This window comes from Porphyromonas canoris (genome assembly GCF_000769115.1).
GTDB lineage: Bacteria > Bacteroidota > Bacteroidia > Bacteroidales > Porphyromonadaceae > Porphyromonas_A > Porphyromonas_A canoris.
Genome location: NZ_JQZV01000013.1, coordinates 1 through 115,343, shown reverse-complemented (window position 1 = coordinate 115,343; position 115,343 = coordinate 1). Strand labels below are relative to the sequence as shown.

Below are 115,343 nucleotides of genomic sequence, written 5' to 3'. Positions count from 1 at the left end.
ACTGCCTGATAGCTCTTCTGTATAAGTTTTAAGTTGTCTGAGGCTTTTGCTGCTTCGAGCTGTAAATCGAGATAGATTTTGGCTGTATCGTACAGACAACGATAAGTATAAGTAGACCCTATATAATTGTAGAAACGAAACAGCAGCTCTTTATCCCCACACTTCTTAGCCTGCTTCAGACCTTTTGTTCCATACTTATAGGTGTTGTGCATATCATGTCCGGAAAAAGATTCGGTAATATCAGCATAAAGACTTGCCTCTTCTTTGGCAGACAACCCTCCCTTTTCGATAATATTCAATAGAGAATCCGCATACCGGCTTTGCCCGGACAGAGATACGGGAGAAAAGATAAGCGATACAAAAATCAGGATAAAGACTCTTTTCATACAGGCAGGAACATTCCATTGATTCTACTGCGAAAGTAGCGAAATCTGCTCATGAAACATACTACAAAGGCAAGAGAATTAAAATATTACAGCAAAAAGTCCTACAAATGGGGTATAAAAACAGAAGACAAAGAGATACTTTCGTGAATACTAACAAAGCAACATCCCACTATGAAAACAACTTACCTTCTACCTCTTTGCGGGCTGATATTACTACTAACGGCACTCTCCTCCTGTAAAAGCAAAAACAATCCGGGAGGAGATGTGAAGACCTACTATACTGTAACCTTTGATGCAGATGGCGGTACACCTGTTCCTCCTGATCAGAGAGTGGAAAAAGGAAAAACCGCTACTGTTCCCTCTCCTGCTCCGACCAAGCAAAACTACCTGTTTATGGCTTGGTCTTTGGACGGCACTAATGCCTATGACTTCCAAACTCCCGTTACCAAAGACATTACTCTAAAGGCTAAATGGCAAGAGGAGAGTATTGCAGAGTATTGGCAAGTGGCTTGGGAGCTGAATGGAGGCGCATGGACAGAAAACGATAATCACCCTACGCAAGTCCCCAAAGGAGGGATACTCGTAGAGCCAAACCCTCCAACAAAAGAAGGTCATACCTTTGAGGGTTGGTACAGAGAGGCTTCACTCATCAATAAAATCACCTTCCCGTACAACGTCAGTGGTGTTACAAGCGACTTCACGCTCTATGCAAAATGGAAAGAAAATGAAGGCGGAGATGAAGATCCATCCGGCTACAAAATGTTTACCTCCATTTCTGCAATGAAGGCTTGGCTTGACAAGCAGACAGCAAATACAATCCAAAATCCATATAAAGTAGGATTGAAAACTATTAACCTTGATAATGGGAACAACTGGGGAGACTTGGGACTCTCCATCACAAAGCAAAATAAATATGTAGATCTGAGCTTGGCTCCCTGCTTAGGAGAGATAATTCCCGATGGTTATCAAGAAAAGAAGGAGAAAGGAGCTACCGGCAGACCTGTTATCATAACGTACGGTGTATTCATTGACTGTAAAACCCTTGTTTCGATAAAGCTTCCCAATACTCTCAAAAACATTGGCAAGTATGCTTTTACCAAGTGTACTTCTCTAAAAAATGTCCTAGTCCCAAATAGTTTAAAAGAGATTCATAGCTATGCTTTTGAGGAGTGTGTCGAACTCGAAGAGGTCTCACTTCCGGAAGGATTAAGAGTCATTGGAGCACGAGCCTTCTCATATTGTAAAAGCATTTCGTCTATCACTATTCCGAGTACTATATCGGTCTGGGAGGATAGTAGTTTTGAACGTTGCCAATCTTTGACTTCGATTATCATAAAAGAGGGAGTTAATAAAGTGGGCAGGTACGCCTTTTGGGACTGTCCTTACCTCCAACACGTCACACTGCCTCAAAGTATAAAACAAATAGACAAAGGAGCCTTCAGAGGTTGCGAGATATTGCAGACGCTACAATTCCCTGATGGGATCACAATTATCGGAGAAGAAGCCTTCCTCGATTGCGAATCTCTTAGTGAAATAAAGCTCCCATCGGAATTGGAAAGAATAGGCAAAATGGCTTTTAGAGGCTGTTATATGATAAAAAACAAAGGAAAAGAAGTAGAGATCCCTTCTAAAGTAAAGTATATCGAAGACTATGCATTTAACAACACAAAGGTGGAAATCCTCATCATGAGACCTACCACACCTCCATCTTTAGGATACTCGGCACTGGACTCTTATCCTGTATCTCTAAAGAGTATCAAGGTTCCTGCATCCAGCGTGGAGACTTATAAGAAAGCAGAAGGGTGGAAAAAGTACGCCAATAAAATAGTTGCAAATACGGACTAATACATAAAAATGTAGATACAGACATGAAACAAATTCACATCATAGCCCTGTTGGGCATTGTACTGATATGCTTTACCTCCTGCAAGAACAAGAACAATTCGGGAGGGGATGTAAAGAACTACTACACTGTAACCTTTGATGCGGATGGCGGTACACCTGCTCCTCCTGCCCAGAGAGTAGAAAAAGGAAAAACGGCAACAGTGCCTTCTCCTGTCCCAACCAAGCAAAACTTTCTGTTTATCGCATGGTCTTTGGACGGCACTAATGCTTACGACTTCCAAACTCCCGTTACCAAAGACATCACTCTAAAGGCTAAATGGCAGGAAGAAAGCATTGTAGAGTATTGGCAGGTGGCTTGGGAACTCAATGGAGGTACATGGACAGCGGACGATAATCACCCTACGCAAGTCCTCAAAGGAGGAACACTAACAGAGCCAAACCCTCCGACAAAAGATGGTCATACCTTTGAGGGCTGGTATAGAGAGGCTTCACTCATCAATAAAATCACCTTTCCGTACAATGTCAGTGGTGTTACAAGCGATTTGACACTCTATGCAAAATGGAAAGCGAAAGCACCTCAGCCCAATCCGACAGCACCGGGAGTTTATGTTGCAGGAACAGATCGTACAGAGGCGAATGGGCTTGTTGCAACCATTTGGAAAGATGGTAACGTATTCAAACGCTTCCCGGAAGATAATGTTACGCGTGGTACTTCCGTTTTTGTAGGAGCGCAGAAAGTTTATTCGGTAGGGATACGTTCCGGAAAGTATTACTCTGCCATGTTTTACGAAGATGATCAGAGCAAAAGCTATCCGCTATACTCCCGTGCTTACTCCGTATTCGTTTCGGGAGAAGATATTTATGTAGCAGGAGATGCCAATGATGATCCTTGTCTGTGGAAAAATCATAAACAGATAAAGTTACCAAGCAAGAGCAATTATAATGGAAGGGCAAGATCGGTCTTTGTTTCGGGAAACGATGTTTACGCAGCTGGTTATTTATTATCGAGTAGTGGCAAAAAAGATATAGCCGTGCTTTGGAAAAATGACCAACTCGTAGAATTATCGGACGGCAAGACCGCTGCAAGAGCCCATTCTGTTTACGTTTCGGGGAAAGATGTCTATGTTGTAGGAGAAGAAACCTCCGGTTCTCCTCAAGCAATTTTATGGAAAAACAGTGTGCCCGTTCAGCTTCCGAAGGGAGATTTTGACCATCTCGTTGCAAGGTCTGTATCTGTCTCCGGAGGTGATGTCTATATTGTGGGAGAGGCGAGAAAAGGCGTTAGTGAATTTTATGCTATCCTTTGGGAAAACAATAAGATAACCAAGCTGGGATACAAGGCAAAGGCATCTTCTGTTGCTGTATCGGGAAAAGATATTTACGTGGCAGGATATGAATCCGATATAAGAGAGGATCAGACTCGTGCCGTAATGTGGAAAAATGGAACAAAGACCATATTAGGTAACTCCTCTTCAGTTGCTCGTCACATTTTCATAAAGGAATAAAAGGCAGAAGAAATACTAAAACAACCATCACCGAGAGAGTTTATCTCTTCGAGAGAGTAAAATCTTTTTGGGGCGGTTTATAGCAATTCTAAAAATGAAACTTCTCACAAGTTTAGGTGCTGAAACGATAAACATGAAAATAAAGATGAAAAAGATACACTTCATAGCCCTGTTGGGCATTGTACTGATATGCTTTACCTCCTGCAAGAGCAAAAACGATCCAGGAGAAGATGTGAAGACCTACTACACCGTAACCTTTAATGCGGATGGCGGTACGCCTGTTCCTCCTGCTCAGAGAGTGGAAAAAGGGAAGACGGCAACCGTGCCTTCTCCTGCGCCGACCAAGCAAAACTTTCTGTTTGTTGCTTGGTCTTTGGATGGGACGAATGCTTATGACTTCCAAACTCCCGTTACCAAAGACATTACTCTAAAGGCTAAATGGCAAGAGGAGTCTCCGGATGAAGATCTCGTCATAGACAAGACAACGCTGACGCTACGTACAACAGACCGAGAGCGTCTATCCGTAAGCGGGAATAAGGGAGCGGTGTCCTGGAGCAGCTCCAATAAGGAGGTTGCCAAGGTAGATGCGGATGGCGTGATTACGGCAACAGGAGAAGGTTCGGCGGTAATCACTGCAACCTCAGGCAACAAAAGCGCAACGTGCAGTGTGAGTGTTGCCTATTCCGTACTGGCTGTGGGAAAAGATTATGACGGCAGACTGGTCTTGCTCAAAAACGGGAAGGATTTCAACCTTGGAAGTTACGCTCCGGATGCGACTATCAAATCCTCTGTTTTCGTTTACGATGGGGATATATACGTTACGGGGAACAGAGGTGAGAATTATGGCGGAACGAGATACAAGGATCTCTATGTCATGAAAATAAAATCGCCTCTTCCCGGAGGAACATTCGAGACAGACTCTAAAAAGATGGAGCGCAAAGGCATCATGGCTTTTTCTGAAGGGCTCTTCATCACCAATGGAGACGTATATGTCGCAGGGTACGAAGTGGCAAAGCGTCCCAACTATCAGAGCACTTACCAGCGTGCAGTGCTGTGGAAGAACGGGAAGATGCAGACCCTTGAGGACAACCCTTCGGCAGAACCCGAAGCCCGATCCGTATTCGTCTCCGGAGCGAATGTCTATGTCGTGGGAGACTATGGCGGTGGCGTGCTTTGGAAAAACGGTACAAGGATGGATCTTGCATCTCCCGATGGAAGCAAAAAGACAGATGCTTACTCGGTGTTTGTATCGGGAAACGACATCTATATAGGTGGAGCGGCTATCTATCAGGATAAACCGATAGATACAGGAAAGCCTCTGATATGGAAAAATAATGTACCTTTCGTCTGGGGCAAGCAGGGTGGCATCTACTCCATATTTGTTTCCGGGAACGATCTCTATGCTTCCGGCTATGGTCCTAAAGGGACGGTGTGGAAGAACGGAACGGTGATAAGCACCTTGGGAAGTGCGTTGGTGCGCTCCGTATATGTGTATGCCGGAAAAGTGTATGCGGTCAGCAATGACGGCATCTGGATAGATGGAGAAAAACAGCCTTGGCCCGCAGCTTATCTGCACAGTGTATTTGTGAAGTGATTGTTGTTTAACCTCTCCCACAGACGGGATAAAAACAGAACATAATTATGAAAAAAGGAAAAACATCATTGCCTGCGGCTCTCACACGCAGAGTGCTCACGGCAGTGGTATGCGTGATGATCGGACTCGGTGGTATCTATGCACAGTCCGGTGGATGGAGCTCTACCAAACGGATTCAATGGGGCGTGAAAGGGGGCATAAACTTTTCACAGCTCAGCTTTGAGAAGTCCGAAGGAGGGAGCTTGGAGAGTAAAAGTGTAGTGGGAGCATTGGCAGGGGTCTCCGTTGCCTATGCCTTCAATCCCAAGTGGCGTCTTCATTCCGGTCTGGAGATGAGTTTGAAAGGATTTTCCGCAGGCATTACGGGCAGCAGCAGTGTGCTTACGGTTCGGGCTGGCTACCTGCAACTCCCGTTGGAAGCAGGGTACTCTTTCACTTTGGGAGGGTGGAACCTGGAGCCTCGACTCGGACTCTATTTAGCTTATGGCGTGGCAGGCAAATACTCCGTATCGGAAACACCTGTCAATAAAAACACTTTCGGAGATCAATTCCTGAACAGATTCGATGCCGGACTAAGGGTTGGATTCTATACGAATAACGATAAGATCATTGTCGGACTGGGAGGAGAGATCGGGACGACAGAGGTTAATGGGAAAAAGTTTATCGTTTCGGGAGGAACAGTGAGCCTGCAAAATTTCTCCATCAGTGTGGGTTACCTGTTCTGATCCGAAGCGTTTACAAATGGTGTTGAACGGTATTAAAAGATACTCTATCCGTGTATAATTTTTGAAATCAAGGCACGATTGGCGGAAGTCGTGCTTTGCATCTAAAAAATCGGGGCTTGATTGCAGCCAACCAAGCCCCGATTTCTGTTTCTTAATATGGATAGAGGAGAAAATAAATCTGTTCAGCAGAACTTTCAAACAGGTTCGGAAAGAGTCTTAAAGCCTATCGAAGCCAACCTTTCTTTCAAATCTGCCGACATCTCTCTGCTTACAACGGTGTAGGCATGCGGTTCGCGAGGATAGAAATACTCCTTGCGCTGCTGCTCGAACGGCATCTGCTTCTCCCTCATCCGGCTGTCTATCTCCGTGAGGTCGAGTGTGCGGAGGAGGGCATGCAGTATCGCATCCGGGTCGGAGGCATCCAATGTGATGTTTTGCTCTTTAGGAGGGGGAGGCGTCATCTGATCTATCAGGTGCGAACCTTCTATTCCGAAGAAGTCGCATCCGTTTTTCACGCAGGCGACGGCACCGTTGCACTTACCATCTGCACTGAATCCTGCCACGTGGGGAGTGGCGATAAGGGCTTCAGCCAACAGGCGGTCGGAGATGTTCGGCTCGTTTTCCCAGCAGTCTATTATCACGTTGGAGATCTGCCCCGTGCGGATTCCCTCCAGCAGTGCTTCCGTTTCGGTTACCGCTCCACGACAGGCATTGATGACGATGGGCTTTCTCCCGATAAGCGGTAAAGAGGAGGAGTCGAAGAGATGATAGGTGGCGTATCTTCCCTCTTTGGTCAGTGGCGTATGGAAGGAGATAATATCCGCTTCGCCATATATCTGTGCGATCTCCACAAAGTCCGCATCGCCCTCTTTTTCTGCCCGTGGGGGGTCATTGAGAAGAACCTTCATACCCAATGCTTCGGCGTACTTCGCCATGAGAGAGCCCACGTGTCCCACTCCGACGATACCGATAGTCTTTCCCCGGAGGCTGTATCCGGAGTGGAGCGCATAGAGTGCCAGAGCGGAAGATAGAAAGTGTGCCACGGCGTTGGCATTACAGCCGGGGGAGTTGCGCCAAGCTATACCATTGGCATCGCAGTAGGCTGTATCGATGTGGTCGAAGCCGATTGTCGCCGTCGTGATGAGCTTCACGCTGCTCCCTTTCAGGAGGTTGGCTGTACACTTGGTGATGCTCCGGATGATGAGCCAATCTTTATCCCTTACCGTTTCGGGCGTAAACTCCGAAGAGGGGAGATAGGTAACCTCCCCAAGATGCTCCAATACCCCACGAAGATAAGGCACGGAGCTTTCTGCCAAAATCTTTATGCGTCCGGACATGACAGGAGTCTCTATTTTGCGGCTTCGGCTATGGCGTGGAGCCTCATCTGCTTGAGCATGGCAGAGAGACCGTTGCTCCGTGTGGGAGAGAGGTGTTGGTAGAGTCCGATACGATCGACAAAGTAGAGATCTGCCTTGGCAATATCTTCCGCTTTCTCCCCGTCCAACACTTTGAGCAGCATGGATACAATGCCTTTGACTATCACGGCATCGCTTGAGGCGTGATAGTGAATAGTGCCGTCGGGCATCGTTTCGGGAGCGATCCATACCCTGCTCTGGCATCCCTCTATAAGGTATTGCGGTATCTTAAGGCTCTCGTCCATGGGAGGGAGATCATTCCCCATCTCTATGATAAGAGCGTATTTGTCCATCCAGTCGTCCAAAAGTGAAAATTCTTCTATAAGCTCGTCTTGCTTCTGATTGATAGTACTCATATATGATGTATGCTATTTGCCGTTTTCTTTGTCCCGAAGCACTTCCCACACCACATTGCCTACGGCTTGGAGCGTATTGCGGTCGATGACCTCCATATTATCGTTGTGGGTGTGCCAGTAGTGTCCGAATCCTTTTTCGGTATCGGGGTCGTAATTGATGATGTCCACGCACGGAATACCCAGCCCAAGCATTACGAAGACATGGTCATCCATGATAGGACCTCCCATTTTGTTTATAAAATAGTTGCCGTAGCCTAAAGAGGCGGCTTTGGACCAGATCGTGGAGGTGAGCCGTCCGGCATTCTCCTGCGAGTAGAACTCTCTGTGAAACTTTGCGTTCTTGGATCCGACCATGTCGAGCAGGATACCAAACTCGGCACTGTACCCTTTCTTGTGGGGGTTGGAAGACCAATATTGAGATCCCAAAGCCCAGCTGCTGCTCTCTCCGGTCTCCATAACGCCATCCGGTACACCATAGTCTTCGGCATCCATGAATATGATGTCTATGCCGTAGTTGGCAAATCCGTTCTCCGAGATATTGCGTGCCAGCTCCAGCAAGACCCCTACTCCGCTTGCTCCGTCATCGGCTCCGTCTATCGGGAGATGGCGTTTGCCCGAGTCTTTGTCATGGTCTGCAATGGGGCGTGTATCCCAGTGAGCGAAGAGCAGGATGCGCTTGGCTCTTTCGGGCATATACTCCGCGATGATGTTTTGTGCTTTAAGCACCGTACCATCGTAGGCTTTGAGGTCTGCGCGCTGCCTTGTCACGACAAATCCGTAACGCTCAAGGGTCTCCACGAGATAGTCTGCGCAGCGTGCGTGTCCCGCACTGTTAGGCACTCTCGGTCCGAATGAGACCTGACGTTCGATGTGCATATAGGCGCTGTCTGCACGGAAAGGAGTTTCCACAGCCATGGGAGTCTGGGAGGCGGAAGCCTCTGTGTTGTCTTCCTGTTGGGAATTGTTGCTCTTGCTGTCGCAGGAGGCGCATATCCCCAAAGAGCATACCGCCGTGGAAAACAAGAGTGTAAGCAATCTGTTCATCTTATCTATTCTGTCTGTTCGGAGCCGTTGTAGACCAACGCCAACCTGTTGTTTTTGTCGAACATCCGCTGTGCCGCCGCTTGAATCTGCTCGGCAGTGATGGCGCGGATCTTGTCTATAATCACCTCCAAAGGTTCAAACTCTTTGTCGTAGAGCGACAACTTCCCGAGAGACAGAAAGGTCTGCTCTGTCTGCTCTGCACTTATGGAGAGCTGTCCGGCTGTCTGTTTAAGAGCCGCTTGAAGCCTTGCCGGAGAGAGCTTATTCTGCATCAACTCATCCAAAATCCGGTGTACCAGATTCAATGCACGCTTGCGATAGCCGGGATCGCAACCGAAATAGATCTGCCAATAGCCTGCATCGCTAAGCCCGGTAAGGGATGCCTCCACGTTGTAGACCCATCCGCGCTTCTCCCGAAGAGCCACATTCAGACGGCTGTTCATGCCCGGACCGCCAAGGATGTTCATCAGGACAGAGGCAGACTGCCTCTCTTTGTCGTACATATCGGGACCCATGCCGCCAAGAACCACATGACTCTGATAAGAACCGCGCTCCACCTCGTGCAGAGAAGAGGTAAGGAGCTTTTGAGGAGCCTGCGAAGAGATCTCGGAAAGGGATGCAAAAGGATCGAAATGACGCTCTCCCAGCTCTATGATACGCTTCAGATTGGTGGGTCCCATACAGAAAAAGAGCATTCTGTCGGGGGTAAAGTTGTCCCGGACATAGCGGACACAATCCTCTCTTGTCATCTTCAGAAGCGACTCTTTAGTGCCAAGAATCCTTCTGCCTAACGGATGACCGGGAAAAAGAAGCGCCTCAAAGTCGTCGAAGATCTGCTCTCCGGGCGTGTCTTTATAGACGTTGATCTCGTCCATCACCACGGTTCGCTCCCTCTCCAGTTCGTGTACGGGGAATGTGGAACGAAAGCATATATCTCCGATCAACTCCATTGAACGTCCGATCTCACCCTTAGGCGCAATGGTATATATAAATGTATCCTCTTTCGTGGTAAAGGCATTGAGCTCTCCGCCGATGGCTTCCATCCTGTTGAGTATATGCCATGCCTTTCGCCCAGTAGTGCCCTTAAACAGCATGTGTTCAACGAAGTGAGCGATGCCTTCTATACCTTCCGTTTCGTGCCGTGTACCGGATCGGATGCCCATACCGGCGTATGTCACGGCTCCTTTGGTGGGAAGAAAAACCACTCTGATACCGTTACTGAGTGTGTAGTGCTCTATTTTCATCGTGGGAAGTTACAAATTCTTTTTCATACGTACCGTTGCAGAGGTCTATCCGAAGCTGTTCGGGAAATTTATTTTAAAGAATAAAGGTAGTTTGTATTGCACAATACCAAATTTGTATTATCTTTGCAGTGAAATACCAAGAACAGACAAAAGATATGCTAGCAGTAGAAAATGTAAAGTCGCAAATGAGAAAAGGGATACTGGAGTACTGTATCCTGCTCATCGTAAGCCAGAAAGAGGCTTACAGCAACGACATTATAACCCAGCTGAAAGCTACGGAGCTGATAGTGGTGGAAGGTACTCTCTATCCGCTTCTGACGAGATTAAAAAACGATGGATTGCTATCCTACGTTTGGATTGAGAGCACTCAGGGTCCCCCTCGAAAATATTACAGACTCACCCCAAAAGGGCAGGAGTTTCTGAACGAACTGCATCCTGCATGGGAAGAGATACGTAAAGCGGTAGACGGCCTTGCGGCTAAAAGCATAGAACTTAATAACCCTCCTATTTCTGAGTAACAGACGATGAAAAAGACCGAAACAGTAAGCATTGCCAAGCGTTCGTTTCAGATAGAGAACGATGCGTATAACCTGCTGGATAGCTACATCCGTAACCTTGAGGCTCACTTCGCCAAAAGTGATCCTTCGGGGGAGATAGTGGCAGACATAGAAGAACACATTGCCGAGCTTTTTGAGGAACACACCCGCCAAGGAGTGTATGTGCTCACCATGGAGGATATTAAAAGCGTCATAGAGAGAGTGGGTAGCGTGGATGAGATCATCCATAGCGATCCGGAGAGTGAAGCGCAACAGGAGAAGAAGCCGGGCAGTGAAACACCTCCTCTCCCCCCTTTACCTCCGAAGTCTCGTCCTCGTCAGCGGAGAAAGACCTACTATCGCCATCCGACCAACAGGTGGTTCGGCGGTGTGCTTGGCGGACTCGGTTCGTACTTTAAGATAGATCCGCTCTTCCTTCGCCTTATTACCCTCCTGCTGTTGCTCACTCCGATGAGTTACTACATCATAGTGCTGTACGTTGCCGTATGGTTCTACATCAACGAAGCGAAGAGCATCGCCGAACTTCTTGAGATGGAAGGAGAAGAGGTTACAGCCAATACCATCTGGCAGAAAGTATCTTCATCCGCAAGCTCATCCGGCTTGGGAGAAGAGAGAAGCGGCTCCTCGCCGATTCCCGGAAGCTTCAATCGTCTGAAAGAGGAGGCAGACAGAATACTCCCGGTAGAGAACAAGCAGAAGCGCACCATCCTTATCACGGCAATGGTAGCCGTCGGAGCCATCCTGCTGATAGCTCTTCCGTTCCTTCTGTACAAGACACACATGTTTGGCAGCTACTTCTATATGGGCAACACATTCAATCACCTTGTAGATAACGTGCTACCGACATTTGCCGGAACATTCGGAGTGTTCATCCTTATACCGATCATCCTCCTCATCCTGCTTGTAATGGTGTTCTTCTTTGCACTTTCGGTGGTACCCACGGGGCTTATTCTGCGCACCGAAAAGTGGAATATATACACCAAAACCATACTGATAGTGCTATGGTTCATATTCTTAAGCTGGGTTTTCTAAAACACTAAACATAAACTTCTTCAGAGAAGAGGTTAGAAGTCGGGCTCTGTTTGGATTAGAGATTTGTAGAGTTCCGATTTCTAACCTCTTTGTTTTTCCGAACGTAATAGTTTTCTTACCTTTGCTTCAAACGAGATCATCCCATGAGTAAAGAGAATTCCGCCATAGTGGTAGGCTTCGATGCCAAGCGCATCGTAAAGAATCAGACCGGTTTAGGTAATTATAGCAGATACATCGTAGAAACTCTTGCGAGATATGCTCCGGAGGTTACGCAACTCCTTTCGACTGCCGAAGTGGGCAAGAAGGAGCTGTACGAGAGTCTGCTTGCCTACTCGCAAGTGAAGCTGGTACTGCCTCCAAGCAGCATCTTCAACAGAATGCCCTACTTCCAAGCCTATTGGAGAAACAAAGGGGCACTGCCTCAACTTCGAGGCAAAGGCATGACCATCTACCATGGTCTGTCCAATGAGCTGCCATCGGACATTACCACGCTGGATGTCCCGTCCGTGGTTACGATGCACGACTTGATATACGAGCGGTTCCCACAGTTCTACTCCCCCGTTGATGTAAAGCTGTACAGACACAAGTACGAACGCTCTTGCCGGGAAGCCACACACATCATCGCCGTAAGCGAATGCACCAAAAGAGATCTCATCGAAATCTATAAAATCCCCGAAAATAAGATAAGCGTCATCTATCAGGGATGCGCCGGAATCTTCAGGAAAAGGCTGACACCGTTTCAGATAGACAAGGTTACCGGTGAGTATCTTCTGCCTTCGGAATACATCCTGACCGTAGGCACGGTGGAAGAGAGAAAGAATGCGGGGCTCATCGTGGAGGCTCTCAGCAAGATGAAAAACAGCATCATCCCGCTGGTCATCGTAGGCAGAGAGACCAAGTATGCCTATAAAGTGAAACAGATAGCCCACCGTCTCGGTGTGGAACATCGCCTGATATTCCTCGAAGGAGTGCCCTCTCAGGATCTGCCTGCCATGTATCAAGGGGCTTCTCTGTTTGTCTATCCCTCCCTCTATGAAGGCTTCGGTATTCCGGTATTGGAGGCTCTTTGCAGCCGGATACCGGTGATAGCCGCCACCGGCAGCTGTCTGGAAGAGGCAGGAGGACCGCATTCACTCTACTGCAACCCCAAGGATGCCGATGATCTTGCACAGCTTATGGACAGGGCTTTGGAGGATGAAGAGCTGAGAAAAAAGATGATTGCGGAAGGAGAAGAGTGGAGCAAAAAATTCCTGCCGGAGCATACGGCGGTTCAGCTGACCGAACTCTACCGAACGCTCCAACAACAATAGAATAAAAAAGTGCCTTTTTTCAGACCTCTGAGAAAGGGCATTTTTATATATTCCATACCGAAAAATGCTCACTTTTTTCGGTCTCTCTATTTTGGTCGGAGGGGTCGTTTCCGGAGCACGACCGAACTGTTAAATTCACCCCGATTTATTAACACAATTTCCGACACCTATTTACCCAAAACGATAAAGCAGTATATTTTGTCGGCTTAACGTGTTTAATTTTTCAATGAACACGTTTACCGATTTCATTAAACACGTTTACCGGATTCGATTAACGTGTTTAGCCAGAATCATTAAAACGCTAATAATCAACCGACTACGCATTTTTACCCTAAAATGCGCCTGAAAAGGTGAATTTCTTTATTAGGAAACGTTTACAGAAGAGAGCGTTAAAATTTACACCTATTAACGCGAAAAGTGCCCATCAAACGGACTGAGAAAAAATTTTTTCCGAGAATGCGCTGGTTTTGTATCCTTTTGATTATTAGGAATTTCAGGGCATACTTAGACATTCGGAGGCCAAAATCGGGGCAGAAAGGCCCTCCAAGCGAAGGAGAAGAGAGAGTCCGATTTTTATATAAAAGCTCCCTGGCAAAAAAGGTGTTCGGACAGGCTCTTCCGGACAAATCTGAACGGACACATTGCCAAACAACGAAAAAGTTGTACCTTTGCAGAGATTTATACACCTCAAGGCACAGGATGAACGCATATACCATCTCTTTCAAGAGCATCAAACAAGACGAAGAGACCTTTGAGTTTCCTCTCGATTCGGGCTTTTGGAAGAGGCAGGAGAGTGATGAAATCCTGGATGGAGATGTCATGGCAATAGTTCACGTTGCTCACGGAGCGGGCGGAACGTTTGAGTTGGAGCTTGATTTTCAAGGCACAGTGTCTGTGGCTTGTCATCGCTGTACCGCTCCACTCACTGTGGATGTAGATTCTGTGTCTGAGCTTGTGGTAAAGTACGGAGACGAATATTTGGATAACGGCGATGACCTTATCATTATTCCGGAAAGAGAAGGTACGCTTGATCTCTCGGAGATCATGTACGAACTTGTTCTCTTTTCTCTGCCTTTTACCTGCAAGCACCCTATTGATGAGTGCAATCCGGAGATGCTAAAGTATCTCGCCGGCTCTGAAGAAGCGGAGGAGGATGCCGACGAATGGGAAGAGGATGAAGAGTGATACTCCGGACGGAGTGTCTTTAGGCTTTTGGAACTAATGAACAAATAAAAATAATAGACTATGGCACATCCTAAACGAAGACAGTCGAAGGCTAGAACAGCCAAGCGTAGATCTCATGATCACGCAGTAGTACCTACAATTGCTAAGTGTCCAAACTGTGGCGCATGGCATAGATATCACACCATCTGCGGTGAATGTGGATACTACAGAGGTCGTATCGCTATCGAAAAAGGCGAAAACCTATAACCCTCTTTAGAGGTAGGCAATGGGAGACATTCTGAGACATAAATAGAAGTCGACCGCCAAAGCACTAAGCTATCTGTTCTTTTTCTCGAAAAGATTGAGTAGCTTAGTGTTTTCTTTTTACACTATGTACCAAACACTAATAACATGAACAGAATTCACGCAGCCATTACTGCAGTAGGCGGATATGTTCCCGACAAAATAGTTACCAACGATGATATCGCCCAAATGGTGGATACATCGGACGAGTGGATCATGACTCGTGTCGGTATCAAAGAAAGACGTAAACTGGAAGATCCTCAGCTCGGATCTTCATACTTGGCAATTCAGGCCGTAAAAGATATGCTCGAAAGACACAGCATAGACCCTAAAGAGATAGAGGCTATCGTGCTTTCGACCAACTCCCCGGACTATCCGATACCCAATACATCCAGCCGTGTGGCTCTGGAAACAGGCTGTACCAACGCATTCGCATTCGATATATGCGCGGCATGCCCCGGCTTCCTCTATGGTCTTGAAATCGCATCGGGCTTTATCATGAGCGGTCGATACAAGAAAGTACTTGTGGTATGTACGGAAAAGATGTCCGCCATCATAGACCCGCAAGACCGTGCCACCGCTCCTCTATTCGGGGATGGAGCAGGCTGTGCTCTGATAGAACCTTGCGCTCCGGAGTATGGACTGCAAGACTCTATCATACGTACAGACGGGACAGGACTTCCTCACCTTACAATCAAGGCAGGCGGATCTATCCAGCGTCCTACGACAGACACCGTGGAAAACAGAGAGCACTATGTGTTCCAAGACGGACAGACCGTGTTCAAAGCCGCTGTATCTTCCATGGGAGATACCACTCTGGAGCTTATGGAACGCAACAACCTCTCTGCCGATGACATTAAATGGGTGGTTCCTCATCAGGCTAATATGCGCATCATAGACGCTGTGGCAAGAAGAATGGGCTTCTCTAAAGAGCAGCTTGAAGAGAAAGTGATGATCAACATTCACAAGTTCGGCAACACAAGCTCCGCTACTATTCCGATCTGCTTATGGGAATGGGAAAAAGATCTTAAAAAGGGAGACAAACTGGTTCTTACAGCTTTCGGTGCAGGATTTACCTGGGGCTCTTCCTACATCGTCTGGGCATACGACTACGACAAGAAGTAACGGTTCATCCTTCCAAGACATAAAAAAAGAAGAGATACTCGGTTGGAGTATCTCTTCTTTTTTTTATTGTATTCGAGACTACAGCTCTTTAATGTACGCCCTTCTTGTCTTGTGATGTACACGCTCGAAGTAGTTCCACTGCATCTGAACAGCCTGATTGCTTTCCAGTTCAGGGTTACTTTCACAATATTCCACCCCAAGCCTTTGGAAAATAGGGATAAGATCTCGGAAGATGAGAGCATTGATCCCTTTGTTTTGATACTCCGGCAAGATTCCGATGAGGTAAAGATCGACCACTTTGGGGCGTGATTTCAAAGCCTTCAGCAGGTGTAAAATACCCATAGGATAGAGCTTCCCTTTGGCTTTCTGCATGGCACGACTAAGATTCGGAAGAGAGATGGCAAAACCTATAACCTTATCGTCCGGTTCCTGAGTAATAACCGTAACCAACTCTATCCGCAACATCGGAAGATATGTTTTGACATAGAACTCTATCTGTTCCGTAGAAAGCTCGGAAAATCCGTACAGATGCGCGTAGGCTTTATTGAGAGTATAGAAGATACTCTTTATGTATGGCATAATCTCCTTTACGGATGAGAACTTCCGCACTTTCAGATTATATTTTTGCTGTACAAGATCTGCTATACGCAAATGCTTTTCGGGAATCTCTTTGGGGACGTATATCTTATACTCTTTCCAGTCTTGATCTTTCTGGTATCCCAATGCCTCTATCTGCTTGGGATAGTAGGGATAGTTGTAGATAGTTGCAATGGTTCCAAGCTGATCGAAACCGTGAACAAGAAGCCCTTGATGATCCAAATCTGAAAAGCCCATAGGGCCGTGGATGATCTCCATTCCCTGTTTACGACTCCACGCTTCTACGGCATGAAACAGAGCAGAAGAGACTTCCGGATCATCAATGAAATCAACCCAGCCAAAACGTGCATAGGACTGGTTCCAAACCTCATTGGATTTATAATTGATGATACCGGCTATACGCCCCGCAACTTCTCCGTCTTTGTAGGCAAGAAAATAGATCACATCGCAAAACTGAAATGCCGGGTTCTTCTTGCTGTCGAGCGTAACCAATTCTTCCGACTCGATCTGGGGGACAAAGTACGGATTGCCTTTGTAGAGCTTTCTGGGAAAAGCCACAAAGGCTTTCATATCCTCCCTTGTCCGGGCTTCTCTTATCTCTATTTTGCTCATGAATGTTCCGATTAAAATCTCTTTTCTACCACTGCTTGTACTACATTAAGAATATAGTCGCCCAAACGTTCTCCCTCGTTAATGATGTCGTGGTAGTAAACTCCCTCCTGATAAGTATATTCTTTAGAGTTTATCTCATCAAGACTACTGATCTGAACATCATTGCGGAAGTTGTTTATTGCATTTTCGATATTGTATGACTCCAATGCATCATCCGGTTGGACTTCCGACTTCGATAGTATGAAGTTCATCCGCTGGAGAGCCTTGGCGTTCAGATCCAAAAGATGCAAGATATTCTTTTGCATCTGAGGCGTGGAGTTCGCTTTATGATCTTCTCTCCGCTTAATATTCTTGGCAAGATTGTAGCAAGAGTCGCCGATACTTTCTATCTCTGTTACGGCACGTATGATGTTGCGAATATGTTCCTTACCTTCGGCACTCAATCGACCTTCACTTACTTTTGAGAGATAGTTTGCAATCTCCAGTTCCATACGGTCGCAGATGTTTTCATACTTCTCAACACGATTGTAGGTCTCTGCAAATTTCTCTTCATCTTCCTCCACAACCAGCTCTTTTACCATATCGAGCATGCGTGATGTGCGCTCTCCAAATACTGCCATCTCTTTCTGAGCCTGTGCAATGGAAAGCTCGGCCGTGGAAAGCATACCGAACGATATATATTTCAACTGGAACTCCTCGCCCTTGCTCTTCTGCTTTTTATCAGGAATAATCTTGCGACAGATGTAAACATAAACATTTACAAACCATATCATGATCAAGACGTTGAAAACATTAAACAGCGAGTGGAATAGAGATAGACCGAAAGAAACAGCCGTTATACCGGTATTCCGCATCTCAATATCTCGCAAAAGAGCCGGATCTGAAACCTGACTGACATCGGTCTCCAGTAGAGATGCCCGTTCCGGACCTAAGTCTGCAAGGAAATCGAATAGCATTCTTGGATCGCCCGGTCCATAGTTGGAAATAATATGAACAACCAGCTTAATGAATGGCGTAAAGAATATAAGGGCAAAAAGCACCCCGAAGACGTTGAACAGCAAGTGGGCTATGGCTGTACGACGAGCAGTAACATTAGCTCCGATGGCTGCGATATTTGCGGTAATGGTTGTTCCGATATTCTCTCCCAAAACCATTGCAGTGGCAAGCTCGAAAGAGATCCAGCCTTTAGAACACATGATAAGTGTTATTGCAACGGTTGCACTGGAGGATTGAACCACAACGGTAAGAATGGTTCCGATAAACATAAACAGGATTGTAGAACCGAATCCACCGGAAGCATAATCCTTTAGAAACTCCAATGCTTGAGGGTGATTCTTAAGATCCGGTACGCTGTCTTTGAGATACTGCAAGCCAATAAACAGGAAAGCAAAACCTATGATAAACTCTCCCCAAGACTTCCTATTACTCTTTCCCGAAAAGATAAAAGGGATACTGAGGGCAACGATGGGTACTGCATAAGTGGCAATATCTATCTTAAAGCCAAAGAGAGAAATGACCCACGCCGTAACGGTAGTACCGATATTTGCCCCCATGATAACGGAGATTGCCTGCCCCAATGTAACAAGCCCGGCATTGGCAAACGATACAACCATAAGGGTTGTAGCACTGGAAGACTGCACTAAAATGGTTATGAGCAAACCGGTAAAGATTCCAAAGACCCGGTTACTCGTCATGGCAGAAAGGAAATTGCGCAACCTGTCTCCGGCTATCTTTTGCAATCCTTCACTCATCACCTTCATCCCATAGAGGAATATACCCAAAGATCCTATGAGTTGAAGTATTTGAAAAAAACCAAAATTCATGTTTATGTAGCTTAGAATATTAGAAGCAGAAGTAGTAAATAAGTTTTTCGCTATCTTTACCTTTGTACAAAATAAATCAAAAAAAACCGAGTATAGAAATGAATAGCAGATTAAACATCGTTTTATCTCAAAAAAATAGAAGTATATCAGTTCCGAAGGGGATTACTCCTCTCGAAATTTTCAACCAGTATATGGAGCCGATGAGTGCTCCGATAATGAATGCCCAGATAAACCATAAGACCGTTTCTTTAGCAGAACCTCTTTACGAAGAGTGTAACATCAGCTTTGTGGACTACACTCAAGAGTCCGGGATGAGAACCTATCTCCGAACATTTATTGCGTTATTGAGTAGAGCAGCGGTAAACCTTTCGGACTTAAGAGATCCGAGAATAGACTTCGAGCATGCCATATCCAACGGATATTATTGTGCTTGGGGATCAAGAGAGAATACACCTACTGCTTCTGAGGTTGAGGCACTAAGCCAAGAAATGAGATCTCTGATAAAGCGGGCTCTCCCTATAAATATCATCTCCATGCCTACGGATTCTGCCATAGAGTATCTCGAACAACGTGGAGAAGCATCAACGGCAGAGATGATCCGGACATTGGGGCGATGCTACACGCCTTTAGTGGAAATAGAAGGTCATAGAGACTATATCTTCGGAAACGTTTTACCGAATACAAGTATGCTTTGGGATTTTATCTTAGAGCCTTTTCAGGATGGGATATTGATCCGTCTGCCTAAAAGATCCAATCACAAAGAGATCAACGAAAAGACCAACCAACCAAAACTTCTCGAAACATTCAAGAATCACATCGAACTTCTTCGGACTCTGGATGTCGAAGAAGCCGGACCGATGAACTGCCTCCTTAGAGATAAAGACACAGCAGCAGAGCTTGTACAAGTATCAGAAGCAATGCAAGAGAAGCAGATTGCCGATATTGCACAGGAGATCTCTTCGCTTCATGCAGAAAGAGGAGTGAGAATAGTACTCATTGCCGGTCCATCCTCTTCGGGCAAGACAACAACATCAAAACGTCTGAGGACCCAGCTTATCACCAATCTTCTGCGCCCATTCACTCTTTCGTTGGACGACTTCTTTGTCAATAGAGAAGAGACTCCTCTGAACGAAGACGGCACATACGACTTCGAGAGTATCTATGCCTTGGATTTGCCATACCTGAATGAGACACTTTCCAAAATCGTTGCAGGAGAAGAGGTAGAGCTTCCCACTTTCGACTTCACCACCGGTTCGAGAGTGTTCAAAGGCAATAAACTGAAACTGGGAAAAGAGCATATCCTGATCATCGAAGGTATTCACGCTCTCAATCCGGAGCTGACATCCCAAATCCCTCAAGAGAAGATTTACAGAATATATGTATCGGCACTTACCAGCATCACCCTGGATCGTCTCAACTTTCTATCTACTTCGGACAACAGACTGATAAGGAGAATCATTCGAGACTCAAAGTATCGTAACCACAGCGCAGTGCATACACTTGCCATGTGGAACAGCGTAAGAAGAGGAGAAGAGAAGTGGATATTCCCCTTCCAGGAGAATGCAGATGTTATGTTCAACAGTGCCATGCTGTACGAGTTGGCAGCTCTTCGTCCCATTGCAGAGCCTATACTTCGAGCCGTCAAGCAGATCGAGCCGGAGTATGCCGAGGCACAGAGATTGCTGCATCTGCTTTCGCACTTCGAGCCGATAGGGTTGCGTTCTCTGCCTCCAACCTCTCTGCTAAGAGAGTTTATCGGGGGAAGCAGCTTCAAGTACTAAGTTCACTCTACCATAAAAAAAGGGACTACATCATCCGGATGCAGCCCCTTTTTCTATCCCTATAACAGATTTCAAATCTCCTTCTCACGCATCTTTCGGCTCTTGTTGGCAGAATAGAGAGGCAGGAGGAATATTGCCACAAGTCCGCAAATGGTTATCCACAGCGTCTGTATGGTGTGCACAATGAGGGCAAACTGCTCCGCGCTCTCCCGTGCAACGGCAAAAGAGGTCAAGGTAACTATAACCATAAAGTGCCATGCTCCTATACCAGCCTGAACGGGAGCCGCCACAGCAATGCTGCTCATCGTAAATGTGAGCAGACCTATCCCCGGTCCAAGCTCTCGTGTGAACGGGAAAGCATAAAACGTTGTATAGAAAAAGCAGAAATATCCTACCCATATCAAAAGCGTGTACAGCAGGAAGAGCCATTTCTTATCCAGATCTTTGATGCTCAATATCCCTTTCCACACATTCAGGGCAAACTCCTTGATCTTTTTCACAAAAGCGGACTCTCTGGTAAAGTAGTAGAGCACCCCGCAAAGGAGGATAAAAGCCAACAGTCCGACATACAGCCACACGGATGAGAGGAGAGCCAAGATACCGCTTGAGCCTGACGGGGAAGATGAGAAAAATCCGGTAAAGAAATCCAAATTGTATCCCAGCATCAGCACCACGAGCAGACCTACCACCACAACATCCGAAACCCTGTCGACAAGAAGTGTACCCAAGAGTTTGGAGAATCCTATACCCGAATATTGAGACATCGCTCCGCACCTCCACACTTCACCCATACGGGGAAAAGCCATATTCACGGCATAGTTACCTAACGTTGTGAGTATCGAATGAGCCATGCGGGGAGCCTCGTTTGTTGCCCGAATAAGCAAGTTCCACCTCATGCCCCGAAAGATATTGGCAACGAGTCCAAACAGCAAAGAAAAGGCGAGCACTCCGTAGTCTATATCCTCTCTCAATGTCTTCAAGAGTTCTTGCTTTTCGAGATCGCGGTAGAGCAACCAAAAAATAAAAATTCCAAGAAAGAGTGGCAGCAACACCTTCAAGCTCTTTTTGAAAGCCGGTCTTATAGTCATATCTCTTTTTATATAGCCGCATAAGCGGCTTTTTTGTAATTTTGTCCTATTACTGCGCAAAGATACCAAATAAGATGAAGAGCGTAAGAGCAAAAAAATATTTGGGACAACACTTCCTTCGAGACGAAGATATCGCCTACCGCATAGCCGAGACGATGTCCGGCAGTCCGCTTCCCATTTTGGAAGTAGGACCCGGTATGGGAGTGCTTACGAAGTATCTCCTCCGGATGGGAAGGCAGGTAAAAGTCGCAGAAATAGATACAGAGTCCGTCTCTTACCTCAAAACGCACTATCCTTCGCTGGAAGGAGACATCATCGAAGGCGATTTCTTGCAGATGGATCTCTCCCTCATTTTCGACGGAGAGTCGTTTGCCGTCATCGGCAACTACCCCTACAACATATCCTCACAGATCTTCTTCAAGATTTTAGAGCATAAAGAGTACATCCCGCTATGTAGCGGCATGCTCCAAAAAGAGGTGGCAGAGCGGTTGGCATCCCCTCCCGGATCGAAAGATTACGGTATTCTGAGTGTCTTCCTGCAAGCGTGGTACGATGTCGAGTATCTTTTCACCGTCGGACGCGAAGTGTTTCTACCACCTCCGAAAGTGCAGAGCGGCGTAATCATCTTACGCCGCAACGGCAGGAAAGAGTTGGGATGCGACGAAAAGATGTTCCGCAGAGTGGTCAAGACGGCATTCAATCAACGCAGAAAGACGATGCGCAATTCTCTTCGTCCTCTTCTCGGAACAGACTATCCCGACTATGCAGATCCTGTTTTCAACAAACGCCCGGAGCAGCTCAGTGTAGAAGATTTCATAACTCTAACCCTCCGCCTCACACCTCACATTCTATCGCAACAGAGTGCAGAGACACAGGGTTCTAAAACTTGCTCAGACCTATGATAGACTTTCAAAAAAGCTTTATAGAGGAGCTAACAAAAGAGATAAACCAAGACAATAAGGCAGCCGTAAAAGAGCTTATAAAGGATCTTTACCCTGCCGACATTGCCGAGCTTTTCACGCTGCTCTCTTTGGACGAGACGCTGTACGTCTATCGGGTTCTGGAAGGAGAGGATGCGGCGGATGCGCTGATGGAGCTGGACGAGGACGAACGTGCTAAAATCCTCGACCGTCTTTCCAGTGAAGAGATCGCCACAACCTTTATCGACAACATGGATACCGACGATGCGGTGGATCTCATGCGTGAGCTGGACGAAGACCAAAAGGAAGACATCCTCTCTCACATCGCGGACGTAGAGCAGGCGGGCGAGATCATCGACCTCTTGAAGTACGATGAAGACACAGCCGGGGGCTTCATGTCCACCGAAATGATCGTGATAAATGAAAACTGGAGTATGCCCAAGTGCGTGGAAGAGATGCGTGCGCAGGCAGAAGAGTTGAATGAAATTTATTACATCTACGTGGTGGACGATCAGGAGAGACTGCGTGGAGTGCTGCCCATAAAGAAGGTAATCACCAACCCGTCCGTCGCCAAGGTGAAGCACGTGATGAAGAAAGATCCTATCTCCGTCCGGGACAATGAACCGATAGAAGAGGCCATCAACGTGATCGAAAAGTACGACTTGGTAGCTGTTCCCGTAGTAGACGAGATAGACAGACTCTTAGGGATCATCACCGTGGACGATGTAGTGGACAAGATGCGCGATATTCACGAAAGGGACTATCAACTTGCATCCGGTATCACGCAAGACATCGAGACAACGGACAACATCGTTCGCCAAACCGCTGCACGCCTGCCGTGGCTGCTGATAGGTATGGCAGGAGGGATAGGCAACTCCGTCATCCTCGGCGGTTATGAGCATATCTTTGCTTCCAATCCTACGCTACCGCTCTTCATTCCGCTTATCGGGGGAACGGGAGGAAACGTCGGGATACAATCTTCGGCAATCATCGTGCAAGGTCTTGCCAACAATACCATCAAGGAGGGATCGCTTTGGAGCCTTGTAACAAAGGAGATTGCCGTCTCATTGATCAACGCCAGCATCATCTCTTTGGTCGTATTTGTGTACAACTACTTCTATCTCAAAGATATGATCGTAATGGCATCGGTCTCCATTTCTCTCTTTTCCGTGGTCATGTTTGCGAGTATATTCGGGACATTTGTCCCTTTGATGCTGGAGAGACTCAAGCTCGACCCTGCAAGAGCAACGGGTCCGTTCATCACCATCAGTAACGACCTTATAGGTATGTTTATCTATATGTTGGTTACCTCCATGCTTACCTCCTATTTCCTTCCATAGAGGCAGCAGTTTGGAAGAGCAGTGGAGAGACTCTTTTTCACCTCTTTTTTGTTCCGATTTTGGTCAGAATTATGCCCCCTTCCGATGGGAGCTTTTATATAAAAACGCCTCTTGAGAAGTCTCTCTTGAGGCGTCTCTTTTTTCTGCCGTTTTATGATGAAACATTTCATTAAAAGGAATAATCATCTGACAATAAAGCAGATAATGAAAATCTTAAATTTGGCATCGGCTCTCTCTTTGTGCGGTTTCATGCCCCAAATTCGCGTTAATAAAAATCAAAATCGGAGCACTCGTCTGTAAACATATCCTAATGCAGATTTTCTCCTTTTTATGTCTCCAAAAGCACAAAAACGGCTAAATCTCTAATAATCAACAGATAGAACAAAAATTCTAAACACGTTAATTGAATCCGGTAAACGTATTAAATGAAATCGGTAAACACGTTTATTGATTTCGGTTAATACTTTAAGCCGACAAAATATACTGCTTTATCGTTTTGAATGAACAGGTATCGAAAATGGTGTTAACAAACCGGGGCGAATTTAACAGTCCGGTCGTGCTCCGGAAATGACCCCTCCGACCAAAATAGAGAACAAGAAAAAAGTGAGCATTTTTCGGGATGGAATATATAAAAAAAGCCCTCCGAAAAGGGCTTCTTAAAGGTGCGGGAAAAAGGCTTACACAAGAGGTCAGCCTCTCTTAAGAGGAAGGATTTCTATCCAGTATCCGTCGGGATCGGAAATGAAGTAGAGACCCATGGATTCGTTTTCGTAGCAGATGCAGTCCATCTGACGGTGATACTCTCTTGCTTCATCGTAGTCTCCCGGAACTCTTACGCAGAGATGAAACTCGTTATCACCCAGATTATAGGGTCTGTCCCAATCTCTTAACCATGTCAGCTCAAGCGTAAATCCGGTCTTGCCATCCCCAAGATAAACAAGGATGAAAGAGCCGTCGGATGCCTCTTTTCTACGTACTTCTTTCAGGCCGAGAGCCTGTTCATAAAACTTCAGACTGCGCTCCAAGTCTGTTACGTTATAGTTAAAATGGTCGAACTGTGCAGAAATCATGTGATAAATATTTGGTATTAGTTTATACTGTGATTGAAGATATTGTCTCGAATGGTACTTGAACGATGCCGGGCGATGCACTCTCAGGCTTATCCGCCCATACCAATACTCCGTTATCCAAAGGTATTGCCGTTGCTTCCACAGGCAGAGGAGGCTCCTCCGCAGAGGTATATGCAAAGAAGAGCAGCCGCAATGGTGCTGCGGAAAGGACTCTCTGCAATATGATTCTGCTCTTGAACTCCGTCAGCCCTCTATGGCTCACATACTTATAGACAGCCTCTTTTGCCGACCACAAGATGCCGAAAGAGAGTTTCCCTTCCTCGATAAAAGCGTACTCCTGCTCATGGACAAACTTCTCCGCGAGCCGCTCCGCCCGTTCGGGATTATCCTCTATGTCTATCCCCGAAACCGGCCCTGTAAAAGAAACAGCAACGGCAACATGATGCAGCGAGTGCGACACAGAGATACGACACTCCGGCATCTCCGGGACAAAAGGACGCCCCGACTCCAAGTGAGCATAACGCTCCGTCAGTCCGGGAAAAGCATACCGCAGAAGCTGCTGAGCCGTCCGATGCCTGAACGCCTGCCATTCACGGCGTTCGCCTAAAGATTCATCCAGAATCTTTGTGATGAAAATGCGTCTCTCTTTCTCCTCCGGACTATTCCACATCAGGGTCTTGGAAGAATTTTACTTTGGATATACGTCTCCGTCCCATCTCCAATATCATGAAGTTGTACGGCGGTACGGAGATTGTCTCTCCCTTTACCGGAAAATCTCCTTTAGCCTCCAAGATGAGACCGCCTAAGGTATCGACCTCTTCTCCCTGCTCCAATATATCGGGGTCTGTAATCTTTGTTACCTTGAGAAAATCGGTAAGAGAGATTTTGGCATCAAAGATGATCGAACCGTCATTCAGTATTTTGTAAGGCTTGCTTTCCTCATCATACTCATCGGAAATCTCGCCCAAAACCTCCTCAAGAAGGTCTTCGAGCGTAACAAGACCGCATGTACCGCCAAACTCGTCCACGACAATAGCCATGTGCATCCGCTGACGGCGAAACTCCTCCAAGAGATCGTCGATCTTCTTTGTCTCCGGTACAAAAAATGCTTCCCTTATGATCTTCTGCCATTCAAAGGTGGCAGGCTCGGAAAGATGAGGAAGCAGATCTTTGATATAGAGGATGCCGCGCACGTTGTCAATGCGTTCTTCGTACACCGGGATGCGGGAATATCCGTTCTCTTTCACGAATGAGAGAACCTCGTCATAAGGTGTATTGTAAGGAAGACTTACCATATCCATGCGAGGTGTCATAACATGAGAGACGGTGGTACTGTAAAATTTTACAATCTCGGTCAGTAGTCCCTTCTCCTCTTCAGCATCTGTGGTGAGCTGAATAGCCTTGTTCAGCTCTTCGGGACTCAGCTCATACTTCTTGTACCCAATGCCTTTGCCCACAATGGATCCGAGATAAACAAGAAATTTACTCAGCGGATAGAAGATCTTCTTAAAGACAGCCATTACGGGAGCAGAAGACCTTGCAATCTGCAACGCACGCTGTTGGCAGTATATCTTGGGCAGGATCTCTCCGAACAGCAGAAGCAAAAAGGTGAGACCTATGACCTGGAACAGAAATCCCATCATAGGTGCTGCGGAGAAGTCGAAAACACTCTGAAAGATATAAGTGGTGAGCATCACGATGGCCACATTGACAAGGTTATTGCCGATGAGGATAGTGCCCAAAAGATGTTCGGAGTCTCTCAGAAGATGTTCCAGAGTATGATCATTGGTGTGTTTTTGCTCCTTTATCTCTTCCACTTCTTGAGGAGAGAGTGAGAAGAATGCCACTTCGGAGCCGGACATGAATGCCGAAAGAAAGAGTAGCAGAATACTTATAGCTATTGCAATGTATATGACCAAAGAGAGTGGCATTACCTCTATGGCCGAAAAAAGCGAGGATAAACTACCGTCAGGGTCCACGTAAACTTTTGTGATGTATTGGTTTGCTGCGCTAAGATACAAAAAAAGGGATAACCCGAATTGAAAGCAGTAAAATATCTATATTTGTATCGAAACACCACACAACACATACAATGGGCAGAACTATCCATACAATGTTGCCTCTCTTGATGATTCTTCTCGTTGCTTCATGCGGTCGGCAGGCAGACAGAGTAAGTTGGAGAGAGGGACGGGGACGCTCACAGGTCTACTTGGAAAGGATCACAGACTCCAACTACAAGCTTCACATGGTAAACTGTAGAGGCAACCGCTCCTCGTGGAATCTCCCTTATCCGGTTTACAGATTCGATTACGGCGATATTTGGGGCGATTCCACTCCGGAGATAGTAGTGGGTGTAGAAAAAAGTACAAGATTCGACCCTGTCGTGCGTAAGCGTCTATTCTTGTATCGCATTGCGGACAATCTTTATATCCGTCCCCTTTGGCTCGGCTCCCGAATGGGTGGTCCGCTGTATGATTTCCGTGTGGACAGGAGTTGTTCTCCTGCTCGTGTGCGAACGATAGAGCAGGAGCCTTCGGGCAGTTATTTGGTTTCAGAATATCAGTGGAGGGGCTTCGGTCTCAAATTTGTTTCTTACATCGCGCGAGAGATAACGGAAGAGGAGGCAAAAAAGATCTTGTAAGAAAGAGTTTCTGCCCCATACCACCCAAACAACAAACGGCTTAAACATACATTTTCAAACTATAACCTCATGAAAAAATTAGCATCTGTCATCTGTCTGATACTTTTCATTGCCATCGGAGGATGTACTTCAAAAAAAGAAAATAGCGGAGAGACTCCGGCGGAAAAGAGTGTCCCATTTTTTGGGGATTCTATGCTGCCACGCTCATTAGACCTTAATCAAGAGATCGAAGCCTATACAATGGAGGAATTGTTGCTATTGCGAAACTATCCGTATGCCATTCACGGACTCTACTTCATGGATGCAAACATCAACGGATTCTTCTCAAGCAGCACCGACTGGTACACCAAACTGTACGAAGAGGCCTTTGAGCAGTCAGAAGAGAACGGCACAAACTTCCCGACAGAGTACAGCGACATCACGCTCTCTCCCGAAGAAGCCGCTTTTGTTGCCAGAGTGGATAAGCGGATAGAGGAGCTTAAAAAAGAGCAATATATAGTCAAAGGCAATCTTCGTTTGGGCAATACCAAAATGATCGTAAACGATCGGCAGTTTTACGAAGTGGATTCCCTGTTCATGAAGAACCTTGAAGCTTTCAACTTTACCATCGCTTACGGCACGCACGAACAGCTATTCCACCTGTACGAACAGAACGACTATGAGAACATCCCAAGCTTTATCACCACCGATCTTTTCCTGCAAACCTTCCACATGTACTTCTCTTATGTGCTGAAGTCTCTGGAAAAAGAGATCTTCATACCTGCCATAACAGAAATCTCCGAAAGCATGTACAGAAATGCCACACGCATTTCAAAGGAGACGGGAGAAGAGAAAATAAAAGCACTGGCAGAATACACCGCAGCGTTCTACGCTATTCCGTACTATCTTCTAACGGGAGAAAAACTGCCGGTAGCGGAAAAATATGAAAATGCCGTAGCAGAAGAGATCAAAAATATACTCAAAGAGAAAAGCTCCATGTCGGCTTTTCTTGCCACAGGTGCGGATTTCCCATTCGATTTATTCAAACCAAGGGGCAATTATACACGTTCGGAGCAGACCAAAGCCTATTTCCGTGCAATGATGTGGCTGCAAGTTGCCTACTTCTGCCTCGATGGCGATGAAGACTTTGAGAAAACACTCTTTCAAGCGATCCTTTTAAGAGACAGCAAAACCAGAGAAGGCAAATCTATCGAAGCCCTCTATGATGGCATGTATAGCCAAACGGTATTCCTCGTAGGTGAGTCGGACAACCTCTCCGTCATGGATGTTGTCGGTATCATGCGTAAGAAAAACATCTCAAAAATGGGTGAAGCATTAAGTGCAGAGGGCATTGCCACAATCCGTAAAGAGATGAAGTCTCTTGCATTACAGAAGAACAAGATTTCGCCGAAGATAGAACTTACTTGCCATGATAAGATCAACTTCATGCCTCAACGCTATCTCCCCGACAACGAGATCCTGCAAGAATTGGTGGATATAACCCCTGATAGCAAGAGAGCATTCCCTAAAGGCCTTGATGTTTTCGCTGCTAACGGCTTGACGCAAGCAGAGGATATTCTGAAAAACTTCTATAACGAAGATCTGAATTGGAGCGGCTACTCCGGCGAGCTGGATAAGCTTAAAGAGAAGTTCCGCACGTACAAACCGGCAGAGCCACCGCTATACAACAGATGGTTGGAATCGCTGTTTACAATGGTACGTATGGACAAAAATGTTCCGGACTTCATGAAGACTAAGGAGTGGGGGTACAAGAATCTCAACACAGCATTGGCTTCATGGGCAGAGCTGAAGCACGATGCCATTCTCTATGGAGAGCAACCGGTTGCTGCCGAATGCGGTGGAGGCGGTCTTCCGGACCCTTACGTCAAAGGATATGTAGAGCCCAACCTTCCTTTCTGGGAGAAGATGAATGAGATCCTGGATGTAACGAAAGCGTTGCTTGAGAAGCACAACTGTCTTACCAAAGATTTAGAGTCGAAAACAGATCAGCTTCAAGGACACATCCTGTTCCTCATAGATGTAACCAAGAAAGAGCTTGCAGGAGAAAACCTGACAGAAAACGAGCACCTGATGATAGGGGTTTTGGGAAGCTACATAGAGGACTATACCCTGTCGATATTGGATCCGGGAACGTTTTTTAGTTCCTGGACCTATGTAAAAGGTCCCGATCGCTCCGTTGCGGTTGTGGCAGACATCTATACTCGCAATGTACTGGAATGTAACAAACAAGGTGTATTGCACGTGGGTACAGGCTATGTCAATCCTATCTATGTCGTAGTGGAGATAGACGGATTCCTTTATCTCACACGCGGTGCCACCTTCAGCTACTATGAGTTTGTGCGTCCGCTCAACGAGCGACTCACTGATGAAGAGTGGCAAAAACTACTTGAAGAGGAGAAAGCTCCGGGCATACCGGATTGGATGAAGCCTCTCGTGGTGGGCAAAGCTCCTAAATCTGACGACAGAGAACAGTACAGCTCCGGATGCTGACAAGAGCCATCCTGAACATAGTATGCCTGCTGCTCTCCGCCTCTATGGCAATAGCAGCCCAAACATCCGGAGAGGAGACTCTCTCCATACTCTTTACGGGCGATGTCCTGCTGGATAGAGGCGTAAGGAAAGAGATAGAAAGAAGAGGGATCGATGAGCTTTTCTCATCGGTCTCTCCTCTGTTTTATAAGGCGGATGCCACGGTGATCAATCTGGAATGCCCCTTAACCTCTCTTCGCACACCGATAAACAAGCGGTTCATCTTCCGAGGAGAGCCGGAGTGGGCAAAGGCTCTGGCAAAAGCAGGTATCACGCACGCCGCGATGGCGAATAACCACACCAACGATCAGGGCATCGGAGGCATTCGAGACACTTACAGGCATCTCAAAGCATCGGGCATAGCTCCGCTCGGCTACGGATACACGGATGCCGAACGCTCCACCCCTGTTGTCATCGGTAAAGGAGAGGTAAAAGTGGCACTCTTCAATACGGTACTCATCCCGTTGGAAGGCTGGTTCCCTCTGCCCCAAAAGGCGGGAATATGCCAGCATAGTGCTCCCAAGCTCTCCGAAACGATACGGAAGTACAAACGCAGAAACCCGAAAACCTATGTCGCAGTAGTGGTACATTGGGGGACAGAGTACCGGACACGTCCCTCCGTAAAGCAGGTAAGGGATGCTCAAACCCTTTTACAAGCAGGAGCGGATATCATTGTGGGGCACCATCCGCACGTGCTCCAACCGATCCGCAGAAGCGGAGAGAAGTATATCTGTTACAGCTTGGGCAACTTCGTTTTTGACCAGAAAGGCGAGCAGGAATCGACCTCACTTATTGTGAGATTCGACTTTTCTCCCAACGGCATAGCCTGCCACACCTACGATGTGAAGATTGTAGACTGCAAACCTACCCTTACAAGCTCTACCCCCTCTTCTCTCTAAACCTTTTCCTTCTCTCGTTTCGGCTCACATTTTTCTCTTGCCGGAGTGATTGGTGAGAGTCATTGGTGAAATTTTTAGGTAGTTTTTATACAAAGACGGAAGCCGTCCGGGAAGGCGATTTTTCCCCTCCGCTTTCTCCTCTTTTCAGGTCATCACGAAGCATAAAGTCCGTATTCTATTCATAACCAACAGAATATAAAAGAGCCCGATTCTCAAACTTTTTCCCCTCGGACGGATTCATGGGCATAATTTTGGTTAATAAACAGCCATTTTAGAGCTACCGTCTGTTAATAAAGATCAATGTTAAAATCGCCCCGAAAAGGGGCAAAATCAGGCAAAAATCAGTAAAACTCTGACAATCAACCCTTTTCGATAAAAATCTAAATACGTTTATCGAATCCGGTAAACGTGTTTAATGAAATCGGTAAACGTGTTCACTGAAAAATTAAACACGTTAAGCCGACAAAATATGCTCGTTTAGCGTTTTTGCTTAACAGGTATCGAAATTAGTGTTAATAGGACAACTCCGATTTAACACAATTCCCGGCTCTCAAAACAGAGGTGAGAATCAAAATAGAGAGAGCCGGAAAGGGGGAATTTTCGGCGGGATGAAATATATAAAAATCGCCGGTCGTTACTCCTTTTTCTTAGCCTCCTCCACCTCCATATAGAAGAGGTACATCCCATCCAAAAGAGTAAAAAGAATCGCCATCATCTGAAGGGTGATCTGATCGGTAAGGAACATCGTAACGACAGAAAAGAGAAACAGCAGATAGAAAAGCGGTATCTTGAACAGACTCTTGACTTTACACTTCCACACCGGCCACAGCATCGAAATGGCGACAACAAGAGAAAGATAGAGCAAAATCGTGATCGCAAACTGTGGCATACGCATCATGATGACCAGAAAAAAAGCAGCTGCAAGAAGGGCAAACACCACGATATATCTGTAAAGAGCTTTCTTGTGAAAATCCATAGGAGAATATTGTTCCCGTTTCGGGGCTGAAGATGATGGGCAAAAGCAACCGAAAAAGGAGATAAAACAACACTTTTTCAAGACTCTAAGTTAGTGATTATTTTTTCATCAATAGACTAAAAATATTTATCTTTGGACGATAAAAAGCCAATCCTCAATGCGGTCGAAAGCAGTAAAGGATCGGCACCGGTGAGAATGAGAGAAATGTCCGACAATACCGCTCCCAATCCGGAGCCACAAAAGAGAGAACACACAGCAGGAGCCTGGTACGGCAAAGAGCGCTTGCACGAAGTCCTTTTCGGGACAAATACTCCGGCAGGCAAACGATTCGATAAGATCCTCCTCGTGATGGTGGCTCTCAGCGTTTTTGTAGTCTTTATAGACTCCAGCGTCGGCGTGGAGAGCCCATGGAAGCAGGTGTGCAACGTCCTGGAGTGGATCTTTACGCTCCTCTTTACCATAGAATATCTCCTCCGGCTCTACTGCTCTACCAAAACGATGCAGTACGCTTTCTCTTTCTACGGAATAGTGGATCTGCTCTCGACCCTTCCCACTTACCTTGCCATCGCATTCTCAGGAACGCACTACATGTTGGTGCTCAGAGTACTCCGTTTACTGCGTCTGTTCCGAGTGTTTCGTATGGGTGGTGCCATACAGCAAAGCCATCTGCTCTACGGAGCTATACGAAAGAGTACACCGAAGATAGCGGTATTCATGCTCTTTATTGTCGTTTTGGTATCCATCTTAGGCTCTCTCATGTATCTTGTGGAGGGGGATGTGAACCCGATGTTCAACGACATTCCACGATCCGTTTACTGGGCAGTGATCACCATAACCACGGTGGGCTATGGAGATATTACGCCTGTAACATGGGCAGGTCAGCTTATATCCATGGTGGTGATGCTGTTGGGGTATTCCATCATTGCAGTACCGACAGGTATCGTCAGCTCTGAACTCACAAGAGCCGAACGGCACAGAAGAGATCTCGAAAAGAAAACAAAGAAACAGTCCGACGGCACTACTGCCTCGGCGGCATCCATCTACTGCTATGCGTGCGGACATCCGTCCGAAGACCCCGAAGCAGTCTATTGCAGCCGCTGCGGCACTCTCATACTGAGACCGAATGCGGACGACGAACAGGATGAATCATATAATACTTAACAACCAATATTTACAAATTCGCTTATGAAGACAAACAAATGGCTTATAGCCATGACGGCAGCGATGGTGGTATCCGTTACGATACCGGGCGTACCTGCCGTTCTTGCTCAAGAAAAGGGGCAGGAAACCAAGACAGAAAAGAAGGAGAAGAAAAGCAGCTGCATCTCCAGAATCTTTATGTCTAAGAGAGCAAAGCAGAAAAAAGCCGCAGAAGAGGCAGCTAAGAATGCCAAGCCGGATCCGGAAGCTGAGAAGTTTAAGGCAGCGGTAAAGGATGCGAAAGAGAGCCAAGGGCTTTTCACCACTTATTTGGACGATAAAGGCATGCTTCATCTTGCTTTGCCGGAAGAGATCTTCACAAATAACGACAACTTCTTGCTCTCCAACAGAATCTCTAAAACGAGCAACCCGAATGAACATGTGGCAGGACAGATGGTTACAGATCCGTTCCTTGTTCGCTTCACAAAGGATAAGCAGTCCGTCTATATGCACGAGGTGAACACTTACATCTCGGTTGCAGCCAACGACCCTATCATTCCCTCTTTCAAGAAAAACTATTTGGATCCGATCATTCGCGTGTTCCCGATAAAGGGTACAAAGGATGGTAAGGTACTCATAGACGCTACTCAAATCTTCGTTGGAGGCGAACGATATCTCTCTCCGGTGGGTACACGTACGAAGATGCCTACCGCTCCGCTTCCCGGCGGATCGAGAATAACATCCGTGAAAAACTTCCCAAAGAATATCGAAGTAAAGAGTCTGATGTCTTACAGAACAGACCAAGCCTACACTCTTGAAACACACCGCTCGCTTGTCCTACTGCCAAGAGAGCCGATGCAATCTCGTTTGCAAGATAACAGAGTGGGTTACTTCAGCTCTTATCGCACTCGTTTCACAACGGATAAAGATAAGATAGAAAACTTCCAAATCATTCACCGCTGGAGAGTAGAGCCTAAAGACTCTGCCGCCATGGAAGCTTACAAGCGCGGAGAAGTGGTAGAAGTGAAGAAGCCTATCGTATTCTACGTGGACACCGTATTCCCTAAGAAGTGGAGACAATCCATTCTTGATGGTGTGGAAGACTGGAACACGGCTTTTGAAGCTGCCGGATTTAAGAATGCCGTAGTAGCTAAGCTCTACCCGAATGCACAGGAAGATCCTGAGTTTGACCCGGACGACTTGCGCTACTCATGTATCAAGTATGCTGCGACAGAAGTACCAAATGCCATGGGACCAAGCTATGTAGACCCTCGCAGTGGTGAGATTCTGAATGCCGATGTGATATGGTATCACAACGTTATAAGCCTTCTACACGACTGGAGATTCGTTCAGACAGCTGCTGCAGACAAGCGAGTTCGCACAGATAAGTTTCCGGATGAAGTGATGGCAGAGTCTATGAGATACGTTGCTGCTCACGAAATAGGACACACATTGGGTCTTATGCACAACATGGGTGCGTCTTACTCTTTCCCTATCGACTCTCTGAGAAGTCCGTCATTCACTCAAAAGTACGGCACTACCCCAAGTATCATGGACTATGCACGTAACAACTTCGTGGCACAACCGGGCGACTTGGAAAGAGGTGTGCGCCTTACTCCTCCGAATCTCGGTGTTTATGACATTCACGCTATCAATTACGGCTACCGTCTGATCCCCGGCACTAAAAATCCTGAAGATGAAAAGGCTACACTCCGTAAGTGGATAGAAGCCAAAGATCATGATCCGATGTATCGCTTTGGTGCACAACAGATCATCTCATTAGACCCGACAGACCAAATGGAAGACCTGTCCAACGATCACATCAAAGCCGGAGATCTTGCTATCAAGAACCTTAAGTTCATCATGGCAAACTACGAAAAGTGGTTGCAAAAAGATAAAGAGCGTACAGACGATCTACTGGATGTGCAAAATGCTATCGCCATGCAGTATTTCAGACATGTAGGTCATGTTATTCCTCATCTCGGTGGCATCATTTATACTGAAAACAGACAAGGCGACAGCCAAAATGCCGTAACGTATGAGCCGAAAGCGAAACAGAAACAAGCGATGAACTGGTTGGACAATCAGTTGCGCACTTACCGCTCATGGCTATTCCCTGAGGCACAATATCTGAAATACGGAACACGTCTTGCGCTGTACGATGTGATGCCCCGCGCTGTTATTGGTCAGATCTTTGCCGACTACCGTCTTGCTTTTGTGGCACACGGATACAAGGCAGATCCTAAGAACAACTACTCTTTGGATGCTTACGTAAACGATGCTGTCCGTATGTTGTTCCGCAAGAGCTACGAAGGTAAAAAGCTTCAAGACATAGACCGAGACATCGAAGACGCTGCTCTTAATTCTCTTCTCACCTCATCAGGCCAGGTTACGGTTGTAGTAACTGCACAGAAAAGATTTGAAGAGTTGATGGAAGACGCCAAGCCTCAATGGCAATGCAGCCATGGCTGTACACACAACCACAAGCATAGCGATAACAATGCCGAGCAAGCCGATAAGGGAGAAACCTCATTCTTCCGTATTCCGGTATTTGCAACTATCCCTGCAAATGTGAAGCAAGCTCTCATGTACGAAAAGGTGCGTGAAATACAAACGCTTTACAAGTCCAGACTTGCCTCAGCCGCAGATAAGGACAGCAAGCGCCACTATGCTTACTGGGTGAACCGCCTGCACAATATTTTGGACAAGAAGTAAGACAACATGCTATCTGTACAAAATTTAGCTGTTTACTTCGGAGCGGACACGCTCTTTTCGGGTGTCTCGTTTGTGATTAACACAGGCGAGAAAGTGGCTCTTACCGGATTCAACGGAGCCGGAAAGACTACACTCATGAACATCATAGCCGGAAAGCGTTCTCCCTCCGAGGGTATAGTATCTCTTCCTTCGGGGAGTGTGTTGGGATATTTGTCCCAACACCTCCTTCCCGGAGAAGGGAAAACTGTTTGGGAAGAGACGGAGACCGTTTTCGGTGATATTCTTCAGAAGAAAGCGTATCTGGAATCACTGTCCGGACAGTTGATGAAAAGAGAGGATTTTTCTTCCGACTCATACATGGAGTTGGCGCAGAAAGTATCCGACCTGACCGATGAGATTGCTATCCTCGACAGCGACAACTACAAGGCACAGATAGAAAAAACGCTTTTCGGACTCGGATTTGTCCGAGAAGATTTACACCGTCCCACTTCCGAGTTTAGCGGAGGATGGAGGATGCGGATAGAGTTGGCAAAGATTCTGTTGCGGAAACCCAATCTTCTTTTACTCGATGAGCCGACCAATCATCTGGATGTAGAGTCTATCGTTTGGCTGGAAAACTTTCTGAAACAATCCTCTTCCGCCTTGCTTTTAGTATCGCACGACAAAGCCTTTGTAGACAATATAACCACTCGAACATTAGAGCTTTCCAATAAAAAGATATACGATTACAAAGTACCTTACTCCCAATATCTCACTTTGCGAGAAGAACGCTACGAACAAGAGATGCGGGCTTACGAAAATCAGCAAAAGAGCATCCGTAAGACCGAAGAGTTCATAGAGAGATTCAGGAGCAAGGCTACAAAAGCCGTTCAAGTGCAAAGTCGCGTGAAGCTATTGGAGAAGATCGACCGGATAGAGGTCGATCGCATCGAACGCAGAAGCATACACTTCCGCTTCCCGATGCGCATTGTTTCCGGTGCTTATCCTCTGAAAGTGGAAGATTTAAGGGTCTCTTTCGGAGAGTTGGATGTACTAAAAGGGGCAAACTTAGAGATCAAACGCGGGGAGAAGATCGCCGTAGTCGGGAAGAATGGAGCAGGTAAGACAACGCTTCTTCGGGCAATACTCGGAGAGCTGCCCCATACGGGAGAGATCACATTGGGGCACAATGTCGAAATCTCCTACTTCTCCCAAAATGCCGCATCGCTTTTAGATCCCAAACTCACCATCTACGACACCATAGACCGAATAGCCGTAGGGGACATTCGCCTCAGGATAAACGACATTCTTGGTGCTTTCATGTTTGGAGGAGAGACCTCCGAAAAGAGAGTGGAAGTACTTTCGGGAGGAGAAAAGAGCCGCTTGGCAATGATAAAGCTACTGCTCGAACCGGGCAACCTGCTTATTCTCGACGAGCCGACCAACCACTTGGATATCCACAACAAAGAGGTTCTGAAAGAGGCCATTCTGAACTATGAGGGCACGGTACTCATAGTCTCTCACGACCGTGATTTCCTTTCCGGTCTGGTAACAAAGGTTATAGAGGTCAAAGATGGCATTGCCATCACTCATCTCGGAGGTATAGACTACTATCTTCAGCTACTTCAAGAGCGCATAGAGACTCCCGTTGTCAAAAAGAGTGTACCTGCTGAAAGCGGAGAGATTTCGACCAAAGGAAAAGAAGATTATCAGCGCCGGAAAGAGACACTGAAGAGAGTACGAAAGTTGGAAAAAGAGCTGGAACAGCTGGAGGAACATATCCAAAAGGAAGAAGAAGAGCTAAAATCCATGGAGGAGAAGTTCGCTCGCAACGAGACCTCACCGGCTCTTCTCGAGCAGTATTCCAAGCTGAGCGAAACGCATAAACGCACATTAGAACAATGGGAAGCCTTGAGCATGGAAATAGAAGAGTGCAGTTAGAAGACCTTTCTGCCGAAGAGATTTTTAAGCTGGTCAGGGCTTATGTAGAGCTTTTCCCGCGTGAAGAGCGGCGCACATTCCGTAGCTTGGCAGAGCGGCAGCACTATATCTCTGTTTATAAAGAGGGCGGAGAGATCATAGCTGTGGTGATGTCCTATCCTCTTTCCGGCTCTTTTTATATAGAATATCTCATGGTGATGCCCGACTATCAGGGGAAAGGATTGGGGACAGAGATACTCAACGACCTGATGAAAGAGTATGAGGACAAGGATATTGTACTGGAATGCGAACATCCGGAAGCGGGTCAGAATGCCATCAGACGCATCAAGCTATACCGTTCGCTCGGCTTCGAGCCGGAAGATATTCCTTACTTTCAGCCACCATACCGCCCGGAAGAGTCGCCCACTCCGCTTCTGCTCATGAGAAAAAAGCGGACAGACTCCCCGATAGAGAGTGTTGTATCCGAGCTTTATGCCGTAGTCTATAATGTTTCAGACTTCATTTCTTATGGGAAAGACTTACAATAAAATCATTCTGATAGGTTACGTCGGATCGGATCCGGAGATCAAGTACTACGACTTCACCTCTCTGCGTGCCCACTTTTCGCTTGCAACCAACGAGAGAGGCTACATCAATAAGGAGAACGAAAAGGTAGATCCTCAGACCGATTGGCACTCCATCTCCGCCTTTGGTGCAAATGCCAAGTTCGTGGAGAGCTATGTCAAGACCGGACAGCTGCTGTTGGTAGAAGGGAAATTGCGCTACAAAAGCACGCCAAATCATAAAGGAGAGATCTCCAAAACACCCATGATCGTTGCCTCTTCCATCGAAATTCTCGGAGACAAATCCGCTTCGCCCCTACCGGAAAAGGATAAAGAGCAGGAAGAAACACAGGAACCGATCCCTTGGGACAAGATGATAGAGACACTGGAAAGCGATGTAAACGATCTCCCATTCTGATTGTCTGAGCCACACTATTCGTCCAAACATCCCTACGAAATAAGAAACAGGGCTGAACTAATATGGAAGTTCAGCCCTGTTTCTTTGCATAAGTCATCAAAAATGGCTCTGCGCTTACTCTCTTGTCATCAAACGTTGCTCCGCCATGCGCTCGTACTTCGTATCGGGACGACCATAGTTGGCATACGGATAGATGGATATTCCTCCGCGTGGAGTGAATATGCCCGTAACTTCGATATACTTGGGATTCATCAGAGCAATAAGATCCTTCATGATGATATTCACACAATCTTCATGAAAAGCGCCATGATTGCGGAAGCTGAACATATACAGCTTCAAACTTTTACTCTCTACCATCTTCATGTCAGGTATGTAACTGATGCGGATCTCCGCATAGTCCGGCTGACCGGTAATAGGGCAAAGACTTGTAAACTCCGGGCAGTTGAAGCGCACCCAATAGTCATTATCCGGATGCTTATTATCAAAAGCCTCAAGCACCTCCGGTGCATAGTCTTGCTTGTACTCCGTTGTGCGTCCCAGTAGAGAGAGTTGATCCTTTAGTTCTGTCATACGTTTTTTTATCTCTTTCTGTTGTTAAACTATCGGGGATTCCTGTTCGAGAGATACTTCTCCAGTCCTTTGCGTCTGAGCGTACACGCCGGACAGGCACCGCAACCATCGCCCGGAATACCATTATAGCACGTCAAGGTCTTATGGCGTATAAGTTCCAAGACATTCAGTTCGTCCGCCAAAGCCCATGTTTCCGCTTTATCCAGCCACATCAGAGGAGCATGGAGGACAAACTCATCGTCCATGGCAAGATTGAGCGTAACGTTCAGGGATTTGATAAAGCTGTCTCTGCAGTCGGGATAGCCGCTGAAATCGGTCTGAGAGACCCCGGTAACGATATGTCGGATACCCTGTTCTCGTGCATAAACGGCAGCAATGGAGAGAAAAAAAAGATTTCTTCCCGGAACAAAAGTGTTCGGCACACTGTTCTCCGGCTTCTCTTCATCCATCTTTATAGAGCTGTCCGTCAGAGAGTTTCTACCCAAAGAGCCTATAAAAGAGACATCTTTCACCTCAAGAGAGATGCCGGCTTCTGCGGCAATGGAGCGAGCCAACTCTATCTCCTTGACATGTTTCTGCCCGTAAATGAAGCTTATGGCTCGCACGTGAGCGAATGCTCTCTTTGCCCAGAAAAGGCACGTGGTAGAGTCTTGACCGCCACTGAAGACGACAAGAGCCGTATCCAGATACATTGTTACAGGTCTTTTATCTTCAAGACATTGTAAGAGATGTCGGTGTCATAGACATCGATCCCCTCGATTCTCTTGATAGCTTTGACGACACGAATGGTTATAGGCAGAATGATCACCTCATAGAGCGACTTGAGGAAGATCTGCAAAACCATGATTCCGATAATCTCACTCCATCCGATGATACCGCCAAAGGCTATCGGGAAGAAGATCAGAGAGTCGGCTGTCTCACCCACGAGTGTGGAAGCAACGGCACGAGCGGAGAAGTTTTTCCCCTTGGTTGCCACCTTCATCTTACTCATCACATACGCATTAAGGAATGAGCCGACCAGGAAAGCAGTCATACTCGCCACCAAAATACGTGGTGCCATACCGAAAACAAAGTTGAAGTGCTCCTCTCCCTCCCAGAACGAAGCCGCAGGCAAAGCCACAGCGATAAGACCAAGAATACAGACAAAAGCATTCATGGCAAAGCCGCTCCAGATGATGAGACGGGCTTTCTTGAAGCCCCACACCTCTGCGATACAGTCGTTGATAATATAAGATACGGGAAAGACCAGTAGTCCGGCAGTAACATCAAGCCCTGCAATGTGGATAATCTTAGTCTCAAGAAGATTAGCCGCAATCAGACACACGTTAAAGAGTATGCCGAGCAGCATGAAAGGTACAGATACTTTTTCTTTCATTTTTCCTGTTTTTTACGTGGTGTTCTAGAATACACGGCCGCGGTTTGCGACAATAGTTTCGTAAAATTTGGGTGCAAAGGTAAGCAAAAATTCTTTGACACAAAAAACGCAATCCCCAAATCTTCTCTACTCTTAACCTTTAGTAATGAGACCATTACTCCCTCTCTTAAAAGCCTCTCCCCCCTTTCTCTCTTCTCTGATAGCGTTGTAGAGCTTCTCTAAACAGATTAAAAAATCCTGCTGAAAGCATATATTTTTCTCTCTTAACGGGATTAGTAATTCCAATCAAGTCTCGACTTCCGGAAATCAAACCTTGAATGTCTAAAGTCAAGTCTTGGTTTTTGCAAATCAAGCCTCGATTTCATCGCGTGGTCAGCTTCGGAGGATTTTATAAATCCTTTAAGAATACTTTATGAAGCCGTTCGGAAGATTTAAGAGATGGCTTGGTATTGTGAAATATTCTCCTGCATTCATACAGCTCTCTGTGCTTCATCTTTTTAGTCGCTGCTTAATATCTTCTTTGAGGATCCGCTCACAGGCAAAGCAACAATTATTGATAAACCTTTTTCTCCTTTTCGTGGTATAGACCTTATTGAGTACCTTTGCATTGCCAATCCTGAACAGGGATAAGCAAAGCGATGAAACAGACCGGCTGGATACAGACATTCAAAAACTATCAGCTCCTTTGGGCAATGCTCATAGGCGTGATACTCTATCCCATTTTAAGCAATATGGGGTATCTGATGCCGTGGCTGCTATTTATCCTGCTTACTCTCAACTATACGAAGATCTCTCCCAAAAGCCTTGCGCCATCATGGGTGCATCTGCTCCTGCTGGTGCTTACGCTCATCTGCGGTACGGCAGCCTATCTTGCTCTGAACAAGGTAGACCACTTGCTGGCAATGGGGGCGCTTCTGATTTTTCTTACGCCTACGGCAACAGCTGCGGGTGTTATCACCAACTTTTTGGGAGGGAATATCTCTTTCGTTACCTGCTATCTCTTTTTGGGCAATATCCTCTGTGCGCTGGCTGTTCCGGTAATGGTCTTTGTGGGGGGATTCGATCGGGAGGCGAATGCAGTGGAGACGTTTTTCAGCGTGATCTCACAAGTGGCGTTGATGGTAATGGGTCCGCTCGCCATCGTATGGGTGTTGAGATACTTTTTTCCACGACTGCATTCCAAGGTAGAGCATGCAAGCAAATATTCCATACTGGTATGGTCTTTTTCGCTGGCTATAATTGCGGCTACCACCATCCGCTTCTTCTTCGAGCATCAAGAGATGAGCGGCTTCTTTATATCCTCCTCTCTTGTCGTGGCATTAGTGATCTGTCTTTTCTGCTTTGCCGTCGGAAGATGGATAGGAAAGAGATATGTGGGAAATGCCGTCACGGTGGGGCAGAGTTTTGCACAGAAAAACACGGTATTGGCTATATGGATAGCAACCACGTACATACATCCGTTGGCATCGCTGATCCCGGCAGCATACGTCTTTTGGCAAAATATAGTGAACGCCATACAGCTGGCACAACACCGAAAAAGAGAACAAAGTAAGATATGAAACTGAGTAAAAAGTGGTTCTTCGCACTGGCAGAAGGAGAGAATGGCAGGACGGTTTTTGTGAATGGCCGTGTAGACATTGCAGAACATAGAGGAAGCGGGAAGTACCCTGTCAGAGTGGATATATTTTGGAAGTACGATGAAGATGCGGAAGGACTCCCCTCGGCAGAAGAGTCGAAGTCGATAGAAGCATGGGGAGATGCCGTTCGTCGCGCCATGGAGAAGAACAAACTTGCCATCTGCGTACTGAAAGCAACGGGAGACGGCGAGGCAAGCTGGTCGTATTACACAAGGAACATAGAGGCTTTTCAAAAGACTCTCAACGAAAGCACAACCGATTTCCCTACTTTTCCGATACGCTGTCATGCGGAACGAGATCCGGAATGGGAAGCATACGATGAAGTGCTGACCTTGGAGAGCGAAGCCATAGATAAGAGAGAAGATGAGTAGAAAAAGACAAAAGGAAAGAAAGATACTGGAAGCCGTCCGTATAGAAGAGATGGCTGCCGAAGGGAAATCTTTGGCAAGACTGGAGAATGGAAAGGTGTTGTTTGTACCTTTCACGGCTCCGGGTGATCTGGTCGATGTACAGCTCGGAAGGAGCAGAAGCTCTTTTGCCGAAGGGCGTGTGGTGAAAATCTTGGAGCCGTCTCCGCATCGTGTCGAACCTCGTTGCCGTCATTTCGGAACATGTGGAGGATGCAAGTGGCAACACGTTCCTTATACCATGCAACTGGCGATGAAAGAGCGTCAGGTATATGATCAACTCGAACGGATAGGCAAGATAGAGCTTAAGGACAGACGCTCTATTCTCGGCTCCAAAGAGATATTCGAGTATCGGAACAAGATGGAATACACTTTCTCCAATAAGCGTTGGGTTACAGCGGAAGAAATGCAGGAGATCGGCGATGGAGATGTTGGTTGCCGGGCGGGATTAGGGTTTCACATTCCCGGTATGTTCGATAAGGTGCTCAACATAGAGGAGTGCCACCTGCAGATAGACCTGTCCAACCGGATCCGTCTCTTCATCAGAGATTTTTGTCTGGCTCGTCCGGAACAATACCCGTTCTTCGATCTTAAAGAGCAGGTCGGGTATATGCGCAATCTGGTCATCCGCACCTCTTCGACGGGAGAAGTGATGGTGCTGGTCATCTTTCACGAAGAAGACGAAGAGAAGAGCAGGACACTTCTCGATGCCATACTGGAACGGTTTGGAAACGAAATCACGACACTGCTCTACATAGTCAATCCGAAAAGAAACGACACCTACAATGACCTCGACATGGTAACCTATCATGGCCCCGGATTTATCATGGAAGCCATGGAGGAGTTGCGCTTTAAGGTTGGACCGAAATCGTTTTATCAGACCAACTCCAAGCAGGCTTACGAGCTCTACTCACAAGTACGAGAGATGGCAGGCATACAGCCTCACGAAGTGGTTTATGACCTGTACACCGGTACCGGGACTATCGCTTGCTTCCTCTCCAAATCCGCTTCAAAAATAGTGGGGATAGAGTATGTCGAAGACGCTGTAATAGATGCAAGGCACAATGCGGAAGATAATCAGCTTGACAACTTGACCTTCTTCGCCGGAGACATGAAAGATGTTCTCAATGATGAGTTTATACGGACACATGGCAAGCCGGATGTGATCATTACGGATCCTCCACGTGCCGGGATGCATCAGGATGTCGTCGAAACCATTCTTCGTGCAGCTCCGGAACGCATCGTGTACGTAAGCTGCAATCCTGCCACACAGGCAAGAGATCTTGCAATGATGGACTCTCATTACAGCGTGGAGCGTGTACAGCCGGTAGATATGTTCCCTCACACCCATCACGTGGAGAATATCGTTTTATTGCACAGACGATAATAGAATTGAAATTATCCCCTCTTATTTGTATTTTTGTATCAGTATTAAAATATAACACGCATACCTTATATTGCTTATGGAAATGAAAACCTCATCTGCAATGGCAGCAGATAACATTCGTGTCTTAGCTCTTTCCATGGTGGAGAAAGCCAAATCGGGACACCCCGGTGGGGCTATGGGCGGAGCAGACTTTGCTCATATTCTCTTCTCTGAGTTTATGGTTTATAACCCTAATGAGCCTCAATGGATCGCTCGTGACCGCTTCTTCCTCGATCCGGGACACATGTCTCCTATGCTCTATGCCACTCTTGCCCTTACCGGAAAGTATAGCATGGAAGAGCTACAAGAGTTTCGCCAATGGGGAAGTGTTACTCCCGGACACCCGGAGCTTGATGTGGCTCGCGGAGTAGAGAATACTTCCGGTCCTCTTGGTCAGGGTCATGCTTATGCAGTAGGGGCAGCCATTGCAGCCAAATATATGAAGGCTCATTTCGGAGAGGTGATGCGTCAGAAGATCTATGCTTTCATCTCTGATGGAGGCGTGCAAGAGGAGATCTCTCAAGGTGCCGGTCGCATGGCAGGACACTTCGGTTTGGATAACCTCATCATGTTTTACGATGCAAACAATGTACAGCTCTCCACAACGGTAGAGGAGGTTACATCGGAAGATGTCGCCGCCAAATACAAAGCGTGGGGATGGCACGTGATAGACATTAACGGCAATGATCATGACCAGATCCGTGCCGCTCTTCGTGAAGCTAATGCGACAACAGGAAAGCCAACGCTTATCATCGGTCGTACCATCATGGGCAAAGGAGCAGTGGGACCCGAAGGAGTCTCTTTTGAAAACAAGGTATCTACTCACGGACAGCCTCTAAGTGCGGCAGGTGCGGATGTTCCGGCAACAATCACAGGCTTAGGCGGAGATTCGGAAAATCCGTTCAGAATATTCCCCGAAGTGGAAGCTCTCTATGCTAAGCGCAAAGAGGAGCTCATCGCTCTCTCCGAAGATTGGAAAAAATCTTTTGCAATATGGGAACAAGCAGAACCGGAGCTTGCAAAGAAGCTGTCTCAATGGTGTTCCGGCAAGGCTCCCGAAGTGAACTGGGAAGAGATAGAACAAAAACCGGATCAGGCTACAAGAACTGCATCTGCTACCGTATTGAGCTATCTTGCTCAGCATGTGGAAAACATGATGGTAACAAGTGCAGACCTTTCCAACTCTGACAAGACAGACGGATTCTTAAAAAAGAGCACGACTTTCTCTCGTGACAATTATAAAGGAGCGTTCATCCAAAGTGGTGTGGCAGAACTCACCATGGCGTGTATCTGTAACGGTATTGCACTGCACGGAGGTCTTATTGCCGCATGCGGTACATTCTTTGTCTTCTCGGACTATATGAAACCTGCCGTACGCCTGGCTGCTCTGATGGAGCTTCCTGTCAAGTACGTATGGACACACGATGCGTTCCGTGTGGGAGAAGATGGACCGACTCACGAACCGGTAGAGCAAGAAGCTCAGATACGTTTGTTGGAAAAGTTGAAGAATCATTCGGGTCAGAATGCCCTGCTTGCTCTTCGTCCTGCAGATGTACACGAGACAACGGTGGCATGGGAGCTGGCAATGAACAACACCAAAACACCGACGGCTTTAATCCTTTCCCGTCAAAATATAAAGAATCTGCCTGATAGCGACTACGCTAAAGCCCGTAGAACAGCATTGGGAGCTTATACGCTTATAGGGCATCAAAGTCCGGACATCATCCTGCTTGCTTCCGGCTCGGAAGTATCTACTCTTGTGGAAGGAGCAGAGCTTCTTGAAGCAGAAGGGATACATGCCAATGTGGTATCCGTTCCATCGGAAGGGGTGTTCATGAATCAGAGCGACTCTTACAGACAGGAAGTTCTTCCTCCGAATGTACCTCGCTTCGGTCTTACCGCAGGTCTGCCCGTTACATTGGAGGGTCTGGTCGGAGCCCACGGAACGGTATGGGGACTGAACTCTTTCGGTTTCTCCGCGCCATATAAGGTGTTGGACGAAAAGCTTGGCTTTACAGCGCAAAACGTTTATACACAAGTAAAGAACCTGCTTGGTAAATAAAGAGATCGCATGGCTACTTCAATGATAGGCATGGCTTGTGATCATGCCGGATATACTTTGAAAGAAGAGTTGAAGAAGATACTCGAAACTATGGGATACACAGTTAAAGATTTTGGTGCTTATAGTGATGAGAGTGTCGATTATCCCGACTTTGCTCACTCTCTTGCAAAGGAGATAGAGCAGGGAAATCTGAGCAGAGGCATTGCCATCTGCGGTTCGGGCAATGGTATCTCCATGACAGCCAACAAGCACTCGAATGTGCGCGCCGCTCTTTGCTGGATACCTGAAATCGCTCGCTTGGCAAGAGAGCACAATGATGCCAATATCCTCTCTCTACCTGCCCGGTTCATTACGACAGAAGAGGCGAAAGAGATCTTGGACATCTTCCTTAAAACTCCCTTTGAAGGCGGAAGACATGAGAGACGAGTTCGGAAGATAGAGCTATCGTAAATCTTGTAATATCAAAAAAGCAAGCCCACTGTATCAGCAGAAACAGTGGGCTTGCTTTTTTATTTCGTTTTGGAACTCTTTTTTCTTCTTTTCTCCCTTCGATGAAAGACACAAAGCGTCCTCTCCATTGAGATAAAAAGAATGGGAAGGACATAGCCAGAAATATAGGATGGCACGTTGGAACGTGAGGCTAAGACTATTGTGATAACCAGGAAGAGAGCAAAAAAGTTCATGACCGATACCTTCTTGCCCATGATACGCACATACCTCTCCTTATCTATGCCAAAAACAAAAAGAGAAAGAAGCATCAACCCCAAACCAACGACACAGAAAATAGCAGATGTTACCCACAAAGAGCTGTAATAAGGTAATACTATAAGCAAGGCAACAAGCACCGCATAAGAGAATATTCCCCACAGATACCTCCTGCTATTCTTGTCAAAAAGAAAGAAACCAAAATACAAAACCGGTAGCAGAACCGGGAAGATGTATTGTTGTATTTGTTCTATGCCCATCTCTTCTCTCCGTTTTAGTAAGATTTTTAATAGCTTCCTTATAGGGCAAATATAAGCAAAAGAGACAACTTATATCTGAGTTTATATTACTAACTTCGTGTTTTACAACGAACATAAATAAGAAAACTCTGTATGTATATCTCTTTAGCGGAACTCAAGCTAAGACTAAACAAAATATTTACAGCTTCTCAGGAGCTAACGAACAATGGGATAGACTCTATACTTATCCGGGCAAATGCCAACATGATCTATCTCACAGGAACAGTGGTATCGGGCTATGCTTATCTGCATAAAGAGTTGGAACTGCCTGTCTTCTTCATAGAGCGTCCATCTCAAGCCATCGATGAACTACCGGAAAATTGCAGATACAGCGTCAGAAAGCCGGAACTGATTCCCGACATCCTGAAAGAAAAAGGCTTTGCTATCACTGAACGGACAGCTTTGGAGCAGGAGGAGTTATCCTTTTCCGAGTATTGCAGACTCTCCAAGCTCTCTGTAACCGGTAAGGTTTCTCCTATAAGTGCAAACGGAATCATGCTCCGTGCAAGAATGGTCAAGACTCCATTTGAGATAGAAGTCATGAGAGAAAGTGCTCTTGTGCATTGTAAGATATACGAAGATGTTCCTCGCCTGTATCGGGAAGGGATGACGGAGTTGGAGCTACAGATAGAGTTAGAGAGAGCAATGCGACTCCGTGGAAGTATCGGAACGTTCCGTTGCTATGGTCCAAGAATGGAAATCTTCATGGGAAACATTATTAGTGGAGACAATGCTCAGTCTCCGGCTCCATACGATTTTGCAATGGGAGGAGTGGGAACACCTGCTATGCCAATGGGAGCAACGAATAGAATAATACGACCGAATAGCTCCGTAATGGTGGATCTTGCAGGGAACTATTCTGTTTATAATACAGACATCACAAGAAGTTACTCCGTTGGGACACTTCCCGATAGAGCTTACCATGCTCATGAAGTAGCTCGTAGTATATGTCGTTTTTTTGAACATCATGCAAAGCACGGCTCTTCAGTGGCTGACATTTATCTGCATGCACAAGAAAAAGTAGCGGAGGAGCAGTTTGAGTCGGTATTCATGGGTACGGAGTTTCAAGCGAAATTCGTAGGACATGGCATGGGTATTCAGATTAACGAACAGCCTGTACTCACCGGTAAAAGCAAGGATACCTTCCAAAGTGGAATGACCATAGCGGTAGAGCCAAAGTTTGTCCTCCCCGGCATTGGACCGGTAGGTATGGAAAACACCTACCTTATCACCGATGATGGAGTAGAGCTGCTTACTCCCGTAGAAGAAAGTATAGTCCCTTTAGATAAGTAACAGAGGTCTTTTCAAACAGCAAACCGGATGATAAGTTTTATAATTCCCCTCTACAACAGACCGGATGAGATAGAAGAACTACTTGCTTCTCTCTCCCGGCAGTCCATACCCCATCAAAACATTTGGGAGGTTGTGGTTGTGGAAGATGGCTCATCATCTCCGGCAAAAGATATAATAGAACGCTGGCAGAAAAGTTTAGATATCACCTATCTTGTACAGAAGAATACAGGGCCGGCAGGAGCCAGAAATCATGGTGCATCGGTTGCAAAAGGAGAGATATTTGTATTCTTGGATTCAGACACAATACTTCCTCCAAAATATGTAGAAAATCTACTGAAAGAGATAAAGCAAGAAAGCGCCGATCTTTTTGGCGGACAGGATAGAGCCATGAAGGAGTTTACACCTCTGCAGAAAGCAATAGACTTCAGCATGACATCTTTTCTCACAACAGGAGGAATACGTGGCAGCAAGAGTGTAAAGCTGGATAAGTTTTATCCTCGTACCTTCAACATGGGAGTCTCACGAGAAGCATTTGAAAAAGTAAACGGCTTTGGAAATTTGCGTTTTGGGGAAGATATAGACTTCAGCATACGAGTCCTTCGTGCAGGCTATCATTCTGCTTTTTATCCTTCAATATGGCTTTATCATAAACGCAGAAGCACATACCGACAGTTCTACAAGCAAGTTTACAACAGCGGTATCGCACGCATCAATCTCTCCATGCTTCATCCCGGCACACTGAAAGCAGTACACCTGTTTCCGACCCTATTTGTATTAGGACATTTGGCGTTACTTCTTTTGGCTGTAACCATATCGTCTTGGTGGTTGCTTCCAATCTTTGCTTACATGGCAGCCTTAATGATCGCCGCATGGTACAGAACAGGCTCTCTAAGTATCGGACTTAAAGCGATATTTACCAGCTATATTCAGCTTTACGGATATGGTATAGGTTTTCTCCATGCACTTTGGCAACGAATGATAAAGAGAAAAGAAAATTTCACGAGGTACGAAAAGAATTTTTACGAATAAAATTTATAACTTCCCCTTTCACTTCAGACTCAAAACAGACAATATCAATATGAATATAAAAGAGTTCCTCAAACGTCCCTGGCTAATATCGGCAGCACTTATTCTTCTCATGGCCGGTATAGCGTTCCTATACTTTTTCCCTGCCAATGTAGAGGGAAGAATACTTTTCCAAATGGATGGATTGGGAGCTTCCGGTATGGCTCAAGATGTAAGAGAATACCGACAAGAGACAGGAGAGAACTCTCTCTGGACAGAGAGCGCATTCGGAGGCATGCCTATGTATCAGATATCTCCGACATATCCATCCGCATCAAACCTGAAGACGATAGGTGATCTCTACAAGCTGAAGAAGCCTTTTGATCTGATGCCGGGAGATAGTTATCTGCTCTTTGCTATGCTTCTTGGGTTTTACATCTTCATGAGTGCATGGGGAGTGAAAAGGCTTTCCTCTTTTGCAGGAGCAGTAATGTGGACATTCTCATCCTACTTTATCATCCTTATAGATGCCGGGCATATATGGAAGCTACTTGCTCTCATGTATATTCCACCCACTATAGCCGGCTTGGTGCTACTCTATAAACGTAAGAAATGGCTGCTTGGAACATTCGTAATAGCCCTCTTCTCCGCCTTACAGATCTACTCCAATCACATACAGATGAGCTATTACTTTGGTTTTCTAATGCTGGCTCTGGTGATAGGATGGGCGGTAGAAGCTTATAGGTCTAAAGCGTGGAAACCTTTTCTCTTGGCTACTCTGCTTGCTTTTGTTGGAGGACTTATAGGAGTGGCGACAAATGCAACCAATCTTTACCATACCTATAAATACAGCAAGGAGACTATGCGAGGTGGTAGCGAACTAACACCTAAAGCAGATGATGGACAAGAGCACACGACTACAGCCGGAGGTCTTGACAAAGCTTATATCACGCAGTGGAGCTATGGTATAGATGAGATGCTTACTTTCCTCATACCGGATGCCAAAGGAGGCTATTCTACTCAGATCGGAACATCGAACAGGGATATGCTATCGGAGGTACAAGAGCCATACAGACCTTTTGTTGCTCAACAAAACAGATATTGGGGCGATCAACCCTTCACGGCAGGCCCTGTATATGTCGGCGCTGTCGTACTCTTTCTTTTCTTTCTTGGGCTTTTGATTGTCAAAGGACCTGTCAAATGGGCTGTGGCAGGAGCAACTCTTCTCACCGTGATGCTCTCTTGGGGACATAATATGATGTGGCTGACAGATATTTTCATCGACTATTTCCCGATGTATAACAAGTTCCGGACACCATCATCTATACTCGTTGTGGCCGAGTTTACCATACCATTCCTTGCCATTTTAGGACTTACGAAATGGATACAGACCCCTAAAGCACTCAAGACATACAAGAACGAGTATATTATCGCAGCGGCATTGACAGGCGGAGTAGCTCTTATCTTTGCTCTCTTTCCCGGACTATATGGCGGATTTTTAAGCGATGAAGAGCAAAGAATATTAGCCCCCTATATAGCACAAAACCAAGAATTTCAGATAGCGGTCGGGGAGCTAAGAAATATCCGAGAAGCTCTGTTCACCGCAGATGCTTGGAGAGCGGTGATATTCTCCCTTTTAGGCATGGCTGTTTTGGCAGGGTCAGCCTACGGCAAGCTGAATAAAACACTGACCGTTGCTGCCGTTACCATATTGGCGATTGTCGATCTTTGGAGCGTGGATAAACGTTACCTGAACGACGAGAAGTATCATGATGCCAACAGACTAATGGAGCAAACCTATGCTAAAACCGAAGCAGACAAGTATATCCTGCAAGACACGACGGATTATAGGGTGATGAACTTGGCTGTAAACACCTTTAACGATGCCACGACAAGCTACCATCACAACTCTGTCGGAGGCTATCATGCAGCGAAGTTACAGCGATATCAAGACCTTATAGAGGGTTATCTCTCCAAGATGGATAGAAATATTCTGCGAGCTCTCAATACCAAATACTACATTCTACCCGATTCTCTTCGAGGACTAAGCGTGGTAGAAGATTCTCTTGCTTATGGTAATGGCTGGTTTATTTCCTCTATAAAAGAGGTAAAAGGAGCCGATGAAGAGTTTAAGGCTATCGGAGAAAATAATCTGAGAGAGGTTGCCGTCATAGAGCAGACTTACCTGCAAGACTTAAAAGGGAAGAAGAGCTTTGAGACAGATAGCACGGCCACCATATCTTTAGTAAGCAAGCTCCCGAACAGAAAGGTGTATCGTACTAGCAACAAAGCAGATGGCTTAGCTGTTTTTTCCGAAATATTTTATAAAGATGGCTGGAATGTTACCATAGACGGAGAGACTGCGAAGCTGTTACGAACCAACTATATTTTGAGAGCATTACCCATACCGGCAGGGGAGCATACCATTGAGATGTGGTTCGATCCTGCTTCTGTTCACACAACAGAGCGGATAGCATCCGTTGCCGGCTGGATTATCCTGCTACTCATGGTGGCAACCATCGGTTTTGCAGGAAGCAAATACATAAGAAGAAGAAAATCAGAATAAAGAAAGCGACTATGAAAGAGACAATGCCAACCCCTATTTATCTTAAGACTACCACCTCTACCAACAACTATCTGCGTGCTTATTTGGAAGAGCATCCGGATACAGAATGTTGGCAGGTAGTCTACACGGACAACCAAACAGAGGGAAGAGGTCAGCGAGGGAATATATGGGTATCGGAACCGGGAAAGAATCTCACAATGAGTTTATTCTTCCGCAGCAGCAAGCGACGAGAAGAGTTTCACCCTTTTGATATTTCAGTATTTACCTCTTTAGCTATACGAACAGTTATAAAAGAGTATATTCCAAGAGGGAAGAAAGTATCTATCAAGTGGCCCAATGATATATTTGTAGAGGATAGAAAAATAGCCGGAGTACTCATTGAAAACGAATGGGAAGGTTCTGAATTCAAACAAGCAATAGTAGGTATCGGTATCAACATCAACCAGCTCCTGTTCGACCCCAAAGATGCACCCAATGCCACTTCTATTCTGATAGAAAGAGAAGATGGAAAAGAGGTGGATATCTACTCTTTTATGATACGATGCACGGAAGAGATCATCAAGATATGGCGACAGATGAAGGTAGATTTTGTTTCTCCGAGGGACGAATACAACAATCTTCTCTATCGAAAAGATGGACGTCTGCATGAGTTTGAAACAGCCGAAGGGACTCTTAACCTGCTCGTGGAAGGTGTAGATGTCGATGGTATGTTGCGTCTGTATGATCCTGCCACCGATGTCAGACGTAAGTTTGCATTCAAAGAAGTGAGCTATATCCTGTAATCTCTAAGCTATCTCATCTATATGATCGAATACATCAAAGGTTCCATAACATCCCTACATCCGACTACTGCGGTGGTTGAAGTCTCCGACATAGGATATGAAGTACATATTTCGCTCTTTTCCTACAATCTTCTCCAGAAAGTTCAAGAGAGTAAAATCTACATCCATGAGATCATTCGAGAAGATGCACACGATCTTTTCGGATTTGTTCAGCCCGAAGAGCGAGCGCTTTTCCGCCTGCTTATCACGGTAAATGGAGTTGGAGCAAACACAGCAAGGCTGATACTATCCTCCTATTCTCCGGGAGAACTTTCCCGACACATTTCCTTAGGCAACGATGCAGCCTTGAAAGGAGTGAAAGGTATAGGAGCTAAAACGTCCCAAAGAATCATTCTTGACCTGAAAGATAAGATCGCCGGAATCATCCCGGCAGAACAGTTTATTGGAACGGCAGAAGTGATAGAAGATGTAGATACAGCAGAAACACAAGCAGAAAAAGAGGAAGCGGTAAGTGCTTTTGTCGTTCTCGGCTACCCTCGTGCCGCTGCCAAGAAAGTGGTAGATACGCTTTTCAAGAAATATCCGGAGCTTTCTCTGAATGAAAAAATAAAGAAAGGGCTCACGATGCTCTAAAAACAAAATCAAGTGTGGGGCAGTAAGAGAGATAAATATCCATTGCGCTTTTTAAGACGCACACTCTTGGCTTTGGGAGCTTTGTTCTGTATCTCATTGCCGCTTACTGCTCAGACCGATACTCTTGTTGTATCTGCTTCCAAATCCAAGTTTTATATCCGACCACTTGGAAATGCGGGAGTAGCGACAGGAATAAAAACAATAGAAAATCTCAATCCGACCCTCCCCATGCATTTACGCAAGAGGAGGGTCTTTAATTTTGAAAACAACCTTGACCTTATACTTGAAGCAGGTATTAAAGACAGGGTAAAACTGCAAGTCGGATTCAATAACAGCTCCCCTTTTGCTCGCAAGCAACGTTTACTCAAGTTGCAGTATATGGGACTTGAAAACGATCCCTTGAGGAGTCTTGATGCAGGATATTTTGACTTTCGAAGCGAAAACTCCCTGATCCTTCCCATGGGAAACCTCATGGGATTGCGTTCTATTTGGAATATAGGACACTTGGAAGTAGAGGCTTTTGCCTCCAGACAGGAAGGAGAGAGCCGAACAATCCACAGGGAGAACGCCTCTCAAGAGCGACACTCTTTCTCTTTAAGAGCTTCCGACTACGATTTTCGAAAGCACTTCTTTCTCTCTCCTGCTTTCAGAGATGCGTTTCCCAAAGCGATGCATTCTATTCCGATACTCTCCTCTCCCTATACGGTGGAGGAGGTAGAAGTATGGATCACCAATCGCTATACTGTCATGGAGGATGTAAGAGATATTGTCGCTTTCACCCCCAAACCCGGAGAGATGAGTGCTTCCTTGATAAAAAAGTACCAAGAGACACTGCAAGACAAACAGGTGGAAGAGGCAGAAGCCATCCTCTCATCTGAAGATCCACAGAGCTTTTCCGTGATTAGAAATGCTCGAAGAATGATGTCTTCGGAGTATAGCCTCCATCCCTTACTCGGCATACTCTCTCTAAAAAGACCTCTTGCTCCGGACGAACTGCTCGCTGTATCTTTTCGGTATCGCCATCAAAACGGAGGCGAAGAGGTGGGACAGAGGTCTATCTCATCTGCCAATAAATCTTCCGTCATAGTGGGACAGCTTCTATCGGCATGGGATAAGTCTCCCAACCATCCCACTTATCCTCTGATGCTAAAGAATATATACACTCTCACACCGGGAGGAGGAGTAGAACCGGATAAGGTAAAAGTGGATCTTCTCGTAATGCCACATGGAGAAAGTGTGGAGAGTCGCTTTATCAACCAACTCTCCTTGGCTACTCTTCTCAAGCTGGACTTTGCCAAACCGGACGGCACACAAGGGACAGACGGCATACCCGACCTGCTCACGGATATATCCTACATAAAAGAGACAGGCTCTCTTTTGTTTCCCCTCTTGGAGCCTTTCGGTAAAGATTTGGAGCAACTGCTGGGAGGCTCCTCCCCCTATGCCTATCATGCACTCTACGACAGCACTCTTACCGTGGCAAAGCAGCAAAAAGAGAAAGACCGGTTCTTTCTCCGAGGATATTATGAACGAAGTGGAGGCACGGGAGAAATATTGTTGGGAGCCACCAATATCCCTCAAGGAAGCGTAAGGGTAACAGCAGGAGGAAGACCTCTGACAGAGCATAAAGACTACACTGTAGACTATCTCTCCGGAGTGGTACATATTACAAATCCGCTCATTCTCAAAGCAGAACTTCCGGTAGAGGTCAATATAGACGATCCGGCACAGCGGTTCAAGAAGAAGAAAGACCTCATCGGATTGGAAGCCCGATGGGCTCCCGTCAAAGGTCTCTCCTTGACCTCTTCACTGCTCCACTACGATGAAGAGAGCGCACTATCCCGAACATATTTGGGACAGGAAGAGGTGGAAAATCGCATGCTCGGCTTCTCTCTTCGCTACGATACGGATCTCCCGAAAGTTCATGCCTGGATAGAGCGCATCAGTGGCAAGACACACGATGCTCCGTCCCGATTCTCCGTAAAAGGTTCTTATGCCAAACTGTGGAGCAGACTGAAAGGAAGAAGCGGAGAGATCATCATAGACGACTTTGATACCCCTACTCCCTACGTAGATCTCACCTATCCCGAAGCATGGCATCTGGGTTCGGCTCCCTTTTTACAGCAGCAATTTTTGGATCCCGTTAAGCAAAACTATACCAGATCTCACCTTTCATGGTATAGAATAGACCCCATGTTGCAGTACGAATGGAGAGAAGCGGGCTACCCTTTACCCCAAGGAGCTCATCCCGGCATCTTTCATCTTCAAAGAGAAGTAAATGTCAGCGAACTCTTTCCATCTCGTCATACCGAAACTCTTACCTCTTATCTGCCTGTTCTGAACCTCTCTTTCTATCCGATGGAGCGAGGCAGTTACAATCTCAATCCGGACTCATTTTCTCCCAAAGAGCAGTGGGCAAGTATCATTCAACGTCTTCTTTTCTCCGATTTTGAAGAAGAAAATATCGAGTACATGGAGTTTTGGATGATGGATCCTTATGTCGGAAAGCCGGACAAAGAGTATGGCTCCGGACGGTTGGTCATAGACCTCGGACAGATTTCGGAAGATATTCTCAAAGATGGTACTATCGGAGCAGAAAATCTACTCCCCACGCCTGAAAACCCCAATAAACCTTTTATCTTCACCGTATGGGGAAAAGCCGGAACGGGACGTATTCAGACCAAAGCATTCAACTTTGAAAACCTTGATGAGGTCAAGGCTCAGGATGTCGGCTTGAATGGGATCAGCTCACAGGAAGAGCAGAGTCATCCGCTGTATGCCTCTTTTTTGCAGGCATGGAAAAACAGCCTCTCCCAACAGGCTCTTCAAGAAGAGACACTCTACCCATTCTCTCGGCTCCACTCCCCATCAGGGGACAGATACCTTTCTCCACTTGATCCTTTCTGGCTTTCACTGCCTCAAACGTCTCTTCTGTTTCGGCATAAGTACATCAACGGAACAGAAGGAAACTCCCTTCCCGGTTACGATCCGTCCGGCAGGGCATTGGCTGCAACTCTCAATCCCGACAGCAAAGATCTGGACGGGAATCACTCTCTGCTCGATAAAGAGAGCTTTTTCCGCTACACCATTCCTCTTTCTCGTCAGGCACTCTCTTCGGGAGAAGCTTATGTGGAGAGCTTTGTGGAGACACCCGTGAAACTGCCTGACGGAAGCCAAGAAAATATTCGCTGGTACAAAATCAAAATTCCTCTCAAGTCCTATGGCGAGTTGGTCGGCAATATTTCCGACTTCCGCCACATTCCGTTCGTTCGTCTCTCCATCACCGGATTTGAAGAGGAGATCCACCTGAGGTTTACGGGATGGAAGCTCTCCCAATCCGAATGGAGGGCTGCCTCTGTTCTCTCCGAGTCGGGCATACAATCCTCGTCCGCCGTTTCGGCTGTCAGCAGTGTAAGCATAGAGGAAGACTCCGGTCGCCTACCTGTTAATTACATTTCTCCGCCCGGCATTTGGAGAGAGCGCGAAGAGGGTGTGCACACCACCTATGTGCCTGATGAGAAAGCGCTTGCCCTGCAAATAAAAAATCTCGAACCGGGTGCCATTTCCGGTATTTACAGAACGCTCTCCACAGATTTGAGAGATTACGAAAGGCTCACCCTCTTCACCCACGCAGAAAATCTCAAAGAGGCAATAGAGCAGGCAGGAACCGGAGATATACGTTTATCGTTCAGAATAGGGGACGACCACTCCGAGAACTATTACGAATACGAAAGTCCCCTTTCGATAACCTCTCCCGGAAAGTACAATAACAACTCCGCATCCGACAGAGAAGCCGTCTGGCCGCAAGCCAATTATGTGGATATTCTACTCGAAGAGTGGACACAGCTCAAAGCCGAACGCAATACCGCACTGGTTTCAAACGGAATCTCCATCAACACTCCCTATGCCAAACAGAAAGGAGAAGCCGTTTACAGGGTAAAGGGAAATCCGAACCTCGCAAACATCCGTACCGTCTTTATCGGTCTTATAAACGCCTCTGCCACCCCAAAAGATATAGAGTTGTGGTGCAACCATTGGAGTCTGAAAGGCTCTTCTCTATCTTCCGGAAGCAGTATGGAGCTGGATAGCTCTCTTTCTCTCGGTAATATAGGCAACGTCTCTTTCCGTGCAAGAGAGCGGACACCCGGCTTCGGCTCTATCAATGAAATGTACAGCCGTAGAGACCGAAGCCATAAAAGAGAAAAAGAGTGGAGTGCCAACCTGCAAGCAGGAGAGCTGTTTCCTGCCTCTTGGAAGCTCTCCATTCCTCTCTTTATACGCCAAAGCAGGGTACACTCGACACCCGAATATGATCCGGTACAGGGGGACATACGCACCAACGAATCATCTGAAAAGATTTCATCGGAGCGAGTGTTGCTCACGACAATCTCTGCTCCCGATATAGGCTGGAAGCTGAGAAGCAAAAGTCCCATGCCTTACGACCCGTCCAACATTCGCTTCTCCTTTTTTCTTCAAAGGCACACGGCGGAAAACGCGCTCTCTCTTTTCGACAACAGAGAGCACGCCAAGCTCTCCTTGGAGTACGACTATATCGCCCCACGCAAAACATTTACCCCCTTGGCTCTGCAAGTATGGCCTACTCGTCTGTTCTATAAAAACAGCATGGAAAGGCTGTACGGCGAACAGCAGGAGCGTGCAAGAACACAGCTTCTACCCCCCATCCGTCTACACCATAAATGGGATTGGATGCAGGACTTTAAGCTGGAGTGGCAACTCTCGCCCAGGCTCTTCTGGAAGTGGGAAAGCGGTCATCGGGCACTCATACGGGAACCATATCTGAGAGTGAATCGCCACTTTGCAAAAGCGGACTATGATGTGTGGAGAGACTCTGTACTGCATGAGATCAAACAGTGGGGCGATCCTTATATGCACACTACGGCTACCGAGATGGCGTACACACTGCCTCTCCAAGAGATCAAGTGGCTCAAACGATCGGTTCACGGCTCTCTGCGCCACATCAGTTCCGCTTCATGGCAGAGGGGCAACCGATCGGAAAAGCTCTTTTCCGGGCATCAGCTCTCCGGCAATGCTCGAACGGAGTTTTCGGCAACACTGTCTGCCGAAGTACTTTACAGAGCCATCTTTCCTCAAGATGAGAGTTCGTGGAGCAGGGGCAACAGCTCCGGCAAATCCTTTTGGCGCAGTCTCCCTTATACCATTCGCAGGTTCATCCTCCACAAACAGTGGCAAAGCTCCTCTCACTATCCGCACCTGAAACCCAAAGTGAGCGGACTCTTCGGAGAGCAGCTCCGGGACGACACCGGAAGCCGTACTCCCATATTCTCCTATCTGTTGGGGGTAGAACACAGCTCCAAATTCAGAGACGCACTTCTGCATGGCGGAAATCTCCTGCAAGGAGCCACGCACAGCTCACCCGCCACACTCTATTACAGAGAGGAACAGACGCTTACGGCACAGCTCTCCCCGTGGAACGGACTATCCATAGATCTTCTTCTGCATTCCGCTTTCGATACCAAACAGGATCTCTACACACAGGGCAGTAGTCCGGCTCTTCGCCGACACACTTCTACACAAAGCTCCTCGATTCTCTTTTTGAAGTCTCATCAAATTCCGGAAGAACTCACCACCGTGTCCTCCATACCCCTTCTGCCCTCTTGGGAGATAAGGTGGCAACTCCCTCTCAACAGCTCCTCCCGATGGCTTCAACGGCTCTCTTTACGGCACAGCTACAGAGGTCTATCCACCAGAGCAGATGCGGACATCCGGGCATATCCTACGACAATAAAAGCTCCTGCCCTTGCTCCGGAGAGGTACGAAGTGAAAGCGGATTTCTTCCCCCTTATCGGATTGGATGCTTCTCTCTTCAAGGCATTCACCTGCATCTTCCAATACAGCACCGGAAAAGGGTTTCTCTATTTGGGTTCATCGGGACGAGTAATAGAAAGTACACAGAACGAACTGCATCTTTCTCTCGATTACAGAGTATCCGGACTGAACAAAGTCTCTTTCAGACTTCTTCCGTCTCTGAAGCCGCAAAAGCAAGAGCTATCTTTCCATCTCTCTTACCGCCGCTCCGAAAAACTCTCTTGGACCTATCTTCGCCAGAACAACACTTCCGACATGCTCTTTTCGAGCCCGGAAGCAACGCAAGGACTGCGGACGCATAGCCTGAAAACAGCTGTGGAGTACGCTTTGGGAAGCGACTTCTCGGTAAGGCTCTTTTATGACCGAGACCTTACCACACCTCTCATCTCTCCGGTTATGTTTCCCACCTCTCTCTCCTACCTCGGCATCATGTTTAAGGTCGGCTTCCGCTAAGATCTCTTTCGGATCACGGAATGCAAACATATAAAATGGCATTGAAGCCTATAAAAAGATCTCCCAAACAGGTTCAAAACAATTTCTATATAGGGTAAAAAAGAAAAATCAAACTTTGATTTCTAAAAATCGAAGTTTGATTTCCACCATTCAAGGCTTGATTTGTACCAACCAAAACTTGATGCTGTTTTCCGATAAGCTTTATCGGGAGTATCGAATAGGTTCAAGTAAACTTGTGAACAGGTTCAGATCATCTTCATAAACGCTCTATACAAAAGCTCTGTTCCCTCCGAGCAGAGACTTTAACCCGACGAGCGGTAACACCGTTCGCACGGAGTTAGTGGATAGAAGCTTGCGGCTGATGATCCTGCAAGAGAGAGAGATCTTCCTGATACTTCTTGATCAGCTTTATAGCATCCTTTGAAGCATTCTGGTGAGCTATCTTTTTGTTGTGTCCCACCCCTATTGCCAAAGGCTTTTGTCGTCCATCGGTGAAGATGGCACAGCGGTGCATCAGTCCGAGATTGGGATCGACGAACGAGTCCAAATCGCGATACTCATAGTCTATCTTGTTTCGCTGCATGAAGATGATGAACTCCGTCTTGAAGTTCTCTTCCTTCACAGAGGTCTTCTCTATGTTCTTGACATCTATGACAACGTGTTTGAGGACAAACTTACGGGCGGCATCGTACCCTTTATCCAGATAGATGGCTCCGACCAAAGCCTCAAGACAGTTTCCGAGAGCGGCACTGCCTTGCTTGTCCAACCCCTTGGAGGAGTGGAGATAATGCTCCAGCCCCAGCTTTTGAGCCACATGATTGAGATTGTTCCTATTGACCAGGATAGAACGCAACGAGGTAAGCTGCCCTTCGGACTCCTCCGGATAGAGGTCAAACAGCGCATGCCCGACAACAAGAGATATGACGGAGTCTCCCAGATACTCCAATCTCTCATTACTCTCACGCCTTTTGCCCCTTGAAGCAGATCTGTGCGTAAATGCCGTGGTATAGAGTTTGATATTTCGAGGTTTATACCCGATAAGCTGTTCTAAACGTAAGTAAGGCTTCCCTGCCGAACGGTTGAGAAGCCTTATCTTACGTTTTAAGAAACTACAAATCATGAGCTTCTGTATCTTTTTGTCAAGAGTTATACTTCTTGAATATCACGCTGGCGTTGTGTCCTCCAAAGCCAAAGGTGTTTGAAAGAGCACAGCGAACAGGGCGTTCTTGCTTGGTGTTGAAGGTGAAGTTGAGCTTATAATCTATCTCTTCGTCTTCGTCTCCCGCTTCGTGATTTATGGTAGGAGGTACAACATCATTCTTTACGGAAAGAACGGTGATAAGAGATTCGATCGCTCCTGCTGCCCCTAACAAGTGTCCTGTCATAGACTTTGTGGAGCTGATGTTGAGCTTATAAGCATGGTCACCGAACACAGCCTGTATAGCCTTTACTTCCGAAACGTCTCCGACCGGAGTACTTGTTCCGTGAACGTTTATATAGTCTATGTCTTCCGGCTTAAGCTCTGCATCTTCCAAAGCGTTCCTCATTACCAACTTTGCTCCCAAGCCTTCCGGGTGAGAAGCAGTAAGGTGATGAGCATCTGCAGAAAGCCCTGTTCCGGCAACCTCAGCGTAGATCTTCGCTCCTCTTGCCAAGGCATGCTCCAACTCTTCAAGGATAAGCACTGCACCTCCTTCGCCCATGACAAATCCGTCACGAGACTTACTGAACGGACGAGATGCACCCTTAGGATCATCATTGCGGGTAGAAAGGGCTTGAAGTGCATTGAAACCTCCAACGCCGGATACACAGATAGTGGCTTCCGATCCGCCTGCCACAATCATGTTTGCCTTACCCAAACGGATATAGTTGAAGGCATCGGAGATGGCATTGGTAGAGGATGCACAAGCACTTACCGTAGCAAAGTTGGGACCGCGGAAACCATACTTCATGGAGATATGACCTGCCGCAATATCCGCTATCATCTTTGGGATGAAGAAAGGACTGAAGCGAGGAGCTTTTCCGGGCTCGTATTGCATGATCTCTTCTTCAAATGTACGAAGACCACCAATACCGGCAGCGAAAATGACTCCAATCTTATCCAAATCTTCTTTCTCTATATCTATTCCGGTATCCTTGACAGCTTCATCCGCAGCAACAAGGGCAAACTGTGCATATCTATCATACTTACGCACTTCTTTTCTGTCGAAATAGCTCATAGGATCAAAGCCTTTAACCTCGCAGGCAAACTTTGTCTTAAACTCGCTTGCATCGAACAGCGTGATGGGTGCTGCCCCAGATTCTCCATTGAGCACAGCAGCCCATGTCTCCGGAACATTATGTCCTAAAGGTGTTATGGCTCCGAGGCCTGTAACTACGACTCTTTTTAGTTGCATTTTAATAGGTTCTTGTTTAAGTATATAATATAATGTGTTGTCTTTTCCTCATCAAAGTTACTAAAAAGAAAATACTGCAGAAACACCACTATAATACCCTGACATTATGAGGGAGTGGGTTCATGCAGTATTCTCCTTTTATTAAGAAAACAAACCTCTGCCTATATGGAAATAAAGTAAGAAGAGGTTCCGATCAGATCGTAGTGCTTACGCTTGAAGCTTAGCTGCGATGTGATCCATAGCATCACCCACAGTCTTGATGTTTTGAGCTTCTGTATCGTCGATGCTGATACCGAAAGTCTTTTCAAAGTCCATGATAAGTTCTACTGTATCCAAAGAGTCAGCACCAAGATCATTAGTGAAGCTTGCAGTTGCTGTTACTTCAGATGCTTGAACGTTTAGCTTATCTACGATAATGTCCACTACTTTCTTTTCCAATTCTGTTCTGTCCATAATTCTTTTAATTATAGGTTTATATAAATACTTTTTTCTGTCTATCTTTGTTTGCAAAAGTAGAGAAAAAAGTTTTAGTAGCGCAATATTTATGCTCATCAACCGCATAAATGTGCTATATTTAACTCTTAAGGCGCAAAAATAACTCAAATTAACATCAATATGCTTAGTAGGCTTGTCATTTTTGCTTCAGGTAGTGGTTCCAATGCAGAAAATATTATTCGTTATTTTCGATCCTCTAAAAAGAAAAGTAAGACCGAAATTGTAGCAGTTGTGTCCAATAACAAAGATGCGTATGTCCATAGACGCGCAGAGAGTCTTGCCGTACCATCTTATACGCTTAGCAGAGCAGATCTTACCCAAAATCCGGAAAATCTGATGATGCTCCTACAATCTCTGAGAGCAACACACATCATACTGGCAGGCTACCTCCTGCTTATCCCCGAATGGTTATTGGCTGCATTCCCCGGGAAGATCGTGAATATACACCCGGCTCTACTTCCTGCGTATGGCGGCAAAGGCATGTACGGACCTCATGTACATGAGTCAGTGGTTGCCGCCAAAGAGAGCAAGTCGGGAATAACCATACATATCATAGACGAAGAGTACGACAAGGGAAAGATTCTGTTTCAAGCAGAGGTCGAACTTAGTCCGACAGACACTCCCGATGATGTCGCACACAAAATATCGCTTTTGGAACAAGCACACTTTCCAAAAGTTATAGACGAATGGATAGAACACTCCTTCCATGAATGACAACTACATAGAAATAGCGGGAGCAAGAGTTAATAACCTCAAGAACATCTCCTTAAGAATACCAAGAAATCGCTTCATTGTCGTAAGCGGACTCTCCGGATCCGGAAAAAGTTCCCTTGCTTTCGATACTCTGTATGCAGAAGGTAAGAGGAGATATGTGGAGAGTCTTTCGGCTTATGCCCGACAGTTTGTGGGCAAAATGTCCAAACCGGAGTGCGATTACATCAAAGGGATTCCTCCGGCAATAGCGATAGAACAGAGAGTTACATCCCGTAATCCAAGATCGACGGTAGGAACATCCACCGAGATATACGACTATATGCGTATGCTTTATGCTCGTGTGGGAAAGACCATCAGCCCGATAAGCGGAAAGGAGGTTCAGCGCCACAGCACCGCCGATGTGTTATTGTTCATACAACACTCTCTTTCTGAAGGAGCAAGATATATGATCACGGCTCCGATCAAAATACCTGAGGGCAGAACCGTGGAGGCTCATTTGGGTATTCTTTCGGGTATTGGATACAGCAGGATTTTATTTGATGGAGAGGTTGTGCGCATCTCGGATATTCAAGATACCAAAGACCATTCCCTTTCAAACAGAATAAACAACGCATCCCGGCTATTCATCGTAGTGGACAGACTCTCTGCCATATCGGAATATGACGATAGCACACTCTCTCGTATCACCGATGCCATAGAGACCTGCTTCTTTGAAGGAAGAGGAAGCTGTATGATATTCCATCAGGAGAGCCCCGACAAGGCTTGGCAAGAGACTCTGTTCAGCGACAGGTTTGAAGCAGACGGAATAGAGTTTGAGGAGCCATCGGATAATATGTTCAGCTTCAACTCTCCGGTGGGAGCGTGTCCGACCTGCGAAGGTTTCAGCAAAATAATAGGCATAGATCCGGAACTTGTCATTCCCGATAAGAATCGCTCCGTTTATGATAACTGCGTAGCGTGTTGGAGAGGTGAGAAGATGTCGGAGATGCAAAGGGAATTTATACAGAAAGCAGTAGAGAAATACGACTTCCCAATCCATAAAGCATATAAAGATCTATCCCCAAAGCAGCAGGATCTACTCTGGAATGGAGATGGAGAGATTTGGGGTATATACGACTTCTTCAAGTATTTGGAAGATCACCCGACCAAGATGCACTACCGCATTCTTTCGGCACGATATAAGGGTAAAACGACCTGTCCGACCTGCAAAGGCAAGAGGCTTAAGAAAGAAGCTCTATATGTCCAAGTGGGAGGAAAGAATATCGCCGAACTGGTAGATATGTCTATCTGGGAATTGAAAGAGTTCCTGAACCAGCTAAAGCTTTCCGCTCATGACGAAAAGGTTGCAGGACGGATCTTAACAGAGCTTCGCAACCGTGTTTCGTTCCTTGTCGATATCGGTCTTGGGTATCTAACCTGTTCTCGTACATCCAATACATTGTCCGGAGGAGAGACGCAACGCATTCATCTTTCCACCGCTCTTGGAAGCAGTCTTATAGGCTCTCTATACATATTGGATGAGCCGAGCATCGGTCTTCATGCCAGAGACACTCACCTTCTGATAGATGTTCTCCGCAGGCTGACAGATATAGGAAATACGGTGATGGTAGTAGAGCATGACGAAGATGTGATCTTATCCGCAGATGAAATTATAGACATCGGCCCGGATGCGGGAAGAAATGGAGGAGAGGTAGTCTATCAAGGTTCTCCTCACACCCTTCCGAAAACCAGCAGAAGCCATACAGTAGAATATCTTTCCGGAAGAGCTCAACTCTCTGTACCCGGAACCAGAAGAATATGGCAGCACAGTATCGGCATAAAAGGAGCACACATGCACAACCTTAAGCATGTAGATGTGGATGTCCCTCTACAAATCCTTACCGTAATAACAGGGGTAAGCGGCTCCGGGAAAAGTACTCTCATCAGAGAGATTTTATACGAAGGGGTTAAGAGAAGGCTGGAACAGGCATCAATGGAAGGCATTCTATGTGAAAATGTGGATGCTCCATTGGAATACATCGAAAGAGTAGAGTACGTGGATCAAAATGCCATAGGGAAAAGTTCACGCTCGAATCCCGTAACCTATGTAGGAGCTTATGATGATATCCGAAAGCTATATGCCTCCCTTCCGGCAAGCAAACAAATGGGATATACTCCGGCTCACTTTTCGTTCAATAAGGAAGGGGGAAGATGCGAAGCCTGCAAAGGAGAAGGCTCTATCACGGTAGAGATGCAGTTCATGGCAGATATTTCTCTCATCTGTGAGGAGTGTCATGGCAAAAGATTTCAAGATGATATTCTTGAGATTCGATTTGAAAATGTCTCTATTGCAGATCTGTTGGAAATGACAGTCAATCAAGCCATAGAGTTTTTCTCGGAACACAGCAAAAAACATCCCGAATGCAAAAAGATAGCAGAGAAGCTAACGGCTCTGCAAGACGTGGGTCTCGGATATATAAAGCTGGGACAAAGTTCTTCTACACTTTCCGGAGGAGAAAATCAACGCGTCAAGCTGGCATACTACCTATCCAACACCAATACGGGAAAGACCCTCTTCATTTTTGACGAACCTACCACCGGCTTGCACGTACACGATATATATAAGCTGATCAAGACCTTTGATGCTCTTATTGCACAGCAGCACTCCATCATAGTGGTCGAACACAATATGGAAATCATCAAGTGTGCCGACTACATTATAGACCTTGGTCCTGAAGGTGGAGATAAAGGAGGATATATCGTAGCCACCGGTACTCCGGAGGAGATAGCCCAATGTAAAGAAGGATATACAGGATATTTCTTAAAGGAAAAGCTTCATAAGTCTTAAGCTCAATAGCTATTCTCTCTACGCGAATAAAGATGAAATCTTGTCCCGAAACCTACCTGCATTATATCTGGAAGCATCGCCTTTACAGCTCTCTTACTACTGTGGATGGTATTGTCCCGGAAGTTCTTCATCCCGGAGAGCATAACCACGGGGCAGGGCCGGATTTTCTTTCAGCCAAGATCAGGATAGGAGAGGTTGAATGGGTAGGAGCTGTTGAAATTCATACCAATGCTTCCGAATGGAAACAACATGGGCACGATACCGACCCTGCCTATTCCGGAGTTATCTTGCATGTTGTCTTATCTTCCAATTCACCGGCACGCTCTGTTTCCGGATATGATATTCCCACTGCCGTAATGCAAATAGACTCTTCCGTACTGGGCAAACTCACGGATCTTAATATTAAAAACAACTATCTCCGTTGCCTGCCAGAAGCTACAACTCTTCCGCCTAAGAGATGGAAATACCTTCAAGATCTTTGGCTCGTGGAGAGATTGGAGCAGAAAAGTAAAAAGGTACGAGAAATGGGAGAAGGGGCGGACTGGTCTCAGCGTCTTTACGTTCTCTTTCTGCGCTATATGGGTATGGGACACAACAATGGAGCGTTTGAACAGATAGCCAACTCTCTTCCACTCTCCTTTATTCGTAAGCACGCCAACAGAATTACCTCAATAGAAGCCATGCTATTGGGACAAGCGGGGCTTCTTGCAGAGCCATACTCAGATGAATATCATGCTTTTCTGGGACAAGAGTATCTGTTTTATGCTCAAAAGTTCGGATTAACTCCCATGCCTAAAGGCTCCATCCGCTTTCTTCGACTTCGTCCCGTGGTTTTCCCGACACGCATGCTCGCTATATCGGCTGCAATTCTGCAAGATCACCATAGAGTAGAGCGACTGTTTTCTAATAATCCTTCCTACGCTATGCTGCTCTCTATTTTGGATGTAGAACCGAGTCCCTACTTCTGCCGACACTACCATTTCGGCAAACCGTCCGATAAAAAACTCAATGGATTGGGCACGGCAACGAAACAAAGCATTATCATCAATGTTTTCCTCCCACTGCTTTGGACTTACTATTCGGACACCATACAGAATGAAGCAAAACGAACTGAAAGAAAAAAGGAATTGCTGGATACCTATAAGCAGATAGCTCCCGAAAACAATCGAATAGTTCGCCTGTTTGAATTCCCCAATACCTTTGCTTCAATCTCCAATGCAGGAGAGAGCCAAGCCTTGATACAACTCTACAAAAGCTACTGCATGGAGGGGCGATGTATGAATTGCCCCATTGCGGTACAGATACTGAGAGAAGAGTAACAGACTACTCTCAAAAGGGAGCAAGAGTTTCTTTCTAAAAAACTCTTTTAATACTTTAACTCTTTTGAGATAAGGCTGTTATCATGTACTTCGATATAAATGTGTAAATTTGCGCGAATAAAATAAGAAGACAAGTTTCACAAAGAAACCTCAGGATATAATCATTTAATGAGAAAAGATAAAAACTATCAGGTTCGAGTTCTTGCTCTACTATGGGTACTGCTTGGAGCTTTGGTTGCTCTTTACTTCCTCCCGGAAAAGATAGGCAGCTGGACTCTGAAACCGGTAGATATACTGTCTGATCTGCGAGAAGAGTCCGGTGATGAAAACGGAGATCTGACAGACGATATACTTCTTGCGGATGGCGATATACCTTCAGATGATAACGAAAATAGCGATCCGGATACACTTCTCTCAATACCTCCGGCAGATCCAAACGATGCAGATGATCTTTCCGAAAGAGGTCAGTACCTGAATGAAACGGATACCATAGATGGCACAACGGCAGAGCAGCTCGCTCCGGATACCAGACCCACCTATGATAGTCTGCTTAGAGCTACGAATACAGACACTTCGCTTACTCTCATCAGAGACTATACAGTAAACCGGCAAGGGATGCAAAAATTCTTCTCCAGCCTCAAGAACAGGGACAATCTCGGTCGTCCTGTGAGGATTGCCGTATTGGGAGACTCATTCATAGAGGGAGACATTTTTACGGATGCTCTCAGGAATCAGCTCCAGACCCGCTATGGTGGTTCGGGAGTAGGCTGGTTGGCTTTAACCTCTCAGGTTGCCGGCTTTCGGGCATCGGTACGACACGAATTCGGAGGATGGAAAACACACTCGTTGCTTGACAAATCTCCGTCAAAGCAGTCTATAACCGGATACTATCACACCTATTCGAGCGGTTCTCCCTGGGTCAAATACACACTTCCCGAAAGTGCAAAACCCATCGAACAGTCTTGGTTCTACTATAGAAGCAACGAAGATACGCAGATACAGGTTTCGGTTGGAGACAGTATCAGCAAACAGCTCTTGCCTGCAACGGAAGGAGTTGTTGTTGCTCACCTGCTCTATGAAGGTACGAGCAGAAGCGTGCGTCTGCGTGTAGATACGCCGAGTAGCAGCTTTGCGAGCTACGGTATTGCTTTGGATGGTAAGTCCGGAATATCTGTGGATAACTTTTCTTTAAGAGGCAACTCCGGGATACGCATCCTCTCAATAGACTCCTCGATCAATAAAGAATTTACGGATGCCCGTCCATACGACCTTATCATCCTTCAGTATGGGCTTAATGTGGCATCTGCAAAACAGACCAACTACTCCTCTTACATCAGTCAGATGCGTAAAGTCATCCGACAACTCAAACGCTCCAATCCTCGTGCAGACATTCTTCTCATGGGTGTTTCGGACAGAGGGCAGCGTTCTGCCGGCGGAGGAGCATCTACCATGCCGGGCGTTATTGCACTTCATCGCGCCCAAGAGCGACTTGCACAAGAAGAGCAGATCAGTTTTTACAGTCTGCTCGAAGCCATGCAAGAGCTCGGAGGAATAGCTAAACTGGCATCGCAGGGAGCTGCAGCCAAGGATTACACGCACTTGTCGCACAAAGGAGGGCGACTCGTGGCTACAAAATTTATGGAAGCATTTGATATTGAACAGAAGTACTATGACAAAATTAAACAAGAAAGTAGCATTCCTGCTGCTTCTCATCTTTGGAATGTGGGGAGCTCAAGCGCAGACCAAGCTGCTTCATTTGGGAGATAGTCATATAAGATATGGCTATACAACTGCTCCTATCAAAGCTCTGTTGACGGACTTCTCGGTATCTTACACCGGAATAAACGGGGCAACCTTCTCCACCTTTACAGATCCGCAACAGATTCAAAACATCACGAAGATGCAGCCGGAAGTACTGGTTGTATCACTTGGAACGAACGATTCCTATACATGGCGATTCAGCGAAGCCAATTTCAGACAACAGCTTGAAGATTTCACCTCTGCCGTCACACAAGCTCTTCCCAACGTTCAGCTCTTTTTCACAACACCTCCTCCAAGTTTCTTGAAGCAGTCGAAGCGTATTCGCAATACCGGCAAGAAGAGTAAAAGAAAATGGAGGACTACATACAGCTACCGCTTCAACCCCAATACGGCAAAGGCGGCAGCCATTATCCTCGACTTTGCCAACAGCAATGGTTACGGCGTATATGACCTTTACCAACAGATCGGGACGGAAGAAGAAGCCCAAAGATGGGTCAGTAAAGGCTGGATGCATCAAGATCACATCCATTATACAAAGGAGGGCTATTTCAAGCATGGAGCATTGACCGCCGAGGCTTTACGACAGTTTCTCGACCAATCTTCTCATCCTTCTCTTATCTCATCCGACATGATAAGTGAAGTGAAGCTCTACAAAAAAGATACCTACTAACACCCCATAGCACAGTGAGCTTTTTAGAACACATAGATCTCTCACGCATCGGAGAAGTACTAAAGTATGATCCGCAGGCCCCGCTGATCTTTTCCAGCGGGCTGTTCTTCTTCATGTTTCTTCTCTTCCTGCCTCTTTACTACCTGCTTCGCCGGCGAACATCTCTGCGCATCATCTACGTAGCCCTTTTCTCTTTGCTGTTTTACTACGAGAGCAGTGGCGAGTACGTTGTATTGCTGATGCTGGCTGCGACGAGCGACTTTCTCATCGGACACGCTTTATCTCGCAGCAGAGAGGGAGTAAGGAAGTATTGGGTCGCATTGAGTATGTGTATCAATCTTGGGGTGCTTGCCTACTTCAAATACTTCAACTTCCTTGGAGACATCGGAGTAACGTTACTGAACGAACTGGGACTGCTCGTCAATAAGCCCGAATGGATTCTGAAAGAGTGGACACTGCGCGACATCTTCCTGCCTGCCGGTATATCTTTCTATACGTTCCAGACCATGAGCTACATCATAGACATCTATCGTGGAGAAGTGAAACCTCTGAATCGCTGGATAGACTACCTCTTCTACGTTTCGTTCTTCCCTCAGCTTGTTGCCGGTCCCATAGTAAGAGCAAAAGATTTTGTCCCTCAAATCAGAAAGACACCCACTCTCGGCAGGACCGAATATGGTGAAGCTCTCGCACTTATCATCAGCGGTCTCTTCAAGAAAGCGATTATCTCGGACTACATCAGTCTCAATTTCGTGGACAGAATATTCGATGCTCCGGCTCTCTATACGGGACTGGAGAACCTGCTGGGAGCTTACGGATATGCGCTTCAAATATATTGCGACTTCTCCGGCTACTCGGATATGGCTATCGGTATAGCACTGCTTTTGGGCTTTAGATTCAACATCAACTTCGACTCTCCCTATCAGTCCGTCAATATTACCGAATTTTGGCGCAGATGGCACATTTCTCTCTCTTCGTGGTTGAAAGATTACCTCTACATTCCACTCGGAGGCAACAGGAAAGGACGCCTGAGAGCCTACATGAATCTCCTCATCACCATGCTTCTCGGAGGACTTTGGCACGGAGCCGCTCTGCGTTTCATCATCTGGGGAGCCCTTCATGGTATCGCATTGGCTGTTCATAAAGCATATCGGGAGCTTACTGTAAAGATCTTTGGAAAGCAACCCGAATCCAATTGGTTCAAACGAGTTGCCGGACGGCTTCTCACTTTTCATCTTGTTGTGGCGTCTTGGATCCTCTTCCGTGCCGATAACATGGAGGTCGTTCAAGCTATGTTCAAGCAGATATTCACCTCCTTTCACCCCGAAGTCTTCACTCAGTTTGTCGTAGGATACAAAGAAGTCTTTGCTCTTATGGTGCTCGGATTTGCTCTCCATTTCGTAGGACATAAGGGAGAAAAACGATTCCAAAACTTCATCAGCGAAACTCCTTTCGTGGTACAGGCACTTATTCTTGTAGGTCTTGTCTTCTGCGTCTTCCAGATAAGAAGCTCCGAGATTCAGCCGTTCATCTACTTCCAATTCTGATAAACGCGCGACAAGCCTGTTTTAACCGAAACAAAGGATAAAAGAGCCTCTATCGAGAGTAAATTTTTATCGCTGTCCGGTAAAAATAGCGACCTACAAAGAATGGATGGTACCTCTTAAGACTCTTTCAGAATCTTTTGTACTAAAAAGGGAGAGCATAAAATATTAAAAACAGATTCGGACAGTGCCGGTGCAATAAGTATCGGCGCTGCTTTTTATTTGCCGTAACAGCAGCTCTGAACCCGATAAAAAGATGCGCTAAACAGCCTTTTAAGTTCGTTTTATCAGGTTCAGAGGTACAAACCAAGGCATGATTGGTGCAGAACAAGGGGTGAGTTGCAGCACTCAAACGATGAATTGTGTCAGTCAAGGCATGATTTCAGACAGCAAAACTATTCAGAGGAAGTTTTATAAGCGTTTATCTCAAGTTGTTTCAGTATTCGATATATGATTTTGAATAGTAATATTTTTACAATACCTTTGTAAGTATTAAGGAACAATCATGCGTTGGAATACGGCTCACTGTCTGCCGTCTTTTCTCTGTTATGCGTTTTGTCCAATTAGATTATTAAATGAGAAAACAATAAAATGAGTTGTTATGAAAAAAGTACTATTTCTATTATTGGTTGCATCCTTATCCATGGCAGGATGCAAGAAAGATCCCAAAGAGCCTGCAAAAGCTCCCACGGTGGCAACCGGCTCTGTTTCCAACATCACCACAACAAGTTTCGAGTGCGAGGGGAATGTCTCTGCAGATGGCGGAGCGGCGGTTACGGATCGTGGTGTCTGNAAGGAAGGCAGTGCCACCATTACTGCTACATCCGTGGATGGCGGTAAGACAGCCACCTGCCGGGTAACGGTGAAGAGGAAAGAGGTCAAGGTTACCGGTATCACCGTCTCTCCGACGGAGAAGAGCGTAAAAGAGGGTGAAAGCTTTACCATCACTGCCACAGTGCTTCCTGCCGATGCGGACAACAAGACGGTAACGTGGAGCAGTTCGGCTTCGGAGATCGCTTCCGTTAATGACAATGGNTTTACCATCACTGCCACAGTGCTTCCTGCCGATGCGGACAACAAGACGGTAACGTGGAGCAGTTCGGCTTCGGAGATCGCTTCCGTTAATGACAATGGTCATGTTACCACACACAAGCCGGGGCGTGCGACCATCACTGCCACAACGGCAGATGGCGGTAAGACAGCCACCTGCCAAGTAACCGTCACCAAGAAAGAGGTCAAGGTAACGGGCATCACCGTCTCCCCGACAGAGAAGAGCGTTATCGAAGGTGAAAGCTTTACGATCACCGCCACCGTACAGCCTGCCGATGCAGACAACAAGGCGGTACGCTGGAGCAGCTCCGCATCGGACATTGCCACGGTGGACAATCAAGGCAAAGTAACGACCCGCAAACCGGGTAAAGCGACCATCACCGCCACAACGGAGGATGGCGGTAAAACAGCCTCTTGCGAAGTTACGGTAAAGAGCAAGATCACCGAAGAGTACAAGGCTCTCAAGAAGAAAGCCGAAGAGATGGAAGGCAAGACGGATGACGCAAAGAAAGAGCTCGCCGGCATCAAGTCTTCCGACAAGAGCATCAACGAAAAGATCAAGCTGATGGAAGCCCTTCTAAAGAAGATCAACGGCATCAAGAGTGAGATCGACAGCTTGAGCGATGAGATAGAAGCGAAGAAAGATCTGCTTCACGAAAGCGAGTACAACGAACTGAAAGAGAAGAAAGAGAGCCTGCTCTCCGACATTGCAGAGCTTCAGAGCGAGGCGGAGACCTACAAACAGAAGCTGGATAAAGCAGCGAAAGAGGGAAAAGGAGATCTTTCCGACCTTGAAATCGTGGATCTATGATGACCGACAAAAGCGAAAAGAACATAAACCATAAATACAGAATCAGATGAGACTTACATGTAATATATACACCAAAGCAGTATGCGCGCTGACGCTGCTGCTGGTTCTGCTGGCAACCGGCTGCCGGAACGAACGGGAAGATCTGCCTACGGGAAAAAGAAGCAGACAGCTCACCCTTACGGCATCCATGCCTCAGGATGGAGGCGGAATGCGCGTGGAGCTGAAGAAGTCGGCAGACAACAGCACGCTTATAGCCAAATGGAAATCGGGAGACATGGTAACGTTCGTCTTCGAGCAGGGCGATGTTCTGACAGACCCCGTGGAAGCAGCCATAGGCAGAATCGAAAACAACGGCAAGCGTGCGAAGCTGCATATCGAAGTGCCCGAAAGCATAGACACTTCGGAAGAGTACACCATCCACGCCTTCTGCGGAGTACCGGGAACAGGCGTGAGCGTAGAGAGGGGAGAGATCCTTTTGGACATCCTGCCGTTGAGAGCCAACCGCTTGGAGGATATTGCCGTTCCGGTGATTGCCAAGAGGGATATATCTCCGGAGGGAGAAGAGGAAATGGCTCTGCCGTTCGACTATCTTGGCTCGATAGAGTACGTGGATCTCAAGAACGGCTCCTCCACCACACTCCGGGTTAACAACTGCCACCTTTATGCCGTCGATCCGGCAGCGGAAGAGTGGAGATACCTGCCCCGCAACGGCAAATACCATCTCTACAAACCGATGACGGACGAAGTGATGGAGGCAGACGGCGACAAACCCAACCCGTTGGAAGAGTCCGGTTCGGCAGTCTCGGTGGCACCGGGAGCGACACACACGTTTGCGGTGTGGCATCGTCCGACAGGCAACAGCATTCCGGAGTTCGGCATATCGGTGCAGACAGACAACGGGACTCAGCTCTCCAAGAACAAGAAGATAGCCAAAGCATAGATGCAGAAGCCGAAGATCGTCCGGATGTCTGGATAGACCTGAACAACAACAAGGTCAAAGATGCAGGCGAGAGTGTAACCACATTCGACACCGATCAAGAGTACATACTCGGAGCTCAGACCATTACGGTATATGGAAAGATATACAGTTTTCATTGTAGCTTTAACAGCCTCACCACGTTGGATGTGAGCAAGAACACCGATTTGAAAGTGTTGGGCTGCTCCGATAACTCCCTCACCTCGCTGGATGTGAGCAAGAACACCGCTTTGACAGAGTTGGTCTGCTTCTCTAACTCCCTCACCTCGCTGGATGTGAGCAAGAACACCACTTTGACACGGTTGAACTGCCACTCAAACTCCCTCGCCTCGCTGGATGTGAGCAAGAACACCGCGTTGAAAGAGTTGTACTGTCACAGTAACTCCCTCACCTCGCTGGATGTGAGCAAGAACACGGCTTTGACACGGTTGGACTGCGAGGATACCCCGAATCTTAGCTCCTTGAAGATCTCGCGCAGCATAAATGATGCGTTATATATCCGTAACTGTAAGCTGAGCGCGGAGACGCTGAACGAGATATTCCGCACACTTCCCGATGTAAAAGAGCAGACCGAAGGCAAGAAAAAGATCTGGATAGCAGACAATCCGGGTACGGATGCGTGCGACAAGAAGATAGCCACGGACAAAGGCTGGAAATTGGATGTCGAAGATACTCCGCCTGCCGGCAACAGCATGACGATGACGACAGAGAAAGCCGTCGGCGAAAAGATAGAGCTTTCGATCAATGCCGAGCCTGCAGACCAAGCGGATGTCTGGATAGACCTGAACAACAACAAGGTCAAAGATGCAGGCGAGAGCGTAACCAAATTTGACTATGAATGGTACACGCTCGGCTCGCAGACCGTTACGGTGCATGGAAAGGTAACCCTGTTGTCCTGCTCCTCTAACTCCCTCACCTCGCTGGATGTGAGCAAGAACACAGCTTTGGAAGAGTTGTCCTGCCACTCTAACTCCCTCACCTCGCTGGATGTGAGCAAGAACACAGCTTTGACACGGTTGTCCTGCTCCTCTAACTCCCTCACCTCGCTGGATGTGAGCAAGAACACCGCTTTGACTGCGTTGTCCTGCTCCTCTAACTCCCTTGCCTCGCTGGATGTGAGCAAGAACACCGCGTTGAAAGTGTTGGACGGCTCCTCTAACTCCCTCACCTCGCTGGATGTGAGCAAGAACACCGCTTTGACTGCGTTATACTGCAAGAATAATCCGAATCTAAGCTCCTTGAAGATCTCGAGCAGCATAAATGATGAATTGTCGGTCAAGAGCTGTAAGCTGAGCGCGGAGACGCTGAACAAGATATTCCGCACACTTCCCGATGTAAAAGGGCAGACCTCCGGCGGTAAGAAGATCTGGATCGGAGACAATCCGGGTACGGCGGCGTGCAACAAGAAGATAGCCAAGGACAAAGGCTGGACATTGGATGTCGGAGATACTCCTCCTCCTCCGCCTGCCGGCAACAGCATGACGATGACGACAACGCTAGCCGTGGGCGAGAAGATAACTGTTAAGATCTACGCCAAGCCGGAAGACCGAGCCGATGTCTGGATAGACCTGAACAATAACGGCACCAAAGATGAGGGCGAGAAGGTCGTAGTCTTTTTCTATAAGGATTACACACTCGGCTCGCAGACCATTACGATATACGGAAAAGTAACCGAGTTCCATTGCCACCAACAATCCCTCACCTCGCTGGATGTGAGCAAGAACACTGCTTTGACAGAGTTGTCCTGCTCCGATAACTCCCTCACCTCGCTGGATCTGAGCAAGAATACCGAGTTGGAATGGTTGGACTGCGAAAAGAACTCTCTCACCTCGCTGAATGTGAAGAATACAGCTTTGAAAGCATTGATCTGCAATTGGAACAGGCTCTCCTCTCTGAATGTGAGCAAGAACACCGCTTTGACACGATTCTCCTGCGAGAATAACCCGAATCTTAGCTCCTTGAAGATCTCGAGCAGCATAAATGATGAGTTGTGGGTCAACGGCTGTAAGCTGAGCACGGAGACACTGAACGAGATATTCCGCACGCTTCCCGATGTAAAAGGGCAGAGCACCGGCAGTAAGTGGATCTGGATCGAAGGTAATCCGGGCACGTATACGTGCGACAAGAAGATCGCCGAAGACAAGGGCTGGAAATTGGATTCCAATGCTTATAAAATGACGATGACGACAACGAAAGCCGTGGGCGAGAAGATAGAGCTTTATATAGATACCGAGCCGGAATATCGTTCGGGTGTCTGGATAGACCTGAACAATAACGGGAAAGAGGATAATGGTGAGAATCTAGTCTTCGGCACCGGAACTTACACACTCGGCTCCCCGACCGTTACGGTGTACGGAAAGGTAACCACATTTAGCTGCAAAGAAATCTCCCTTACCTCGCTGGATGTGAGTGCGAATACGAAGTTGGAATTCTTGCTCTGCAACTCTAACTCCCTCACCTCGCTGGATGTAAGCAAGAATACAGCTTTGAGATATTTCGACTGCAAGAATAACCCGAATCTAAGCTCCTTGAAGATCTCGAGCAGCATAGATAATGTGCTAATTGTCCGCAACTGCAGGCTGAGTACGCAGACGCTGAACCAGATATTCCGAACGCTTCCCGATGTAACCGGGCAGAGCGGTGAAGTCAAGAGCGTCTGGATCGGAGGCAATCCGGGCACGGATGCGTGCAACAAGAAGATAGCCGAAGACAAAGGGTGGACGGTTAAAAACTGATTAAGATTGAGGGGAACTCCACTCACCCCGAAGTGGCGGGGCGTAAAANGCCGGTGCGATAAGTGCCGGCACTGCTTTTTTTGTGCCGAGACGGAAAACCGGGATCGGGAAAAGAGAAAAGGTCGGTTTCGGAGAGCATGAAAATTTTGTACGTACAAAAAAATTTTTTCGTACGTACAAAAAAAAATTTACGTGCGCACGAAAAAATTTTTTCGTAGGTAAGAAAATAAATTTTCGTAGGTAAGAAAATAAATTTTTGTGGCCAAGAAAAAAAATTTGCGTGGCCAAGAAAATAAATTTTTGTGGCCAAGAAAAAAAATTTGCGTGGCCAAGAAAATAAATTTTCATGGGCATAGAAAAAAATTTTCGTGGGCATAGAAAAAAATTTCCATGCGGACGAAAAAATATCTGCGTGCGCAGAAAAAGTATTTTCTTTAGCATAAGAGTTGTGGCGATCCGGGCATAAAAATATATTTTCATAGGCAGGNGCGTGCGCAGAAAAAGTATTTTCTTTAGCATAAGAGTTGTGGCGATCCGGGCATAAAAATATATTTTCATAGGCAGGAAAATATATTTTTATACGAATCGGAGGTATTTTTTATGCTTGCGGACATATTTTTGTCTGCGCACAAAAATATATTTTCGTGCGAATGGGAGGAGATTTTTGTGCGAAAGGGAGGAGATTTTTGTGCGAATAAAAAAGGATTTTCATGCGGACAGAAATTTTACCTCTTTCGGAATCGGATCCGCCTATGTGGCTTTTGCCCGAAATTTTTAGTGCCTTCGGGAGGAGAAGAAAAAAAATGAATAGATTGATTTTCAGCGACATACAGAACAAGCTAAATATAGAATGTGGCATGGCGGGGGGGGGCAGATGGGGGCTATAAAGAAGCCATCCCGGAAAGATTTTGCTCTTTCCGGGATGGCTCCGATTGGGATGCGGGGAAGGTCCCCTGCGTTATTCTCCGATCTCTTTCTGCAAGTCTGCCACAAGGCTGCTCGCACCTATGCGGAAAAGGTCGGGGGTAAGCCATTCGTCCCCAAGCACTTCTTTGACAATGGCAAGGTAGCGGAGGGCATCCTCTGTGGTGCGCACTCCTCCGGATACTTTGAGTCCGCGCTTTTCTCCGAAGAGCTCGGCATACTGCTTCAAGACGGTCGCCATGGTGTAGGCCGCGTTGAGGGTTGCGCCGGGATACTCTTTGCCGGTGGAGGTCTTGATGAAGTCGGCATCGCAGAAGAGGGATAGGATGGAAGCCCTGCGTATGTTTTCGGTGCTCTTCAACGCCCCGGTCTCCAAGATCACCTTGAGGTGCCTGCCCTTCGTTACCTCTCTCAGCTCCAAGATTTCGTCTGCGACTTCTTCGTAGTTTTCGGAAAGGAAGTTGCCGACGTGCAGTACGATGTCTATCTCATCGGCTCCATCTTCGACGGCAAGACCGGTCTCGACCACTTTTACCTCCGGAAAAGTCTGGGAGGATGGGAAGCCCCCGGAGACGGCTGCGATATTGACGCCCCGGGTGGAAAGGGCGTTCTTGACGGTGGAGACAAAGTTGGGATAGACGCAGATGGCTGCGACGTGAGGGATGTCGGGTCTGTTGCTGTCGAGGGCATTGACCTGCTCGACAAACTGCATGATCTGCACGTCATGATCCGTTGCGGATAGCGAGGTGAGGTCTACCACGCTGTGGAGAAACTTGATGTTGTCCACGGTGTGGAGCGTATTGCCATACTTGGAGAGGATCTTTTCGACTTCAAGTGTTGTCTCTTCTTCTGTCAGCGCCGGACGAAACTTTGCAAACGCGTCCGTATATCTGTTACTGCTGTTCATGTTGATTGTTGAGTTTAGGATTATTGATGTGTCTTGTTTTGTCTCTTTCGGTCTTCTTGAGGAAGTTCTTTCGGATGGCGGCGGTAAGATCGCAGCCGGTCTGGTTCGCAATGCAGGCAACGACCCAAAGAAGATCCGCCAGCTCGTCTTCCAGATCGAGCTTCTCTCCCTCCTTTGCCTGCTGCTCCCCGTACAAACGAGCCATGATGCGTGCCACTTCGCCCACCTCTTCGGTGAGAACAGCCATGTTGGTGAGAGGATCGAAATAGCGCACGCCGTAACGCCTGATCCAGCCATCGACCAGCTCTTGCAGCTCGGAAAGGGTAAGCTCCTGCTTCATGTCTTATGCGTTTTTTGAGTCGATAATGATGGTAACAGGTCCATTGTTGGTCAGCGCAATCTGCATATCCGCTCCGAATACGCCGCGTGCCACCGGCTTTTCCAGCGCCTGCTCGAATGCCTGCACGGCTTTCTCGTACAAAGGCTCGGAGATCTCTCCGGGAGCAGCGTGTATGTAGGAAGGACGGTTGCCCTTCTGCGTGGATGCCATGAGGGTAAACTGTGAGACAAGCATCACCTCCCCACCGACATCGAGCACGCTTCTGTTCATCACTCCATCCGCATCATCAAAGATGCGAAGACGGACACACTTGCGGACGATATAGTCGATGTCTTTGTCGCCATCATCAGAAGCGATGCCGATAAGGATAAGCAGTCCCTCCCCTATTCGGGAGATCTCTTTGTCGTCAACGGTGAGCCGGGAAGACCGGACTCTCTGTACCACTACTTTCATAGCCCAAATTTACTCATTACTTTTTGTATGGAAATATTCATGGACGAGCCGCGCCTTGGCTCTGCCCAAAATAATCTCTATGTCTTCAAGCGACGCCCCACGGATCTTCTTGACACTCTTGAAATGCTTCAAGAGCTTCGCTTTGGAAGCAGATCCTATGCCGTGGATGGTGTCCAGCTCCGAATGTGTCTGCGACTTGCTGCGAACTTCCCGGTGAAACTTGATGGCAAAGCGATGGACTTCGTTCTGCACACGCTCCAAAAGCAGAAACACCGGCGAACGCTGCATGATGCCGACAACCTCAGGAGGATTTCCGTAGAGGATATTTGCGGTCTTGTGCTTCCGGTCTTTAGCAAGCCCGAGAATGGGAATAGCCAGCCCCATATCCTCCAATGTCTTTCTGATGGTCTCCATGTGCCCTTTACCCCCATCGGCAATAATGAGATCCGGCAGCTCTCTATCCTCTTCGATAAAGGCGGTATAGCGTCTCTGCACCGCCTCTGCCATGGAGGCATAGTCGTCCTGCCCCTGCACGGATCGTATGTGATAGTGCCTGTACAACTCTTTTGCCGGCCTGCCCCCGATAAAAGCAACGCAGGCTGCAACGGGAGAATAACCCTGGATATTGGAGTTGTCAAAGCACTCCATGTGGTATGGAAGCCCCGGCAGTCCGAGAGTGTTCTGCAACTCTTGAAGGAGCTGCATATTGCGCTGTTCGGGGTTGAGCTTTTCGGCTTGACGGTCTCTATCGGTCTTGTACTGCTCCACATTCTTCTGCGAAAGTTCCAAGAGTCTTTTTTTATCGCCTCTTTGAGGAATGGTAACGGTAATACCCTCCGGCACGTAAGCAATGGGAAGAGGAAGAATAAGCTCTTTAATACCTGGTCTCAAAGCATTCAGACTCTCTTGAACAAGAGTGGAAAGCCACTCCTCCGGCTCTTCAGACAGGCTCTTCTTGTACTCCAACGTCTCTCCGGAAACGATATTGCCACTCCTCACCTCCAGATAGTTGAGGTAGATGGAACCGAGATCTTCGGAGAAAGAGCAGACCAAAGCATCGCCCACACTGTGGGAAATAACAGCAGAAGCGGCTTGATAACTCTCTAAAATGGAGATGGAATGCTTTATGGCTTGTGCCTCTTCAAACTTCAGCTCCGAGGCGTACAGCATCATCCTATCAGACAGTTCTTGCTTTACGGACGAGATATTGCCTTTCAAAACCTCTCTGATCTGACGGATATTCTCATCGTAATCTGCTTCGCTCTGCTTGCCAACGCAAGGAGCAAGGCAGCGATGAATATGATAGTTGAGGCAGACTCGGAATCGTCCCAACGCAATATTCTCTTGTGTAAGATTCAGACTGCAAGTGCGAGGAAGAAAGACTTTCTTAATGACACCGACGAGAGTGTGCGCCATCTTGCCTGCCGGATATGGGCCAAAATATTCCGAGCCATCACGAACCGGCTTGTGAGTGATAAAAACTCTTGGGAAAGGCTCTCTCTTGACGCAGATGTAAGGATAAAAGTTGCCATTCTTGAGCATGATGTTGTAGCGAGGACGATACTCTTTGATAAGATTATACTCCAACAGAAGAGCGTCATGCTCCGTATCGACAACGAAATATTCCAACCACTGCAAGGTGTTTACCAGAGCACGTGTCTTGGCATCCGAATGCTCCTTTTGGAAATAAGAAGCGATCCTTCTGCGCAACGACTTTGCCTTACCTATGTAAATGACATCCTCATTTTTGTCCAAATAACGATAACACCCCGGGAGCTCCGGAATGCTGCTCAATGTCTCAAGAATGTCCTTTTTAGGTATCAGCATTATCTCTGTTTATGTTTCACGTGAAACATTTCTTGTTTTCAGACTCGCCCACAAAGGACAAGAAGAATGTTTATATCGCTTGGAGAAATACCCGGAATACGAGATGCCTGACCTATATTCTCCGGATCTATGGCAGAAAGTTTCTGACGAGCTTCCGTAGAGAGCGAAGAGATTTCCATATAATTGAAACGACCTTTAAGCGTAATATGCTCCAAACGCTTTGCTCTATCCGCCAACTCTTTTTCGCGCAATATATAACCCGAATATTTTGCCTCAATCTCCACCGCTTCAAGAACCTCATCTCTTAATTCCGAAGGGACAGAAGCAGAGATTTCTGCAAGTTCCGGGAGCATTGCAACCATATGTTCAATATGGATATTGGGACGAAGGAGCAGATCCATCGCCTTACAACCCTGCTTTAGAGGTGTAGTGTTATAGGCTTGAAGCTGCTCGTTTACCTCAGAAGGGCGAACGCCCAAAGAGCGCAAGCAAGCATCCACTCTGCCAATCCATTCCATTTTGGCTTCATAGGCGTGCCATCTTTCATCTTCTACCAATCCGATCTCTCTACCTCTGGGAGTGAGTCGCTGGTCTGCATTGTCTTGTCTCAACAATATGCGATACTCTGCCCTACTGGTAAACATCCGATAGGGTTCATCCACCCCTTTTGTAACAAGATCATCTATGAGCACTCCAATGTATGCTTCATCTCTGCCAAGTGTAAACTCCGGCAGGTTCTTTATTTTCAGTGCGGCATTTATTCCGGCGACAATTCCTTGACCGGCGGCTTCTTCATAACCTGTGGTACCATTGATCTGACCGGCAAAATAGAGACCAGGAATCAGTTTTGTCTCCAAAGTATGATAGAGCTGGGTAGGATCAAAGAAATCATACTCTATGGCATATCCCGGTCTTAAAAGATGTACCTGCTCCAAAGCAGGAATCTTTTTCAAAGCATCAAGCTGCACCTGAAAAGGAAGAGATGACGAGAACCCATTGATGTAGTATTCTGTGGTATCTTCACCCTCCGGCTCCAAAAAGAGCTGGTGCTGACTCTTGTCCGCAAAAGTTACAATCTTGGTCTCGATGCTTGGGCAGTAGCGAGGTCCGATACTTACAATCTGTCCGTTGTAGAGCGGAGAGTCTTCCAGATGATTTCTCAACTCCGTATGACTTGCCTCATTCGTGTAAGTGATATGGCAAGGACGCTGCTTGAGACGATTCTTCAAACGAGAGTCGGGCAAGAAAGAAAAGCGGTGAAAATCTTCGTCTCCATACTGAGCCTCACAGAGATCGAAGCGAATATTTCTTGCATCTACTCGTGCAGGCGTTCCGGTCTTCATCCTATCCGTACGAAACCCTTTTGATATAAGCTGCTCGGTGATGCCGTAAGATGCCGGTTCCGAAATGCGTCCTCCTTTCCATTGATGAGATCCAACATGCATAAGTCCATTTAAGAACGTGCCATTAGTGAGTATTACCTTAGAAGCATAAAAAGAGATCTTCTGAGCGGTTTCCACACCTTCCACTCTACCATCTTCCTCTGAAAAAAGCAAGCGAGTTACGGTATCCTGCCACATATAGAGGTTCTCAGTATTTTCCAAAATGCGTCTCCATGCCATGGAGAACTGCTGCCTGTCACTCTGAGCTCTCGGACTCCACATGGCAGGTCCTTTGCTCCTATTGAGCATCCGAAACTGAATGGATGTGGCATCCGTAACAACCGCCGTAGCACCGCCTAAAGCATCTATCTCGCGAACAATCTGCCCTTTTGCAATGCCGCCAATAGCCGGATTACAACTCATTTGGGCAATCTTACCCATATCCATCGTAATGAGCAAAACAGAGCAGCCCATTACCGCCGAAGCTCGTGCAGCTTCACAGCCTGCGTGCCCCGCTCCTACGACTATTATATCATATCTAAACTTCATTCGTTCTTACCTGTAATTACTTTTTTTATTTCACTTAACTTGTTCAATGCTTCGATAGGTGTAAGATGGTTGATATCTACTCCTATGATTTCTTTTCGTACCTGACCGAGTACAGGATCATCCAATTGGAAAAAGCTGATTTGATAGGGTGTGTTTCCCACAACCTCTCTACTCGAACCGCTATGATTAAAAGAAGAGACAGCTCCTCTATCGCCCTTCTCTAACTGATGAAGAATGTCTCCCGCTCTTTCTACAATTGTCGATGGAAGACCTGCAAGCTTGGCAACATTGATACCAAAACTATGTTCACTTCCTCCCGGCTGAAGTTTTCTGAGAAAAATCACTTTACCATCGACCTCCTTGACAGAAACATTAAAGTTCTTTATCCTGTCGTACTCCGCTTCCAACTCATTCAGTTCGTGATAGTGCGTTGCAAAAAGTGTTTTTGCTTTGCCGTGAGGATATTCATGTATATACTCTACAATAGCTCTCGCAATGGAGATACCATCGTAGGTAGAAGTTCCTCTACCCAGTTCATCTATCAGAACAAGACTTCTATTGGTCAAACTGTTCAAGATGGCTGCCGATTCGGTCATTTCAACCATAAAAGTAGACTCCCCTCTGGAGATATTATCACTGGCTCCCACTCTTGTAAAAATCCTGTCTACCAGACCGATAGATGCAGATCTTGCAGGAATGAAGCTACCCATCTGAGCCATAAGACAGATGATAGCGGTCTGACGTAGCAGAGCACTCTTACCGGACATATTAGGCCCCGTAACAATGATGATCTGCTGATTTTTATCGTCTAAGTAGAGATCATTTGCAATGTATGCCTCTCCGGTCGGAAGAAGACGCTCTATGACGGGGTGGCGTCCATCTTTTATTTCAATAACCTGTCCATTATTAACCTCCGGTTTCGCATATTGATAAGCAGTAGAGACATCCGCAAAAGACTGAAGCACATCCACTTCCGATATTCTTACTGCATTATTCTGTATCTCTTTGATATGCTGTGAGAGATTTGATATAAGACGAGTGAAGATCTCTGTTTCCAAGATGGCAATCTTCTCCTCTGCTCCTAAAATCTTCTGTTCATACTCTTTAAGCTCTTGAGTGATATATCTCTCGGCATTCACAAGAGTCTGCTTTCTGATCCAATCTTCCGGTACTCTCTCTTTGTGCGTATTACGCACTTCTATGTAGTAGCCAAAAACATTGTTGAATGCGATCTTCAGGCTTGGAATGCCTGTACGCTCTGCTTCTCTATTTCGGATTTCGATAAGATACTCTTTTCCTCCTCCGGCAATACGGCGTAGCTCATCAAGCTCCGGATGTACTCCCTCGCGTATCACACGACCACCTCTGTTCATAAGAGCCGGGGCTTCCGGATCTATCGTTTGTACAATGGCTTGACGCACTTCGGAAGAGTCTGTCATCATTTCAGCCAAGTGAGTCGTGGTATCACACCCCAAAGATTTTAGGATGGTTCTGATTGGATTGAACTCTCCCACTGCTTCCGCCAGCTGCAACAGCTCACGAGGATTGATCCTCCCAACAGCTATCTTGGAGACCAGTCTCTCCAAGTCTCCAATCTTAGCCATGTGAGTTCTGAGCTTTCCTGTAACTTCACTCTGCTTCATGAAGACTTCTACGGCATTTTGCCTAAACTCAATCTCTTTGACATTAAGAAGAGGAAATATCATCCATCGCTTTAAGAGACGCCCACCCATAGGCGTTAAAGTTCTGTCCAGGACATCCACAAGAGCTACTCCATCTTCACTCATCGGCTTCAAGATTTCAAGATTTCGGAGTGTAAACTTATCCAATCGGACATATCTGTCTTCTTCCATTTTTCTAATTGAAGTAATATGCCCTAATTCAACATGACAAGTGGCATGCAGATAATAAAGAATGGCACCACACGCCATGATCGAAAGCTTGTTTTCCTCTATTCCAAAACCCTTAAGATTCTTTACGCCAAAGACTTCCGAAATCTTGTCTCGTCCATACATCTCAGTATAGATAAAGTCTTCAAGCGGATAGAGATTCAGTTTATCTCCAAACTCCTCCCTGAACATACGCTCCAATCCTCTTTGCAGAAGCACTTCTTTAGGAGCAAAGTTTGCCAACAGTTTGTCGGCATCCTGGGGATATGTCTCAGCTGTTAGAAACTCCCCTGTGGACAGATCCAAGAATGCCAGTCCTATCTTTCCACTTCCGAATACAACAGATGCCAAGAAGTTGTTTTGTTTGGCATGAAGCACCGTGTCATTCATAGTAAGTCCCGGCGTAACAAGCTCTGTAACAGCTCTTCTAACCAACTTTTTGGTGGTCTTGGGATCTTCTATCTGATCACAGATTGCTACCCTTTTCCCAAATCCTACCAATTTAGGCAGATAAGTATCCAACGCATGATGTGGAAAACCGGCAAGTTCTATATGGCTGGCAGAGCCATTAGCACGCTTCGTCAATGTTATGCCGAGCAGAGATGAAACCGTTATGGCGTCTTCACAAAAAGTCTCATAAAAGTCCCCAACCCTAAACAGTAATATAGCATCGGGATGTTCTCTTTTTATCTTATTGTACTGAGACATCATCGGAGTCTCTGCCACTTTTGTTGACATATATAATATCTTTAATCCATTTACTTTTACAAGAAAGCTTTACCAACCCCATTCCACTGCCATTCCAAACTCCCAAGTACCCGATTGGTTATTCTTCCAAGGTGCGGAAGAAAATGCGGTATATCCTTTTAGCAGCGAGACATTACCTGTTCTAAAGATCAAACCCAACTCCGGACGAAGATTCCAACCATCACGGGACTCACCAAAGCGAGAATAGTGATTCAAAGAAAGGCCTCCATCAAAGAAAAAACCATTCAAGGGAAGCTCTCTTCTATAACTGACTCCCCCTCCTATGGAACGAGAAAAATCAGACTTTTCAGATCCCATTTCACTCCATGCTACTTGAGCCACAGCTCCCCACTCTTTATAAAATGGAACCCTAACCATAGCTCCAAAATGGTTGAATATGTTCTCCGAAAAGAGAGTCCATCCCCTACGAAAAGAGATACCATATCCTTTCAAAGGCTCATCACGATATGAATAAAGATTATAGGGTTTTCCGGTTAAAACAGACGCTAAAGCATAGGTCAGTTTGGCAGATAATATACCCACGACAGCGCCTCCTGAAAGATCGCTAACCCAATGCCTGTTATTAAGGATTCTGGCAGTAGCTGTGAGAGATGCAGATGTGTAGGAGAATGCTGCCAACCAAGGATAACGCTCCCCATACTCTTCCACCAAAAGAGTCGCACAGACAAAAGAGAAAGAGGTATGACCCGATGGAAACGATTTATAGTTGTTCTGATCCGGCCTCATTCTGCCAAATCCTCTTTTTCCTGCATGAGTTATTGCTGTCGAAAGTAAGACTGCACTTCCTTGAAGCAAAAACATCTCTCCGGCACTATTACTGTATTTCGGCTTTACTCCTCCAAAGTATAAACCCCAAGAAGTTGCCACGGGGATGAGACTTGAATAGTCGTCCACATAAGTCCTGAATGATCCGAAGTGGATGGATCTCCAATCATACATCGTCTGATCCAAACCGGGAGTAGAGACTGCAAATAAAGTCAATGGTAATACTCTTGTCCATTGATACTTAGATCTACTTATGCTATCAGAAGGCACAGCCGTTTCTGCCTTTATTGTGGGAGCAAAGTCTATTGAAACAAACAATATTCCCGACAAAAAGACATATAGAAAGATATTTAGTGCTCTTTTGATAGCCATAGAAACAATATATTGAAGTTAGAAGCTCTGGCGAAGTCCTCCCATACCGCCTCCAAGATCAAAACCACCGCCGGACGATCCCATTCCTGAACGGCGTCTCTTCATCTCCTCTTCTCTTTCCTTATTTTTATCCCTCTTCTCGACCTCCTTAGGTTTATTGCGTACAAGCTCTAATGGTTTTTGCTTATCCAGAGGTATGCTTTTAGGATCAAAGTTCTCTTTGACAGTCCAGTTTTTCAGAAGCTCCATCTTTTTATTCAGATAGAAGACTTCCTCCGGTTGTAAGTTCTTATCATAGTCTCCCGGATCCCATCTTCCATTTCCGTTACGATCAATTATAACACGCAGATAATAATTCCCCGGTTTAAGATCTGAAAAGACTATTTCTCCCAAATTTTTATTGGAATATGCCACACCCAAAATTTTATCACTTTCATTGAGAAGTTCCCCTATCATCGGTGTCTGTCCATATCCGAGTACTTCTACCAAGAGCGAAGAAAACTCAGACTTTGCCTTTGTCTCGAAGCTCTTCTTGAGTGGTTCCAATAGAGGCCGACCCAAAATATCGTTTACAGAAGCACTATCTGCATAGAGCGTATAGCTCTGCTTGTAGCTCAATGGTGCTTTGAGTAGCCATAGTCTGGAGCGTCCCGGCATCGGCATCAGTGTATCTATCTTTGCATCTACCTCTATCGTATCTTTTTTATAAACAAGCCTCAATGCTTTTCTGAGCATTTCCGTATCAACGGGATATGTGGAAGAGATCAGGATTGAATCTGAAATACCTCCATCTCCTTTCGTCTCCATACTTAGAGTCCACGTTGGCTTAGGTTTTTCAACAGCTGTGGAATCCTTAGGGGTATCGGCATCCTCTTTCTTCTCCTTGACCTGCTTCTTAGGAGGTGTGCGAAGAGCTATCGTATCCGATACTACAATAATATTATTCAACGAGTCTATTGAAGGATAGTTCACAATGAATGTATCTCTCGAATGATAAAGAGAGTCCGTAAGCAGATAGGTCGCCTTTTTCGTGTAAAGATCAGCATCTGTAAAGATTTTAGTCCTCGGATCCGTTCCCGCACTCTCTAATCCTAAAGCTCGGATGGAAGGAATATCCTTTTCCTCTAAAAAGGGCAGATTAAATTCGAGTTCTATTGTCGCAGAGTCTCGTCTTTCTCGTTTAACGATATAGTTTCGCTGTTTGTCCGACTGGAAAAAGCGCAGTACAACATCATCCGGAAGATATCTTGTGTACTTGACAAGATATGTGGAGTCCACAACCGGCTTTCCCTTGACAGTCTTAAATATAGTGTCTTGTCTCACCGCGGGTTCGGAGCTTGTGGTAATCCTCTCCGGGAAGAACGCCACAGCTTCCATAGGAGAATTATAGCGATAGTTGTTGTCATTATCTTTAAGAGCAAAAAGACTATACGATCCGGACTTCATATTACGAATAACAAATCGTGCCCTGTCCGATGTACGAGACATTCTTAGAAATGTGGTATCTCTGAACGCTTCCCGTCTGGGGTCGGCATGAATTCCGACTACAACATCAGACACAGGCTCAAGATCTCTTGCATTGAGAACGACACCGGCTATCTCCATTGTGTCTATCTCATTACCGGTACTGAATGCGTGAGAAAAATTTTCAAGGGCATTCCTCTCATTGTTGTCCTCTATAGAGTTCGTAAAGTCGATAGTATAGGTCGTATTGGAAATGAGAGAATCTTCCAATATCACCTCCACACGCTTTCCTATGGCTTGTATCTTAGGATTTTGTTGCTGCGGAGGAGATATAATCACCTTTTTGCTTGCATCTTTTACTGTGATGTACTCGTCAAAATAGAAGATAAACTTCTTCGTATTTACATTAAGTGCTCCCGAAGCCGGGACGGATTTCAGCAATACGGGCGGAGCATCATCATACGGACCTCCTCCCGGACCGAGTTTACTCGCACAAGAAAGCATTGTTACAGCCGAAAAAATAAAGATCAACACCTTCATTCCACGACTCATGCCGAAGCTGTTCAGTCTATTGTTTTTGCTTTTTTTCATGGTCAGGTCAGCTATTCAAAGATCCTAAAATCGCTTCGTTAAGTTTACCTTCTGCCTCAGCAGCAATAAGGTTATCGGTTTCATACGGATTCAGCAGGATCATTCCCACAACCTTTCCTGTATGATCTATCGCCATCACGGCTTCTCCCTCATCATTTCCGGCATCTCTGCGTTCTGCGTTATACCCTGCCTTGACGTAGGCGCGAGCTATCTCTTTTGCAAAATGCTCTCTCTTCTCCACATAATACTCCACCATGTGATCCTCTACGTAGTAAGCATCTACGAGAGTCATGCCTTCCACTTCAGGAAGTTCGTCATCATCAAATCCAATATCCATTGTTTGTTCCTCTGTGGTATAGATGATATCAAGCTTATCTTGCTCCTTGCTATTTTTATGCTTATCCATAGTAGCTCTATGATTTTTGTTTAGTACTGTACAAAATTAGCAATAAATAGACCTTATAAAAAGAAAAGGAGGCTATCTAACCATAAATTAGAAGCCTCCTCTATGTTGACCCACGAGGATTCGAACCTCGACAGACAGAACCAAAACCTGTAGTGCTACCATTACACCATGGGTCAATACCTTGTTTTTGTGATGCAAAATTACAAAGGAAATTCCGAACCACCAAATAATCAGCAAAAGATTTGCCTCTTAATCGGTACAAGGAGTGAAAAATGAGTACCTTTACCCTTAAAACAAACCAATTCAAAATAAAACAGAAAGTATAATGAGTACCAATAGAGAATGGAGAACGATTAAGGAATACGAAGAGATTCTCTTCGATTTTTACAACGGAATTGCACGAATTACAATCAATCGGGAACGATACAGAAACGCTTTCACTCCACAGACAACGGCAGAGATGAGTGATGCTCTCCGTATTTGCAGAGAAGAAGCAGATATTTGTGTTGTTGTGATTACCGGAGCAGGAGATGTTGCTTTCTGTGCCGGAGGAGATCAGAATGTAAAAGGTCGTGGCGGCTACATCGGAAAGGATGGTGTTCCAAGACTAAGCGTATTGGATGTACAAAAACAGATTCGCTCCATTCCGAAACCTGTCATTGCTGCGGTGAATGGATTTGCCATCGGTGGAGGCCATGTTCTTCATGTCGTTTGCGACTTGAGTATCGCTTCGGAAAATGCAAGATTCGGGCAGACCGGACCGAGAGTAGGTAGTTTTGATGCCGGATTTGGATCTTCTTATCTTGCTCGTGTTGTGGGACAAAAGAAAGCCAGAGAGATTTGGTTTTTATGTCGTCAGTACAATGCACAAGAAGCATTGGATATGGGCTTGGTAAATACCGTTGTACCTCTGGAACAGCTCGAAGACGAGTATGTCAAATGGTCCGAAGAGATGATGTCTCTCAGTCCGCTTGCATTGCGAATGATCAAAGCCGGTCTGAATGCAGAGTTGGATGGTCAGGCAGGTATTCAAGAGTTGGCCGGTGATGCTACAATGCTTTATTATCTTACCGATGAGGCACAAGAGGGTAAAACAGCCTTTTTGGAAAAGAGAAAGCCGGACTGGTCTAAGTTTCCAAAACTCCCATAACCTTTCCATGGCATTATGGAGCTGACCATCCGCAAGGAGAAGCTGATATTCAAACAGCCGGCAAAAACTTCCAGAGGGGTATATCTCACAAAAAATGTCTTTTACATAGAGAGAGATACACCGCAAGGGAAGGAGATTATCGGAGAGTGTGCTCCACTGGAAGATCTTAGCCCCGACTTCTCACAGGAGTATCACAGTAAGCTATCCGATCTATTACATCAAATCGAGAATGATTCCTGGTCTCCCACTCCAAGTTGGAAACAATATCCATCTATTCTGTTTGGTATAGAAACAGCTCTCAGACATATAAAGGCTGGAGGATTGGCGCATACAGACACCCCATTTTCGAGAGGAGAAAAAGGTATTCCCATCAATGGTCTTATATGGATGGGATCTCATGATGAGATGCTAAGGAAAATAGAAGAGAAGCTTCATGATGGCTTTCGATGCCTTAAACTAAAGATCGGAGCTATTGCTTTCGATTCCGAAATAGACCTGCTCCATCGCATTCGTAGCAGGTTTTCAGCCGAAGAGTTGGAGATAAGATTGGATGCCAATGGTGCTTTCTCTTTCTCTGAAGCACTCGGAAAGTTGGAGACTCTATCCCGATACGAGATTCACTCCATCGAGCAACCCATAGCCGCAGGCGAGCCGGAGAAGATGACAAGAATTGTCAGAGAGACTCCCATTCCTGTTGCTTTGGATGAAGAGCTGATAGGAGTTTACGAAACAGAGGAGAAGCGATCTCTTTTGGAAACCATTCGTCCGCACTACATCATACTTAAACCCACACTCCATGGCTCTTTTTATGGGTGTGACGAATGGATAGAGTTGGCTGAACGAATCGGTATCCTTTGGTGGGCAACATCTGCATTGGAATCCAACATCGGTTTGAATGCCATAGCGCATTGGGTTTCCTCTCACGGCGTGGAACGTCCGCAAGGTTTGGGAACAGGAGAGCTTTTTACCAACAATATCTCTACTCCCATATATAGAAAAGGAGCGGAAATATGGTATCACCGTTCATGATAAACCGGAAAATGAGAGGAACAGATGCAGAGAACATAAAACCGGACAGAGATACTGCTTCCACCAATATATCTGTCTTGTGTAGAAATTCGGAAGAAGAGAAAAAGCTGAAAGGGGAGCTGGATGCTTTTTTGGATGAATGGTATAGCCCTTCTCCTCTGATAGCTCTTCACACTTCGGGTTCTACCGGTACACCCAAAACAATTCTTGCGGAGAAAGAGAAGATGAGACGAAGCGCACGACTCACGCTGGAAACATTCGCTCTCTCTCCCGGTACTACTGCTTTTTGTGCCATGTCTCTATCTTACATAGCAGCCAAGATGATGGTGGTAAGAGCCATAGAGGGATCTCTCAAACTTATTCTCTCTCCTGCCTCCGCACATCCGCTTGCGATGGATGCTCTTCCCGATATGGATTTCGCGGCAATGGTACCTCTGCAGGTAGAAAAAAGTATGGAAAACCGTTTGGAGAAAGAGCGACTTTCCAACATCAAAACCCTTATCATAGGAGGTGCAAGCATCTATTCCGAGCTTGAAGAGCAGCTCATGCAACTCCCCGGCAGGATCTATGCCACATACGGAATGACAGAGACATTTTCTCATATAGCTATCCGAAGGATCAATGGTACAGAGCGTTCTCTCTCGTTTACCCCCCTCAAAAATATCTCCATATCTCTCTCGGCAAATGATGCCATCACGATAAACGATCCTCATCTTTGCGATACTCCGATAATCACGAACGATAAAGGCGTACTTTTTCCGGATGGTACTTTTCGGATATTGGGAAGACTCGACAATGTTATCAACAGTGCCGGCATCAAACTTCAACCGGAAGAGCTCGAACAGAAGCTTTCTCCCGTCATACCTGTTCCTTTTCTTCTGACATCCGTTCCGCATCCTCTTTGGGGCGAAGCTCTTGTCATCATACTTGAAGGAGAGATAACACCCGATATTCTAAGCCGTAACATCGCCAAAAGACTTGAAACCAAAGAGAGACCCAAATACTTTCAGCTTGTATCTTCCCTACCCAAAACAGAGAGTGGAAAAGTAGTAAGAAGAGCTTGCGAAGACCTCTCTGCACTTACTCCTTTGAGTTATGAATGACAATATTAAACTATCTGTTGTGGAGATGAACCGCCTGACACAGGAGGAGTTCAAGCAGCAAAAGAAGATTCCCTTGGTTATAGTGCTGGACAATGTAAGAAGCATGAACAATATCGGTTCCGTGTTCCGCACTGCCGATGCCTTTTTGGTCGATGCTCTATACCTCTGTGGTATCACAGCCACACCCCCTCATCGGGATATAAGAAAGACGGCACTCGGAGCTGAAGACAGTGTTCTGTGGCGCTACTTCGAGTCCACATCGGATGCTGTCGCCCATCTTAAAGAGCAGGGCTACCACCTTCTTGCTCTCGAACAGACCCAAAACAGCATTCCTCTTCAGGAGATAGAGAAAAAACTGAAAGAGCTGAAAGAGCAGCCTCTTGCCCTCGTTATCGGACACGAAGTGAAAGGCGTGGATCAGGAAATAGTAAATATGTGCGATGGAGCCATAGAGATACCTCAGTTCGGAACGAAACACTCTCTCAACGTAAGTGTAGCCGCCGGAATGAGTATCTGGGAAATAGCCAAATATTATATGAATAGGAGCGTATGAAGAAGAGAATAGCAGTAATAGTGGCAGGAGGTTCCGGACAGCGGATGCAGAATACTCTTCCAAAACAGTTTATGGAAGTGAACGGCTTGCCTGTTATCTTTCATACCATAAAAGCGTTTCACACTTACGATCCTGCTATTGAAATAGTGGTGGTCATACCCGAAGCACATCGAAATACTTTTCTCTCTTTAACCGAAAAATACCGGTTCGATATACCCGTTACTTTGGTCAATGGAGGAGCCACACGCACGGAGAGTGTCATGTCCGGACTTCTATCCATTCCGCAAAAAGAAGATACGATAGTGGCGATACATGATGGTGTAAGACCCAATATATCTCCGAAACTGCTGGACAGGCTTTTCACAACATCAGAACGAAACAGTAATGCCTGCGTCATTCCGGTAGTGGAAAGCACTAATTCCCTCAGAAAAATCACTTCGGAAAAGAGAGAAACCCTGCCCGTAGACCGTTCTACCATTGTAGAGGTACAGACTCCACAACTCTTCCGGTCGGATCAAATAAAAAGGGCTTACGATAAAGCCCTCAAAAGCGATCTGTCTTTCACAGACGACGCATCCCTGTTTCAATGGTACTATAAAAAGTCTCCCCTTCTTGTGGAAGGAGAGAGCGAGAATATCAAGATAACAAGGCCGATAGATATAGAACTGATTTCAAAACTTCTCTCTCAATCCTGAGAGATATCTGCAACCACGGCTCCCACATAAGAGATAAGGTCTTTGGGCGAAAGTTCCACCTGTACACCGCGTTTTCCGGCACTGATAAGGATGGTGTCGCAAAACAATACATCCGAGTCGATATAGATCGGAAAAGCCTTTTTGAGACCTATGGGAGAGCAACCTCCGCGTATATATCCCGTAACGGCAAAAAGATCTTTCATGGGAAGAGGCTTTACAGACTTCACACCATGAGCGGAAGCCACTTTCTTCAAATCTATTTCGCTTCCTGCCGCAACCATTGCCACCACAAAACTTCTCTCCGAAGTCTCCAGTACAATAGTCTTATAAATCTTTCCGGGATCTATACCCAGCGTTTCTGCCAGATGAATAGCGGAAAGATTCTCTTCATCTACTTCATACGTATGAAGCGTATAGGAAACTTTTCCGCTATCCAAAAGTCGCGAAACATTGGTCTTACAATCTCTGTTTTTGCTACCCATGCGAGAGTAATAGAAGCACTTATCAAAGACCGAACTCGGCTTTTACCTTATCCACATAGTCCAACTTCTCCCATGTGAACAGCTCTACCTCTTTGGAGATGGTGCCATTGTATCTGGAATGAAAGTGTTTGATTACCTTTTTAGGTGTACGTCCCATGTGTCCATACCTTGCTGTTTCGCTGTATATAGGATGACGAAGCTGAAGACGATTCTCTATTGCATAAGGACGCATATCGAATATCTTCTCTATCTTTTGTGCGATCTCCACATCCGACAGACTTACTTTACTTCTACCATAAGTATTGACATAGATACTTGTAGGACGCGCCACTCCTATGGCGTAAGATACTTGAACAAGTACTTCATCCGCCACGCCGGCTGCCACAAGATTCTTAGCGATGTGTCTGCAAGCATAAGCAGCCGAGCGGTCTACCTTGCTCGGATCTTTACCGCTAAATGCTCCACCACCGTGAGAAGCCCTTCCGCCGTAGGTATCCACTATTATCTTTCGTCCGGTAAGACCGGTATCTCCGTGAGGACCGCCTATGACAAACTTACCCGTAGGATTGACATGAAGGATATAGTTATCGTCCAACAACGCTTGTACCGACTCTGGGAAAAGTGCCTTTGTACGTGGTATGAGTATGTTTCTGACATCTTCCTCTATCTTCTTCTGCATCTTTAAGTCTGCCTCAAGATGAGCTTCGGGAGTATTCTCTTCCGGTTGTATAAACTCATCGTGCTGTGTACTCACCACTATCGTATGGATACGAACAGGTTTTCTATCCTGACCATACTCTACGGTAACCTGACTTTTGGAGTCCGGTCTGAGGTAAGGCATCAAATGCAGCTCCTCTTTTCTTATATGGGCAAGCTCTTTAAGAAGTGCATGGGAAAACTCAAGAGAGATAGGCATATACATGGCGGTCTCATTGCTTGCATAGCCAAACATCATACCCTGATCGCCTGCTCCCTGATCTTCTGCCTGCTCTCTTACGACGCCTCTGTTGATATCCGAACTCTGTTCATGTATGGCAGAGAGTACGCCGCAAGATTCGCTTTCAAATCTATACTCGCTCTTCGTGTATCCTATCTCTGCTATCACTTCGCGCACCACTTCTTGAACATCCACATAAGCATCCGAGCTTACCTCTCCTGCCACTACCACCTGTCCGGTAGTAACGAGTGTCTCACATGCTACCTTGGAAGAAGAATCTTGCGATAAGAAGTGATCCAAAATGGCATCCGATATTTGGTCTGCCACCTTATCGGGATGCCCTTCCGATACAGACTCCGATGTAAATAAATAGTTCATATTATATCTGTTTTTGATGTTGTTATGGTATAAAAAAATAAGTCCGTCTCTGTAAAACATTACACAGGGACAGACCTACAAAATAGAACCTATAAAATCTTACCTTATGAGATAAGCCTATGTTTTAGCATTTTTTTGTAGGTGGTTGCAAGCAATCAAATCTATCCACCGCTCTGTTTTATTGTTCCACAAAGGTAGATATATTCTTTCAATAAAGAAAATTTACCCTTATATATACCCTCTTTTAGGGAGGCGGCTTTTGCCTCTCTTCTTTAGTTTTCCACATTTTCAACACTCTTCATATACATCTGTTGTATTGATAAGATTGAGGTTGAAGAAAAGAAATAAAGAAGATAAAAACATACTCTCATATACTATGATAATAATGCCTGTTGGGATTGTGGAGAACTTTGAAGCGTTTTAGTTACCAACAGTTATCAACATTTTATCAACAATCCGGTTTCTTTATAAAATGCTATATATCAGTATGGAAAATAGGGTTATCAAGACAATGTGAATATCTTACATAGCTCTATGTTGAAAACTTTTTGTGTTGAAAACCTCTGTGAAACTTTTTAGAAACTTTTTTCTCTTCTGTTTGGATATATTGTTTACTATTATATACCAGATGATCTATTAGAAATCCAAATTTTAAGTCCAATAGTTTCTCTAAAGTTTTCAACAGCTTTTGAACAGAGTTATCCACAATTTCAGAAGACCATTTTTATATATTCCATACAGGTGTGAACGGCTAAAATCCGGGTCATTTTTTCTCATTCTATTTTGATCGGAGGGATCGTTTTCAGAGGGGTACCGGATTTGTTAAATCAGCCTGTTTTATTAACACAAATTTCGATACCTGTTAAGCAAAAACGCTAAACGAGCATATTGTTTCGGCTTAACGTGTTTAATTTTTCAATGAACACGTTTATCGATTTCATTAAACACGTTTACCGGATTCGATTAACGTGTTTAGCTAAAATCATCAAAATGCTAACAACCAAACACATACGTGTTTTTACCCTAAAATGCACCCGAAAAGGCAAATTTCTTTATTAGGAAACGTTTACAGAGAAGAGTGTTAAAATTCACACCTATTAACGCGAAAAAGCCCCATGAAATGGACTGATAAAAATTTTTTCGCGAATTTGAGATTTTTCATATCAAATTGAATATAAGATATTTATAACGATATACTTCTATTATTCTCTAATTTGACAGGTTGGATTTAAGGTTATAGGAGTAGAAAGTCAGGGGTTCATTTTTATATAAAAATACAAGGGAGAAGGAGTGGATTTTCGGATAAGCGAGTTTCCAAATGGCTCAATATACTTTACCTTTATCTTGGAACTTCTTGGAGTAAAACATTGCCAATACTTCATCACTTGTCTTACTGTAAACTCCTACTGAATCAATCTCAATACCAAAAGGAGGAATTTTTTCCAAGTCATGTATTACTTGCTCTTTGGAAGGATAATAAATATATCTTAGAGAATTTAATCTTTGGTGTAGACTTTCGTTTTTAAAGTAAATTACTTTCTTGTGGTCTTTAAAATTAGAACTAAATCTAATCATGTAAATCTCACTTTCGTTTGTTCTGAATACTTCCTTGAATTTTAAGGGACGTGCTTCAGGTTCACATTTAAGACCGGACATCAATATGGCAAAAGCGGATATAAGGAAAATCTTATAGATCGTACTTATTGAACTTTTCATGAATTTGATCCTTTTTGGTGGATATAATCTTACTATTTTCTCTTTAAGTACTTCAACCGATTTTAGATTTTGGTTTGGAAAAATAGTTGCTTCGTTGTGGTACGAATATAACTAATATTTTGATACATAAAAAATTAGGAGAGAAAATATTATCTATCAAATGTTCGTTTAAGTCTTGCAGGACGAAGAAAAAATAGATGTTTTATTTGTTTTGATTATCTCGTCAAGTTCATTTTTTCCCTGTTTGTAAGGATACTGATTGAGCTCTTTTTCTCTTACTACCACGTTATCTGTTTCCACTATATCCAGGTCAAGAGCTACCTCTCCATTACTCTTTTTTTTATCTCTTCCGAATATTGTTTCTATTGTTTTCAGAAGAAGAGAAAGTGCATCAAGGTCTAAAGAGGTCTCTATCTTGTAAACTCCATTGGTGTAGACCTTACCGGTTCCTGATCCGTATCCGGGAGAGAGAAAAAAAGATGAGGATATAAGATTTGGGAAGTAGGTGTTTCGGATCTCTTTCGTAACTTCTTGCATCTCCTCCGGAGAGCGTGTGGTAGATCCTACGTATATGTAATAGATGTGTGTCATAAAACAATGGTTCTAAGCGTGAAGAAGCAGAGTATGCTTTCTTTTGCTGTATATAAGATTGAGCATTACTCCTCTTATGGCAAGATAGAGCAGCATCGCTATCCAGAGAGTGGAGTTGGGATCTTGGGATGGTTCGATATATATAATCGTAAAATAGATGGAGACCGCTACGAGCATCGATATGAACATATCTTTTGTGAGGGTCAATCCTATGAATACACCGTCCCAAACAAAAGCAGTAAATCCGGCAATGGGAACAATCCAAATCCATACAAGATAATGATCGGCATACTCCAGCACTTCCGTTTTGTCCGTGAAGAGTCGGAGTATATGCTCTCCGGATAAGAAGTATATGCCGGAAGCGATAAGGGACAATAATAGTCCATATCCCAGCAGACGGTAGATGAATTTTTGTATCTCCACTCTTCTCTCTGCTCCAAAAAGGTGTCCTATGATAGCCTCTGCGGCATAAGCAAAACCATCTATAAAGTAGGAAAACAGGGATAGAAACTGCAATAGTATGGCATTGGCAGATAGAGCTATTTCACCTTCCGATGCTCCGTAATAAGTAAAATAGGTGTTGGTGATGACCAATAGCAAGGTACGCAGGAAGATAAAGAGATTGGTATGAAAAAACTTTCCTATTCCCTGTTTAAGATCACCTGTTTCCCATGAGAAAGAGACCTTTTTTTCTCTTATGAACAGCCACCAAACGCCAAAGAGAAGAAGGATAAGACCCAACCAGTGAGCTATGGCTGTTCCGAGGGCTATACCTGTTATGCCCATATCCATTCGGAATGTAAACAGAGCAGAGAGCAGGATATTGGTAGCGTTTGTGAAGATAGCGATAGCCATCGGATACCAGCTGTTCTGCATGCCTATAATCCATCCGTTGAGAGCAAAATTGCATAACACTGCCGGAGCACCCCATATCACTATGAGGAAATAGTCTGTTGTGGTGGCTATCAGTTCGCCGTTGTTTTGGGACTCAAACGTTACGAAATCGAATAGAAAATCTGCCAGCTGTTTTCCAAAAATAAGAAGCAGAAGTCCTATGAGACCACCTATGAGAAGAGATTGTTGGAGTATTCTTCCCATCTCTCTCTTATCTCCTTTTCCGCAAGCCTGAGCAGTGAGTCCGGTAGTACCCATACGGAGAAAGCCGAAAGTCCAGTACAGCATATTGAAAAGCGTAGCGGCAAGAGCCACGGCACCTATCTCGTGAACGTATTGGAGTCTTCCGGACATGCCGAGATCGAATATCCCCAGCAGCGGTACGGTGATATTGCTGAGGATATTGGGAATGGCAAGTTTCAGTATCCATTTATGAGCGGCTGCGGTAGAGTAGCGAGCTGTCTCCATAACTGAGAAATCTGTAGTCGTTTTTTAGGGCATGGTCATAGATTTTACACCATTCGTCTCCACCTCCTATAAAGGCAGAGATAAGCAGAAGAAGAGTGCTTTGCGGCTGGTGAAAGTTGGTGATCAACCGGTCTATAAGCCTGAACTCAAAGCCGGGAGCTATCATGATTTCGGTGTGTCCTTCTATCTGATCCAAGCCGTTGGCATCCATATATTTCAAGATAGCTTCCAAAGCAGCTTGCACAGTGTGAGAATAGAGCTTTTGATAAGGCTCGAACTGCGCCACGAAAAGAGGTTCGGAACTGTTTTCTATCAGATGAACACCGATGTAATAAAGGCTTTCGAGTGTGCGTGTGGAAGTGGTTCCCACTGCCGTTATACCGCCCAAATGAGCAAGCAGAGAGTCGATGGTGGCTCTCTGTACCACTATCATCTCTCTGTGCATTTCGTGTTGAGAGATCAGTTCACTCTTTACCGGTTTGAATGTTCCTGCTCCGACGTGAAGCGTCACGGGGGTTGTTTTTATCCCTTTTTGCCTTATGGCTTCCAATACATCGGGTGTAAAGTGGAGTCCTGCCGTTGGTGCAGCTACGCTTCCATCCCATTTGGCGTAGACGGTTTGGTAGGTTTCGGAGTCGCACTCTTCTGTCTTTCTGTTGAGATAAGGCGGTATGGGAAGTTCGCCTGCCAACTCCAGTATTTCCGAAAAAGATACCGGGGCATCCCATGTAAAAGTAACATTCCTGCTGTCCGGAGTGGTGGATGGAGTGTATCTGGCATATACCGTTATCTCTTTTCCTTTTTCATCTTTCAGGGTAAGAGAGACGGAGGTGCCCGGTTTCCACTTTTTGGCATTTCCGACCAGGCATATCCATGTTACTTCTTGCTGTGTGGAGAGGTTGATCTCATAAGATTCGGGATAGAGCGGTTCAAGGCAGAAAATCTCTATTTGAGCCCCTGTCTCTTTCCGGAAATGGAGTCGGGCATGGATTACTTTTGTGTTGTTGAAAACCAAAAGAGAGCCTTCCGGAAGGAGTTCGGGCAGTTGAGAAAAGGATCTGTCCTCTATCTCTCTGTTTTCATTAAACAGAAGCAGTTTGGAACTATCCCTCTCTTTCAAGGGATATTTGGCTATCCTCTCTTCAGGTAAATCGTAGTTGAAAGATTTTATCTCTATTGACTCTATCTGCTGTCGTTGCATACCCTATTATTTGTATTTGTAGGCAAAAATAGTGAACTTTGAAAGAGTGAAAAAATAGAGACGTGAATGAAAATAAAAATAGGAGATACAGTAAGATTTTTAGACAGTGTAGGAGGAGGAGTCGTTAAGGCTTTCTGCTCCGGAAATGTGGTTATGGTAGAGACCGAAGATGGTTTCGACGTTCCCGTTTACGAAAACGAGGTGGTAGTGATAACGCCCGGCAGCACGTTGGTTCCTAAAGCAGAGTTGAAACTTCCGGTTAAAGAGGAGGTTCGGGTGGAGCATAAACCAAAACCTGTTCACCCAAGACCCACTTCAAAAGCAGGAGAAAAACTCAATATTGTACTGGCATATCTGCCCGATGAGATAAACGAACTCGGAAAGTGTGGCTATGAGGCGTATATCGTAAATGAGAGTAACTATGACCTTTATCTCATTTACAGCACCGAGGATAGAGATACGGGAGAGAGAAAAATGCTCTTCAGCGGTAATATTCCATACGATTCGGTCGAGTACATAGAGTCTTTTGCCGTGGAAGATCTTTCGGATAGAAGACGCATTGCATGCCAGATCATTCCTTATAAAAGCGATACCAAATATGGAGCCAAACCCTGTATAGATGCAGTGGTAAAGCTGGAACCGCAAAGATTTTTCAAGCGTCATGCTTTTGCTCCCAATCCTTACTTTGATGAGGGTGCCATTACATTCGTTTTGATGAATGATGATAAGGAGGCTCCTCGATTTGAGATCCGTTCGGAAGATATACAGAGTAAGATGGACGAAAAGATCAGGCAGGATCAGAAGATAAAAGCAAAAGCCAAGCCGGTGATAGACCCCAATGCTCCGCTGGTAGTGGATCTGCATCATCATGAACTGCTCGATACCACCGTGGGGATGGAACCTAAAGATATACTGGAGTATCAAAAACGAACCGTGATAGAGACTATGGAAGCCAATCTTAAGTTTCCGGGTAAAAAGATCATCTTTATTCACGGGAAAGGGGATGGCGTATTGAGAAAAGAGGTAGAGAAGATCATGAAGAGCAGGTATGACTTCTGCTCCATGCAGGATGCCTCTTTTCAGGAATACGGATTCGGTGCTACTCAAATCACCATAAGAAAAGAACAGCGCAAGCAGAAGTAAAATGGCGATAGAGAAAGAGCTGAAATACATTGCGAAAGAAGGATTTGAACCTTTAGCCATAAGGAAACAGGAGATGATTCAGGGTTATCTATGCTCGCATCATCAAGGATTAAATCTCACTCTTCGTGTTCGTGTGGCAGGAGATAAAGCCTATCTGACCATAAAAGGTATGCCGTTGGAGGAAGATCTTGCTTCCAGAAACGAATACGAATATGAGATCCCGCTAACGGATGCAAAGGAGATGCTTAAAATGTCTCTCTATCCGCCGATACATAAGATAAGATACTGGATACTCTGGGAAGGATACACCTTTGAAGTAGACAGATTTCTGGGAGAGAATGAAGGACTTATCACGGCAGAGGTAGAGCTGTCTCCGGGACAGGATCCTCCCGTAAATCTGCCGGAATGGATATGTGCCGAGGTTACGGGAAAAGGAAGATATTATAACAGTGCTCTCTCTCGTCTTCCGTTCAAACAATGGGACAGTAAAAGAAAGTCCCACTATACAAGCATTCAAGAACAACATAATACTATAAAGGAAAAATGAAGAAAACGATGATCTCAAAAGGTCTGAATGGATTGATTGCAGCGGTAATATTGCTGGTTTGTTCCGGTGGTTATACTTCTGTTCGAGCCGACGAGGGTATGTGGCTATTACCTCTTATGAGTAAACAGAACTACAATAAGATGGTAAAAAAGGGATTGAAGCTCAGAGCTACCGACATATACAACCCCAATGGAACATCCATAAAGGATGCGATAGTGATATTCGATAGAGGTTGTACAGGCAGTATTGTGTCGGACAAAGGACTTGTATTCACCAATCATCACTGCGGATACGATCAGATACGTGCGCATTCCACCGTGGATCAAAACTATTTGAGAGATGGCTTTTATGCTAACAGCATGAAAGATGAGCTCCCCAATCCGGGAACCACAGTAACATTTACGGAACGTATAGAAGATGTTACAAAGTATGTCGATACCTTTTTTGATAAACACAAGAACCTTTCTCCTAAAGCAACGGAAGCGGAAACACTCAAGCTGATAGGGGAAACATGGTACAAGGAGATCATTGGTGGAGAAATGCCGTTCGGTACACAGGTTTCCCTGCGTCCGTTCTATGAAGGGAACAAACACTATCTCTTTGTACAGAAAGTGTATCACGATATACGTCTTGTCGCGGCTCCGCCTTCTTGTGTAGGTAAATATGGTGAAGATACAGACAATTGGGTTTGGCCGAGACACTCCGGCGACTTCAGCGTTTTCCGTGTTTATACCGACAAGAATGGCAATCCGGCAAAGTACGATCCCGACAATATTCCTTTGAAACCAAGGAGATATCTTCAAGTTGCAAGTAAGCCCGTGGCAAAAGGAGAGTTTGCAATGGTTATAGGATTCCCGGGACGCACCAATCATTTCTACACTACAAGCGAAGTGGTAGAAAGAAGAGACATAGACAATGACATACGCATAAGAATGCGTGAGATAAGACAGAACAATCTCCTTGAAGAGATGCGCAAGGATGAAGCTCTGAATATCATGTATGCTTCCAAGTATGCGTACAGCACCAATGCTTATAAGAATGCCATTGGAAGCAACTGGGCTATAAATAAAATGCAGCTGGAGAAAGTGAAACAGGCACAGACCGACAAGCTTATCCGATATGCCGAAAAGAACAATAAGCCGGAGTACAAAGCCGCGGTGGCAACCATAGAAAGAATGGTCAAGAACAGAGCACATGTCCGCAAGCAGATGTGGTTGATAGACGAAGCGTTGCTGAGAGCTGTGGAGGCTATATCCGTTCCGATCATTCCCAAAGAGGAGATAACCAAGCCGAATGTAGAGAAAGTTCTGAAAGCTTATGACGATTTCTTCAACAAAGATTACAGCAGAATGCTGGACGTTAAAGTCATGAAAGCGATGATCAGAGCTTACATGGTAGAAACAGATGTAAACGATCTTCCGGGTGCTTTGAAGGATGTAAAAAATGTAGAGAAGTATGTGGAGGATCTGTGGAACACTACCATCTATCGCAGCAGAGAGAGTTATCGCGAGTTTTTATTCAACTTCTCTCCTGAGGTTTACCTGAAAGATCCTTTGGTGCGTCTTGTTACTTCTGTGCGCAACAGATACAACGGACTGAAAGAAGCACTTGCTCAGGAAGACAAGTCTTTTGCAGAAGCAAGAAAGATATATGTCAAAGGATTGTTGGAAATGGAGGGAGAGCTGAATCTTTGGCCCGATGCCAACTCCACTCTTAGATATACTTTTGGTAAAGTAGAGGGTTACTCTCCGAAGGATAATGTGTTTTACGGACACTCTACAACAATGGAAGGTGTGCTGGAAAAATATGATCCCAATAACCCCGAGTACGCTCTTCTTCCCGATATAAAGGCTCTGGCAGAAAAGCCTGAGAATAGAAAGAAACGTGTGAACTTCTGTGCTACAACGCATACTACGGGAGGAAATTCCGGAAGTCCCGTTATAGATGCCTATGGAAGACTTATCGGTCTCAACTTTGATAGAAACTGGGAAGGCGTTGGAGGGGATATACAATATCTGCCCAACTATCAGAGAAGCATCATTTGCGATGTGGATTATGTCCTTTTTATCCTAAATGATTACCTTGGAGCAGACAGACTCATCAAGGAGATGAAGATAAGAAGGTAACGCTACTCGTACACAACCTACTTTTAACAGACTATTTACGAAAAGACTACATCTTGTCTCCTGGGTGAGTACAAGAGTAGTCTTTTTCTGTTCCGAAACAACAAATACAAGATGCAAAACAAAAAACAATTCTATGACTGGAAGAGAGTCTTGGGTACTCTTCTTCTCCTTTTTACTTTACCTCTCTTCTCTCGGTGCGATGGCACCAAGACAGAAGATGTAACCCTGACCATTCTGCACACTACCGACCTGCATGGCAATGTTTTTCCGTACAACTTCATTCAGGATGAGCCGATGAAAGGGAGCTACTCCCGTATATCCACTTATGTAGATTCCGTCAGGAAGGCAGACAAGAACATGATTCTTCTTGATGCCGGAGACATCCTGCAAGGTCAGCCGACGGCTTACTACTACAACTTCATGGATACGGTCTCTTCTCATCTTATGGCAGACGTGCTCAACTATCTGAAATACGATGCCGTAACAGTGGGAAATCACGACATAGAGACAGGGCATCCCGTCTATGACAGATTCGAAAAGGATTTGAAGATGCCGTTTTTGGCTGCCAATGTTACGGATACAGCCACAGGAAACCCTTACTTCCGCCCCTATACCACAATAGAGAAAGATGGCAAAAGGATAGTTATACTCGGTCTCACTACACCATCTGTACCAAACTTTCTTCCCGAGTCTCTGTGGAAAGGTATGCGCTTTGAAGATGTTGTAACAACGGCTCAAACATATATCCGAGAGATAAAAGAAAAGGAGTCTCCGGATATGATAGTTGCACTGCTGCACGCAGGAAGAGGGGAAAAATCCAATCTTGAGGAACCTCTGTTAGAGGATGCAGGCTATGCTCTCGCCACTCTCGTGCCGGAGATAGACCTTGTATGCTGTGGGCACGATCACGCTTCCTATATAGATTCCGTGGCACATCCTCAGCACCAAAAGCATACTTATGTCATCAATCCTGCTGCCGGAGGATCTTTTATCTCACAAACCAAAGTAACGTTTACCCCTAACGGCATTCGGATAGCGCCATCTCTCGTTCCTCTTGATAATACCAAGCCGTCCGAAGAGTTTATAGAAAAGTTCAAGAGTGAATACGATGCCGTGAAGAAGTTTATCTCTTCTCCGGTCGGTTTCACTACCGAACCGATCTCTTCCCGACCGGCATTCTTCGGACCGAGTGCCTTCGTGGATCTCATCCATCGGGTACAGCTCTCTCAGTTTGAAGATGCGGATATCTCTTTCTCTTCACCCCTTACCATGAACACAGAGGTCAGACAGGGAGAGATTTTGATGCGAGATCTTTTCAAGCTGTACAAGTATGAGAACACCACCTACCTCCTTTCTCTTTCGGGAGAAGAGGTCAGATCTGCGCTCGAATACTCCTATGCTTCCTGGATTCGTACCGCCAAGCCGGGAGAAGAGAGCTTTTTGCTCTTCAAGCAGAAAGAGACAGGGCACAAGATGACCAAGCTCCAAGAGCCGTACTACAACTTCGACTCCGCTCACGGCATACGCTACACGGTGGACATTACCAAGCCGGTAGGAGAGCGTGTAACGATACTTTCTCTCGAAGACGGCACACCGTTCAAGATGGATGCCCGGTACAAAGTCGTTGTCAACTCCTATCGTGGAAGCGGTGGAGGCGGTATGCTCACAAAGGGTATCTCTTTAAGCAAAGAGCAGCTCAATGGTCGCATCCTGAGAACATCCGAAAAAGATCTTCGCTATCTTCTGATGCAATATTTGCAGACGCACAATCCTTTGACTCCCCGACCCTCTTCCACATGGAAGTTTGTCCCGGAAAATATGGCACGCAAAGCGGCTGCAAAAGACAGTCTTTTACTTTTCACTCCGGAATCATAACACACCATGTTTACGCCGAACGAACAAGCGCAACTCATCACCCTTGCCAGAGAGCTTCTTTCTCACAAGGAAATCTCCGGGCATCCCAGTCGAAAATGGATCCTCGATACCATAAAGAGAAGTGTCGAAGAGGGACATCTCGATAGAGACAAGAACGGTATATCGGGGCTTCACAGGCATCTCCGCACTGCTATTTTCGCTCTTGAAGAGATCGGTCTTGGGGCAGACTGTGCCGTTGCCATACTCTTGTATCGTTCGGCACACAAGGGAAGACTTTCGCTTCAAGAGATCTCCAAAAATGTGGGAGAAGAGGTAGCGCACATGATAGCCCTGTTGCTCAAGACATCGGAGCTTTATGCCAGAAACACGGCAATAAACTCCGAGAACTTCCGCAACCTTCTGCTCTCTTTTGCCGAAGACATCAGAGTCATCCTCATTATGCTTGCCGATCGTATGGTACTCCTTCGTCTTGTGAATAAGATACCGGACGACTCTTTTCGCATTGCTCTTGCCATGGAGGTCTCTTTCCTTTATGCTCCTCTTGCACACAGGCTCGGCTTGTATGTTATCAAGAGCGAGATGGAGGATCTCTGCTTGAAATATACGGACAGAGAGACTTTCGACTTCATCAAAAAGAAGCTCAACGAGACGAAAAGAGATAGAGACGCCTACATTGCAAGATTTATAGCTCCTATCAAGGAGCGACTGCAAAAAGAGGGACTGCGATTCCAGATAAAAGGGAGAACCAAATCCATATCCTCCATTCGGAATAAGCTCAAAAAGCAACAGATCGAGTTCGAGAACATTTACGATTTGTTTGCCATACGCATTGTGATAGATGCTCCGGTGCAGAGAGAAAAGTCGCTCTGTTGGCAAGCCTACTCGGTTGTAACGGACATGTACAGACCCAATCCGCAGAGGCTCAAAGACTGGATTTCCGCGCCCAAGAGCAACGGCTACGAGAGTCTGCACATAACCGTGATGGGTCCGGAGAACAGATGGGTCGAGGTACAGATCCGTACCGAACGTATGGACGAGATTGCCGAAAAAGGTCTTGCCGCCCACTGGAGGTACAAAGGCATCAAGTCGGAAGACTCTTTGGATGAGTTCATGAAAGGTGTTCGCCAGCTTTTAGAAGATAAAGAGCATCAGAGTGCCGACCTTATCAAAGAGTTTAAGATGGACATCTACGACAAGGAGATCTATGTCTTTACTCCCAAAGGCGAGCTTATCAATCTTCCCAAAGGTGCCACCGTGCTCGACTTTGCCTTTGCCATCCACTCCGGTCTGGGGTTGAGATGTGTCGGAGGTAACGTCAATGGCAAGAATGTTACCATTAAGTATGTACTCAATAACGGAGACAGTGTCCGCATTCTCACTTCCGGAACGCAGGAGGCTAAGCCGGACTGGCTCAAGTTTGTACAGACAGCCAAAGCGCGGAGCAAGATCAAGCAGAGTCTTAGAGAGAAGTCGGCAAAGTCCATAGAGTTTACCAAGGAGGAGCTGGCACGTCGATTCAAGAACAGAAAAGTGGAGCTGGACGATGCCGAACTCTTCCGTTTTATCAAAAAGAAAGGCTTCCGCACCGTTACAGACTTCTATCTTGCACTTGCAGAAGGCAGTATAAGTCTCAATCAGGTAGTGGACGAGTACAAGCAGATCATAGATGAAAAGAGCATCCCGGCAGAGAGCCGCACCCAACGCAGTGCGGAAACATTTGTCCGTACCACTCTTCCGGAAGAGATCGCACAGGGTCAGGATGTCCTCGTCATAGACAAAAACCTTACCGGCATAGAGTACCATCTGGCGAAGTGTTGCAAGCCGATCTTCGGGGATAAAGTCTTTGCCTATGTCTCCACCAACGGTATCAAGGTGCATCGTATGGACTGCCCCAACGCTCCCGATCTTTTCCAACGCTTCGGCTACCGCATCCTTCAAGCTCAATGGGCAGGGGCAGGAAATGCCGGATACGAGGTTACTCTCCGTGTGGTGGGCAATGACGATATATCCATAGTCTCCAACATCACCGGGAATATATCCAAGATAGAACAGGTAACCCTGCGCAGCTTCAACATAGAGTCGTATGACGGTCTCTTTGTGGGTACGTTTGTGGTCTATCTGAAAGACTATAATGCCCTTACCTCTCTTACCAAAAGGGTCATGGCGGTCAAGGGTGTAAAGTCCGTCGAACGCATATAGCCCTACTCCTAAAGGAGGCAGAAAGAGAAACAACGAGTACGGATCAAAATCTTTACCTCTTGATAATCTTTCGGATACAAAGACATTTCTTTTGTGTAACTTTGCAGGACAAGTATGTTCCGTAAATTATTATAATAGACAAGCATGGCAATAATAGAAAACTTCAACTTCAAAGGGAAGAAGACCTTTGTTCGTGTGGACTTCAATGTTCCTCTCGACGAACACTTCAACATTACAGACGACACTCGTATGCGTGCCGCCCTCCCCACTCTGAACAAAATCTTGAACGACGGAGGAAGACTCATCGTGGGCTCCCATCTTGGACGCCCGAAAGGTGTATCCGATGCACTCTCGCTTTCTCATATCGTAGAGCATCTGTCGAAGCTGTTGGGTCGCCCCGTGAAGTTCGTCAAAGACTCTGTTGGTCCGGCGGTAGAGGCAGAAGTGGAAGCACTCAAAGAGGGAGAGATCCTGTTGCTCGAAAACCTTCGCTTCTATGCGGAAGAAGAGGGAAAGCCTCGCGGACTGAAAGAAGATGCTACCGATGAGGAGAAAGCTGCGGCTAAGAAAGAGATCAAGGCAAAGCAAAAAGAGTTTGCAAAGGCTCTTGCCGACCTTGCCGACGTTTATGTCAATGATGCTTTCGGTACTGCTCACAGAGCACATGCCTCTACGGCACTCATGGCAGACCACTTCGACAAAGATCACAAGATGTTCGGCTTCCTCATGGGAAAAGAAGTAGAAGCCGTTCGCAACGTGTTGGATAACATCAAACGCCCGTTCACCGCCATCATGGGAGGCAGCAAGGTGTCTTCCAAGATAGGTATCATCGAAAATCTTCTCGATAAAGTGGACAACCTCATCGTATGCGGTGGTATGACCAACACCTTCACCAAAGCAAGAGGAGGCGAGATAGGCAACTCCATAGTAGAGTTGGACAAGCTCGATGTAGCTCTTGCCATTTTGGAAAAAGCCAAAGCAAAGGGTGTGAATCTTCTTTTACCTGTGGACTCTGTCGTGGCAGACGATTTTAGCAACGATGCTAAACATCAGGTCGTAAAGAGCAATGAGATCCCTGCCGGTTGGGAAGGAATGGACATCGGTCCCGAGACAAGAAAAATGTTCGGAAAGGTTATCGAAGAGTCCAAAACCATTCTTTGGAACGGTCCTTGCGGTGTCTTCGAGATGGATACCTTTGCAGAAGGATCACGAGAAGTGGCTCTCTCCATCGTGGAAGCCACCAAGAAAGGAGCTTTCTCACTGATAGGCGGAGGAGACTCTGTGGCTTGCGTCAATAAGTTCGACCTTGCAGACCAAGTCTCGTACGTATCTACCGGAGGTGGTGCTCTTTTGGAAGCAATCGAAGGAATAGAGCTTCCGGGTATTGCGGCTATCAACAAGTAAATCTCTTTGTACAACGATAAAAAGCCTTTATCCTCATGGATGGAGGCTTTTTTTATTGTTCCATTCACAGAGATACGTTTCTACTGCTTGTTTTCAAGCCCTTGGTAAGCAGCCGGAACACCTCCACGCATTGCTTCTGCTCTCTCGAAGATCTCCTGAAACAAGTAGAGAGCACCAACCCACTCCCCTCTTTTTGCGTGCAGCTCCGTATGGAAAAAGACTCTCCCTTTTTCGCATCATTCCCCAAACACTTTAATATCTTTCTCTATACCTGTTCATATCTTTCTCCGAACCTGTCCGAATCTGCAAACCAAACCTTGCTTCTCACACATCAACGCTTGATCTCCAAAAACCAAGCCCCGACTTCTCAAAGTCAAACCTTGATTTCCTCACTTCAATCCACGATTTCCAATCTTAAACCCGATCAGGCAGATTTATAAACGTATATAAACTGAAAACTTATGCCTTTTACAGGCATTCTGAAAGAGGAAAGAGAAGATTCTAAATACTGTGATCTTGATTGCCGGACAGAGCAGACAGATGATAAAATGGAGTTGCTACCGAGATTTATAAAGGATGGTTTTGTATAATTAGGCACTTTTTTTAACTTTGCCTCCAATAAATATCAGATCTCCGAAAGCATCCGACTCACCTCTTTGAAAGGAGCAGAACCAAGCCGATTACTGACTTTTATCTCCCCGAAATCCGGTGTTTGATGCTTTTGATAAGGTCATGAATCCGGACTATTCTAAATCTCGGCTAAAATGAAACGAACCAAGCTCCTGTTTGCTATCTTGTGCACTCTTTTTTTTATCTCGGCTACGGCTCAATCTTTACGTGTAGAGGGTTTTGTCCGACTCACACCCAAAGAACCGCTTGAATTTGCTTTGGTTGCACTTTATGCGCCGAATGCCTCACAGCCTCTTCGGTTCACTTATACCGATAAAAGAGGCTACTACTCGATGGCAATACCCTCTTCTGACAAATATATTGTGGAGGCACGCTATGTGGGGTACAAAAAAGAGAGGAAAGAGATACAGATAAAACCGGAGTCGCCCCTGTTGCGTCAAGATTTTGAGCTGGGATCTCCGGAGGGAGAAGTGGGAGAAGTGGTCGTGCTGGGAAAGCCTAAGGAGGGAATAGATAAGAAGAGCTACTATTTCAAGCCTAATCAGATAGCTTTGGCACAAAATCTGTTGGATTTGGCTTTAACGCTGCCTCAGGTGAAAGCAAGTGCCCGAACGGGAGAAATTGTCTCTGCTTCCGGTGATGTTGCACCTGTTGTTCTTATCAATGGTCGGCATGCCACTCACGAAGAGCTGCGCTCCATACCTCCCGGTAAGATAATCCGCATAGACTATTTCGACATAGCGCCTGAGAGATACAACACGAGAGGAAGTGTGATAGATGTTGTTACCAAACCTCTTGATGACGGTCATCAAGCCGGAGTAGAAGGGATGACCTCTCCTCTATATACGGATGTCATTGCAAACGGCTATTATAGCTACAATAGAGGGATGCACAGACTTAAACTCTTTCTCAAGGGACTGTACAGGAATACAAGATTGGGAGAGAAGGATGAACAGAGCACGCGGTACGAAGCAGATCAGCCATACTCTTTCCGAACAGAGGGTATCTCACACAAACGTCTCGAAAACTATCTGTTCAAAACGGCTTATTCTCTGAACCAACCTAATAAACACTATCTGGAGATTGCTCTCTCTTCTTCTCTGGAGAAAGTGGGCGATAACCGGGAGTATGATGCATACAGCCGCAAAGGAGCGCAGGAGGTGTTGCGTAAAGGATATACCAACAGCTTGGGCAAAGTGTTCACGCCGGTCGTTGATCTCTATTACGACCGGACATTGACGGGAGGACGCAGACTCTTTTCCAATGTCGTATATACCTACAATACGCTCCACTCCGATTATGATCTGAGTGAGCGGAACGAAACGAACCATACAGAAGCTTTGCGTGAACGGATAGAAGGGGGCACTTCCAAGCATTCCGTGATAGGGCAGGTGGAGTATGCTCATCCGTTTAAGAACAGCAGATTGTACATCGGAACTCAAATGATGTACTCCCAAGCCTCCTTTGCCATAAAGGGAACAAGCACGGGAGAGAGCGTGGATCTGCAGCGCCAGTTCCGAGATCAACTCTATCTGACATGGGAGGGCAACAGAAAGCGTTTCTTTTACCGTATTGTCCCTGCCGTCTCGATGCACTATGCTTCTGCGCACAGAGGGCTTGAAGAGGATCGGCTTCGCTTTTACTTCAATCCGAGAGTCTTAGCAGGCTATAATCTGCCTCATGGTCATCGGTTGAGATTGGAGGTTGAAACAGCCAATCTTATCCCGGATTTGGGTAGTACGACCGAAGTAACGCGGCAGGTTCGAGAGGGATTTTTTGTGAGAAATAACCCTCTTCTCCAAAACAGTTATCTCTCAACGGGGCGTCTCTATTACGATTGGGGTAATGACTATGTGGATCTGTCCGGTCGGCTGGTCTATAATCACACCTCCGGAGATTGGATTACGACATTTTTGAAAGAGAGGATCAATGGTAAGGAGGCTGTTGTTCAACAACGGATCAATGCTCTCTACTCCGAATCTTTAGCTTTACGCACATCGGTTTCTATCAAGCCATTTGGCAATGAGCAGCTGCAAATACGTCTATATGCTCAGCCTCGATATCAGCACTATTCTGTTTCCAAAGATCAACAACTCTCTTTCTTCTCCATCCCTTCCGGCATTAGTCTTCTCTATCAAAAAGATCGTTGGGGAGTGCAGGGAGATTTGGATCTGCCTTATAAGAGGCTGTACAGCTACTTTATTTCATCTTCCGGTTTTTATAGCTCGCTGTCCGGTTTCTGGAGAAAAGGTTCATGGAATGTCCGGTTGGCATTGGAAAATCTGTTTGTCCCCGAACTCTCTGTCACTGAAAACCACTCCTTTCTCCGTTTACAAGAGACCACACGCTCCATAAAGAGAGACAACTTTTGGAAAGGAAGCATTGCACTGACTTATTATTTCTCTATCGGTAAGGAGTATAGAGGTGGTAAGTCCCTTGAAAATGAAGATCTCGACAGGGGTGAATTCTAAATAAAATCAGATATAAACAACTTCAAAGCCGCTTTTTAAGCAGGTGTGCCGAAGTGAAAGAACACCTCAAAAACGAGCGAAAGATGCGTTAATCCGGTATATATAACATTCTGTAAAAAGGTATCAGAAATATCAACTATCTTTGTTGAAACGAACACTCCGTAATATAAATGATACCAATAACCCTGAATCTAAAGGGAAAACTTTATAATCTGACAAGTGAGCCCATCGTAATGGGTATTATGAACACGACGCCCGACTCTTTCTACTCGGGAAGTCGTACAGCTTTAAGGGAAGAGAGTATTCTTGCCAAAGCGGAACAGATGATTTTAGAAGGGGCTTCGATTCTCGATATCGGAGGCTACTCTACCCGTCCCGGAGCCTCTCCCATATCGGAAGAGGAAGAGTGGAAGCGTGTAGAACCGGCACTGAAAGCTTTGGAAAGGGAGTATCCGACCCTTCCGCTGTCTGTGGATACATTTAGAGCCGGTGTGGCGCGAAGGGCTGTGGAAAAGTATGGAGCAGCCATTATCAATGATGTTTCGGGTGGAACATTGGACGGCAATATGTTCGACACGATGGCAAAACTTCAAGTGCCTTATATCTTGATGCACATGAGAGGAACTCCATCAACGATGTCTTCGCTTGCTCAATACGAAGATGTTACTCTCGATGTTATAAGAGATCTGGAGGCTAAAAGGTATCAGCTTCGCTCTCTCGGTTTTCAAGCTGATATTATAATGGATCCCGGTTTCGGATTCAGCAAGAATATTGCACAAAACTATGAGATGCTTCACAATCTTAGATGGTTTGAGGTGTTTAATGCTCCTTTACTCGTAGGAATATCAAGGAAAAAAATGATATGGGAACTGCTTGAGATCTCTCCGGAAGATGCTCTTAATGGTACTACCATACTTAATACCGCAGCTCTTCTCAATGGTGCGCATATTCTCCGAGTCCATGATGTGAGAGCGGCTAAAGAGGCGGTGAGAATAGTGCAAGCAATAGTTGATCCTACGAATCTAACATCACGACTATAATATATGAGTTGGTTTCAATTTGGCATAAAGGATTTTATTGACATCCTTCTGGTTACGATCCTGATGTATCAAGTACAAAAGTCTCTGCGATCCTCCGGATCTAAGACTCTTTTCTACGGATTGCTGGCATTTTTAGTGATCTCAATGGTTGTCTCTTTCCTTAAGATGCGTCTTCTCGGCTCTATCTTGGATTTTGTCTCAACGGGAGGAGTAGTGCTTGTCGTAATTCTTTTTCAAGATGATATAAAGAGATTTCTGACTCTGCTTGGCTCTCGTGGTCGCTGGTCGCATCTGTTTAAGGTGTTTCTTAAAGGAGCGGATAATAATACGCAAGTTACTGCAGAGATCGCTGCCATTACACTTGCCTGCCTTAATATGAGTAGGAAAAAGAGCGGAGCACTCATCGTAATCAAACAAAAAGATGGTCTTGAGCAATATGAACATACGGGTGAGCGTATAGATGCAGCCGTTAATGCCCGTCTGATCGAAAATATTTTCTTCAAGAACAGTCCCCTGCATGACGGGGCGATGATCATTAGCGGTAAGAGAATTGTATCTGCCGGCTCTATCCTTCCGGTATCTCATTCTTCTGAAATACCCAAGGAGATGGGACTGAGACACCGCTCCGGTCTCGGCATGGCAACGGCTACCGATGCCAAGGTGATTATCATTTCTGAAGAGAGAGGTAAGATATCCATTGCTCACAAAGGAGTGCTCACTCCTAATATTTCTACGGAAGATCTTCAGAAGTTTTTACAGCAGAAATAGGCGCTGTTCTCAATAATAGTTTTGAGAGAGTAAAAATATTTTTCTCTTTTTGTTTGGCTATTAAAAAAGATATTGTACCTTTGCATCCCCAAAACGAATGAGAGGCTGTGGTGACAGCGATGTCCGTTCGTTGAAATGAGAGTTAGAAAATTTTTCTTGAAAAATTTTTGAGAAAAGAAAAGTTGTTGTAACTTTGCTCTCCGGACTCCCTTATGTAGGAGAGTCTTTGAACTGAGATCATAGATATATTGGATACAAGATTTTCAACAAGTAGTACAAGGGAAGAATCTACATAAGTAGAGGACATTACCCGTCAACTATTACCTGGGAAA

90 protein-coding genes and 1 tRNA gene (1 of these 91 running past the window's edge) are annotated in these 115,343 nt (G+C 45.9%); 56 read left to right on the top strand and 35 right to left on the bottom strand.

Annotated features, from left to right (window positions below; genetic code table 11):
* Positions 1–386 carry the start of a tetratricopeptide repeat-containing sensor histidine kinase gene (locus HQ43_RS05715; RefSeq protein WP_036790958.1) on the bottom strand. Its footprint begins 1,528 nt before the window's first position, so only the first 386 of its 1,914 coding nucleotides appear in the window; the start codon lies at positions 384–386; its stop codon lies off the left edge, out of view.
* Between the two features lie 171 nt (positions 387–557).
* Between HQ43_RS05715 and HQ43_RS09510 the strand changes: the two genes are divergently transcribed.
* The 4 genes from HQ43_RS09510 (at position 558) to HQ43_RS09505 (ending at position 6,055) form a co-directional block, all read left to right on the top strand.
* A complete protein-coding gene (locus HQ43_RS09510; RefSeq protein ID WP_052103104.1) occupies positions 558–2,231 on the top strand; it encodes a leucine-rich repeat protein in 1,674 nt (557 codons plus the stop codon).
* Positions 2,232–2,254: 23 nt separating this feature from the next.
* A complete protein-coding gene (locus HQ43_RS05705; RefSeq protein WP_036790955.1) occupies positions 2,255–3,736 on the top strand; it encodes an InlB B-repeat-containing protein in 1,482 nt (493 codons plus the stop codon).
* A gap of 145 nt (positions 3,737–3,881) precedes the next feature.
* Entirely contained in the window at positions 3,882–5,330 is a 1,449-nt protein-coding gene (locus tag HQ43_RS05700) for an InlB B-repeat-containing protein (RefSeq protein WP_235305952.1), read from the top strand.
* A 47-nt stretch (positions 5,331–5,377) separates the two neighbouring features.
* Complete coding sequence (locus tag HQ43_RS09505) at positions 5,378–6,055, top strand: porin family protein (RefSeq protein ID WP_052089745.1); 678 nt, start codon at positions 5,378–5,380, stop codon at positions 6,053–6,055.
* Positions 6,056–6,249: 194 nt separating this feature from the next.
* Here HQ43_RS09505 and pdxB read toward each other — a convergent pair whose 3' ends face one another.
* From pdxB to HQ43_RS05675, 4 genes are read right to left on the bottom strand one after another with little or no spacing between them, the layout of a single operon-like run.
* A complete protein-coding gene (gene pdxB, locus HQ43_RS05690; RefSeq protein WP_036792599.1) occupies positions 6,250–7,380 on the bottom strand; it encodes a 4-phosphoerythronate dehydrogenase PdxB in 1,131 nt (376 codons plus the stop codon).
* A 23-nt stretch (positions 7,381–7,403) separates the two neighbouring features.
* Complete coding sequence (locus HQ43_RS05685; RefSeq protein WP_036790951.1) at positions 7,404–7,826, bottom strand: SufE family protein; 423 nt, start codon at positions 7,824–7,826, stop codon at positions 7,404–7,406.
* Between the two features lie 12 nt (positions 7,827–7,838).
* Positions 7,839–8,870, bottom strand: coding sequence for a M28 family peptidase (locus HQ43_RS05680; protein ID WP_036790949.1), 1,032 nt, complete (start codon positions 8,868–8,870; stop codon positions 7,839–7,841).
* 5 nt (positions 8,871–8,875) lie between these two features.
* Positions 8,876–10,114, bottom strand: coding sequence for a M16 family metallopeptidase (locus HQ43_RS05675; protein ID WP_036790946.1), 1,239 nt, complete (start codon positions 10,112–10,114; stop codon positions 8,876–8,878).
* A 155-nt stretch (positions 10,115–10,269) separates the two neighbouring features.
* On the opposite strand from HQ43_RS05675, the gene HQ43_RS05670 reads away from it, so the two are divergent.
* The 6 genes from HQ43_RS05670 (at position 10,270) to HQ43_RS05650 (ending at position 15,605) form a co-directional block, all read left to right on the top strand.
* Positions 10,270–10,632: a PadR family transcriptional regulator gene (locus tag HQ43_RS05670; RefSeq protein ID WP_036790944.1), complete on the top strand. Its 363-nt coding sequence runs from the start codon at positions 10,270–10,272 to the stop codon at positions 10,630–10,632.
* Between the two features lie 6 nt (positions 10,633–10,638).
* A complete protein-coding gene (locus HQ43_RS05665) occupies positions 10,639–11,703 on the top strand; it encodes a PspC domain-containing protein (RefSeq protein ID WP_036790941.1) in 1,065 nt (354 codons plus the stop codon).
* Between the two features lie 143 nt (positions 11,704–11,846).
* Positions 11,847–13,013: a glycosyltransferase family 4 protein gene (locus HQ43_RS05660; protein ID WP_052090072.1), complete on the top strand. Its 1,167-nt coding sequence runs from the start codon at positions 11,847–11,849 to the stop codon at positions 13,011–13,013.
* 699 nt (positions 13,014–13,712) lie between these two features.
* Positions 13,713–14,198, top strand: coding sequence for a YceD family protein (locus HQ43_RS05655; RefSeq protein WP_036790938.1), 486 nt, complete (start codon positions 13,713–13,715; stop codon positions 14,196–14,198).
* Positions 14,199–14,258: 60 nt separating this feature from the next.
* Positions 14,259–14,444 (top strand): 50S ribosomal protein L32, encoded by a 186-nt coding sequence (gene rpmF / locus HQ43_RS09675; protein WP_081964552.1) that lies wholly within the window; start codon positions 14,259–14,261, stop codon positions 14,442–14,444.
* Between the two features lie 144 nt (positions 14,445–14,588).
* A complete protein-coding gene (locus HQ43_RS05650; RefSeq protein ID WP_036790935.1) occupies positions 14,589–15,605 on the top strand; it encodes a beta-ketoacyl-ACP synthase III in 1,017 nt (338 codons plus the stop codon).
* 78 nt (positions 15,606–15,683) lie between these two features.
* Here the strand turns inward: HQ43_RS05650 and HQ43_RS05645 are convergent, their stop codons facing one another.
* Positions 15,684–16,814 carry a hypothetical protein gene (locus tag HQ43_RS05645; RefSeq protein WP_036790932.1) on the bottom strand — a complete coding sequence of 377 codons (1,131 nt, stop codon included), beginning with the start codon at positions 16,812–16,814 and terminating at the stop codon, positions 15,684–15,686.
* An 11-nt stretch (positions 16,815–16,825) separates the two neighbouring features.
* The gene (locus HQ43_RS05640) at positions 16,826–18,637 is read right to left on the bottom strand and encodes a Na/Pi cotransporter family protein (protein ID WP_036790930.1); all 1,812 of its coding nucleotides are present in this window, start codon (positions 18,635–18,637) and stop codon (positions 16,826–16,828) included.
* 98 nt (positions 18,638–18,735) lie between these two features.
* Here HQ43_RS05640 and HQ43_RS05635 point away from each other — a divergent pair, with 98 nt between their 5' ends.
* Positions 18,736–20,418 carry a nucleoside kinase gene (locus HQ43_RS05635; protein WP_052103103.1) on the top strand — a complete coding sequence of 561 codons (1,683 nt, stop codon included), beginning with the start codon at positions 18,736–18,738 and terminating at the stop codon, positions 20,416–20,418.
* A gap of 71 nt (positions 20,419–20,489) precedes the next feature.
* On the opposite strand, the gene HQ43_RS05630 is transcribed toward HQ43_RS05635, so the two are convergent.
* Positions 20,490–21,506: a lysylphosphatidylglycerol synthase transmembrane domain-containing protein gene (locus HQ43_RS05630; RefSeq protein ID WP_036790927.1), complete on the bottom strand. Its 1,017-nt coding sequence runs from the start codon at positions 21,504–21,506 to the stop codon at positions 20,490–20,492.
* 74 nt (positions 21,507–21,580) lie between these two features.
* On the opposite strand from HQ43_RS05630, the gene rsmA reads away from it, so the two are divergent.
* On the top strand, positions 21,581–22,408 hold the full coding sequence (gene rsmA / locus HQ43_RS05625; protein ID WP_036790924.1) for a 16S rRNA (adenine(1518)-N(6)/adenine(1519)-N(6))-dimethyltransferase RsmA: 828 nt from the start codon (positions 21,581–21,583) through the stop codon (positions 22,406–22,408).
* Entirely contained in the window at positions 22,405–23,766 is a 1,362-nt protein-coding gene (gene mgtE / locus HQ43_RS05620) for a magnesium transporter (protein WP_036790921.1), read from the top strand. Before rsmA ends, mgtE begins: the two co-directional genes overlap by 4 nt.
* A gap of 689 nt (positions 23,767–24,455) precedes the next feature.
* Here the strand turns inward: mgtE and HQ43_RS05610 are convergent.
* The 3 genes from HQ43_RS05610 to gldE are packed head-to-tail and all read right to left on the bottom strand — an operon-like array spanning position 24,456 to position 26,815.
* Entirely contained in the window at positions 24,456–24,836 is a 381-nt protein-coding gene (locus HQ43_RS05610) for a VOC family protein (protein ID WP_036790917.1), read from the bottom strand.
* Positions 24,837–24,858: 22 nt separating this feature from the next.
* Positions 24,859–25,506, bottom strand: a complete 648-nt coding sequence (locus HQ43_RS05605) for a 4'-phosphopantetheinyl transferase family protein (protein ID WP_036790915.1) — start codon at positions 25,504–25,506, stop codon at positions 24,859–24,861.
* Positions 25,496–26,815 carry a gliding motility-associated protein GldE gene (gene gldE / locus HQ43_RS05600; RefSeq protein WP_036792590.1) on the bottom strand — a complete coding sequence of 440 codons (1,320 nt, stop codon included), beginning with the start codon at positions 26,813–26,815 and terminating at the stop codon, positions 25,496–25,498. Before gldE ends, HQ43_RS05605 begins: the two co-directional genes overlap by 11 nt.
* 113 nt (positions 26,816–26,928) lie before the next feature.
* On the opposite strand from gldE, the gene HQ43_RS05595 reads away from it, so the two are divergent.
* The 3 genes from HQ43_RS05595 (at position 26,929) to HQ43_RS05585 (ending at position 30,905) form a co-directional block, all read left to right on the top strand.
* Positions 26,929–27,477, top strand: a complete 549-nt coding sequence (locus tag HQ43_RS05595; protein WP_235305949.1) for a nuclear receptor-binding factor 2 — start codon at positions 26,929–26,931, stop codon at positions 27,475–27,477.
* A gap of 69 nt (positions 27,478–27,546) precedes the next feature.
* Positions 27,547–29,967 (top strand): DUF3160 domain-containing protein, encoded by a 2,421-nt coding sequence (locus HQ43_RS05590; RefSeq protein ID WP_036790913.1) that lies wholly within the window; start codon positions 27,547–27,549, stop codon positions 29,965–29,967.
* Positions 29,961–30,905, top strand: coding sequence for a CapA family protein (locus tag HQ43_RS05585; RefSeq protein ID WP_036790911.1), 945 nt, complete (start codon positions 29,961–29,963; stop codon positions 30,903–30,905). Before HQ43_RS05590 ends, HQ43_RS05585 begins: the two co-directional genes overlap by 7 nt.
* 634 nt (positions 30,906–31,539) lie before the next feature.
* Here HQ43_RS05585 and HQ43_RS05580 read toward each other — a convergent pair.
* Positions 31,540–31,881 carry a hypothetical protein gene (locus tag HQ43_RS05580; RefSeq protein WP_036790909.1) on the bottom strand — a complete coding sequence of 114 codons (342 nt, stop codon included), beginning with the start codon at positions 31,879–31,881 and terminating at the stop codon, positions 31,540–31,542.
* 132 nt (positions 31,882–32,013) lie between these two features.
* Here HQ43_RS05580 and HQ43_RS05575 point away from each other — a divergent pair, with 132 nt between their 5' ends.
* From HQ43_RS05575 to HQ43_RS05555, 5 genes are read left to right on the top strand one after another with little or no spacing between them, the layout of a single operon-like run.
* Positions 32,014–33,042, top strand: a complete 1,029-nt coding sequence (locus HQ43_RS05575; RefSeq protein WP_052103102.1) for an ion transporter — start codon at positions 32,014–32,016, stop codon at positions 33,040–33,042.
* Between the two features lie 24 nt (positions 33,043–33,066).
* Entirely contained in the window at positions 33,067–35,736 is a 2,670-nt protein-coding gene (locus HQ43_RS05570) for a zinc-dependent metalloprotease (protein ID WP_052103101.1), read from the top strand.
* A 6-nt stretch (positions 35,737–35,742) separates the two neighbouring features.
* Complete coding sequence (locus HQ43_RS05565) at positions 35,743–37,656, top strand: ABC-F family ATP-binding cassette domain-containing protein (protein ID WP_036790907.1); 1,914 nt, start codon at positions 35,743–35,745, stop codon at positions 37,654–37,656.
* Positions 37,617–38,183 carry a GNAT family N-acetyltransferase gene (locus HQ43_RS05560; RefSeq protein ID WP_036790905.1) on the top strand — a complete coding sequence of 189 codons (567 nt, stop codon included), beginning with the start codon at positions 37,617–37,619 and terminating at the stop codon, positions 38,181–38,183. Before HQ43_RS05565 ends, HQ43_RS05560 begins: the two co-directional genes overlap by 40 nt.
* Complete coding sequence (locus tag HQ43_RS05555) at positions 38,164–38,616, top strand: single-stranded DNA-binding protein (protein WP_052103100.1); 453 nt, start codon at positions 38,164–38,166, stop codon at positions 38,614–38,616. Before HQ43_RS05560 ends, HQ43_RS05555 begins: the two co-directional genes overlap by 20 nt.
* A 114-nt stretch (positions 38,617–38,730) precedes the next feature.
* Here HQ43_RS05555 and queF read toward each other — a convergent pair whose 3' ends face one another.
* From queF to HQ43_RS05540, 3 genes are read right to left on the bottom strand one after another with little or no spacing between them, the layout of a single operon-like run.
* A complete protein-coding gene (gene queF, locus HQ43_RS05550; protein WP_036790902.1) occupies positions 38,731–39,186 on the bottom strand; it encodes a preQ(1) synthase in 456 nt (151 codons plus the stop codon).
* Between the two features lie 29 nt (positions 39,187–39,215).
* Positions 39,216–39,878: a 7-cyano-7-deazaguanine synthase QueC gene (gene queC / locus HQ43_RS05545; protein ID WP_036790899.1), complete on the bottom strand. Its 663-nt coding sequence runs from the start codon at positions 39,876–39,878 to the stop codon at positions 39,216–39,218.
* A gap of 2 nt (positions 39,879–39,880) precedes the next feature.
* Positions 39,881–40,561, bottom strand: coding sequence for a queuosine precursor transporter (locus HQ43_RS05540; protein WP_036790894.1), 681 nt, complete (start codon positions 40,559–40,561; stop codon positions 39,881–39,883).
* A 638-nt stretch (positions 40,562–41,199) separates the two neighbouring features.
* On the opposite strand from HQ43_RS05540, the gene HQ43_RS05535 reads away from it, so the two are divergent.
* From HQ43_RS05535 to rpiB, 5 genes are all read left to right on the top strand, one after another.
* Positions 41,200–42,120 (top strand): bile acid:sodium symporter family protein, encoded by a 921-nt coding sequence (locus HQ43_RS05535; protein ID WP_036790891.1) that lies wholly within the window; start codon positions 41,200–41,202, stop codon positions 42,118–42,120.
* Entirely contained in the window at positions 42,117–42,569 is a 453-nt protein-coding gene (locus tag HQ43_RS05530; RefSeq protein WP_036790888.1) for a DUF695 domain-containing protein, read from the top strand. The genes HQ43_RS05535 and HQ43_RS05530 overlap by 4 nt, the downstream gene beginning before the upstream one ends.
* Complete coding sequence (gene rlmD, locus HQ43_RS05525; protein WP_036790886.1) at positions 42,562–43,992, top strand: 23S rRNA (uracil(1939)-C(5))-methyltransferase RlmD; 1,431 nt, start codon at positions 42,562–42,564, stop codon at positions 43,990–43,992. Before HQ43_RS05530 ends, rlmD begins: the two co-directional genes overlap by 8 nt.
* A 76-nt stretch (positions 43,993–44,068) precedes the next feature.
* Positions 44,069–46,093: a transketolase family protein gene (locus HQ43_RS05520; protein WP_036790884.1), complete on the top strand. Its 2,025-nt coding sequence runs from the start codon at positions 44,069–44,071 to the stop codon at positions 46,091–46,093.
* Positions 46,094–46,102: 9 nt separating this feature from the next.
* Complete coding sequence (gene rpiB, locus HQ43_RS05515; protein WP_036790880.1) at positions 46,103–46,543, top strand: ribose 5-phosphate isomerase B; 441 nt, start codon at positions 46,103–46,105, stop codon at positions 46,541–46,543.
* 59 nt (positions 46,544–46,602) lie between these two features.
* Here rpiB and HQ43_RS05510 read toward each other — a convergent pair whose 3' ends face one another.
* Complete coding sequence (locus tag HQ43_RS05510; protein WP_036790877.1) at positions 46,603–47,058, bottom strand: hypothetical protein; 456 nt, start codon at positions 47,056–47,058, stop codon at positions 46,603–46,605.
* Positions 47,059–47,190: 132 nt separating this feature from the next.
* Between HQ43_RS05510 and HQ43_RS09810 the strand changes: the two genes are divergently transcribed.
* The 6 genes from HQ43_RS09810 to sov are packed head-to-tail and all read left to right on the top strand — an operon-like array spanning position 47,191 to position 59,676.
* On the top strand, positions 47,191–48,390 hold the full coding sequence (locus HQ43_RS09810; RefSeq protein ID WP_036790874.1) for a M24 family metallopeptidase: 1,200 nt from the start codon (positions 47,191–47,193) through the stop codon (positions 48,388–48,390).
* 27 nt (positions 48,391–48,417) lie between these two features.
* Complete coding sequence (locus HQ43_RS09805) at positions 48,418–49,419, top strand: glycosyltransferase (RefSeq protein WP_036790871.1); 1,002 nt, start codon at positions 48,418–48,420, stop codon at positions 49,417–49,419.
* A gap of 49 nt (positions 49,420–49,468) precedes the next feature.
* Positions 49,469–51,961: a glycosyltransferase family protein gene (locus tag HQ43_RS05495; RefSeq protein WP_052103099.1), complete on the top strand. Its 2,493-nt coding sequence runs from the start codon at positions 49,469–49,471 to the stop codon at positions 51,959–51,961.
* Positions 51,962–51,972: 11 nt separating this feature from the next.
* Positions 51,973–52,743, top strand: coding sequence for a biotin--[acetyl-CoA-carboxylase] ligase (locus HQ43_RS05490; RefSeq protein ID WP_036790868.1), 771 nt, complete (start codon positions 51,973–51,975; stop codon positions 52,741–52,743).
* Between the two features lie 21 nt (positions 52,744–52,764).
* Positions 52,765–53,376 (top strand): Holliday junction branch migration protein RuvA, encoded by a 612-nt coding sequence (gene ruvA, locus HQ43_RS05485; protein ID WP_036790866.1) that lies wholly within the window; start codon positions 52,765–52,767, stop codon positions 53,374–53,376.
* Positions 53,377–53,418: 42 nt separating this feature from the next.
* Positions 53,419–59,676, top strand: a complete 6,258-nt coding sequence (gene sov / locus HQ43_RS05480) for a T9SS outer membrane translocon Sov/SprA (RefSeq protein ID WP_161785888.1) — start codon at positions 53,419–53,421, stop codon at positions 59,674–59,676.
* A gap of 337 nt (positions 59,677–60,013) precedes the next feature.
* Here sov and rnc read toward each other — a convergent pair whose 3' ends face one another.
* From rnc to HQ43_RS05465, 3 genes are all read right to left on the bottom strand, one after another.
* A complete protein-coding gene (gene rnc / locus HQ43_RS05475) occupies positions 60,014–60,796 on the bottom strand; it encodes a ribonuclease III (protein WP_052079481.1) in 783 nt (260 codons plus the stop codon).
* Positions 60,797–60,815: 19 nt separating this feature from the next.
* Complete coding sequence (gene fabF / locus HQ43_RS05470; RefSeq protein ID WP_036790860.1) at positions 60,816–62,072, bottom strand: beta-ketoacyl-ACP synthase II; 1,257 nt, start codon at positions 62,070–62,072, stop codon at positions 60,816–60,818.
* A 207-nt stretch (positions 62,073–62,279) separates the two neighbouring features.
* Complete coding sequence (locus HQ43_RS05465; RefSeq protein WP_036792572.1) at positions 62,280–62,525, bottom strand: acyl carrier protein; 246 nt, start codon at positions 62,523–62,525, stop codon at positions 62,280–62,282.
* A 162-nt stretch (positions 62,526–62,687) separates the two neighbouring features.
* Here HQ43_RS05465 and purN point away from each other — a divergent pair, with 162 nt between their 5' ends.
* The 9 genes from purN (at position 62,688) to HQ43_RS09495 (ending at position 76,974) form a co-directional block, all read left to right on the top strand.
* Positions 62,688–63,281, top strand: a complete 594-nt coding sequence (purN, locus tag HQ43_RS05460; protein WP_036790857.1) for a phosphoribosylglycinamide formyltransferase — start codon at positions 62,688–62,690, stop codon at positions 63,279–63,281.
* Positions 63,274–66,108, top strand: coding sequence for an excinuclease ABC subunit UvrA (gene uvrA / locus HQ43_RS05455; RefSeq protein ID WP_036790854.1), 2,835 nt, complete (start codon positions 63,274–63,276; stop codon positions 66,106–66,108). Before purN ends, uvrA begins: the two co-directional genes overlap by 8 nt.
* Positions 66,109–66,140: 32 nt before the next feature.
* Positions 66,141–67,427 carry a DUF2851 family protein gene (locus HQ43_RS05450; protein WP_036790851.1) on the top strand — a complete coding sequence of 429 codons (1,287 nt, stop codon included), beginning with the start codon at positions 66,141–66,143 and terminating at the stop codon, positions 67,425–67,427.
* A 168-nt stretch (positions 67,428–67,595) separates the two neighbouring features.
* Positions 67,596–69,194 (top strand): GDSL-type esterase/lipase family protein, encoded by a 1,599-nt coding sequence (locus HQ43_RS05445; RefSeq protein WP_052103098.1) that lies wholly within the window; start codon positions 67,596–67,598, stop codon positions 69,192–69,194.
* A complete protein-coding gene (locus tag HQ43_RS05440; protein ID WP_081964549.1) occupies positions 69,097–69,858 on the top strand; it encodes a GDSL-type esterase/lipase family protein in 762 nt (253 codons plus the stop codon). Before HQ43_RS05445 ends, HQ43_RS05440 begins: the two co-directional genes overlap by 98 nt.
* A gap of 14 nt (positions 69,859–69,872) precedes the next feature.
* Positions 69,873–71,405 carry an MBOAT family O-acyltransferase gene (locus tag HQ43_RS05435; protein ID WP_036790848.1) on the top strand — a complete coding sequence of 511 codons (1,533 nt, stop codon included), beginning with the start codon at positions 69,873–69,875 and terminating at the stop codon, positions 71,403–71,405.
* A 598-nt stretch (positions 71,406–72,003) separates the two neighbouring features.
* The gene (locus HQ43_RS09500) at positions 72,004–73,263 is read left to right on the top strand and encodes an Ig-like domain-containing protein (RefSeq protein WP_081964548.1); all 1,260 of its coding nucleotides are present in this window, start codon (positions 72,004–72,006) and stop codon (positions 73,261–73,263) included.
* Between the two features lie 46 nt (positions 73,264–73,309).
* Positions 73,310–74,203 (top strand): hypothetical protein, encoded by an 894-nt coding sequence (locus HQ43_RS05425; protein ID WP_036790845.1) that lies wholly within the window; start codon positions 73,310–73,312, stop codon positions 74,201–74,203.
* Positions 74,101–76,974, top strand: a complete 2,874-nt coding sequence (locus HQ43_RS09495; RefSeq protein WP_052103095.1) for a leucine-rich repeat domain-containing protein — start codon at positions 74,101–74,103, stop codon at positions 76,972–76,974. Before HQ43_RS05425 ends, HQ43_RS09495 begins: the two co-directional genes overlap by 103 nt.
* Before the next feature lie 958 nt (positions 76,975–77,932).
* Here the strand turns inward: HQ43_RS09495 and deoC are convergent.
* The 10 genes from deoC to HQ43_RS05365 all read right to left on the bottom strand — a co-directional run bounded on the left by deoC (position 77,933) and on the right by HQ43_RS05365 (position 89,787).
* The gene (gene deoC, locus HQ43_RS05410; RefSeq protein ID WP_036790840.1) at positions 77,933–78,805 is read right to left on the bottom strand and encodes a deoxyribose-phosphate aldolase; all 873 of its coding nucleotides are present in this window, start codon (positions 78,803–78,805) and stop codon (positions 77,933–77,935) included.
* A complete protein-coding gene (locus tag HQ43_RS05405) occupies positions 78,792–79,145 on the bottom strand; it encodes a nucleotide pyrophosphohydrolase (RefSeq protein ID WP_036790837.1) in 354 nt (117 codons plus the stop codon). The genes deoC and HQ43_RS05405 overlap by 14 nt, the downstream gene beginning before the upstream one ends.
* 3 nt (positions 79,146–79,148) lie before the next feature.
* A complete protein-coding gene (gene dtd, locus HQ43_RS05400) occupies positions 79,149–79,598 on the bottom strand; it encodes a D-aminoacyl-tRNA deacylase (RefSeq protein WP_036790834.1) in 450 nt (149 codons plus the stop codon).
* 9 nt (positions 79,599–79,607) lie between these two features.
* Positions 79,608–81,425, bottom strand: coding sequence for an excinuclease ABC subunit UvrC (gene uvrC / locus HQ43_RS05395; RefSeq protein ID WP_036790831.1), 1,818 nt, complete (start codon positions 81,423–81,425; stop codon positions 79,608–79,610).
* Between the two features lie 38 nt (positions 81,426–81,463).
* Positions 81,464–83,356: a tRNA uridine-5-carboxymethylaminomethyl(34) synthesis enzyme MnmG gene (gene mnmG / locus HQ43_RS05390; protein ID WP_036790828.1), complete on the bottom strand. Its 1,893-nt coding sequence runs from the start codon at positions 83,354–83,356 to the stop codon at positions 81,464–81,466.
* Positions 83,353–85,983, bottom strand: coding sequence for a DNA mismatch repair protein MutS (mutS, locus tag HQ43_RS05385; RefSeq protein ID WP_036790825.1), 2,631 nt, complete (start codon positions 85,981–85,983; stop codon positions 83,353–83,355). The genes mnmG and mutS overlap by 4 nt, the downstream gene beginning before the upstream one ends.
* 39 nt (positions 85,984–86,022) lie before the next feature.
* Positions 86,023–87,150: a phosphatase PAP2 family protein gene (locus HQ43_RS09490; protein WP_081964547.1), complete on the bottom strand. Its 1,128-nt coding sequence runs from the start codon at positions 87,148–87,150 to the stop codon at positions 86,023–86,025.
* Positions 87,151–87,168: 18 nt separating this feature from the next.
* A complete protein-coding gene (locus tag HQ43_RS05375) occupies positions 87,169–89,205 on the bottom strand; it encodes an Ig-like domain-containing protein (protein ID WP_052103093.1) in 2,037 nt (678 codons plus the stop codon).
* Between the two features lie 7 nt (positions 89,206–89,212).
* Entirely contained in the window at positions 89,213–89,611 is a 399-nt protein-coding gene (locus tag HQ43_RS09485; protein WP_052090059.1) for a hypothetical protein, read from the bottom strand.
* A gap of 105 nt (positions 89,612–89,716) precedes the next feature.
* Positions 89,717–89,787, bottom strand: a tRNA-Gln gene (locus HQ43_RS05365).
* Positions 89,788–89,936: 149 nt separating this feature from the next.
* Here HQ43_RS05365 and menB point away from each other — a divergent pair.
* From menB to ispD, 5 genes are read left to right on the top strand one after another with little or no spacing between them, the layout of a single operon-like run.
* Complete coding sequence (gene menB, locus HQ43_RS05360; protein WP_036790822.1) at positions 89,937–90,761, top strand: 1,4-dihydroxy-2-naphthoyl-CoA synthase; 825 nt, start codon at positions 89,937–89,939, stop codon at positions 90,759–90,761.
* 15 nt (positions 90,762–90,776) lie between these two features.
* On the top strand, positions 90,777–91,790 hold the full coding sequence (locus HQ43_RS05355) for an o-succinylbenzoate synthase (protein ID WP_036790820.1): 1,014 nt from the start codon (positions 90,777–90,779) through the stop codon (positions 91,788–91,790).
* 11 nt (positions 91,791–91,801) lie between these two features.
* A complete protein-coding gene (locus HQ43_RS05350) occupies positions 91,802–92,893 on the top strand; it encodes an AMP-binding protein (protein WP_161785887.1) in 1,092 nt (363 codons plus the stop codon).
* Positions 92,886–93,446, top strand: a complete 561-nt coding sequence (locus tag HQ43_RS05345) for an RNA methyltransferase (RefSeq protein WP_036790817.1) — start codon at positions 92,886–92,888, stop codon at positions 93,444–93,446. The genes HQ43_RS05350 and HQ43_RS05345 overlap by 8 nt, the downstream gene beginning before the upstream one ends.
* The gene (gene ispD, locus HQ43_RS05340) at positions 93,443–94,141 is read left to right on the top strand and encodes a 2-C-methyl-D-erythritol 4-phosphate cytidylyltransferase (protein ID WP_036790812.1); all 699 of its coding nucleotides are present in this window, start codon (positions 93,443–93,445) and stop codon (positions 94,139–94,141) included. The genes HQ43_RS05345 and ispD overlap by 4 nt, the downstream gene beginning before the upstream one ends.
* On the opposite strand, the gene ybaK is transcribed toward ispD, so the two are convergent.
* The 6 genes from ybaK to HQ43_RS05310 all read right to left on the bottom strand — a co-directional run bounded on the left by ybaK (position 94,132) and on the right by HQ43_RS05310 (position 100,808).
* The gene (gene ybaK / locus HQ43_RS05335; protein WP_036790809.1) at positions 94,132–94,623 is read right to left on the bottom strand and encodes a Cys-tRNA(Pro) deacylase; all 492 of its coding nucleotides are present in this window, start codon (positions 94,621–94,623) and stop codon (positions 94,132–94,134) included. The two genes, ispD and ybaK, sit on opposite strands and share 10 nt — an antisense overlap.
* A 22-nt stretch (positions 94,624–94,645) precedes the next feature.
* Positions 94,646–95,938 (bottom strand): methionine adenosyltransferase, encoded by a 1,293-nt coding sequence (gene metK, locus HQ43_RS05330; protein WP_036792545.1) that lies wholly within the window; start codon positions 95,936–95,938, stop codon positions 94,646–94,648.
* Positions 95,939–97,261: 1,323 nt separating this feature from the next.
* The gene (locus tag HQ43_RS05325; RefSeq protein WP_036790806.1) at positions 97,262–97,654 is read right to left on the bottom strand and encodes a hypothetical protein; all 393 of its coding nucleotides are present in this window, start codon (positions 97,652–97,654) and stop codon (positions 97,262–97,264) included.
* A 168-nt stretch (positions 97,655–97,822) separates the two neighbouring features.
* Positions 97,823–98,245, bottom strand: a complete 423-nt coding sequence (locus tag HQ43_RS05320; protein ID WP_036790803.1) for a 2-amino-4-hydroxy-6-hydroxymethyldihydropteridine diphosphokinase — start codon at positions 98,243–98,245, stop codon at positions 97,823–97,825.
* A gap of 12 nt (positions 98,246–98,257) precedes the next feature.
* Positions 98,258–99,607 (bottom strand): MATE family efflux transporter, encoded by a 1,350-nt coding sequence (locus HQ43_RS05315; RefSeq protein WP_036790801.1) that lies wholly within the window; start codon positions 99,605–99,607, stop codon positions 98,258–98,260.
* Positions 99,570–100,808, bottom strand: a complete 1,239-nt coding sequence (locus HQ43_RS05310) for an S-adenosylmethionine:tRNA ribosyltransferase-isomerase (RefSeq protein ID WP_036790798.1) — start codon at positions 100,806–100,808, stop codon at positions 99,570–99,572. Before HQ43_RS05310 ends, HQ43_RS05315 begins: the two co-directional genes overlap by 38 nt.
* A gap of 66 nt (positions 100,809–100,874) precedes the next feature.
* On the opposite strand from HQ43_RS05310, the gene HQ43_RS05305 reads away from it, so the two are divergent.
* The 10 genes from HQ43_RS05305 to cdaA all read left to right on the top strand — a co-directional run bounded on the left by HQ43_RS05305 (position 100,875) and on the right by cdaA (position 115,011).
* Positions 100,875–101,951 (top strand): Smr/MutS family protein, encoded by a 1,077-nt coding sequence (locus HQ43_RS05305; protein ID WP_036790795.1) that lies wholly within the window; start codon positions 100,875–100,877, stop codon positions 101,949–101,951.
* A gap of 1 nt (position 101,952) precedes the next feature.
* Positions 101,953–102,498, top strand: a complete 546-nt coding sequence (locus HQ43_RS05300) for a CYTH domain-containing protein (RefSeq protein ID WP_052103091.1) — start codon at positions 101,953–101,955, stop codon at positions 102,496–102,498.
* The gene (locus HQ43_RS05295; RefSeq protein ID WP_036790792.1) at positions 102,495–104,624 is read left to right on the top strand and encodes a S46 family peptidase; all 2,130 of its coding nucleotides are present in this window, start codon (positions 102,495–102,497) and stop codon (positions 104,622–104,624) included. Before HQ43_RS05300 ends, HQ43_RS05295 begins: the two co-directional genes overlap by 4 nt.
* A gap of 111 nt (positions 104,625–104,735) precedes the next feature.
* Entirely contained in the window at positions 104,736–106,499 is a 1,764-nt protein-coding gene (locus tag HQ43_RS05290; protein WP_036790790.1) for a bifunctional metallophosphatase/5'-nucleotidase, read from the top strand.
* Between the two features lie 6 nt (positions 106,500–106,505).
* Positions 106,506–108,698, top strand: a complete 2,193-nt coding sequence (locus tag HQ43_RS05285) for a RelA/SpoT family protein (RefSeq protein WP_036790787.1) — start codon at positions 106,506–106,508, stop codon at positions 108,696–108,698.
* A 144-nt stretch (positions 108,699–108,842) separates the two neighbouring features.
* Positions 108,843–110,102, top strand: coding sequence for a phosphoglycerate kinase (locus HQ43_RS05280; protein ID WP_036790784.1), 1,260 nt, complete (start codon positions 108,843–108,845; stop codon positions 110,100–110,102).
* A gap of 461 nt (positions 110,103–110,563) precedes the next feature.
* Positions 110,564–110,692 (top strand): hypothetical protein, encoded by a 129-nt coding sequence (locus HQ43_RS10135; RefSeq protein ID WP_262501536.1) that lies wholly within the window; start codon positions 110,564–110,566, stop codon positions 110,690–110,692.
* 174 nt (positions 110,693–110,866) lie between these two features.
* On the top strand, positions 110,867–113,203 hold the full coding sequence (locus HQ43_RS05270; RefSeq protein ID WP_036790780.1) for a carboxypeptidase regulatory-like domain-containing protein: 2,337 nt from the start codon (positions 110,867–110,869) through the stop codon (positions 113,201–113,203).
* A 170-nt stretch (positions 113,204–113,373) separates the two neighbouring features.
* Entirely contained in the window at positions 113,374–114,243 is an 870-nt protein-coding gene (gene folP, locus HQ43_RS05265; protein ID WP_036790777.1) for a dihydropteroate synthase, read from the top strand.
* 3 nt (positions 114,244–114,246) lie between these two features.
* Positions 114,247–115,011, top strand: a complete 765-nt coding sequence (gene cdaA / locus HQ43_RS05260; RefSeq protein WP_036790775.1) for a diadenylate cyclase CdaA — start codon at positions 114,247–114,249, stop codon at positions 115,009–115,011.
* Positions 115,012–115,343 lie beyond the last annotated feature (332 nt).

Coding starts and splice junctions, on each gene's coding strand:
- mnmG (WP_036790828.1), bottom strand. CDS start 83,356: ATGAAGTTTAGATATGATATAATAGTCGTAGGAGCGGGGCACGCAGGC.
- HQ43_RS05675 (WP_036790946.1), bottom strand. CDS start 10,114: ATGAAAATAGAGCACTACACACTCAGTAACGGTATCAGAGTGGTTTTT.
- HQ43_RS05345 (WP_036790817.1), top strand. CDS start 92,886: ATGAATGACAATATTAAACTATCTGTTGTGGAGATGAACCGCCTGACA.
- HQ43_RS05520 (WP_036790884.1), top strand. CDS start 44,069: ATGGAAATGAAAACCTCATCTGCAATGGCAGCAGATAACATTCGTGTC.
- HQ43_RS05450 (WP_036790851.1), top strand. CDS start 66,141: ATGAAATCTTGTCCCGAAACCTACCTGCATTATATCTGGAAGCATCGC.
- HQ43_RS05445 (WP_052103098.1), top strand. CDS start 67,596: ATGAGAAAAGATAAAAACTATCAGGTTCGAGTTCTTGCTCTACTATGG.
- cdaA (WP_036790775.1), top strand. CDS start 114,247: ATGAGTTGGTTTCAATTTGGCATAAAGGATTTTATTGACATCCTTCTG.
- HQ43_RS09485 (WP_052090059.1), bottom strand. CDS start 89,611: ATGGATAAGCATAAAAATAGCAAGGAGCAAGATAAGCTTGATATCATC.
- deoC (WP_036790840.1), bottom strand. CDS start 78,805: ATGAACAGCAGTAACAGATATACGGACGCGTTTGCAAAGTTTCGTCCG.
- uvrA (WP_036790854.1), top strand. CDS start 63,274: ATGAATGACAACTACATAGAAATAGCGGGAGCAAGAGTTAATAACCTC.
- purN (WP_036790857.1), top strand. CDS start 62,688: ATGCTTAGTAGGCTTGTCATTTTTGCTTCAGGTAGTGGTTCCAATGCA.
- HQ43_RS05300 (WP_052103091.1), top strand. CDS start 101,953: ATGGCGATAGAGAAAGAGCTGAAATACATTGCGAAAGAAGGATTTGAA.
- queC (WP_036790899.1), bottom strand. CDS start 39,878: ATGTATCTGGATACGGCTCTTGTCGTCTTCAGTGGCGGTCAAGACTCT.
- HQ43_RS05290 (WP_036790790.1), top strand. CDS start 104,736: ATGCAAAACAAAAAACAATTCTATGACTGGAAGAGAGTCTTGGGTACT.
- HQ43_RS05595 (WP_235305949.1), top strand. CDS start 26,929: ATGGGCAGAACTATCCATACAATGTTGCCTCTCTTGATGATTCTTCTC.
- HQ43_RS05560 (WP_036790905.1), top strand. CDS start 37,617: ATGGGAAGCCTTGAGCATGGAAATAGAAGAGTGCAGTTAGAAGACCTT.
- HQ43_RS05605 (WP_036790915.1), bottom strand. CDS start 25,506: ATGTGGAATAGTCCGGAGGAGAAAGAGAGACGCATTTTCATCACAAAG.
- HQ43_RS05565 (WP_036790907.1), top strand. CDS start 35,743: ATGCTATCTGTACAAAATTTAGCTGTTTACTTCGGAGCGGACACGCTC.
- HQ43_RS10135 (WP_262501536.1), top strand. CDS start 110,564: ATGCCTTTTACAGGCATTCTGAAAGAGGAAAGAGAAGATTCTAAATAC.
- rnc (WP_052079481.1), bottom strand. CDS start 60,796: ATGATTTGTAGTTTCTTAAAACGTAAGATAAGGCTTCTCAACCGTTCG.
- mgtE (WP_036790921.1), top strand. CDS start 22,405: ATGATAGACTTTCAAAAAAGCTTTATAGAGGAGCTAACAAAAGAGATA.
- HQ43_RS05700 (WP_235305952.1), top strand. CDS start 3,882: ATGAAAAAGATACACTTCATAGCCCTGTTGGGCATTGTACTGATATGC.
- fabF (WP_036790860.1), bottom strand. CDS start 62,072: ATGCAACTAAAAAGAGTCGTAGTTACAGGCCTCGGAGCCATAACACCT.
- HQ43_RS05280 (WP_036790784.1), top strand. CDS start 108,843: ATGGCAATAATAGAAAACTTCAACTTCAAAGGGAAGAAGACCTTTGTT.
- HQ43_RS05355 (WP_036790820.1), top strand. CDS start 90,777: ATGGAGCTGACCATCCGCAAGGAGAAGCTGATATTCAAACAGCCGGCA.
- HQ43_RS05650 (WP_036790935.1), top strand. CDS start 14,589: ATGAACAGAATTCACGCAGCCATTACTGCAGTAGGCGGATATGTTCCC.
- HQ43_RS05590 (WP_036790913.1), top strand. CDS start 27,547: ATGAAAAAATTAGCATCTGTCATCTGTCTGATACTTTTCATTGCCATC.
- HQ43_RS05665 (WP_036790941.1), top strand. CDS start 10,639: ATGAAAAAGACCGAAACAGTAAGCATTGCCAAGCGTTCGTTTCAGATA.
- HQ43_RS05325 (WP_036790806.1), bottom strand. CDS start 97,654: ATGAAAAGTTCAATAAGTACGATCTATAAGATTTTCCTTATATCCGCT.
- HQ43_RS05655 (WP_036790938.1), top strand. CDS start 13,713: ATGAACGCATATACCATCTCTTTCAAGAGCATCAAACAAGACGAAGAG.
- metK (WP_036792545.1), bottom strand. CDS start 95,938: ATGAACTATTTATTTACATCGGAGTCTGTATCGGAAGGGCATCCCGAT.
- HQ43_RS09810 (WP_036790874.1), top strand. CDS start 47,191: ATGTATATCTCTTTAGCGGAACTCAAGCTAAGACTAAACAAAATATTT.
- HQ43_RS09490 (WP_081964547.1), bottom strand. CDS start 87,150: ATGGCTATCAAAAGAGCACTAAATATCTTTCTATATGTCTTTTTGTCG.
- HQ43_RS05495 (WP_052103099.1), top strand. CDS start 49,469: ATGAATATAAAAGAGTTCCTCAAACGTCCCTGGCTAATATCGGCAGCA.
- HQ43_RS05635 (WP_052103103.1), top strand. CDS start 18,736: ATGAATAGCAGATTAAACATCGTTTTATCTCAAAAAAATAGAAGTATA.
- rpiB (WP_036790880.1), top strand. CDS start 46,103: ATGGCTACTTCAATGATAGGCATGGCTTGTGATCATGCCGGATATACT.
- HQ43_RS05570 (WP_052103101.1), top strand. CDS start 33,067: ATGAAGACAAACAAATGGCTTATAGCCATGACGGCAGCGATGGTGGTA.
- HQ43_RS05640 (WP_036790930.1), bottom strand. CDS start 18,637: ATGAATTTTGGTTTTTTTCAAATACTTCAACTCATAGGATCTTTGGGT.
- ispD (WP_036790812.1), top strand. CDS start 93,443: ATGAAGAAGAGAATAGCAGTAATAGTGGCAGGAGGTTCCGGACAGCGG.
- HQ43_RS09505 (WP_052089745.1), top strand. CDS start 5,378: ATGAAAAAAGGAAAAACATCATTGCCTGCGGCTCTCACACGCAGAGTG.
- HQ43_RS05585 (WP_036790911.1), top strand. CDS start 29,961: ATGCTGACAAGAGCCATCCTGAACATAGTATGCCTGCTGCTCTCCGCC.
- HQ43_RS05660 (WP_052090072.1), top strand. CDS start 11,847: ATGAGTAAAGAGAATTCCGCCATAGTGGTAGGCTTCGATGCCAAGCGC.
- ybaK (WP_036790809.1), bottom strand. CDS start 94,623: ATGGGTAGCAAAAACAGAGATTGTAAGACCAATGTTTCGCGACTTTTG.
- HQ43_RS05270 (WP_036790780.1), top strand. CDS start 110,867: ATGAAACGAACCAAGCTCCTGTTTGCTATCTTGTGCACTCTTTTTTTT.
- folP (WP_036790777.1), top strand. CDS start 113,374: ATGATACCAATAACCCTGAATCTAAAGGGAAAACTTTATAATCTGACA.
- HQ43_RS05465 (WP_036792572.1), bottom strand. CDS start 62,525: ATGGACAGAACAGAATTGGAAAAGAAAGTAGTGGACATTATCGTAGAT.
- HQ43_RS09510 (WP_052103104.1), top strand. CDS start 558: ATGAAAACAACTTACCTTCTACCTCTTTGCGGGCTGATATTACTACTA.
- HQ43_RS05440 (WP_081964549.1), top strand. CDS start 69,097: ATGACAAAATTAAACAAGAAAGTAGCATTCCTGCTGCTTCTCATCTTT.
- HQ43_RS05310 (WP_036790798.1), bottom strand. CDS start 100,808: ATGCAACGACAGCAGATAGAGTCAATAGAGATAAAATCTTTCAACTAC.
- HQ43_RS05680 (WP_036790949.1), bottom strand. CDS start 8,870: ATGAACAGATTGCTTACACTCTTGTTTTCCACGGCGGTATGCTCTTTG.
- HQ43_RS05580 (WP_036790909.1), bottom strand. CDS start 31,881: ATGGATTTTCACAAGAAAGCTCTTTACAGATATATCGTGGTGTTTGCC.
- HQ43_RS05510 (WP_036790877.1), bottom strand. CDS start 47,058: ATGGGCATAGAACAAATACAACAATACATCTTCCCGGTTCTGCTACCG.
- HQ43_RS05425 (WP_036790845.1), top strand. CDS start 73,310: ATGAGACTTACATGTAATATATACACCAAAGCAGTATGCGCGCTGACG.
- HQ43_RS05295 (WP_036790792.1), top strand. CDS start 102,495: ATGAAGAAAACGATGATCTCAAAAGGTCTGAATGGATTGATTGCAGCG.
- HQ43_RS05375 (WP_052103093.1), bottom strand. CDS start 89,205: ATGAAAAAAAGCAAAAACAATAGACTGAACAGCTTCGGCATGAGTCGT.
- HQ43_RS05530 (WP_036790888.1), top strand. CDS start 42,117: ATGAAACTGAGTAAAAAGTGGTTCTTCGCACTGGCAGAAGGAGAGAAT.
- ruvA (WP_036790866.1), top strand. CDS start 52,765: ATGATCGAATACATCAAAGGTTCCATAACATCCCTACATCCGACTACT.
- rsmA (WP_036790924.1), top strand. CDS start 21,581: ATGAAGAGCGTAAGAGCAAAAAAATATTTGGGACAACACTTCCTTCGA.
- HQ43_RS05285 (WP_036790787.1), top strand. CDS start 106,506: ATGTTTACGCCGAACGAACAAGCGCAACTCATCACCCTTGCCAGAGAG.
- HQ43_RS05705 (WP_036790955.1), top strand. CDS start 2,255: ATGAAACAAATTCACATCATAGCCCTGTTGGGCATTGTACTGATATGC.
- HQ43_RS05610 (WP_036790917.1), bottom strand. CDS start 24,836: ATGATTTCTGCACAGTTCGACCATTTTAACTATAACGTAACAGACTTG.
- HQ43_RS05645 (WP_036790932.1), bottom strand. CDS start 16,814: ATGAGCAAAATAGAGATAAGAGAAGCCCGGACAAGGGAGGATATGAAA.
- rpmF (WP_081964552.1), top strand. CDS start 14,259: ATGGCACATCCTAAACGAAGACAGTCGAAGGCTAGAACAGCCAAGCGT.
- HQ43_RS05405 (WP_036790837.1), bottom strand. CDS start 79,145: ATGAAGCAGGAGCTTACCCTTTCCGAGCTGCAAGAGCTGGTCGATGGC.
- HQ43_RS05670 (WP_036790944.1), top strand. CDS start 10,270: ATGCTAGCAGTAGAAAATGTAAAGTCGCAAATGAGAAAAGGGATACTG.
- HQ43_RS05630 (WP_036790927.1), bottom strand. CDS start 21,506: ATGACTATAAGACCGGCTTTCAAAAAGAGCTTGAAGGTGTTGCTGCCA.
- menB (WP_036790822.1), top strand. CDS start 89,937: ATGAGTACCAATAGAGAATGGAGAACGATTAAGGAATACGAAGAGATT.
- rlmD (WP_036790886.1), top strand. CDS start 42,562: ATGAGTAGAAAAAGACAAAAGGAAAGAAAGATACTGGAAGCCGTCCGT.
- queF (WP_036790902.1), bottom strand. CDS start 39,186: ATGACAGAACTAAAGGATCAACTCTCTCTACTGGGACGCACAACGGAG.
- HQ43_RS05685 (WP_036790951.1), bottom strand. CDS start 7,826: ATGAGTACTATCAATCAGAAGCAAGACGAGCTTATAGAAGAATTTTCA.
- HQ43_RS05315 (WP_036790801.1), bottom strand. CDS start 99,607: ATGGAGACAGCTCGCTACTCTACCGCAGCCGCTCATAAATGGATACTG.
- HQ43_RS05540 (WP_036790894.1), bottom strand. CDS start 40,561: ATGAAAGAAAAAGTATCTGTACCTTTCATGCTGCTCGGCATACTCTTT.
- HQ43_RS09805 (WP_036790871.1), top strand. CDS start 48,418: ATGATAAGTTTTATAATTCCCCTCTACAACAGACCGGATGAGATAGAA.
- HQ43_RS05305 (WP_036790795.1), top strand. CDS start 100,875: ATGAAAATAAAAATAGGAGATACAGTAAGATTTTTAGACAGTGTAGGA.
- uvrC (WP_036790831.1), bottom strand. CDS start 81,425: ATGCTGATACCTAAAAAGGACATTCTTGAGACATTGAGCAGCATTCCG.
- HQ43_RS05320 (WP_036790803.1), bottom strand. CDS start 98,245: ATGACACACATCTATTACATATACGTAGGATCTACCACACGCTCTCCG.
- HQ43_RS05535 (WP_036790891.1), top strand. CDS start 41,200: ATGAAACAGACCGGCTGGATACAGACATTCAAAAACTATCAGCTCCTT.
- HQ43_RS05350 (WP_161785887.1), top strand. CDS start 91,802: ATGAGAGGAACAGATGCAGAGAACATAAAACCGGACAGAGATACTGCT.
- HQ43_RS05555 (WP_052103100.1), top strand. CDS start 38,164: ATGGGAAAGACTTACAATAAAATCATTCTGATAGGTTACGTCGGATCG.
- dtd (WP_036790834.1), bottom strand. CDS start 79,598: ATGAAAGTAGTGGTACAGAGAGTCCGGTCTTCCCGGCTCACCGTTGAC.
- HQ43_RS05490 (WP_036790868.1), top strand. CDS start 51,973: ATGAAAGAGACAATGCCAACCCCTATTTATCTTAAGACTACCACCTCT.
- mutS (WP_036790825.1), bottom strand. CDS start 85,983: ATGTCAACAAAAGTGGCAGAGACTCCGATGATGTCTCAGTACAATAAG.